The organism is Sporosarcina sp. SAFN-015 (assembly GCF_051966875.1).
Classification (GTDB): Bacteria; Bacillota; Bacilli; order Bacillales_A; family Planococcaceae; genus Sporosarcina.
This window is the reverse complement of record NZ_JBQCKP010000006.1, coordinates 88,817-200,908: the sequence shown is the minus strand read 5'-3', so window position 1 is coordinate 200,908 and position 112,092 is coordinate 88,817. Positions and strand designations below refer to the sequence as shown.

Annotated in this window: 137 protein-coding genes and 3 pseudogenes (1 of these 140 running past the window's edge); 131 read left to right on the top strand and 9 right to left on the bottom strand. The window is 46.9% G+C overall.

All coding sequences use genetic code 11. The annotated features are described in order from the left end of the window. The 3 genes in view from gcvT to gcvPB are tightly spaced (at most 25 nt apart) and all read left to right on the top strand, a layout consistent with a single transcriptional unit that may run on beyond the window. Window positions 1-362: the final stretch of a glycine cleavage system aminomethyltransferase GcvT gene (gene gcvT / locus ACTHPA_RS12630; protein WP_440500670.1), read on the top strand. The gene continues 742 nt to the left of window position 1, outside the view; the window shows 362 of its 1,104 coding nt (coding positions 743-1,104); its start codon lies beyond the left edge, outside the window; the stop codon is at window positions 360-362. A gap of 25 nt (window positions 363-387) precedes the next feature. Next, entirely contained in the window at window positions 388-1,734 is a 1,347-nt protein-coding gene (gene gcvPA, locus ACTHPA_RS12625; protein WP_440500668.1) for an aminomethyl-transferring glycine dehydrogenase subunit GcvPA, read from the top strand. Next, a complete protein-coding gene (gene gcvPB / locus ACTHPA_RS12620; protein ID WP_440500667.1) occupies window positions 1,727-3,205 on the top strand; it encodes an aminomethyl-transferring glycine dehydrogenase subunit GcvPB in 1,479 nt (492 codons plus the stop codon). The genes gcvPA and gcvPB overlap by 8 nt, the downstream gene beginning before the upstream one ends. Window positions 3,206-3,259: 54 nt before the next feature. Here gcvPB and ACTHPA_RS12615 read toward each other — a convergent pair whose 3' ends face one another. Then, window positions 3,260-4,528, bottom strand: a complete 1,269-nt coding sequence (locus tag ACTHPA_RS12615) for an AAA family ATPase (protein WP_440500666.1) — start codon at window positions 4,526-4,528, stop codon at window positions 3,260-3,262. 69 nt (window positions 4,529-4,597) lie between these two features. Further along, window positions 4,598-4,915 carry a rhodanese-like domain-containing protein gene (locus ACTHPA_RS12610; RefSeq protein ID WP_440500705.1) on the bottom strand — a complete coding sequence of 106 codons (318 nt, stop codon included), beginning with the start codon at window positions 4,913-4,915 and terminating at the stop codon, window positions 4,598-4,600. A 133-nt stretch (window positions 4,916-5,048) separates the two neighbouring features. Between ACTHPA_RS12610 and ACTHPA_RS12605 the strand changes: the two genes are divergently transcribed. Together ACTHPA_RS12605 and ACTHPA_RS12600 are read left to right on the top strand one after the other, a co-directional pair. Next, window positions 5,049-5,918 carry a lipoate--protein ligase family protein gene (locus tag ACTHPA_RS12605; protein ID WP_440500665.1) on the top strand — a complete coding sequence of 290 codons (870 nt, stop codon included), beginning with the start codon at window positions 5,049-5,051 and terminating at the stop codon, window positions 5,916-5,918. Window positions 5,919-6,091: 173 nt separating this feature from the next. Further along, window positions 6,092-8,653, top strand: a complete 2,562-nt coding sequence (locus ACTHPA_RS12600) for a vitamin B12-dependent ribonucleotide reductase (RefSeq protein WP_440500663.1) — start codon at window positions 6,092-6,094, stop codon at window positions 8,651-8,653. Window positions 8,654-8,920: 267 nt separating this feature from the next. Here the strand turns inward: ACTHPA_RS12600 and ACTHPA_RS12595 are convergent, their stop codons facing one another. Then, a complete protein-coding gene (locus ACTHPA_RS12595; protein WP_440500661.1) occupies window positions 8,921-9,904 on the bottom strand; it encodes a DUF1385 domain-containing protein in 984 nt (327 codons plus the stop codon). 168 nt (window positions 9,905-10,072) lie between these two features. Between ACTHPA_RS12595 and ACTHPA_RS12590 the strand changes: the two genes are divergently transcribed. From ACTHPA_RS12590 to ACTHPA_RS12395, 40 genes are all read left to right on the top strand, one after another. Next, window positions 10,073-10,489 (top strand): hypothetical protein, encoded by a 417-nt coding sequence (locus ACTHPA_RS12590; protein WP_440500659.1) that lies wholly within the window; start codon window positions 10,073-10,075, stop codon window positions 10,487-10,489. Window positions 10,490-10,564: 75 nt separating this feature from the next. Continuing rightward, entirely contained in the window at window positions 10,565-11,011 is a 447-nt protein-coding gene (gene aroQ / locus ACTHPA_RS12585) for a type II 3-dehydroquinate dehydratase (RefSeq protein WP_440500658.1), read from the top strand. Continuing rightward, the gene (locus ACTHPA_RS12580; RefSeq protein ID WP_440500657.1) at window positions 11,008-12,066 is read left to right on the top strand and encodes a M24 family metallopeptidase; all 1,059 of its coding nucleotides are present in this window, start codon (window positions 11,008-11,010) and stop codon (window positions 12,064-12,066) included. The genes aroQ and ACTHPA_RS12580 overlap by 4 nt, the downstream gene beginning before the upstream one ends. 22 nt (window positions 12,067-12,088) lie before the next feature. Further along, on the top strand, window positions 12,089-12,646 hold the full coding sequence (gene efp, locus ACTHPA_RS12575; RefSeq protein WP_440500656.1) for an elongation factor P: 558 nt from the start codon (window positions 12,089-12,091) through the stop codon (window positions 12,644-12,646). Between the two features lie 129 nt (window positions 12,647-12,775). Further along, entirely contained in the window at window positions 12,776-12,985 is a 210-nt protein-coding gene (locus tag ACTHPA_RS12570) for a SpoIIIAC/SpoIIIAD family protein (RefSeq protein WP_060209461.1), read from the top strand. Then, window positions 12,964-13,362, top strand: a complete 399-nt coding sequence (locus ACTHPA_RS12565; protein WP_440500654.1) for a SpoIIIAC/SpoIIIAD family protein — start codon at window positions 12,964-12,966, stop codon at window positions 13,360-13,362. Before ACTHPA_RS12570 ends, ACTHPA_RS12565 begins: the two co-directional genes overlap by 22 nt. Window positions 13,363-13,377: 15 nt before the next feature. Then, window positions 13,378-14,277: a stage III sporulation protein AE gene (locus tag ACTHPA_RS12560; protein WP_440500653.1), complete on the top strand. Its 900-nt coding sequence runs from the start codon at window positions 13,378-13,380 to the stop codon at window positions 14,275-14,277. A gap of 8 nt (window positions 14,278-14,285) precedes the next feature. Beyond that, window positions 14,286-14,453 (top strand): hypothetical protein, encoded by a 168-nt coding sequence (locus ACTHPA_RS12555; protein ID WP_440500652.1) that lies wholly within the window; start codon window positions 14,286-14,288, stop codon window positions 14,451-14,453. Between the two features lie 67 nt (window positions 14,454-14,520). Beyond that, window positions 14,521-14,943 (top strand): hypothetical protein, encoded by a 423-nt coding sequence (locus ACTHPA_RS12550; RefSeq protein WP_440500651.1) that lies wholly within the window; start codon window positions 14,521-14,523, stop codon window positions 14,941-14,943. Further along, window positions 14,930-15,469 (top strand): SpoIIIAH-like family protein, encoded by a 540-nt coding sequence (locus tag ACTHPA_RS12545; protein WP_440500650.1) that lies wholly within the window; start codon window positions 14,930-14,932, stop codon window positions 15,467-15,469. The genes ACTHPA_RS12550 and ACTHPA_RS12545 overlap by 14 nt, the downstream gene beginning before the upstream one ends. Window positions 15,470-15,613: 144 nt before the next feature. Beyond that, the gene (gene accB / locus ACTHPA_RS12540) at window positions 15,614-16,132 is read left to right on the top strand and encodes an acetyl-CoA carboxylase biotin carboxyl carrier protein (RefSeq protein WP_440500649.1); all 519 of its coding nucleotides are present in this window, start codon (window positions 15,614-15,616) and stop codon (window positions 16,130-16,132) included. 14 nt (window positions 16,133-16,146) lie between these two features. After that, the gene (gene accC, locus ACTHPA_RS12535; protein ID WP_440500647.1) at window positions 16,147-17,493 is read left to right on the top strand and encodes an acetyl-CoA carboxylase biotin carboxylase subunit; all 1,347 of its coding nucleotides are present in this window, start codon (window positions 16,147-16,149) and stop codon (window positions 17,491-17,493) included. A gap of 75 nt (window positions 17,494-17,568) precedes the next feature. Further along, a complete protein-coding gene (locus ACTHPA_RS12530; protein ID WP_440500645.1) occupies window positions 17,569-17,970 on the top strand; it encodes an Asp23/Gls24 family envelope stress response protein in 402 nt (133 codons plus the stop codon). 113 nt (window positions 17,971-18,083) lie between these two features. Further along, entirely contained in the window at window positions 18,084-18,464 is a 381-nt protein-coding gene (nusB, locus tag ACTHPA_RS12525; protein WP_440500644.1) for a transcription antitermination factor NusB, read from the top strand. Between the two features lie 19 nt (window positions 18,465-18,483). Beyond that, window positions 18,484-19,350: a bifunctional methylenetetrahydrofolate dehydrogenase/methenyltetrahydrofolate cyclohydrolase FolD gene (folD, locus tag ACTHPA_RS12520; RefSeq protein ID WP_440500643.1), complete on the top strand. Its 867-nt coding sequence runs from the start codon at window positions 18,484-18,486 to the stop codon at window positions 19,348-19,350. Between the two features lie 105 nt (window positions 19,351-19,455). Further along, window positions 19,456-20,811 (top strand): exodeoxyribonuclease VII large subunit, encoded by a 1,356-nt coding sequence (gene xseA / locus ACTHPA_RS12515; RefSeq protein ID WP_440500641.1) that lies wholly within the window; start codon window positions 19,456-19,458, stop codon window positions 20,809-20,811. Continuing rightward, the gene (locus tag ACTHPA_RS12510) at window positions 20,812-21,054 is read left to right on the top strand and encodes an exodeoxyribonuclease VII small subunit (protein ID WP_440500640.1); all 243 of its coding nucleotides are present in this window, start codon (window positions 20,812-20,814) and stop codon (window positions 21,052-21,054) included. After that, window positions 21,047-21,931, top strand: coding sequence for a polyprenyl synthetase family protein (locus ACTHPA_RS12505; RefSeq protein WP_440500639.1), 885 nt, complete (start codon window positions 21,047-21,049; stop codon window positions 21,929-21,931). Before ACTHPA_RS12510 ends, ACTHPA_RS12505 begins: the two co-directional genes overlap by 8 nt. 128 nt (window positions 21,932-22,059) lie before the next feature. Then, window positions 22,060-23,961, top strand: coding sequence for a 1-deoxy-D-xylulose-5-phosphate synthase (gene dxs, locus ACTHPA_RS12500; protein WP_440500637.1), 1,902 nt, complete (start codon window positions 22,060-22,062; stop codon window positions 23,959-23,961). Beyond that, window positions 23,958-24,779 (top strand): TlyA family RNA methyltransferase, encoded by an 822-nt coding sequence (locus tag ACTHPA_RS12495; RefSeq protein ID WP_440500636.1) that lies wholly within the window; start codon window positions 23,958-23,960, stop codon window positions 24,777-24,779. Before dxs ends, ACTHPA_RS12495 begins: the two co-directional genes overlap by 4 nt. Before the next feature lie 43 nt (window positions 24,780-24,822). Further along, window positions 24,823-25,272 (top strand): transcriptional regulator AhrC/ArgR, encoded by a 450-nt coding sequence (gene ahrC, locus ACTHPA_RS12490; RefSeq protein ID WP_440500635.1) that lies wholly within the window; start codon window positions 24,823-24,825, stop codon window positions 25,270-25,272. A gap of 32 nt (window positions 25,273-25,304) precedes the next feature. Further along, the gene (gene recN / locus ACTHPA_RS12485) at window positions 25,305-27,005 is read left to right on the top strand and encodes a DNA repair protein RecN (RefSeq protein ID WP_440500634.1); all 1,701 of its coding nucleotides are present in this window, start codon (window positions 25,305-25,307) and stop codon (window positions 27,003-27,005) included. A gap of 100 nt (window positions 27,006-27,105) precedes the next feature. Further along, a complete protein-coding gene (locus ACTHPA_RS12480) occupies window positions 27,106-28,077 on the top strand; it encodes a SpoIVB peptidase S55 domain-containing protein (RefSeq protein WP_440500632.1) in 972 nt (323 codons plus the stop codon). Window positions 28,078-28,285: 208 nt separating this feature from the next. Further along, window positions 28,286-29,074 carry a sporulation transcription factor Spo0A gene (spo0A, locus tag ACTHPA_RS12475; RefSeq protein ID WP_440500631.1) on the top strand — a complete coding sequence of 263 codons (789 nt, stop codon included), beginning with the start codon at window positions 28,286-28,288 and terminating at the stop codon, window positions 29,072-29,074. Window positions 29,075-29,270: 196 nt separating this feature from the next. Next, the gene (locus ACTHPA_RS12470; RefSeq protein WP_440500630.1) at window positions 29,271-29,876 is read left to right on the top strand and encodes a hypothetical protein; all 606 of its coding nucleotides are present in this window, start codon (window positions 29,271-29,273) and stop codon (window positions 29,874-29,876) included. A 206-nt stretch (window positions 29,877-30,082) separates the two neighbouring features. Further along, complete coding sequence (locus ACTHPA_RS12465) at window positions 30,083-30,979, top strand: helix-turn-helix domain-containing protein (RefSeq protein ID WP_440500628.1); 897 nt, start codon at window positions 30,083-30,085, stop codon at window positions 30,977-30,979. Between the two features lie 110 nt (window positions 30,980-31,089). Continuing rightward, complete coding sequence (locus ACTHPA_RS12460) at window positions 31,090-31,416, top strand: helix-turn-helix domain-containing protein (RefSeq protein ID WP_440500626.1); 327 nt, start codon at window positions 31,090-31,092, stop codon at window positions 31,414-31,416. A 426-nt stretch (window positions 31,417-31,842) separates the two neighbouring features. Next, window positions 31,843-32,043, top strand: a complete 201-nt coding sequence (locus ACTHPA_RS12455; protein WP_440500624.1) for a hypothetical protein — start codon at window positions 31,843-31,845, stop codon at window positions 32,041-32,043. Beyond that, window positions 32,040-32,432, top strand: coding sequence for a hypothetical protein (locus tag ACTHPA_RS12450; protein WP_440500623.1), 393 nt, complete (start codon window positions 32,040-32,042; stop codon window positions 32,430-32,432). Before ACTHPA_RS12455 ends, ACTHPA_RS12450 begins: the two co-directional genes overlap by 4 nt. Then, window positions 32,432-32,752, top strand: a complete 321-nt coding sequence (locus ACTHPA_RS12445) for a hypothetical protein (RefSeq protein WP_440500621.1) — start codon at window positions 32,432-32,434, stop codon at window positions 32,750-32,752. Before ACTHPA_RS12450 ends, ACTHPA_RS12445 begins: the two co-directional genes overlap by 1 nt. A gap of 68 nt (window positions 32,753-32,820) precedes the next feature. Continuing rightward, window positions 32,821-33,240: a hypothetical protein gene (locus ACTHPA_RS12440; RefSeq protein WP_440500620.1), complete on the top strand. Its 420-nt coding sequence runs from the start codon at window positions 32,821-32,823 to the stop codon at window positions 33,238-33,240. Further along, the gene (locus ACTHPA_RS12435; RefSeq protein ID WP_440500618.1) at window positions 33,237-33,410 is read left to right on the top strand and encodes a hypothetical protein; all 174 of its coding nucleotides are present in this window, start codon (window positions 33,237-33,239) and stop codon (window positions 33,408-33,410) included. The genes ACTHPA_RS12440 and ACTHPA_RS12435 overlap by 4 nt, the downstream gene beginning before the upstream one ends. Further along, window positions 33,403-33,594 carry a hypothetical protein gene (locus tag ACTHPA_RS12430; RefSeq protein WP_440500617.1) on the top strand — a complete coding sequence of 64 codons (192 nt, stop codon included), beginning with the start codon at window positions 33,403-33,405 and terminating at the stop codon, window positions 33,592-33,594. Before ACTHPA_RS12435 ends, ACTHPA_RS12430 begins: the two co-directional genes overlap by 8 nt. Beyond that, window positions 33,591-33,995 (top strand): hypothetical protein, encoded by a 405-nt coding sequence (locus tag ACTHPA_RS12425; protein WP_440500616.1) that lies wholly within the window; start codon window positions 33,591-33,593, stop codon window positions 33,993-33,995. The genes ACTHPA_RS12430 and ACTHPA_RS12425 overlap by 4 nt, the downstream gene beginning before the upstream one ends. 4 nt (window positions 33,996-33,999) lie before the next feature. Continuing rightward, window positions 34,000-34,218, top strand: a complete 219-nt coding sequence (locus ACTHPA_RS12420; protein ID WP_440500615.1) for a hypothetical protein — start codon at window positions 34,000-34,002, stop codon at window positions 34,216-34,218. Further along, window positions 34,215-34,925, top strand: a complete 711-nt coding sequence (locus tag ACTHPA_RS12415; RefSeq protein WP_440500613.1) for a DNA replication protein — start codon at window positions 34,215-34,217, stop codon at window positions 34,923-34,925. The genes ACTHPA_RS12420 and ACTHPA_RS12415 overlap by 4 nt, the downstream gene beginning before the upstream one ends. A 183-nt stretch (window positions 34,926-35,108) precedes the next feature. After that, window positions 35,109-35,606 carry a hypothetical protein gene (locus tag ACTHPA_RS12410; protein WP_440500611.1) on the top strand — a complete coding sequence of 166 codons (498 nt, stop codon included), beginning with the start codon at window positions 35,109-35,111 and terminating at the stop codon, window positions 35,604-35,606. Beyond that, entirely contained in the window at window positions 35,593-35,778 is a 186-nt protein-coding gene (locus ACTHPA_RS12405) for a hypothetical protein (protein WP_440500610.1), read from the top strand. Before ACTHPA_RS12410 ends, ACTHPA_RS12405 begins: the two co-directional genes overlap by 14 nt. Next, the gene (locus tag ACTHPA_RS12400; protein ID WP_440500608.1) at window positions 35,750-37,099 is read left to right on the top strand and encodes an AAA family ATPase; all 1,350 of its coding nucleotides are present in this window, start codon (window positions 35,750-35,752) and stop codon (window positions 37,097-37,099) included. Before ACTHPA_RS12405 ends, ACTHPA_RS12400 begins: the two co-directional genes overlap by 29 nt. Window positions 37,100-37,242: 143 nt before the next feature. Then, on the top strand, window positions 37,243-38,220 hold the full coding sequence (locus ACTHPA_RS12395; RefSeq protein ID WP_440500607.1) for a toprim domain-containing protein: 978 nt from the start codon (window positions 37,243-37,245) through the stop codon (window positions 38,218-38,220). Window positions 38,221-38,378: 158 nt separating this feature from the next. Here the strand turns inward: ACTHPA_RS12395 and ACTHPA_RS12390 are convergent, their stop codons facing one another. After that, on the bottom strand, window positions 38,379-38,591 hold the full coding sequence (locus ACTHPA_RS12390) for a helix-turn-helix transcriptional regulator (protein ID WP_440500605.1): 213 nt from the start codon (window positions 38,589-38,591) through the stop codon (window positions 38,379-38,381). Between the two features lie 451 nt (window positions 38,592-39,042). On the opposite strand from ACTHPA_RS12390, the gene ACTHPA_RS12385 reads away from it, so the two are divergent. From ACTHPA_RS12385 to ACTHPA_RS12250, 28 genes and pseudogenes are all read left to right on the top strand, one after another. Continuing rightward, complete coding sequence (locus tag ACTHPA_RS12385; RefSeq protein ID WP_440500604.1) at window positions 39,043-39,600, top strand: hypothetical protein; 558 nt, start codon at window positions 39,043-39,045, stop codon at window positions 39,598-39,600. A 132-nt stretch (window positions 39,601-39,732) separates the two neighbouring features. Further along, window positions 39,733-39,897, top strand: a complete 165-nt coding sequence (locus tag ACTHPA_RS12380; RefSeq protein WP_440500603.1) for a hypothetical protein — start codon at window positions 39,733-39,735, stop codon at window positions 39,895-39,897. Then, entirely contained in the window at window positions 39,894-40,478 is a 585-nt protein-coding gene (locus ACTHPA_RS12375; RefSeq protein ID WP_440500602.1) for a hypothetical protein, read from the top strand. Before ACTHPA_RS12380 ends, ACTHPA_RS12375 begins: the two co-directional genes overlap by 4 nt. A 217-nt stretch (window positions 40,479-40,695) precedes the next feature. Beyond that, window positions 40,696-41,469, top strand: a complete 774-nt coding sequence (locus tag ACTHPA_RS12370; RefSeq protein WP_440500601.1) for a hypothetical protein — start codon at window positions 40,696-40,698, stop codon at window positions 41,467-41,469. A 109-nt stretch (window positions 41,470-41,578) separates the two neighbouring features. Further along, window positions 41,579-41,905, top strand: a complete 327-nt coding sequence (locus tag ACTHPA_RS12365) for a hypothetical protein (protein ID WP_440500600.1) — start codon at window positions 41,579-41,581, stop codon at window positions 41,903-41,905. A gap of 2 nt (window positions 41,906-41,907) precedes the next feature. Beyond that, entirely contained in the window at window positions 41,908-43,407 is a 1,500-nt protein-coding gene (locus tag ACTHPA_RS12360; protein ID WP_440500599.1) for a hypothetical protein, read from the top strand. Window positions 43,408-43,590: 183 nt separating this feature from the next. After that, window positions 43,591-45,816: a DNA polymerase gene (locus ACTHPA_RS12355; RefSeq protein WP_440500598.1), complete on the top strand. Its 2,226-nt coding sequence runs from the start codon at window positions 43,591-43,593 to the stop codon at window positions 45,814-45,816. A gap of 19 nt (window positions 45,817-45,835) precedes the next feature. Next, window positions 45,836-46,120 carry a hypothetical protein gene (locus ACTHPA_RS12350; protein ID WP_440500596.1) on the top strand — a complete coding sequence of 95 codons (285 nt, stop codon included), beginning with the start codon at window positions 45,836-45,838 and terminating at the stop codon, window positions 46,118-46,120. Continuing rightward, on the top strand, window positions 46,120-47,109 hold the full coding sequence (locus ACTHPA_RS12345) for a hypothetical protein (protein ID WP_440500595.1): 990 nt from the start codon (window positions 46,120-46,122) through the stop codon (window positions 47,107-47,109). Before ACTHPA_RS12350 ends, ACTHPA_RS12345 begins: the two co-directional genes overlap by 1 nt. Further along, window positions 47,109-48,209, top strand: a complete 1,101-nt coding sequence (locus tag ACTHPA_RS12340; RefSeq protein ID WP_440500594.1) for a hypothetical protein — start codon at window positions 47,109-47,111, stop codon at window positions 48,207-48,209. Before ACTHPA_RS12345 ends, ACTHPA_RS12340 begins: the two co-directional genes overlap by 1 nt. Continuing rightward, complete coding sequence (locus tag ACTHPA_RS12335) at window positions 48,199-48,726, top strand: crossover junction endodeoxyribonuclease RuvC (protein ID WP_440500593.1); 528 nt, start codon at window positions 48,199-48,201, stop codon at window positions 48,724-48,726. Before ACTHPA_RS12340 ends, ACTHPA_RS12335 begins: the two co-directional genes overlap by 11 nt. Beyond that, the gene (locus tag ACTHPA_RS12330; protein ID WP_440500592.1) at window positions 48,723-48,872 is read left to right on the top strand and encodes a hypothetical protein; all 150 of its coding nucleotides are present in this window, start codon (window positions 48,723-48,725) and stop codon (window positions 48,870-48,872) included. Before ACTHPA_RS12335 ends, ACTHPA_RS12330 begins: the two co-directional genes overlap by 4 nt. Further along, a complete protein-coding gene (locus ACTHPA_RS12325; RefSeq protein ID WP_440500590.1) occupies window positions 48,860-49,045 on the top strand; it encodes a hypothetical protein in 186 nt (61 codons plus the stop codon). The genes ACTHPA_RS12330 and ACTHPA_RS12325 overlap by 13 nt, the downstream gene beginning before the upstream one ends. Window positions 49,046-49,105: 60 nt before the next feature. After that, window positions 49,106-49,960, top strand: a pseudogene (locus ACTHPA_RS12320) (ribonucleoside-triphosphate reductase, adenosylcobalamin-dependent); the annotation flags it as partial. A gap of 133 nt (window positions 49,961-50,093) precedes the next feature. After that, window positions 50,094-50,783, top strand: coding sequence for an NUMOD3 domain-containing DNA-binding protein (locus ACTHPA_RS12315; protein WP_440500588.1), 690 nt, complete (start codon window positions 50,094-50,096; stop codon window positions 50,781-50,783). 147 nt (window positions 50,784-50,930) lie between these two features. After that, window positions 50,931-52,304, top strand: a pseudogene (locus tag ACTHPA_RS12310) (ribonucleoside-triphosphate reductase, adenosylcobalamin-dependent); the annotation flags it as partial. A gap of 105 nt (window positions 52,305-52,409) precedes the next feature. After that, window positions 52,410-53,129 carry a PhoH family protein gene (locus ACTHPA_RS12305; RefSeq protein WP_440500587.1) on the top strand — a complete coding sequence of 240 codons (720 nt, stop codon included), beginning with the start codon at window positions 52,410-52,412 and terminating at the stop codon, window positions 53,127-53,129. Then, the gene (locus ACTHPA_RS12300; protein WP_440500586.1) at window positions 53,126-53,380 is read left to right on the top strand and encodes a hypothetical protein; all 255 of its coding nucleotides are present in this window, start codon (window positions 53,126-53,128) and stop codon (window positions 53,378-53,380) included. The genes ACTHPA_RS12305 and ACTHPA_RS12300 overlap by 4 nt, the downstream gene beginning before the upstream one ends. Continuing rightward, window positions 53,364-53,546, top strand: coding sequence for a hypothetical protein (locus ACTHPA_RS12295; protein ID WP_440500585.1), 183 nt, complete (start codon window positions 53,364-53,366; stop codon window positions 53,544-53,546). Before ACTHPA_RS12300 ends, ACTHPA_RS12295 begins: the two co-directional genes overlap by 17 nt. Beyond that, the gene (locus ACTHPA_RS12290; RefSeq protein WP_440500583.1) at window positions 53,543-53,719 is read left to right on the top strand and encodes a hypothetical protein; all 177 of its coding nucleotides are present in this window, start codon (window positions 53,543-53,545) and stop codon (window positions 53,717-53,719) included. Before ACTHPA_RS12295 ends, ACTHPA_RS12290 begins: the two co-directional genes overlap by 4 nt. After that, window positions 53,716-53,892: a hypothetical protein gene (locus tag ACTHPA_RS12285; RefSeq protein WP_440500582.1), complete on the top strand. Its 177-nt coding sequence runs from the start codon at window positions 53,716-53,718 to the stop codon at window positions 53,890-53,892. The genes ACTHPA_RS12290 and ACTHPA_RS12285 overlap by 4 nt, the downstream gene beginning before the upstream one ends. Next, window positions 53,893-54,315 carry a MazG-like family protein gene (locus ACTHPA_RS12280; protein ID WP_440500581.1) on the top strand — a complete coding sequence of 141 codons (423 nt, stop codon included), beginning with the start codon at window positions 53,893-53,895 and terminating at the stop codon, window positions 54,313-54,315. After that, window positions 54,312-54,506, top strand: a complete 195-nt coding sequence (locus ACTHPA_RS12275) for a hypothetical protein (RefSeq protein ID WP_440500580.1) — start codon at window positions 54,312-54,314, stop codon at window positions 54,504-54,506. The genes ACTHPA_RS12280 and ACTHPA_RS12275 overlap by 4 nt, the downstream gene beginning before the upstream one ends. Further along, the gene (thyX, locus tag ACTHPA_RS12270) at window positions 54,503-55,222 is read left to right on the top strand and encodes an FAD-dependent thymidylate synthase (protein WP_440500579.1); all 720 of its coding nucleotides are present in this window, start codon (window positions 54,503-54,505) and stop codon (window positions 55,220-55,222) included. Before ACTHPA_RS12275 ends, thyX begins: the two co-directional genes overlap by 4 nt. Further along, on the top strand, window positions 55,219-55,860 hold the full coding sequence (locus ACTHPA_RS12265) for a 3D domain-containing protein (RefSeq protein ID WP_440500578.1): 642 nt from the start codon (window positions 55,219-55,221) through the stop codon (window positions 55,858-55,860). Before thyX ends, ACTHPA_RS12265 begins: the two co-directional genes overlap by 4 nt. Window positions 55,861-55,882: 22 nt before the next feature. Next, window positions 55,883-56,254 carry a hypothetical protein gene (locus ACTHPA_RS12260; protein ID WP_440500577.1) on the top strand — a complete coding sequence of 124 codons (372 nt, stop codon included), beginning with the start codon at window positions 55,883-55,885 and terminating at the stop codon, window positions 56,252-56,254. Further along, window positions 56,251-56,808, top strand: coding sequence for an AAA family ATPase (locus ACTHPA_RS12255; protein WP_440500576.1), 558 nt, complete (start codon window positions 56,251-56,253; stop codon window positions 56,806-56,808). Before ACTHPA_RS12260 ends, ACTHPA_RS12255 begins: the two co-directional genes overlap by 4 nt. 45 nt (window positions 56,809-56,853) lie before the next feature. Further along, window positions 56,854-57,801 carry a DNA cytosine methyltransferase gene (locus ACTHPA_RS12250; RefSeq protein ID WP_440500703.1) on the top strand — a complete coding sequence of 316 codons (948 nt, stop codon included), beginning with the start codon at window positions 56,854-56,856 and terminating at the stop codon, window positions 57,799-57,801. Here ACTHPA_RS12250 and ACTHPA_RS12245 read toward each other — a convergent pair. Beyond that, on the bottom strand, window positions 57,798-58,238 hold the full coding sequence (locus tag ACTHPA_RS12245) for a hypothetical protein (protein WP_440500575.1): 441 nt from the start codon (window positions 58,236-58,238) through the stop codon (window positions 57,798-57,800). The genes ACTHPA_RS12250 and ACTHPA_RS12245 overlap by 4 nt on opposite strands. 98 nt (window positions 58,239-58,336) lie before the next feature. Here ACTHPA_RS12245 and ACTHPA_RS12240 point away from each other — a divergent pair, with 98 nt between their 5' ends. Then, a complete protein-coding gene (locus ACTHPA_RS12240) occupies window positions 58,337-59,179 on the top strand; it encodes an N-6 DNA methylase (RefSeq protein WP_440500574.1) in 843 nt (280 codons plus the stop codon). 24 nt (window positions 59,180-59,203) lie between these two features. On the opposite strand, the gene ACTHPA_RS12235 is transcribed toward ACTHPA_RS12240, so the two are convergent. Continuing rightward, window positions 59,204-59,407: a hypothetical protein gene (locus tag ACTHPA_RS12235; protein ID WP_440500573.1), complete on the bottom strand. Its 204-nt coding sequence runs from the start codon at window positions 59,405-59,407 to the stop codon at window positions 59,204-59,206. 129 nt (window positions 59,408-59,536) lie between these two features. Here ACTHPA_RS12235 and ACTHPA_RS12230 point away from each other — a divergent pair, with 129 nt between their 5' ends. The 40 genes from ACTHPA_RS12230 (at window position 59,537) to ACTHPA_RS12035 (ending at window position 90,290) form a co-directional block, all read left to right on the top strand. Further along, window positions 59,537-59,809, top strand: coding sequence for a hypothetical protein (locus tag ACTHPA_RS12230; RefSeq protein WP_440500572.1), 273 nt, complete (start codon window positions 59,537-59,539; stop codon window positions 59,807-59,809). Then, on the top strand, window positions 59,799-60,467 hold the full coding sequence (locus tag ACTHPA_RS12225) for a sigma factor-like helix-turn-helix DNA-binding protein (RefSeq protein ID WP_440500571.1): 669 nt from the start codon (window positions 59,799-59,801) through the stop codon (window positions 60,465-60,467). Before ACTHPA_RS12230 ends, ACTHPA_RS12225 begins: the two co-directional genes overlap by 11 nt. Before the next feature lie 334 nt (window positions 60,468-60,801). Next, window positions 60,802-61,170: a hypothetical protein gene (locus ACTHPA_RS12220; RefSeq protein ID WP_440500570.1), complete on the top strand. Its 369-nt coding sequence runs from the start codon at window positions 60,802-60,804 to the stop codon at window positions 61,168-61,170. Between the two features lie 74 nt (window positions 61,171-61,244). After that, window positions 61,245-62,090, top strand: coding sequence for a hypothetical protein (locus tag ACTHPA_RS12215; protein ID WP_440500569.1), 846 nt, complete (start codon window positions 61,245-61,247; stop codon window positions 62,088-62,090). 430 nt (window positions 62,091-62,520) lie between these two features. Next, window positions 62,521-62,763, top strand: coding sequence for a hypothetical protein (locus ACTHPA_RS12210; protein WP_440500568.1), 243 nt, complete (start codon window positions 62,521-62,523; stop codon window positions 62,761-62,763). Between the two features lie 954 nt (window positions 62,764-63,717). Further along, on the top strand, window positions 63,718-65,295 hold the full coding sequence (gene terL, locus ACTHPA_RS12205) for a phage terminase large subunit (RefSeq protein ID WP_440500566.1): 1,578 nt from the start codon (window positions 63,718-63,720) through the stop codon (window positions 65,293-65,295). Window positions 65,296-65,312: 17 nt separating this feature from the next. Beyond that, the gene (locus ACTHPA_RS12200) at window positions 65,313-65,747 is read left to right on the top strand and encodes a phBC6A51 family helix-turn-helix protein (RefSeq protein WP_440500565.1); all 435 of its coding nucleotides are present in this window, start codon (window positions 65,313-65,315) and stop codon (window positions 65,745-65,747) included. Beyond that, entirely contained in the window at window positions 65,744-67,288 is a 1,545-nt protein-coding gene (locus ACTHPA_RS12195; RefSeq protein ID WP_440500564.1) for a phage portal protein, read from the top strand. Before ACTHPA_RS12200 ends, ACTHPA_RS12195 begins: the two co-directional genes overlap by 4 nt. Then, a complete protein-coding gene (locus ACTHPA_RS12190; protein WP_440500562.1) occupies window positions 67,281-68,141 on the top strand; it encodes a phage minor capsid protein in 861 nt (286 codons plus the stop codon). Before ACTHPA_RS12195 ends, ACTHPA_RS12190 begins: the two co-directional genes overlap by 8 nt. Before the next feature lie 107 nt (window positions 68,142-68,248). Next, window positions 68,249-68,965 (top strand): phage scaffolding protein, encoded by a 717-nt coding sequence (locus ACTHPA_RS12185; protein WP_440500561.1) that lies wholly within the window; start codon window positions 68,249-68,251, stop codon window positions 68,963-68,965. Between the two features lie 55 nt (window positions 68,966-69,020). Further along, complete coding sequence (locus ACTHPA_RS12180; RefSeq protein ID WP_440500560.1) at window positions 69,021-70,103, top strand: SU10 major capsid protein; 1,083 nt, start codon at window positions 69,021-69,023, stop codon at window positions 70,101-70,103. 1 nt (window position 70,104) lies between these two features. Next, window positions 70,105-70,332, top strand: coding sequence for a hypothetical protein (locus ACTHPA_RS12175; protein ID WP_440500559.1), 228 nt, complete (start codon window positions 70,105-70,107; stop codon window positions 70,330-70,332). An 18-nt stretch (window positions 70,333-70,350) separates the two neighbouring features. After that, window positions 70,351-70,719 (top strand): hypothetical protein, encoded by a 369-nt coding sequence (locus tag ACTHPA_RS12170; RefSeq protein WP_440500557.1) that lies wholly within the window; start codon window positions 70,351-70,353, stop codon window positions 70,717-70,719. 3 nt (window positions 70,720-70,722) lie between these two features. Then, a complete protein-coding gene (locus tag ACTHPA_RS12165; protein WP_440500555.1) occupies window positions 70,723-71,040 on the top strand; it encodes a hypothetical protein in 318 nt (105 codons plus the stop codon). A 22-nt stretch (window positions 71,041-71,062) separates the two neighbouring features. Further along, entirely contained in the window at window positions 71,063-71,482 is a 420-nt protein-coding gene (locus ACTHPA_RS12160; protein ID WP_440500554.1) for a hypothetical protein, read from the top strand. A 3-nt stretch (window positions 71,483-71,485) separates the two neighbouring features. Next, window positions 71,486-72,037, top strand: a complete 552-nt coding sequence (locus tag ACTHPA_RS12155; protein WP_440500552.1) for a hypothetical protein — start codon at window positions 71,486-71,488, stop codon at window positions 72,035-72,037. Further along, window positions 72,037-73,107 (top strand): phage tail sheath subtilisin-like domain-containing protein, encoded by a 1,071-nt coding sequence (locus ACTHPA_RS12150; protein ID WP_440500551.1) that lies wholly within the window; start codon window positions 72,037-72,039, stop codon window positions 73,105-73,107. Before ACTHPA_RS12155 ends, ACTHPA_RS12150 begins: the two co-directional genes overlap by 1 nt. Before the next feature lie 32 nt (window positions 73,108-73,139). Further along, window positions 73,140-73,559 carry a phage tail tube protein gene (locus ACTHPA_RS12145; protein WP_440500550.1) on the top strand — a complete coding sequence of 140 codons (420 nt, stop codon included), beginning with the start codon at window positions 73,140-73,142 and terminating at the stop codon, window positions 73,557-73,559. A gap of 63 nt (window positions 73,560-73,622) precedes the next feature. Further along, window positions 73,623-74,021: a phage tail assembly chaperone gene (locus ACTHPA_RS12140; protein WP_440500549.1), complete on the top strand. Its 399-nt coding sequence runs from the start codon at window positions 73,623-73,625 to the stop codon at window positions 74,019-74,021. Window positions 74,022-74,212: 191 nt separating this feature from the next. Continuing rightward, window positions 74,213-76,555: a tape measure protein gene (locus tag ACTHPA_RS12135; RefSeq protein ID WP_440500548.1), complete on the top strand. Its 2,343-nt coding sequence runs from the start codon at window positions 74,213-74,215 to the stop codon at window positions 76,553-76,555. Further along, on the top strand, window positions 76,555-77,232 hold the full coding sequence (locus ACTHPA_RS12130) for a LysM peptidoglycan-binding domain-containing protein (RefSeq protein ID WP_440500546.1): 678 nt from the start codon (window positions 76,555-76,557) through the stop codon (window positions 77,230-77,232). Before ACTHPA_RS12135 ends, ACTHPA_RS12130 begins: the two co-directional genes overlap by 1 nt. Then, window positions 77,229-78,299, top strand: a complete 1,071-nt coding sequence (locus tag ACTHPA_RS12125) for an XkdQ/YqbQ family protein (RefSeq protein ID WP_440500544.1) — start codon at window positions 77,229-77,231, stop codon at window positions 78,297-78,299. The genes ACTHPA_RS12130 and ACTHPA_RS12125 overlap by 4 nt, the downstream gene beginning before the upstream one ends. After that, complete coding sequence (locus tag ACTHPA_RS12120) at window positions 78,296-78,751, top strand: DUF2577 domain-containing protein (RefSeq protein WP_440500543.1); 456 nt, start codon at window positions 78,296-78,298, stop codon at window positions 78,749-78,751. Before ACTHPA_RS12125 ends, ACTHPA_RS12120 begins: the two co-directional genes overlap by 4 nt. Next, a complete protein-coding gene (locus ACTHPA_RS12115) occupies window positions 78,748-79,170 on the top strand; it encodes a DUF2634 domain-containing protein (RefSeq protein WP_440500541.1) in 423 nt (140 codons plus the stop codon). Before ACTHPA_RS12120 ends, ACTHPA_RS12115 begins: the two co-directional genes overlap by 4 nt. Further along, window positions 79,170-80,222, top strand: coding sequence for a baseplate J/gp47 family protein (locus tag ACTHPA_RS12110; RefSeq protein WP_440500540.1), 1,053 nt, complete (start codon window positions 79,170-79,172; stop codon window positions 80,220-80,222). The genes ACTHPA_RS12115 and ACTHPA_RS12110 overlap by 1 nt, the downstream gene beginning before the upstream one ends. Further along, window positions 80,219-80,983: a putative phage tail protein gene (locus ACTHPA_RS12105; RefSeq protein ID WP_440500539.1), complete on the top strand. Its 765-nt coding sequence runs from the start codon at window positions 80,219-80,221 to the stop codon at window positions 80,981-80,983. Before ACTHPA_RS12110 ends, ACTHPA_RS12105 begins: the two co-directional genes overlap by 4 nt. 3 nt (window positions 80,984-80,986) lie before the next feature. Then, window positions 80,987-81,286 (top strand): hypothetical protein, encoded by a 300-nt coding sequence (locus ACTHPA_RS12100; protein ID WP_440500538.1) that lies wholly within the window; start codon window positions 80,987-80,989, stop codon window positions 81,284-81,286. Window positions 81,287-81,288: 2 nt separating this feature from the next. Next, on the top strand, window positions 81,289-83,865 hold the full coding sequence (locus ACTHPA_RS12095) for a sialidase family protein (RefSeq protein WP_440500537.1): 2,577 nt from the start codon (window positions 81,289-81,291) through the stop codon (window positions 83,863-83,865). Between the two features lie 75 nt (window positions 83,866-83,940). Beyond that, the gene (locus tag ACTHPA_RS12090; protein WP_440500536.1) at window positions 83,941-84,588 is read left to right on the top strand and encodes an acyltransferase; all 648 of its coding nucleotides are present in this window, start codon (window positions 83,941-83,943) and stop codon (window positions 84,586-84,588) included. 137 nt (window positions 84,589-84,725) lie between these two features. Next, complete coding sequence (gene kdsB / locus ACTHPA_RS12085) at window positions 84,726-85,484, top strand: 3-deoxy-manno-octulosonate cytidylyltransferase (RefSeq protein ID WP_440500535.1); 759 nt, start codon at window positions 84,726-84,728, stop codon at window positions 85,482-85,484. Between the two features lie 27 nt (window positions 85,485-85,511). Continuing rightward, the gene (locus ACTHPA_RS12080; protein ID WP_440500534.1) at window positions 85,512-85,748 is read left to right on the top strand and encodes a hypothetical protein; all 237 of its coding nucleotides are present in this window, start codon (window positions 85,512-85,514) and stop codon (window positions 85,746-85,748) included. A 147-nt stretch (window positions 85,749-85,895) separates the two neighbouring features. Next, the gene (locus ACTHPA_RS12075; RefSeq protein ID WP_440500532.1) at window positions 85,896-86,459 is read left to right on the top strand and encodes a hypothetical protein; all 564 of its coding nucleotides are present in this window, start codon (window positions 85,896-85,898) and stop codon (window positions 86,457-86,459) included. A 1-nt stretch (window position 86,460) separates the two neighbouring features. Then, the gene (locus tag ACTHPA_RS12070; RefSeq protein WP_440500531.1) at window positions 86,461-87,855 is read left to right on the top strand and encodes a hypothetical protein; all 1,395 of its coding nucleotides are present in this window, start codon (window positions 86,461-86,463) and stop codon (window positions 87,853-87,855) included. After that, window positions 87,855-88,076 carry a hypothetical protein gene (locus tag ACTHPA_RS12065; RefSeq protein ID WP_440500529.1) on the top strand — a complete coding sequence of 74 codons (222 nt, stop codon included), beginning with the start codon at window positions 87,855-87,857 and terminating at the stop codon, window positions 88,074-88,076. The genes ACTHPA_RS12070 and ACTHPA_RS12065 overlap by 1 nt, the downstream gene beginning before the upstream one ends. Next, the gene (locus tag ACTHPA_RS12060; protein ID WP_440500527.1) at window positions 88,069-88,215 is read left to right on the top strand and encodes an XkdX family protein; all 147 of its coding nucleotides are present in this window, start codon (window positions 88,069-88,071) and stop codon (window positions 88,213-88,215) included. Before ACTHPA_RS12065 ends, ACTHPA_RS12060 begins: the two co-directional genes overlap by 8 nt. Beyond that, on the top strand, window positions 88,215-88,511 hold the full coding sequence (locus tag ACTHPA_RS12055; RefSeq protein WP_440500526.1) for a hypothetical protein: 297 nt from the start codon (window positions 88,215-88,217) through the stop codon (window positions 88,509-88,511). Before ACTHPA_RS12060 ends, ACTHPA_RS12055 begins: the two co-directional genes overlap by 1 nt. 1 nt (window position 88,512) lies before the next feature. Continuing rightward, complete coding sequence (locus tag ACTHPA_RS12050; RefSeq protein WP_440500524.1) at window positions 88,513-88,809, top strand: hypothetical protein; 297 nt, start codon at window positions 88,513-88,515, stop codon at window positions 88,807-88,809. Continuing rightward, window positions 88,806-89,021: a hypothetical protein gene (locus tag ACTHPA_RS12045; RefSeq protein ID WP_440500522.1), complete on the top strand. Its 216-nt coding sequence runs from the start codon at window positions 88,806-88,808 to the stop codon at window positions 89,019-89,021. Before ACTHPA_RS12050 ends, ACTHPA_RS12045 begins: the two co-directional genes overlap by 4 nt. A gap of 2 nt (window positions 89,022-89,023) precedes the next feature. Next, window positions 89,024-89,818: a peptidoglycan DD-metalloendopeptidase family protein gene (locus tag ACTHPA_RS12040; protein ID WP_440500521.1), complete on the top strand. Its 795-nt coding sequence runs from the start codon at window positions 89,024-89,026 to the stop codon at window positions 89,816-89,818. Window positions 89,819-89,930: 112 nt separating this feature from the next. Next, window positions 89,931-90,290, top strand: a complete 360-nt coding sequence (locus ACTHPA_RS12035) for a hypothetical protein (RefSeq protein WP_440500520.1) — start codon at window positions 89,931-89,933, stop codon at window positions 90,288-90,290. Here ACTHPA_RS12035 and ACTHPA_RS12030 read toward each other — a convergent pair. Beyond that, window positions 90,282-90,935: a hypothetical protein gene (locus tag ACTHPA_RS12030; RefSeq protein WP_440500519.1), complete on the bottom strand. Its 654-nt coding sequence runs from the start codon at window positions 90,933-90,935 to the stop codon at window positions 90,282-90,284. The genes ACTHPA_RS12035 and ACTHPA_RS12030 overlap by 9 nt on opposite strands. Before the next feature lie 198 nt (window positions 90,936-91,133). On the opposite strand from ACTHPA_RS12030, the gene ACTHPA_RS12025 reads away from it, so the two are divergent. Beyond that, the gene (locus tag ACTHPA_RS12025; protein ID WP_440500517.1) at window positions 91,134-91,994 is read left to right on the top strand and encodes a ParM/StbA family protein; all 861 of its coding nucleotides are present in this window, start codon (window positions 91,134-91,136) and stop codon (window positions 91,992-91,994) included. Beyond that, entirely contained in the window at window positions 91,991-92,248 is a 258-nt protein-coding gene (locus ACTHPA_RS12020) for a hypothetical protein (RefSeq protein WP_440500516.1), read from the top strand. Before ACTHPA_RS12025 ends, ACTHPA_RS12020 begins: the two co-directional genes overlap by 4 nt. Here the strand turns inward: ACTHPA_RS12020 and ACTHPA_RS12015 are convergent. Further along, on the bottom strand, window positions 92,245-93,279 hold the full coding sequence (locus ACTHPA_RS12015) for a tyrosine-type recombinase/integrase (protein WP_440500515.1): 1,035 nt from the start codon (window positions 93,277-93,279) through the stop codon (window positions 92,245-92,247). The genes ACTHPA_RS12020 and ACTHPA_RS12015 overlap by 4 nt on opposite strands. A gap of 89 nt (window positions 93,280-93,368) precedes the next feature. Between ACTHPA_RS12015 and ACTHPA_RS12010 the strand changes: the two are divergent. The 3 genes and pseudogenes from ACTHPA_RS12010 to ACTHPA_RS12000 all read left to right on the top strand — a co-directional run. Beyond that, window positions 93,369-93,578 (top strand): annotated as a pseudogene (locus ACTHPA_RS12010) (sporulation initiation factor Spo0A C-terminal domain-containing protein); the annotation flags it as partial. A 109-nt stretch (window positions 93,579-93,687) separates the two neighbouring features. Beyond that, window positions 93,688-95,277, top strand: a complete 1,590-nt coding sequence (locus ACTHPA_RS12005; protein ID WP_440500514.1) for a DUF342 domain-containing protein — start codon at window positions 93,688-93,690, stop codon at window positions 95,275-95,277. Beyond that, window positions 95,246-95,974, top strand: a complete 729-nt coding sequence (locus ACTHPA_RS12000; RefSeq protein WP_440500513.1) for a glycerophosphodiester phosphodiesterase — start codon at window positions 95,246-95,248, stop codon at window positions 95,972-95,974. The genes ACTHPA_RS12005 and ACTHPA_RS12000 overlap by 32 nt, the downstream gene beginning before the upstream one ends. Window positions 95,975-96,025: 51 nt before the next feature. On the opposite strand, the gene ACTHPA_RS11995 is transcribed toward ACTHPA_RS12000, so the two are convergent. Beyond that, complete coding sequence (locus ACTHPA_RS11995) at window positions 96,026-96,256, bottom strand: DUF2627 domain-containing protein (protein ID WP_440500512.1); 231 nt, start codon at window positions 96,254-96,256, stop codon at window positions 96,026-96,028. A 126-nt stretch (window positions 96,257-96,382) separates the two neighbouring features. Here ACTHPA_RS11995 and ACTHPA_RS11990 point away from each other — a divergent pair, with 126 nt between their 5' ends. The 12 genes from ACTHPA_RS11990 (at window position 96,383) to ACTHPA_RS11935 (ending at window position 112,087) form a co-directional block, all read left to right on the top strand. Next, window positions 96,383-98,416: a sigma 54-interacting transcriptional regulator gene (locus tag ACTHPA_RS11990; RefSeq protein WP_440500511.1), complete on the top strand. Its 2,034-nt coding sequence runs from the start codon at window positions 96,383-96,385 to the stop codon at window positions 98,414-98,416. A 15-nt stretch (window positions 98,417-98,431) separates the two neighbouring features. Next, entirely contained in the window at window positions 98,432-99,340 is a 909-nt protein-coding gene (gene yqiS, locus ACTHPA_RS11985) for a phosphate butyryltransferase (RefSeq protein ID WP_440500510.1), read from the top strand. Between the two features lie 30 nt (window positions 99,341-99,370). Then, window positions 99,371-100,468, top strand: coding sequence for a branched-chain amino acid dehydrogenase (gene bcd, locus ACTHPA_RS11980; protein ID WP_440500509.1), 1,098 nt, complete (start codon window positions 99,371-99,373; stop codon window positions 100,466-100,468). A 49-nt stretch (window positions 100,469-100,517) separates the two neighbouring features. Continuing rightward, on the top strand, window positions 100,518-101,606 hold the full coding sequence (gene buk / locus ACTHPA_RS11975) for a butyrate kinase (protein WP_440500508.1): 1,089 nt from the start codon (window positions 100,518-100,520) through the stop codon (window positions 101,604-101,606). A 30-nt stretch (window positions 101,607-101,636) separates the two neighbouring features. Continuing rightward, entirely contained in the window at window positions 101,637-103,064 is a 1,428-nt protein-coding gene (lpdA, locus tag ACTHPA_RS11970) for a dihydrolipoyl dehydrogenase (protein ID WP_440500507.1), read from the top strand. A 78-nt stretch (window positions 103,065-103,142) separates the two neighbouring features. Next, on the top strand, window positions 103,143-104,150 hold the full coding sequence (locus tag ACTHPA_RS11965) for a thiamine pyrophosphate-dependent dehydrogenase E1 component subunit alpha (protein ID WP_440500506.1): 1,008 nt from the start codon (window positions 103,143-103,145) through the stop codon (window positions 104,148-104,150). Further along, a complete protein-coding gene (locus tag ACTHPA_RS11960) occupies window positions 104,150-105,133 on the top strand; it encodes an alpha-ketoacid dehydrogenase subunit beta (protein WP_440500505.1) in 984 nt (327 codons plus the stop codon). The genes ACTHPA_RS11965 and ACTHPA_RS11960 overlap by 1 nt, the downstream gene beginning before the upstream one ends. Before the next feature lie 21 nt (window positions 105,134-105,154). Next, a complete protein-coding gene (locus ACTHPA_RS11955) occupies window positions 105,155-106,465 on the top strand; it encodes a dihydrolipoamide acetyltransferase family protein (protein WP_440500504.1) in 1,311 nt (436 codons plus the stop codon). A gap of 190 nt (window positions 106,466-106,655) precedes the next feature. Then, complete coding sequence (locus tag ACTHPA_RS11950; protein WP_440500503.1) at window positions 106,656-108,329, top strand: methylmalonyl-CoA mutase family protein; 1,674 nt, start codon at window positions 106,656-106,658, stop codon at window positions 108,327-108,329. Next, a complete protein-coding gene (gene scpA, locus ACTHPA_RS11945) occupies window positions 108,326-110,479 on the top strand; it encodes a methylmalonyl-CoA mutase (protein ID WP_440500502.1) in 2,154 nt (717 codons plus the stop codon). Before ACTHPA_RS11950 ends, scpA begins: the two co-directional genes overlap by 4 nt. Window positions 110,480-110,511: 32 nt before the next feature. Continuing rightward, window positions 110,512-111,561, top strand: coding sequence for a methylmalonyl Co-A mutase-associated GTPase MeaB (gene meaB, locus ACTHPA_RS11940; RefSeq protein ID WP_440500701.1), 1,050 nt, complete (start codon window positions 110,512-110,514; stop codon window positions 111,559-111,561). 115 nt (window positions 111,562-111,676) lie between these two features. Continuing rightward, window positions 111,677-112,087: a BrxA/BrxB family bacilliredoxin gene (locus tag ACTHPA_RS11935; protein ID WP_440500501.1), complete on the top strand. Its 411-nt coding sequence runs from the start codon at window positions 111,677-111,679 to the stop codon at window positions 112,085-112,087. Window positions 112,088-112,092 lie beyond the last annotated feature (5 nt).

The following is a 112,092-nucleotide window of genomic DNA, read 5'->3' as shown; positions in this document are numbered from 1 at the left end:
AGTTGTCGAAAGATATCTCGCCGCTGGAAGCAGGGCTGGGATTCGTGGTGAAGCTGAATAAAGAAGAGGATTTCGTAGGGAAAGAAGTACTTGCAGCACAAAAGGAAAATGGCCTTTCAAGGAAGCTTGTCGGTCTTGAAATGATTGATAAAGGAATTCCACGGACTGGTTATAAAGTGTTTATTGGTGAAGAAGAAATTGGTGAAGTCACTACTGGAACGCAATCTCCTACGTTGAAAAAGAACATCGGTTTTGCACTTCTTGCAACGGAACATACGGCAGAAGGAACTAATGTGGAAGTAGAAATCCGCGGGAAACGATTGAAGGCAGTACTGATTGCAACACCTTTCTATAAACGATAAATGAATGAAGAGGAGACATGTTGACATGAAGCATCGTTATATTCCTATGACGGAAACAGATCGTGAAGAAATGCTATCGGCGATCGGAATTGCGACGGTTGATGAACTATTTGAAGATATTCCCGAAAAAGTGCGTTTTAAAGGCGAATTAAATATTAAACCAGCGAAATCGGAAACTGCATTGACGAAGGAGCTTGCGCAACTTGCAGCAAAAAACGCGGATGCGCGTACATATGCCTCTTTCCTTGGAGCGGGTGTGTATGATCATTACAAACCGATCATCGTTGATCATGTCATTTCGCGTTCTGAATTTTATACAGCCTATACACCTTACCAACCAGAAATTTCGCAAGGGGAATTGCAAGCGATTTTCGAATTTCAAACGATGATCTGTGAATTGACAGGAATGGACATAGCCAACTCATCCATGTACGACGGTGGCACTGCATTAGCGGAGGCAGGGACTATGGCAGCAGGTCATACACGCCGCACCAAAATCCTCGTATCTGAAACGGTTCATCCGGAAGCGCGAGATGTAGTGGCGTCTTATGCAGCAGGTCAATTTATCGACGTTGTCACAATCCCCCAGAAAGATGGTGTGACGGATGTAGCTTCGCTCGAGCAATTGCTCGATGATAATACAGCAGCAGTTATCGTTCAATATCCGAATTTCTTCGGTCAGGTGGAAGACATCCAAAAAATCGGAGAAATCACACATGATAAAGGCGGTTTGCTAGTCGTTTCAGCAAATCCGCTAGCCCTAGGTATATTGACGCCACCTGGCAAATTGGGTGCGGATATCACTGTTGGAGATGCGCAACCGTTCGGTATATCGGAACAGTTCGGCGGACCACATTGCGGATATTTTGCAACTACGAAAAAGTTAATGAGAAAAATGCCGGGAAGATTGGTAGGGGAAACTACCGATGGCGAAGGCAGACGTGGTTACGTTCTGACGCTTCAAGCACGTGAACAACATATCCGTCGTGACAAAGCGACTTCCAATATTTGTTCGAACCAAGCATTAAATGCCCTCGCTGCTTCGGTTGCGATGACAGCTTTAGGAAAAGTTGGCACAAAGGAAATTGCTTACCAAAATATCGCCAAAACTGCTTATGCGAAAAATGCATTCGAAAAAGCAGGGTTCGAAGTGAAATTTGGCGGAGTGCATTTCAATGAAATAGTTGTGGAGCTTAAAAAGCCGGTTAAAGAAGTGAATGCGAAGCTTCTTGATAAAGGAATCATTGGCGGATATGATCTTGGATTGACATATCCTGAGCTATCCAACCATGTATTGATTGCCGTTACTGAACAGCGTACGAAAGAAGAAATCGATGCACTTGTGCAGGAAATGGAGGCTAGCCATGCATAAAGATAACCAACCGCTCATTTTTGAAATTACAAAGGCAGGCAGGATCGGCTATAGCTTGCCTGATCTCGATGTTCCCGAAATCGATCTTTCAAGCCATTTGCCGGAAGGTCTTCTCAGAGAGGAATCTCCTGAGCTTCCTGAAGTTTCCGAGCTTGATATTATGCGCCATTATACAGCACTATCCAATCGAAACCATGGGGTTGACACCGGCTTCTATCCCCTTGGATCCTGTACGATGAAGTATAATCCAAAAATCAATGAAGCGGTTGCTAGATTCCCGGGATTTGCGAACATCCATCCGTTACAAGATGAATCGACTGTCCAAGGTGCAATGGAAATCATGTATGATCTTCAAGAACATCTGTCCGAGATTACAGGAATGGATGAAGTGACACTTCAACCGGCTGCAGGTGCACACGGAGAATGGACGGCCCTCATGATGATCCGTGCATTCCATGAAGCGAATGGCGAATCTCACCGTACGAAAGTGCTTGTGCCAGATTCCGCGCACGGTACAAACCCTGCTTCTGCTACAGTTGCTGGCTTTGATACAGTTACTGTTAAGTCGAATGAATTAGGTCTTGTCGATATCGATGATTTGAAATCGAAAGTTGGACCGGATACAGCTGCCCTCATGCTTACGAATCCGAATACACTAGGTCTCTTTGAAGAAGAAATTCTTGAAATGGCTGAGATTGTACACGGTGTAGGCGGAAAATTGTACTATGACGGTGCGAACTTGAATGCCGTCATGGCAAAAGCAAGACCAGGAGACATGGGCTTCGATGCGGTCCACTTGAACTTGCATAAGACGTTCACAGGTCCTCATGGCGGCGGCGGTCCAGGTTCAGGTCCTGTCGGAGTTACGAAGGAATTGGCTCCATTCTTGCCGAAGCCGATCCTTGTAAAAGAGGATGATCGTTATACATTCGAATATGATGTGCCTCAAACAATCGGACGCGTCAAGCCGTTCTATGGCAACTTCGGCATCTATTTACGTGCGTACACATATATCCGTTCCATGGGTCCGGATGGCTTAAAAGCTGTTACGGAGAATGCGGTACTAAATGCAAACTATATGATGCGCAAACTGGAACCTTATTTCGACCTGCCTTACAAGCAGCACTGTAAGCATGAGTTCGTATTATCAGGCCGTCGCCAGAAGAAATTGGGCGTCCGGACATTGGATATGGCGAAGCGCCTGCTCGACTTCGGTTTCCATCCGCCAACAATCTACTTCCCGTTAAATGTTGAAGAGGCTATCATGATCGAGCCTACGGAAACTGAATCGAAGGAAACTCTTGATTCTTTCATTGATGTTATGATCCAAATCGCAAAGGAAGCTGAAGAGAATCCGGAAATCGTACAAGAAGCGCCTCATACGACGGTTATCAATCGTCTTGATGAGACGAAAGCAGCACGCCAACCGGTACTTCGATATACTAAAGAGGAAGATCTTGTAAAGGCGTAATACGATATAAATGAAGGAGAGTCCCGGATTGGGACTCTCCTTTTTTTAGTTTAATTATGAAAAACCGATGGAACCATTTTGTTCCCAGTCACCTTTTGTCGATCGGCGATGTTGTTTTTGAAGCTCTTCGATTCTGCGCTCATAGACAATTTCTCCGTCGTAATGATATCCCATCGCTACTGACATATATAATTCGTTTAATTGAGAAATGGACAATCCCTTTGTTTTGGCAGCCATTTCATCGAGTTGGTCATCATTGAAAAGCTCCTTAATATCAAGTTGTTTTAAATAAGCTCTCCTCATTTCCAAGTTTGGAGACGGTATTTCATAAGTGCTGTCAAAGCGTCCAGCTCGATTGATTAGCGCAGGGTCAATCCGTTCAGGGTAATTGGTCGTCCCGATGACGAAAAGACCATCTCGTACCCGTGCACCGTCTAACGTATTCAAAAAAGTGCTGCGTGTATGCTCGGGCATCGAGTCGATATCTTCGATGACAAGGATAGCTGGTGCCATCCTTGCGACTGTGTTGAATACTTCTTCAACAGAATAGCTGCCCGTATGCTCTGTAATTTGCCAGTAAATTACCGGAGCTGTCGTGGTACCGGTGATGGAACGGACGAGCGTTGTTTTTCCGTTTCCTGGGGCGCCATGCAATAAAATACCTCGCTTATAAGGAAGCCCATATTCTTTGTAAAAGGTTCCATCGTTATTAAAAAACTCATCGACAGAACGATAAATATCTTTTTTTATCGTATCTTCGAGAAAAACATCATCTCTATCGACTGTATATTCATGTTCGAAACTCTTCTTAGTTACACCACTCTCAGTATCAACCAAATAAGTGATCGTCTGTTTCATTTGTTCCCGCTGCAAGGTGTTCACAGACTCTATGAAGTGAAGCGCTTTTTCAGAGGAGGGTGAGAATATATGGTGTTCCGGCCAAGTTGAACCGCTATCAACATAATAGACCATTTGTGTAAAGGCGATTTCGTATTCCGGAAAATAGAACAGCTGATTTTCTATAGTTTCGGAAACGCGCAATTCAAATAATCGATCTGATTCCGTCTTCTCCACTTTCCCGGATGGCCGTGTGCCATAAAGATAACCGATTGATTCGAATTGTAATTTTCCTTTTTTCATTAAGTCATCAATGACAGATGCCGCGTGCGAAATAAGTTCTTCGGCTTGGATGATTTTCCAATGCTGTTCATTTCGATTGTTTAATGTATCAATGATTTTCCTGATGATGAAAGCGTAATTTTCATAATTGGAATGAGTATTGTTAAATATCTCATCTACTGGCAATAAAGTTGGTTTATCCATAAAGGGCTCCTATTCATGTTGATATAGAAAAAGTTCCTCCAAAGGAAGAACTTAATCTTAAGCTTATTGTTATTTACTTTTCACTTTTCCTGTCCAAGTACGGAATCCACCTTGCAATTGGTACAATTGAGTATAGTCCCGTTTTTTCAAAAATAAAGCAGCTCTGGAGCTCTTTCCGCCATTTTGATCGTAAAGATAGACTGGCTTGTCCGGACGGATTTCTTTAAAACGTTGACGGAATTGAGAGTATGGAATGTTACGAGCGCCTAATATGTGTCCCGCTTCAAATTCCTTCGGTTCACGCACATCGATCAATTGCACTTTTCTATAACCTTCGATAAATTGCTCTTGTGTTAAATTTGTAACAGCCTTTTTGACGCGAAACATTGTAATAACAAAATACAAAATGATCGCGAGTATTACCGCTCCAAGAATAATATAATCCACAACCGATTTTCCCCTTTCTTTCTATAGTTCCATTATAAAGAATGGGTAGCACTTGTTCAATGGGAATGATAAAATGATATGCATTGCAAGTAAGGGGGTAGATGATTTGGGGAAAACAGTTTGGAGTTTTCTTAATTCAGGCAAATGCTCACCATCATATAATATGGCGCTAGATGAAGCGTTGTTGGAATGGCATAGCAGGGGGGAAATTGGTCCCGTGCTGCGTTTTTATGAATGGGAGCCGGCAACATTATCGATCGGTTATTTTCAACGTGTTGAAAAAGAAATCGATTTGGATGCTGTTAAGAAGAACGGACTTGGATTCGTACGCCGTCCGACTGGTGGAAGAGGCGTCCTGCACGAACACGAACTTACATATAGCGTTATCGTAACAGAAGAATACCCTGGAATGCCGGAAACTGTCACAGAGGCTTATCGGGTCATTTCCGGTGGTCTATTAGAAGGTTTCCGAAACCTTGGCCTGCATGCCGAATTCTCTTTGCCGGCGACGAAGGAACAAAATGATAATTTGAGAAGGCCGAAAAGCGCTGTTTGTTTCGATGCGCCAAGCTGGTATGAACTTGTTGTTGAAGGCAAAAAGGTTGCTGGCAGTGCTCAAACCCGTCAAAAAGGCGTCATTTTGCAGCATGGAGCTATTCTGTTAAGTTTGGAAGAAGATAAGTTGGTATCTTTGTTCAAGTTTGATTCTGAAGAAAGCAGAGAGCGTATGCGTCAAAGTTTGCCTGAAAAAGCAGTCGCTATTGATCGGTTGACAGATCGGGATATCTCCATGGAAGAATGCGTCAAAGCATTCGCCAAAGGGTTCGAAACAGCTTTGGATATCGTTCTTATGCCAATGGAACTAACGGAAGAACAACAACTTTTTGTAAAAGAGATCGAAGAGAAAAAATATGCGAATAAAGACTGGACGTTTAGAAAGTAGCATATGGACCTTTTGTTCTATTTTTTAATGAAAATCATGTTAGTAAAGCCGTTTGGGTAAATATGTAAAAATCTATGTTCTTGAATGATGTTTCAAGATATAGTAGATTAGGTAATGTACATAATACAACATGTTGTGTTTGGTTATAACAATTACAGAGGGAGGATGCAAGGATGGTCATAGTTTCAAAAGGGCAAACGCCGAAATTGGACAAGCATCAATTGAATGCGGATATTGCGAAATTTCCACAAGTGCACCCAATTACGGAAGATATGAAAATCGTTCATAACGGAGTGTCCCGCCTTGTCATGATCGATCGCTATTCATTTAAGGATACTGAAAAGAAAACTTTGAAGGTTGGAGATTTTGTTGTCCTTACGGTTAAGGAGGATCCAAAGTTCCCGGCTCGCGGTTTAGGATTCATTCAATCTCTTGATAGTAAAAATGGGAAAGCGGATGTTTGGATCGAACCTGAATACCGTTCTTCAATTGATAATCCCGAAGAGCAGGAAAATGGAGTTGTCACAAGGCCGCTTGAAGTGATTGAGAAACCGCTTGAAGTGTTTTATGAGCAGATTGCCAAAAGGAATGCGACCGGTCTTGCCCTTGTAGAAGATACAGAAGAGAAACGCGAAGAGTCCTTCAAACGTTTCTACGATCAATTATCTAATTTGAACTTTATCCCGGCAGGCCGGGTTTTATATGGTGCAGGTTCAGAAACAGAAGTTACATTCTTCAATTGTTACGTGATGCCGTTTGTCCCGGATTCCAGGGAAGGGATTTCGGATCATCGAAAACAAGTCATGGAAATTATGAGCCGCGGCGGTGGAGTTGGAACGAACGGGTCGACATTACGACCACGAAACACGCTTGCGAGAGGTGTCAACGGAAAATCGTCAGGTTCTGTATCATGGCTAGATGATATAGCGAAATTGACACATCTTGTCGAGCAAGGCGGTTCGAGACGCGGCGCACAAATGATTATGCTTTCAGATTGGCATCCTGATATTTGCGAGTTTATCATTTCGAAAATGCAGAATCCAAGAATTCTTCGTTATCTTCTTGAACATACAGAAGACGAATTGATTAAGAAGCTTGCAAACGAAAAATTGAAATTCAAACCACTTACTGCGCAAGAGGAAGCGATGTACCAAGGAATCCTCAACTATCGCACAATCCCGGGCATGGGTGGTTTCAATGAAGCGATCTTGAAAGACGCAGAGACAAAACTACGTGATGGCGGAACATACTCTGTACACAATCCAGAATTCCTTACAGGCGCTAACATTTCCGTCACATTGACAGATGACTTCATGAAAGCTGTCGAGCAAGATGCTGATTATGAGCTCCGTTTCCCAGCAGTTGAAAAATACTCATCTGTGGAGATGGCAGCATATAATGAGGAGTGGCATAAAGTTGGTGATGTACGTGAATGGGAGCGTCTAGGATATGAGGTCCGAGTTTACCGGACGATCAAAGCGCGTGCACTATGGGATCTCATTAATATTTGTGCAACGTACTCTGCAGAACCAGGCATTTTCTTTATCGATAATGCAAACAATGAAACGAACGCAAAAGCATACGGCCAGCAAGTCGTAGCGACAAACCCGTGTGGTGAGCAGCCATTAGCACCATATTCGGTTTGTAACCTTGCTGCTGTAAACCTTGCTGAGTTTGCGGATAAAGAAACAAAAACAGTGAACTACGAAAAATTAAAAGAAACAGTTCGTGTCGGCGTCCGCATGCAGGACAACGTCATTGATGCGACACCTTATTTCCTTGAGGAAAATAAAGTACAAGCCCTCGGCGAACGCCGTGTTGGACTTGGTGTCATGGGACTTGCCGATCTACTGATCTATTGTGAAAAAGAATACGGCTCAGAAGAAGGCAACGAACTTGTCGACAAAGTATTCGAAGCAATTGCGACAACTGCCTACCGCGAATCAATCGAGCTCGCGAAAGAGAAGGGAAGCTTCCCATTCCTTATCGGCAAGACAGAGGAAGAAACGAAAGCGTTACGCCAAGCATTTATCAACACAGGTTACATGAAAAAAATGCCAGAAGATATTCGTGAAGCGATTTTGGAACACGGTATTAGAAACTCCCATTTATTAACGGTCGCGCCAACTGGATCCACTGGAACCATGGTCGGAGTTTCTACCGGTCTTGAACCTTATTTCTCATTCACATATTACCGTAGCGGACGTCTCGGAAAATTTATCGAGGTCAAAGCGGGCATCGTAGAGGAATACTTACAACGTAACCCTGAAGCTGATCCTGACAATTTGCCAGAATGGTTCATTTCATCGATGAGCTTAGCGCCAGAAGCGCATGCAGATGTACAATGCATCATTCAACGCTGGATCGACAGCTCGATTTCCAAGACGGTCAACGCACCACGTGGCTATACAGTAGAGCAGGTAGAAAGCGTCTACGAGCGTCTTTATAAAGGCGGAGCGAAAGGCGGCACTGTGTATGTCGACGGTAGCCGTGACTCACAAGTACTCACATTGAAAGCCGAAGAGAACGAAATCGACTCTGATTATGTAGTAGAGACTGTCGAACAACGAAAAGTAGTACTCGTTAATACGATTCAGGACTTGCGTTCGACTAACGTAACAATCGGTTCCGAAGTCGGTGACACATGCCCTGTATGTAGACAAGGGACTGTGGAAGAAATGGGCGGTTGCAACACATGCACGAACTGTAATGCGCAGTTGAAATGCGGTTTATAATACGGACTATCTAATATGACTGGTGAGGAATAGTTTTCCTCACCTGTTTTTTCTATCTTCTTTCGATATGTCAAGTTATGCGCGAGTTTGAATAAGATATGCTCAAGTTAGAGGGCGATTTGCGCGACTTCTAGCAAGTTATGCTTGAGCTTGACATAGTTATGGCGCAATCCTCGACAGTTATGCCCATCTTGTGTCTTTAGAACTAGCATAATACAATAAAAAGGCTGCTTGGAAAGTTAGGTTGACTTTCCGAGCAGCCCTTTATTAATTCGCAGGAACTGTTGAATTTTGTACTTTTGTGTCTGTCGATTTCAGAATATCAACATTCTCAATACCTTGTTCTTCAATTTCAAGCAGCTTATTGAAAGAGGCAATCGCAACCTCGACCTGATTATCTTCAGGCTCCTTCGTCGTCAACAATTGCAACCATAATCCCGGATATCCTAGATACTTCAAAACTGGGATGTTACGAAGGCTGTTCGTAAACTGCAATACTTCAAAAGAGACGCCAATTACAACGGGTATTAATAGAATGCGGTTGACAATCCGTAGCCAAAATGGATCGGTAGGAACTAAGAAGTAGATGAACATCCCGACAATCACTGTAAAGAGCAAGAAACTGCTTCCGCATCTATAATGCAGGCGGGACTGTGCTTGGACATTCTCGACGGTAAGTGGAAGTCCGTTTTCGTAAGCGTTGATTACCTTATGCTCAGCTCCATGATATTTGAAAACTCGTTTGATCAACGGTGTCATGGAGATGAGGGAAATGTACAACAACAGTAAGGCCAATTTGAAAAAGCTTTCCAGCAATATTTGAGCCGTCTTACCAGGGGCAATGAAATCAAGCATTTGCGCTAAAAAGACCGGAACAAGGGTAAAAGCGAATTTGCCGAACAAAAAGGAAAGTACGCCGACTGCGGCAACACCGATGACCATCGCAAGCTTAGAAGTTTCTTCACCGTTCTCTTCCACTTCTTCGCCGGGCATGACATCATAACGTTCATTCGCAAACGTCAAATGTCTTGAACCGATACCTGCAGATTCAATCAATGCAACAATCCCTCGTACAAAAGGAATCTTTTTCAATTTCATGGAGAGCGGCTTTTGCTCTTTAGGCACATAGAAATAATCGAGGGAATCATCTTTTCGCCGGATGGCTGTTACTGTATGATTTCGACTGCCGAACATAACTCCTTCGATGAGCGCTTGCCCACCATATGCTGGCGGTTGCTGTTTTTTAGACATGGGTTAACCAACACCTTCTCTTCAATTGAATAACTAATTTAGATTTACTGAATTTACATTATAACAAATAACTTATCTTTCTATTGTACAAAAAAATGGTTGATGACTCCACCATAAAGGTTTAAAAAAGAGCCTTATTTCCGACACTCATCGTAAGGAGGGGTCAAGATGTTCACTAAAACAATGATATGGACGACGATCTTTGCAGCATTATTCACAACGGGAGCTTTAAAATTCTTGCATTTTTTCAATTTCATTAAATGGTCGCCTGTCGGCTGGGGTAAAAAGTGGTTAGTATTCGGGTCTACAAATGAAGGTTGGAAATGGGCATTACTATTCATTTTCCTATTACTTGCTTTTGGAATTTTCTATGTGTTTTCTAGAGCTACTTCAAAAATTCCACCGGCTTTAACGGCCATTTGTATAAGTGTTATTGCAGCTATTGCTATTGAATGGATCATTTATACACCGCAAAGTCTTACGGAAGGTCTTAAGAAGCTATCTATCCCGTTTCTATCAACCCTTGCCATTGTCAGCAGGTTCATTACCGGCACTGCTGTATATATGAAGAAAACTTTCGGTTGACAACTATAAATAGGTTGCGCCACTGGAACGATATGATAAAATGGGGAAGAAAATGGTGAGGGGAATGGTGTAGCTGTGAGACTGCTCGTTCTGAATGGACCGAATTTGAATCGGCTTGGAAAAAGGGAACCTGGGATCTATGGTGCGGAAACTTTGTCGGATATCGAAAACAATTTACAAACCATTGCGACGGAACACCTCGTGGATATTTCATTTTATCAATCGAATGTAGAAGGTGCATTGATCGATAAAATCCACGAAGCTGCAGACGTTGGATGTGATGGAATCATTTTCAATCCCGGTGCCTATACACATACGAGCGTCGCATTAAGGGATGCAATCGCTTCTGTTGATGTCCCGGTCATCGAAGTCCATATTTCAAACATACATAGTCGGGAGCCGTTCAGACATACTTCTATGCTCGCTCCGGTGTGCCTGGGACAGATGTCCGGCTTTGGTACTAGCGGTTATGAGCTGGCACTCCAAGCTTTCCTTCTCCGAAGAAAAGGGGTAAAGCTATGAAACTGGCAAAATTGCGGGAAGCATTGAAAGAAAACGGTTTAGATGCACTTTTGGTGACGAATCCATATAACAGAAGGTATGTGACTGGATTTACGGGGAGCGCGGGTGTTGCGGTCGTTTCCGCTGAGGATGCAGTGTTCATTACCGATTTTCGGTATACGGAACAGGCAGCTGAGCAAGTGCAAGGATTCCGCATCGTTAAGCATGAAAAAACGATCATCGAAGAAGTCGCAAACCAAGTAGAGCAGATGAAAATTAAAACATTAGGCTTCGAAAAAGATAATGTTTCATTTGGCACGTATGAATTATATAATGACAAAGTGGATGCGGAACTGAAAGCGGTATCCGGCATCGTAGAAAAACTTCGTATGGTGAAGAACGCCGATGAAATTGAAATCCTTAAACAAGCTGCAAAAATCGCAGATGATGCATTTGCTCATATTTGCACTTTCATCAAACCAGGTGTCACTGAGCTTGAAGTATCAAACGAACTTGAAATGTTCATGAGAAAACAAGGGGCAACTTCATCTTCTTTCGATATTATTGTAGCTTCTGGCGAGCGTGGAGCATTGCCGCATGGTGTTGCTTCAGATAAAGTAATTCAATCCGGAGAGCTCGTCACTTTGGATTTTGGAGCACTTTATAATGGTTATATTTCAGACATTACCCGGACTGTTGCAGTTGGAAAACCTTCCGAAAAGATGAAGGAAATTTACGAAGTGACTCTTGCGGCGCAAGAATTGGCTTTGGAAAAGATCAAATCGGGTATGACTGGAATAGAAGCAGATGCGATTGCCAGGAACTATATCAAGTCAAAAGGTTATGAGGATGCTTTCGGACATTCAACTGGTCACGGCATTGGCTTGGAAGTGCACGAAGGTCCGGCATTATCATTCCGTTCTGAAACGGTACTTGTGCCAAACATGATTGTCACTGTTGAACCAGGCATTTATTTACCTGGAATCGGTGGCGTCCGTATTGAGGATGATATCATAATCACAGAAGACGGCAATGTCCGTTTGACGCATTCACCAAAAGAACTTATCATCCTATAACGAACACAATGGAGGAAAAAGCATGATTTCAGTAAACGAATTTAAAACAGGGCTTACAATTGAATTTGAAGGGGACATTTGGCGCATCATTGATTTCCAACACGTTAAGCCAGGAAAAGGTGCTGCATTCGTCCGTTCAAAACTACGCAATCTGCGTACGGGCAATGTAAATGAAAAGACATTCCGTGCAGGTGAGAAAGTTGAAAAGGCACAAATTGACAACCGTCGTATGCAATACTTGTATGCAAACGGTGACGACCATGTTTTCATGGACAATGAATCGTACGAGCAAATCGAGTTGCCTTCAGCACAAATTGAAGAGGAATTGAACTACTTGAGAGAAAATATGGAAGTCCATATCATCTCATTCAAAGACGAAATCCTCGGCGTGGAACTTCCGGCAACTGTTACTCTCGAAGTTACTGAAACAGAACCGGGCATTAAAGGCGACACTGCAAGCGGCGGATCGAAGCCAGCTACACTCGAAACTGGTCTAGTCGTTCAAGTGCCATTCTTCGTAAACGTCGGAGATAAATTGATCATCAACACAGATGAAGGTGAATACGTTTCAAGAGCATAAAAAATTGGGCACTCCGACTCCTTTGAGGAGACGGGGTGTTTTTTTGTTGCTGAAATCCATTTTCCCTCAGAAACTCCATCATATTCCCCGACAGTTTTTCATAAGTTGTTCATGAAGGGGGACCCCGAATTGGAATTGAATGATTTATTGCGCATCGCCGGTATTGGATTGGTCATCGGTTTTCTTCACGTCTTTTTCGAACAGACCGGTAAGAAGGAGTTCTCTTTTTTCCTTTTCTTTGTAGCCTATATTTATATCGCCGCTGAAATGCTCCGTTTCCTAAGAATCTTCTTTTCGGAAATTGCCGAGTTCTTTCAATGGCTCTCCTTAGCATTCTAATGGTTACGCTTTTCCAACTAGTCGTCATCTACCTCCTTCTGTTAATCGTGTCTTTCGCTTCCAAGAGTTTGCAGCCGATCATATACGCAGCCATCTTCTTCTTCTTTTTGTCATATGTTGGAGTGACGATCATCTTACCTTTCGGAAAAACCTTCTTGCAATTGTTCGAACCGTTGCCAGGATCTTATGCCAAGCTTTTGATAGGAAGCGTCTTTTTGTTTTATTTCTCCGAATTAATATCGAAGCATATCGCCGAAGCCGGCTATGAATCCGTTGCCTCCATTGCACATATAGCCATTAAAATCGCTATTCTGACACTCTGGCTCCCGCAGTTATCAATGTTGCTCGACACGCTCTCCAAATTTATCATTAAATGATCGGATGAAGAATCCATGATACCTTTAATCGAATCTGTACTCGGAACCGTCCTATCCAGCTTCATTATTGTCATTATCTCGACTTTCATGGCATTGGTACTAGATTTCCTTTTTCCTTCATTCAGCAAATGGACGAGAACCTTTCTGTTTTTCATCGTGTTAACCGTCGTCCTATACCCGGCATATGAACATCTGCAAATGATCCGGTCGATTACACAGACGATTGCAACTATGTTCATTTCTATTTATCCGTTATTGACTGCAAGTATTTTGGCTTCCGGAGGTTCATTCAGCATGCTGAATTTCCAGCCGGCAATGCTGTTATTCGCCAATGGAGCAGTAATTTTATCGGACAAGATTCTTATTCCCATGTTGTCTGCAGCAATGCTGTTTGACATAGTTTCCAGATTTCATCCCGCTATTCCATTTACGAAGATAGCAGACTTGCTGCGAGGCTCCCTCATCGGCCTAGTTTCAGCTGTTGTCGCCGCGTACTCCATATTCATTACAGCGGGAGGGACGATTTCCTGGGCTTTGACAGGAGTAACGAGTGAACCGATTAAGAAGTTGATCAGTCAGAATATCCCGCTAGTCGGTTCTTTTATGACGGATAGTTTAGGAGCAATCGGGAGATATTCATCTGGTGCAAGCGTTTTTATCGGTGCCTGGCTCATTATCACCATCTGGTCGGTCGCCTTATTGCCAACATTAAAGACATTATTGACCGGCTTTTTGTACCGCTGGACAGCTGCGCTCATCGAGCCGTTTGCGAACGAGGATATAACAGGCATCCTTGATGATATCGGTAAGACATTATTCGTCCTTTGCGCAGTATCCTTTCTCGTCGCTTTCGCATTCATCTATACCGCTTTGTTTACCGTCATCCTTGTCAAATTGATAACCGCGGTGAAATGAGGAGTCGTATGCAGGAGTTTTTGATAGGAGTACTATTCATCACGGTACTGTCATCGATTTTATTATTATTCCTACCTGAGGAGAAAGAGGACGAATTTTTACCGCTTGTCAAAATGGCGATGGGAATTTGGATCATTCATTCTATCACGAGAATTTTTGGTCATAGCCTCTTCTGAACAAGCATAATATGCAACATAGATAACACGAACCATATCCGCATTGAAGGGATGAAATGGTGATCATATGCAAAAATCAAAACGAAAAACTCATATGCTCTTCATCGGAACGCTGCTTGCGATCTTCATCATTTTCATCAATTCGACGATTGGTTCGATGGGAGGGGAGAAAGGGAAAGGGGAGGAGAGCCGGGAAGAAGCTCAACTTGAACAAGCATTAATGAAGATAGAAGGGATTGGGGAAGTATTCATCCACTTCCATTACGATCAAAAAGAAGAGCCAAGCCCATTATCCGGTTATTTTTCGGGCACCGGATCCTCAGCGGTAAAAAAGAATCCGCTCCAAGGAGTTTTAGTCGTTGCAGAAGGGGCGGACAATCCTAAAACGAAATACGAATTGATTCGAATCTTGTCGACAGTACTTCAATTGCCTGAACATAAGATAGTCGTCGAAGAAATGAAAAGGGGGATATATGTTGAAAGCGAATAAACGAACAGTCTGGTTCTTAACTCTACTAAGTCTAGTAGCGGTCATCTCCATCTATTATTTAAAGAATGAAAAACCAATGGATTTAGATGGAATGGCAATTTTCGGAGATAATGATGCAGTGACCGTTTCAACTCCAGGAGAAACAGAAGGAGAAATAAAAACAGTCTATGCCGACTCGATGCTATTCGAAGAGATGAGAATGCAAGTGTTAAATGAAAGAAGCAGCTTGAAAGATCAATTGTTATCCAAAGTGCAATCTCCCGATACAACTGCTGAAGAAAAAAGTGCAGCATACGATGAAATGGCAGAACTTACGAAACGTACATCAGCTGAAGAATTAATGGAAACTCAATTAAAAGCACTTGGCTATCCGGAAGCATTCGTACGGAAGGATGGCGGTAAAGTAAATGTCTCTGTAATTGCAGAAGATGGGGGACATTCCACGAAAATGGCAGCAGAAATTACACAATACGTATTGACGAGTTGGGAAGATGCACGCACCGTTCAAGTCGACTTTATGGAATAAAGTTATATGAGGCCCTAAATGGGTCTTTTTCTTTTTTATTTTGCCCTATTTCATAGCAAATACAGTATAACTGTTTCAATATGAATGAAAAACGTCTAAAATAGGGAGGAGGTACGTAAATAAATATGAGTCAGGAGAATTGTCATGTTGAAAATTCAAGAAATCCGTGAAATCATTAAATTAATTGATCAATCATCTATTGAAAAGTTCACATTCGAGTCAGAAGGAACAAAAATAAAACTGGAAAAAGGAATGAATACTCAACAACCATCCATACAAGTGGAACAACGGAAAGAGGAATCAGTTCAGCAAGCTGCACCTGCAGTACAAGAACCGAAGAATGAAGAGCCAATGCAAGCACCTGCAAAACAAGAAAGCAAGGAGCCGGCAACAGATTCTTCAGCCTCTGTTAACGATCCATCATTGCATAAAATAACATCCCCAATGGTCGGCACATTCTACAAATCTTCATCCCCTGATGCGGATCCTTACGTCAAAAAAGGCGACACGGTCAAATCAGATTCAATCGTTTGCATAGTTGAAGCGATGAAGCTCTTCAATGAAATCGAAGCGGAAGTTTCTGGAGAAATCGTGGAGATCCTAGTGGAAGACGGTCAATTGGTCGAATATGGACAGCCTCTCTTCCTTGTTAAACAGAATTGAGGGGGAATACAAAGATGAAAAAAGTATTAATTGCAAACCGTGGTGAAATCGCGGTCAGAATTATCCGTGCATGCAAAGAAATGAATATTCAAACAGTCGCGGTTTATTCAGAAGCAGATCGCGATGCTCTGCATGTCGAGCTTGCCGATGAAGCATATTGCATTGGGCCGAAACTTTCAAAAGATAGCTACTTGAATTTTTCCAATATCATTAGTATTGCCAAGCTGACAGGATGTGATGGCATTCATCCGGGATATGGATTCCTCGCTGAAAACGCTAGCTTTGCGGAACTATGTGAAGAAGTGAACATTGAGTTCATCGGTCCGACTGCTGACGCCATTTCGAAAATGGGAACGAAAGACGTAGCGAGGGAAACGATGAAACAGGCTGGCGTTCCAATTGTTCCAGGTTCTGACGGTATTGTCGCCGACGAAGTCGAAGCTTTAAAAGTAGCGAATGAAATCGGATTCCCAGTCATCATAAAGGCGACAGCCGGTGGTGGCGGAAAAGGAATAAGGGTAGCGAGAAATGAAGAGGAACTCGTTAAAGGCATTAAGATTACACAGAAGGAAGCAGCCGCAGCATTCGGCAATCCAGGTGTGTATCTTGAAAAATTCATTGAAGAGTTCCGTCACGTCGAAGTGCAAGTCCTTGCAGATAAGCATGGCAATACGATCCATTTAGGAGAACGCGATTGTTCCATTCAAAGAAGGATGCAAAAGCTAGTCGAGGAAGCGCCATCACCTGCCCTCACTCCGAAACTGCGTGAGAAAATGGGGGAAGCAGCTGTCAAAGCAGCAGAGGCTGTCAACTACAGAGGTGCTGGGACTGTCGAGTTCATTTTTGATCATATCAATCAAAAATTCTACTTCATGGAAATGAACACACGCATCCAAGTGGAACATCCAGTAACTGAGATGATTACTGGAATCGATCTTATCCAACAGCAATTAAAAGTGGCTGCTGGTGAAAAGCTTGCTTACCGTCAAAAAGATATTAAAATTAACGGTTGGTCAATTGAATGCCGTATCAATGCAGAAAATCCGGCGAAAAACTTCATGCCTTCTCCAGGAAATGTGACAATGTACATGCCACCGGGCGGATTTGGAGTAAGGGTCGATTCTGCAATGTATACAGGATATACAATCCCGCCGTTCTATGATTCAATGGTGGCGAAATTAATCGTTCACGCAGACACGCGTGAAGAAGCGGTCGCTAGAATGAAGCGTGCACTCGACGAATTTATCATTGAAGGCGTCGATACAACGATTCCTTTCCATCTGAATTTGATGGACCACGAAGTTTTTAAATCAGGAGATTTCGATACGAAGTTCCTTGAGAAATATACAGTTATGAAATAATTTGCTGCACGAAATGTAAAGTTGGTCAGAAGTAAGACGGAGTATGAAATGCATATGAGAGGGAGGAGAAGTGGCATGGCTGAAAAGGCAAATCCTTCATTCGCAGGAAAGAGCTCAAAAGGAGACGAGGTTTTGGGACGCGTTCAACTAGCTCCTGAAGTACTTGAAGTCATCATTGGCATTGCAACGAACGAAGTTGATGGTGTCGCAACAACCAAAGGCAATTTCGCAACTGGGGTTGCGGAGAAGTTCGGCAAAGTGTTCCACGGAAAAGGTGTCAAAACTGATTGGACCGGCGATAAACTTGTAATCGATGTGTATTGCGTCGTCCAATATGGCCACTCGATACCCACTGTAGCGACGGAGATTCAAAGACAAATTCGTCATGCAGTATACAATATGACCTCGCTTGAAACAGAAGAAGTGAACGTCCATATAACCGGCATTGATTTCGATACGCCCGCCGAAACAGAATGATCTGAAAAGCATCGTCCATTGGATGGTGCTTTTCAACTTGTCCTGCTATATCTTCGTCAACTGAATATGCTATGATAAAGCCCAAGAGACACAGTAGTGGAGGAGACAAACGAATGAAACGAAGAGAAGCACGCGAAAAGGCCGTTCAAACGCTTTTTCAATTGGATAACACAGATATGTCGATCGAGGAAGCTATAACTTATATAATGGAACGGCCAATTGATCCTTTCTATGAATCACTTGTCAAAGGAACGACTGAACATCGAGACGAAGTGGACAAGGTGCTTGCAAGCAAACTTGAAAACTGGTCGCTTGACAGATTGCCGAAAATTGAAAGGACAATCCTAAGATTGGCAGTCTATGAATTGCTGCACCATGAAGATGTGCCGCATAAAGTTATATTGAACGAAGCTGTTGAGCTATGTAAGCAATTTGGAGATGAAAAATCGGGCCGTTTTGTTAACGGTGTCCTATCCAAATTCGAAGAAAAATAAATCGGTGGAGGGAAATCGGATGTCCGCAAAATTGATAGATGGCATTGCAATTGGCAAAGAACTTAGAGAAGAAATTAAAGAAGGGGTAGGTATTCTCGAAGCTTCTGGCTGTAAACCAGGTCTTGCAGTCATTCTCGTAGGGGAAGATCCTGCCTCCCAGACATATGTGAAGAATAAGGAAAAGTCCAGTATTGAAGTAGGGATGAAATCAGAGTTGATCAGATTGCCTGCGACAGTGACTGAAGAGGAATTATTGTCTCATGTAGATCGATTGAATAACGATGAGTCGATTCATGGTATTTTAGTCCAACTGCCTTTGCCAAAGCATATCAATGAAGATCTCGTCATTCAAGCAATCGATCCTAGCAAGGATGTAGATGGATTCCACCCTCAAAGCGTTGGCAAAATGATGATTGGACAAAAGACATTCCTTCCTTGCACCCCGCATGGAATTATGGAAATGCTGAAACGTTCCAACATTGATATTGCCGGAAAGCATGCTGTTATCATCGGGAGAAGCAACATCGTAGGGAAACCGATGGGCCAATTACTGTTGCAAAAAGATGCAACAGTGACATATTGCCATTCAAAGACGAAGGATCTTCCGTCATTCACGAAACAGGCAGACATACTAATTGCTGCCATCGGCCGGGCGAAATTCATAACGGACGAACATATTAAAGAAGGAGCAGTCGTCATTGACGTCGGTATGAATCGGGACGAACACGGGAAATTATGCGGCGATGTCGATTTTGAGAAAGCGAAGGAAGTTGCTTCCTCCATTACGCCGGTTCCAGGTGGCGTCGGTCCAATGACAATTACGATGCTGCTAAAGAATACATTGCAAAGTGCAGAAGCGACATGCACATTAAGAAAAGACAATTAAGAAGGGTAAGCGTTCCTTACCTAAACTTCCATAAATGAAGAGCGGCGCTGTTTTTCAAAGGAAAGACAGCGTTTCTATACGTCGAAAACTCCGGGGGTGAAGTTATTGAGTGAAAATGCGTATCTTTCTGTACATTCGTTGACAAAATACATAAAACGTAAATTTGAAGCAGATCCATACTTGAGAAATGTATTTGTGAAAGGTGAACTTTCCAATGTAAAAATTCATCCGAGCGGGCATATTTATTTTACACTGAAGGATGATAAAAGCAGAATACAGTCTGCCATGTTCCGGACTGCTGCAGGATCCTTGAAATTCAAACCGGAAGAAGGCATGAATGTTCTTATCACTGGAGATGTGAATGTTTACGAATCGAGTGGCCAATATCAGCTTTACGTCCAATCGATGCAACCAGATGGTGTGGGGGCATTATTTTTAGCGTATGAACAATTGAAAAAGACGCTGGCGAAGGAAGGCCTTTTCGAAGAACGTTGGAAGCAAAGATTGCCAGCATTGCCAAGGAAGATTGGTGTTATTACTGCCCAGTCCGGAGCTGCAATCAGAGACATCTGTTCTACACTGCAACGTAGATACCCATTAGCGGAAATATGCCTGTTTCCCGCAATTGTGCAAGGTCCACAAGCCGCACCTTCCATCGTACAGGCATTGGAGCTAGCTGAATCTCATGGATCGATTGATGTGTTGATCTTGGGACGAGGCGGTGGATCGATTGAAGACCTATGGGCATTTAACGAAGAGACGGTAGCTCGGGCGATTTTTTCGTGCCGAATTCCATTAATCAGTGCTGTCGGCCACGAAACGGATACGACAATCGCGGACTTTGTAGCTGATATGCGAGCGCCGACGCCGACTGCAGCTGCTGAACTGGCGGTGCCTTCTAGAGAAGAATTATTCGAGAGAATCTTGGAGCGGAAGCGCTCGATTTACATTTCTTTCTCGAATCAAATTAAACATGAACGTAAACGGCTGACAACATATCAGCAATCCTATCCATTGCAATTCCCGGAAAGGCTTTATCGTCCATTTACAGAGAAGTTAAGCGGATTGGATGACCGACTTCTAAGAAGTAGGAATGAACTAACCGCCAATAGAAAAGCTGATCATGACCGGTTGAATAGGATGTTAGCTTTTTATTCACCTCTGCAACGGATAAAAGAGGAAGATCGGAACCTTACGTTATTCACAGAAAGAATGACAAGGGCAATTCAAAATGATTTGCGGAATAAAACGGATCAATTTACTTCGGCGATCAGGATGCTTAAAGCGTTAAATCCACTAGAGGTTATGGATCGAGGATTTGCGATCGTTTATAAAGAAGGAACGGTCACTAATTCCGTTTCTAGCCTCGAAGTCGGAGAAACTCTGCAAGTCCGTTTGCAGGATGGAACTGTGGAAACGAAAATAAAGTCAATCAAGATGAAGGATGAGGAGGAAAACTAAATGAGCAAGGAAACACTTCGATTTGAAGAAGCGATGTCGAAGTTGGAAGGCATTGTTCAAAAATTGGAATCTGGTGACGTTCCATTGGAGGACGCCATCACGTTATACAAGCAAGGAATGGAGCTTTCTGCTTATTGTCATGGGAAATTGCAGGATGCGGAAAAACAGCTCATTTCAATTATAGACGATAACGGTGAGTCGACCCCGTTCGACCCTTCGAAAGGACGGGAATCGAATGGATAAGCATTTAGAGACTTTCATTTCAGAAAATGCACCATTAATTGATGCAGAAATGAATCGTTTAATCGTCAGTGAAAAAGCTCCACGGTCTTTAAAGGAATCTATGCTCTATTCGGTAAATGCAGGAGGTAAAAGAATCCGTCCACTTCTCGTCCTAGCAGTTCTAACCGATTTCGAGAAAACGTCCGATGACGCATTTAAAGTTGCGTGCGCCGCCGAACTTATCCATACATACTCTCTCATCCACGATGATCTTCCTTGCATGGACGATGATGATTTTAGAAGGGGAAAACCGACGAATCATAGAGTGTATGGGGAAGCGACGGCTGTTCTTGCCGGAGATGCGTTACAGACGAGAGCATTTGGAATATTAGCTTCCTTGGAAAACGCGAGACCAGAACAGGTCATTAAATTAATTGCTCTGCTGGCAGATGCCTCTGGCGCAAATGGCATGGTAGGCGGGCAAATCCTGGATATGGAAGGGGAAACGGCATCCTTGTCTCTGGAAGAGCTCGAAGAAGTCCACGTGCATAAGACAGGCGCTTTATTATCATTCTGTATAGAGGCGGGCGGAATTCTTTGCGATGCAAGCGAAGAAGAAATGACACAGCTTCGCAATTATGCAAGAAACATCGGACTGGCTTTCCAGATCAAAGACGATATTTTGGATGTTACGTCAACTACTGAGCAGCTTGGCAAGACAGCGAATAGCGATGCAGCAAGTGACAAATCAACGTACCCTTCCCTTTTAGGAATTGACGGTGCACAGCAACAGCTAGACAAATATCACCTAGACGCAATCGAAAGCTTAGGTTTTTTAAAGAAGGAAACCTCAATGCTAAAACTTTTTGCTGATTATATCGTCCAAAGAAATGCATGACATTTCATTTGTATGAAAAACCGGATATCCGGATTATGGTCCAATAGTTCCTATTGAAGAACCTTCTTGTTATAATATAAATATTACTTTGACTCCGTGGCAATAAATTATGAAGGTGTGTGATAGTAGTGGATCTCACTAAAATTACAAATCCGTCTTTTCTTAAGACGCTTGATAAAGAGCAAATGACGGAATTGGCAAAAGAAATCCGGAAATTTTTAATTGAAAACTTGTCTGTGACAGGCGGTCATATCGGGCCTAACCTAGGTGTCGTCGAATTGACTATGGCGTTGCATAAACTGTTTGACAGCCCGAAAGATAAAATCATTTGGGATGTCGGACATCAAGCGTATGTGCATAAGATATTGACAGGGCGAGCAGGCCAATTCGGCACTCTCCGCCAATATAAGGGACTAAGCGGCTTCCCCAAGATGTCTGAAAGTGAGCATGATGTATGGGAGACAGGGCATAGCTCGACGTCCCTTTCTGCCGCTTTAGGAATGGCTGCGGCAAGAGATATGCAAGGTGATTCGAACCATGTCATTCCTATCATTGGCGATGGCGCATTGACGGGTGGTATGGCTTTGGAGGCATTAAACCATATCGGTCATTTGAAAACGAATATGATCGTCATCCTAAACGACAATGAAATGTCGATTGCTCCGAACGTTGGTGCGCTTCATGATATTCTAGGCAAGTTAAGGACTGCTGGAAAATACAATAGCGTAAAAGACGAATTGGAATATATATTGAAAAAAATTCCAGCAGTCGGTGGAAAAGTGGCTGCAGCTGCTGAACGAGTGAAGGATAGCTTGAAATATCTGCTCGTTTCAGGCGTGTTTTTTGAAGAGCTTGGGTTTACGTATCTAGGACCGATTGATGGCCACGATTTCAATGATTTGGAACGGAACCTTCAGTATGCCAAAAAAGTGGAAGGGCCTGTACTTCTTCACGTTTTGACGAAAAAAGGAAAAGGCTACACGCCAGCGGAAAATGATAAAATTGGAACTTGGCATGGAACTGGTCCTTATAAGATAGAAACAGGCGACTTCTTGAAATCGCCGACAACTGCTCCATCATGGAGCGGATTAGTTGCTGAAACTGTCAGGAAAATCGCACGGGAAGACAAGCGAATAGCAGCCATTACTCCTGCTATGCCTGTCGGCTCTAAACTGGAATCCTTTGCAGCAGAATTCCCGGAACGTTTCTTTGACGTGGGAATTGCTGAACAGCATGCCACTACTATGGCAGCAGGTTTGGCGACTCAAGGAATGAAACCGTTTTTAGCAATCTATTCGACATTCCTACAACGTGCATATGACCAAATGCTTCACGATATTGCAAGACAGAAACTGAATGTATTTATCGGCATCGATCGTGCTGGGCTAGTAGGAGCAGATGGGGAAACTCATCATGGCGTGTACGATATTTCGTTTTTACGCCATATGCCGAACCTCGTCATTATGATGCCAAAAGATGAAAACGAAGGGCAACATATGGTGAAGACTGCGTTGGAATATAATGACGGTCCTATTGCAATGAGATTCCCTCGAGGGAACGGTCTCGGAGTCGTAATGGATGAGAAGCTGAAAACAATTCCTATCGGTACATGGGAAGTATTGCGTGAAGGTGCAGACGGTTCGATTTTGACATTCGGAACGACTATTGCAATGGCTTTAGAAGCTGCTAATTCTCTTGCTAAAAAGGGGATCCATGTAAAAGTCGTCAATGCAAGATTCATTAAGCCGTTAGATACAGATATGCTTAATCAGCTTTTCAGAACAGGCAAACCGATTGTAACTGTTGAAGAAGCGGCATTGGCTGGCGGCTTCGGCAGTGCTGTTATTGAATACGCTCATGATGTCTCTTCGAATGTCTCCATCAGCCGTATCGGCATTCCGGATGAATTTATTGAACATGGCAGTGTAGATAAATTATTTGAAGAAATCGATTTGACTGCAGAAAATGTAGTTCGGACGATGGAGTTGGCTGTCAAAGGTTTCACACCGGCAGAAAGGGAAATTGTATGACGAATGGTCAATCTAAAGAACGCGTCGATGTTCTCCTTGTCCAACGAGGACTAGTGGAGACAAGGGAACAGGCGAAGCGTTCCATTATGGCGGGAATTGTGTTTTCTGCTGAAACAAGATTGGACAAGCCGGGTGAAAAGATTAAGATAGACGCTCCGCTTACCGTGAAAGGTTCAGCCTTGAAATACGTGAGTCGAGGCGGCTTAAAACTCGAAAAGGCTCTTGACGTTTTTGACTTATCTGTTAAAGATAAAATCGTCTTGGATATTGGCTCCTCAACGGGAGGATTTACGGATTGCGCTTTGCAGAACGGAGCAGACCATTGCTATGCACTCGACGTTGGAACAAACCAGCTTGCATGGAAAATTCGAAGTGATGAACGGGTTACCGTCATGGAGAAAACTAATTTCAGACATGCGATGCCTGAACAATTCACGAAAGGAACGCCGCAAGTAGCAACGATTGACGTGTCATTCATATCACTTTCCTTAATATTACCGCCACTGAAGCGAATAATTGCTGATGGCGGAGATGTCGTGGCCCTAGTTAAACCCCAGTTTGAGGCAGGAAAAGACAAAGTGGGGAAAAAAGGGATCGTAAAGGATAAATCTGTTCATTTGGAGATTCTCCACAAAATAGCGGAATCATCAAGGGATAATGGTTTTTCATTACAGGGCATATCTTATTCTCCTGTGACAGGGGGAGAAGGGAATATTGAGTTTCTGTTCCATTTGCGCTCGGAAGAAGAGCCTGTCAATCCATACGATGACACGGCTTTCGCGACATTAGTCTCTGAAGCGCATGAAGCGTTGAGTTGATATCTGAATGAAAGGTGTGAATATAAGCATGGGAGTGATTGTTTTGAATAAAGGGCAACGGCATCTTCGTATCCGAGATATTATTACTAATGAGGAAGTTGAAACTCAAGACCAGCTTGTCGATAAATTGAAAAGTGCTGGAGTTGACGTAACTCAAGCGACAGTTTCCCGCGACATTAAAGAATTGCATCTTATCAAAGTCCCATTGTCTGATGGTCGTTATAAATATAGCCTGCCGCCGGTCCATAAATTTAATACGGAAGAAAAGCTTCGTCGAATGATGACTGACGCATTTATCAGTATTGATAGTGCGAGCCATTTCATCATTTTAAAGACACTGCCAGGAAATGCACATGCAGTCGGCTCTCTTGTTGATAATTTGGGATGGGATGAAATGCTCGGAACAATTTGCGGTGACGATACATGCATGATCATTTGCAGGGATGAGTCGTTAACAGTAGATGTAAAATCGAGGCTATTAGCACTTATTTGAGCTGATCGTTCAATGAAGGAGGTGCATATTGAATGTTAAGTGAAATTTCCATTCATAACTTTGCCATAATAGAGCATCTCGAAGTGTCTTTTGACGAAGGATTGACTGTTCTTACTGGGGAAACAGGTGCCGGAAAGTCCATAATCATTGATGCGGTTCAGCTCCTTGCTGGTGCTCGGGGTTCACAGGAATTCATTCGACATGGCGCAAAAAAGGCCGAATTGGAAGGGATGTTTACGATCGACGACGAACATCATCCTGTCTTCGAGAAACTCTCTGAATTCGGCATTGAATGCGAGGATGGCAGTATTATTCTAAGACGCGATCTGAATGCTAATGGCAAAACGACTTGCCGTGTAAATGGTAAACTGGTGACAATTGCGAGTTTAAGGGAAATAGGTTCCCAATTAATAGATATTCATGGTCAGCATGATAACCAAGAGTTGATGAATGAGAGGCGGCATATTCATCTTCTTGATCAATTTGCTGGATCAAACTTGGCCGAAGCGCATCACAATTATTTGGAAGTTTATACTCAGTACTCCAAATTGAAGCGTAGATTAGAAACAGCAAATGAAAACGAACAACAAGTGGCGCAGCGAATCGATCTTTATTCGTTTCAATTGAACGAAATAGATAATGCAGAACTTGTTATTGGTGAAGAAGAAGAACTTGAAGAAGAAAAATTGAAGCTTCAACATTTCAACAGGATTTTTGAACGTTTGAATACTGCCTATGAATCTATTAGTGGCGACAATCATGCTTTGGATTGGGTTGGCTCTGCAATGAGCGATCTGGAAGATGCTGCTTCAATCGACAAGGATCTTGCATCTCATTCAGAAATCATTTCAACATGCTTTTACTCGCTTCAAGACACTTCACACGAATTAAAAAGCATTATTGACAGAATGGAGTACGACCCGACTAGATTGCCTGTCGTGGAAGATCGGCTAGCAATGCTTCAGTCATTAAAGCGGAAATATGGTGCAACGATAGAGGATATACTTATTTACCGAGAAAAAATTTCAGACGAGCTTGATCAGCTGCTCAATCGTGATGAACGGCTTGGACAAGAACAGGAAAAGCTGGCACAGCTTGAAAAAGATTTAGAAGTGGAAGCGAATGAGTTATCAATTATCCGACAAGAGTCAGCTATACGATTAGAAGATGCAATAATGCATCAATTGAAAGAGCTGCATATGGAGAAATCCACATTCAAAGTTTCCATCAATCGAAAAGCTTCTCTTGTTTATGACAGAAATGGTTTTGATGAAGTGGTGTTCCTCATATCAACAAATCTTGGGGAACCATTGAAGCCTCTTGTTAAGATTGCATCAGGTGGAGAGTTATCCAGAATTATGCTGGCGTTGAAAACGATTTTTTCTAAACACCAAGGGATTACTTCGATTATTTTTGACGAAGTTGATACGGGTGTAAGTGGTCGGGTTGCCCAAGCAATTGCAGACAAAATCGCAATGATTGCCACTCATTCTCAAGTACTTTGCATTTCGCATTTACCTCAAGTCGCAGCAATGGCTGATCATCATTTACATATTCGGAAAGATGTGAAAATGAACCGGACAACGACCTCCGTTGCAGAAATCACCGATTTGGAAAGAACGAAGGAATTATCCAGAATGTTGTCGGGGGCGGAAATTACACCGCTCACACTCCAGCATGCTGAAGAACTTTTAACGATGGCAGACGAACGGAAAACAACTTTTCGCATTTAGGCGCATACGTTATGTATGCGTTTTTTTACATGATTTAACCTTTCATAAGATTCATCTGAACGGACATACCAATAGTATCTTTCAGCCGAGGAGGTGAAACATGGGATGGAGTAAACGACTGATGTTATCCGCTTCGTTTGCCACGCTATTGCTTTTCCTGCCGTTCCAACACGATATTTCAGCTTCGTCAAGTGAACGGGTAATTCCGATGGGACATTCAATTGGTATTCAAATGGATTTGTCGGGCATTTTTGTTACAAATGATGTATTAATCAACAATGAGCAATGGCTAAAGGCGGGTGACTCCATTAACCGTCTAAATGGGACAGACATCGTCAGTCTCAACGATTTCGAAAAAGTCATGGCGAAAGCGAATAAAGGGAAAATCCACATGAATATCAGTCGAAAAGGCAAGTCTGTTGAAGTGATGGCGGAAAAAGAAGCCGTAAATCGTCTCCTTCCGTTCCTTAAAGACCGAACAGAAGGAACCGGGACATTGACGTATGTCGATCCGAATCGAGGCACTTATGGAGCCCTTGGCCATCAAATCGTTGACAGCTCCTTGAAATCTCCACCGCCTTTTAAAAATGGGGCAATTTACCTTTCTGAAATTGAACAAATTAAGAAAAGTGCACCAGGCACTCCGGGTTACAAAATCTCCTCCATTGTTGATGATGACGAGTATTTAGGCACAATCCAAACCAATGGAATTTACGGAATATTCGGCACTTGGAACGATGCTCATAAGGAAGTGTTAGCTGATCCACTCGAAATTATGCAACCCGCAGAATTACAAGCGGGGGCAGCGGAAATTTTTACTACTGTAAAAGGGACGGAAGTCGAAAAATTCTCCATCCGAATCACAGACGTTGAGGAGGAACAGTTCCATTTTATTTTAACCGATGCAAAATTGCTGGAAGAAACCGGAGGAATTTTACAAGGTATGAGTGGAAGTCCAGTCATCCAAAATGGAAAATTTGTCGGGGCAGTCACTCATATGTTTGTCGATGAACCCAAAAAAGGCGCCGGCTTATTTTTAGTTACGATGCGGGACGGTGAACGAACACGGTAAAAAAAGTCGATCCGCTTTTGGATCGGCTTTTTTCATTGAATTTCGTCGAATATTGGCGAAACTATAATCCGTAAGTTTCATTTTTCAAAAAAGGAAAGGATTGTTCAAATGTTTGTCGAATTTTTCCTTTACAGCAGTTCATTTTCATGCGAATAATATATTCATGGGAGTAATGTAAATGGATGAATAATGAGTAGGGGGAAACGGGATGGGGAAAGTAAGGATAGCAATTGCGGACGACAATAAAGAACTAGTGAACACGATGGATGCATATTTCGAACAGCATCCAGATTTGGAAGTGATTTGGACAGCTCATAATGGCAAGGTCTGTCTATCCATGTTACAAGAGAACAAGCCTGATTTACTACTATTGGACATTATTATGCCTCATTTGGATGGGATTGCAGTGTTGGATACAATAAAAAAGAATCCAGCATTAGCTGATATGCATATTATTATGCTAACAGCATTCGGACAAGAAGACGTCATGGCACAGGCAGGTGGGTTAGGGGCTTCCTATTTTATGCTGAAACCTTTTGAATTTGACAGGTTAGTTTCGCAAATATTCCAAATAGCAGGCATACAAAAACAGTCAAAGCCGGTCGTTCAAAAGTCGGTGGAAGCAGATTCCGCGATATCACAAAGGATGCTTGACACAACCATTACGTCGATTATTAAAGAAATTGGAGTACCGGCCCATATTAAAGGTTATGCGTTCCTTAGAGAGGCTATCCAAATGGTCTATACCGACGTCGATCTGCTCGGTTCAGTTACAAAAGTTCTTTATCCGGATATTGCAGAGAAATATAAAACAACCCCATCTCGTGTCGAGCGTGCAATTCGGCATGCAATTGAAGTTGCGTGGAACCGGGGGAATTACGACGTCATTTCAAAAACATTCGGCTATACAGTCCATCATTTGAAAAGCAAGCCTACCAATAGTGAATTCATTGCAATGATTGCAGATAAAATACGTTTAGAGCATGTAGCAAGTTAAACGTTGCTACTACGGTGTTTGTAGCGTTGAATTGAGCGGTGTTTGTGCCGTGAAATTTCGTTGCCACTCCGATAAATTACGGGCAATCATAGCGACAAAATTGACGTATGACCGCATTATACCACATTCGCGCTAACTTGCTACTGGAGACGTTTTCCAATATAATAAGAAAAAGAGCGAATGGAGCGAATTATTGATGAAAAAACCGTTTTATAAACGTTGGGCTACGTACTTATACGCATTTCTTGCGATAGTTCTACTCGGCATGATACTGCCGGACGCGCCTGACGGTAAGCCTGCGGCGGAAAACATCGCGGAAGCTGCTGCGGAGCCGACCGCAGAAGAAAAGGCGGCCGCGGAAGAACAAGCTAAGAAGGACGCCGAAGCAGCGGCGCGTATCGCGGAGATAACGAAGAAGAACGAAGCGGAAGCCGCGAAGAAGGCGCAGGCTAAAGCGGCCGAGGATGCAAAAGCGGAAGAACAAGCCGCGCAACAGACGGCAGCACTATCGGAAGCATACGACCGTCTAATCGCAGAATCGGACGGTGTGATCGTTAGTATTGTCGCGGAATCCGACTACGAAATCGTAAACGTGCGTTTGACCGACGACTTTGCGTATCTGCCCGTGACGTTACGACAGCAATTCGTCGATGACTTCGGCGGCAGGATCGAATCCAATACACGCGCGCAAATGTTCGAAGGGCGCGGCAGTAGCGATTTCGTTTACGTATATTTCGTAAATAGTAAAGGCGAGCACCTAGCTGAAACGAAGCACTTGGAGCGCGGATGGAAAGTTAAATAACGGAATTACGAAGGCCCTGCGCTTAATTGCGTGGGGTCTTTTTTGCGTGGTGTGCGTAGGACTTTCGAATTAAATTACGCAATCTATGTCCCATATCGCGTATATACCGTCCCCTTCTGTAGTAAAGGCGGAAAAGAATTTCGCAAAATTACTCCGCACTTTCGTTTTCAAAACGATATGGAAGTAAGGACGCAAAATATCGGGAGGTGGTTAGGATTTTAGAAGTTGAACTAGTTCAATCGGATTTAGACGCGGGGATGTCAGTATCTGCAATCGGACGGAAATATGGAGTACATCACGAGACTGTTCGTAGGTTCATTAAGCGTAATTCCTTTGAAGATTACGTAGCTTTCGATGAAATTGAATATCACGCTATTCCTCCAGTACTGTTAGCGGATTGCTTCCATATTGATAGTCCGTATAAAGTTGTTCCGAACGAACCGGTATGCGAGTACGTAATGCGTAATTTTAACGTAGACATGCCCGGCATCACATCGCTTGCGGATGACTATCGTAGTGATTTGGAGCGAGAAGCACTTTCTCAATTCGTTGCGGATCACAGCCCGGACGATTTAAATAACGCAGCACTCACAGAATATCGGCATATCGTTCATTATATTTATAAACATTACGGCGGTTTCGATAATTTCCGAGCTTACCACAATATTTCGGTCCCATTAGTCGAATATACGTCCAGTTTGAATCGCTCGTATTTCGCAAGAATGGGCCATCGTTTTGAGTCGATGTTACACAAGTCTTTCCAAGTAATCGGCAGTCCCGTATCAACCACATACTATCAAGATGGCTGTCTACCTGATTTCGTTCTCGAAGACGAATGGCTCGACGCGAAACTATCAAAGAGTACAGCGTTTAATAGGGGATGCAAGACAATCGAAAAGTACACGCGCCACACCGACTACTTAACGTTAATCTACGCAATAGACGATATGCCTGACGATGACATTCCGGATTTACCCGAAGGCGTCCGTCTTGTGCACGTATTCGACTACTTTCCGGATATTTCACCGGGGCTACGTGACGAAATTCAGACGTTAATTGACGAAGTGTCAGCGCGAAAAGGAAGGACGGTGAAAACCGCATGACGGAAATCGGTAAGGCGCTGTGGATGGCGTATGTGGTTGTAATAGTTTGCATGTTACTGGCGCAAATGTGGCGGAGTGCGGGCGAGGAATGAGCGGGGAGGAGCGTTGACATGCCGAAAGATAAAGTCGTAATCGACTTCCGTGAGCGCCCGTTCTTCTTAATGACGCGCGATGTAGTCGACAAAGACACGAAGTTGGAAAAGCCAGTTGACATCGCAGTATATGCGGTCTTGTGTATGTACGCAGATAACAACGACAAGACATCGTACCCTAGCGTCGAAACTATCGCAAAGAAGGCGCGGTGTAGCGAGCGAGTAGCGCGTAGATCGTTGCAGAACTTGAAGGACGCCGGTTACATCGATATTCGTAAGAGAGCGGATGCGCGAGGGTTTCAGGCGTCGAATCAGTATGTATTATTGGACGTAGCCCTGTCGTAATTGACAGCCCGGCACTGTCGTTTTTGACAGCCTCGGGGTGACGGAAAGGACAGACGAACTATACTTACAGTTATCTATACTTATAGTTAACTAAACTAAACATACGTCGCAAAGGAAATAAGTGATAAAAGATAAGTTCAAGACCGTTGCTCGAAAACAAGTTTTCTCGCTATGTATCCTTTTAGAGAAACGCAATCTATATAAGAGATAGAAGGGCGCGCCAAATCTTTTAAAAGATAAAAGAAAACTAAAGCAAAAGAAAGGCGGCGGCCGCATCGCACTTCACCGGAGGACCAACACATAACGTAGTTTGCGCCCACCTTAGAGCGCTCCTAACCCGATTAGGAACAAACACTCACGGACGAGCCTACAAACGATTCTACGCGGTGAAATCCCGCTCAAAACAAGCGAAGGAGTGACGCAATCATGACGCAATTAAAACGGCTACAAGTAACACGCAAGCAAGCGGCGGCAGTCGAGCAATATCGGCAGGCAAGCGCCGGCAACGACTTTAACGCATATCTATTCGCAATTGTCGCGCTGAACGACGCAGGACTTTACGAAGCTGACGCGACAAGGGCGTTGGCAGTCGGTTACGTAATTACAAACGGGGAGGAATCGGAATGACAAACGGAAAAGTGAAGATACCGCAAAAGGTTATGGAAGCGATCGATAAATTGCTCGGAGGAATCGACGGTTATCATTTTACGAAATACGGAATACTTGCGCATTTAGATGACGCGAAAGAACTTGCTAAATTCGCGGAGTTGCGCGTGCTGAACGATTATTATAACTCGCTCGAAATGGATTCACAGCGCCATCCTAACGAGTTAATGCGCGCACTCGTCAACGGCTACGAAGTTGAAAAGACGCCGGAGGAAAAAGTGCGCGATTACTACGGCAAGATTAACGCATTAATCGCGGAGCACAGGTACTCGCACGACGTCGGAGTTCGCTTTGGAATCGAGAAAACACTCGACTTGCTCGGTATTAAAATCGAAGGAGTGAATGCGTAATGACAACGCCAGCTAAACGCACAATCGCAATCGACGCAGAATATCGCCTAGCATTTCCCGACGCGGACAATATCGTAATCGAGCGCCTTATCACGGTCGACCCGACGAAATCACCGGCATTCGATCCGGATAAACACGACGCAACAATCCGGCAGGAATGGCGGAGCGTCGGCAAATATTTCGCAACTATACCGCGCGCCCTCACGTTTCTGAACGAATATAAAATACGGACGGGCGACGCTACTACATTGCGCGAAGTCCTCGACGAATTACGCGCGTTTAAAGCGCACGTAGACGCGTTGTTGAGTGCGGAGGTATAAACGCTCGGACAAGCGGTTAGAAACGCGTAGGCACGGTGAAATCGCAGCAAAACTAAGGAGGAAACGGAATGAAACCACTTACAACGCAAGACCTCGAAGCAATCCGCAAGCGAGCGGAGGCGGCTACGGTGGGTCCGTGGAAATATAACGATCAGCACGGATATTTGGCGCCAGTAACACCGCAACGGGAAATATGCGCCATAACTAACGAAATAACGCGGTATTATGACGCCGAATTTATCGCCCATGCACGCGAGGACATTCCCGCGCTACTTGCGGAGGTTGAGCGGTTGCGGGACGAAATCGAATCACATGCGCCGCATGGACGTAATTATACGAATCAGCAGTATGTAGATTTACTGACCAAATACGAAGATATGACGTCGATTGCGTTATGGTCTACGCGCCGATTATCGCACAGACAGCACAAAGACTTCGCATATGACGCTATCGAGCGGAATCTTGGACGGGAGGTTGAGCGCGTATGATTCGGCGATTATTCTGCAGACATGCGTGGATGTGGGTCGGACGTGATTGGAAACTTTCTGCGCATGTATACGGATGTACAAAATGCGGAAAGGCAATGGGAGTATCCGACAGTAAGGGATTGCTGTGGAGATTGCGCAGAGAAATGAAAGGAGAGACGTTCGATGACTAAGCGATTCCCTACGGAAAAACTCGCAGTATTTAAAACAACCGTAGTAAATTCGAATAAGCTAAAACAGTACGCACAAGATAACGAACTGTACATCGAGACACACGTAACGATGGGCGGCATAGCAGTATATACGGAAATAGATTCGAATAAAATCGTAGAATTGCTCGGAGGCGTTAGCGAATGACTAAACTCGCACCTGCGAAAGACTGGCGGAATCGTCCGCTAGATACGTGGAATACGACTACTTTTCACGCTTACCTTGCGGACAAGCATAAGGAGTTATTCGGAATCGACTACGCACCTTTTCGCGGATGGACTGCGGAAAAGGGAATGATCGGCGATTTAATCGGCACACGAACGGGCAAGCCGCGCAAGGCATCGAATGAAGCGGTCAAGCGTTTTATCGATATTACCTTCGATAATTATACGCCTACACCGCAATATCCGGGCGTTAATTTCGGGTGGATATGGACGTATCGGAAAACGGACTGGCAACGGATACAAGCGGACGAGCTTGCGCAGGAAAGACGTAAGGCGAGCGTAGAAGAAGCGCCTGACCTCGAAGAACTGAACGGGTGGTGGTGACGGAATGGGAAACGGAAATTTATGCTTTAGTTGCTTCGATGATATTACGTTTCAATATCACGGGTATAACGCGGAGAAGTTCCAATCGGAAATAAATCGATATACTAACGCAATTTACGAAGGCTTGACGGTTAACTGCTCCCTTTGCGGACGTACAGCGAAATATAACCGCGACGAACCTTCGGGCAAGTGGCAACAAACGTACGAGGAGGCGGTAGGATGAAATGCATACTCGACGGCTTTAAACGCGGCGGCTGCGCTACTTGTCCGGCACAATGTCCGCATTTTATCGCCCTCTACGGACTAAACGGCAAGGGCGGCCGGATCGGCGCGGCGGGCATACCGGACGACTACCGCAATGTGACGCTCGCCAACTCGCCAGCGCGCGAGAGCCAAGCGGACATATACGCCAGTCTTGCGCGCTATGCCGACACGTTTGCAGGCAATGACGTAAAGAGCGCGTATTTATGGTCGGAATCTCCAGGTACGGGCAAGACTACGACGGCGGTTGCGCTACTGCACGAATATATTGCGCGCAACTATATCGCGGCGTTAAAGAGGGGCGAACAGCCGGCGCAAGTTATGGCGGTATTCCTCGATGTGAACGAGTTTCAGTCCGAATATAACCTCGCAGCTATGACGCATGACGAAGACGCAATGAAGCGGATCGGTGCGAAAATAAAGCGCGTACAGCAAGCGCCTTTCGCCGTTCTTGATGACGTTGGCGTGCGTAGCGCTACGGAGGCATTTTCTGCGTATTTACACGCAATTATCAATCACCGCGTCGCTAACGGACTGCCGACCGTGTATACGTCGAATGTCGCGATAGACGAGTTAAGGGACGTATTTACTGCGCGGTTGTATGACCGTATTCGCGATAATTGCGGCGTGATTCATTTCGGCGGAAGTAGTAAGCGTGGAAGACGTTAGTACGAAGGAGGTAATAATATCGACTACTTCGACAAGTTCAATATAGTCTGTGATAACTGCGGAAGCGTGTCTGTAAACGTGTATTTAACTAGCTCCCAAAACTTCGCAGTCATAAAAATCGAATGCGATGAATGCGGAAATGAAGAAGCGAAAGACAACGGTTAATTCGAAAGGAGGGCGCACATGCTCGAACCAATCGCGCAAATTGACGACTTAATCACGATCGAAGGATACGGCGACCGCGTATTCCGCGTAGACGGCTACACGCGCGAGGAATCGTACAACCGCGATTTTGAGGCGGAGGACATCTACTACGATTGCCATTGCGTCGTAACTGCGGAATATATGATGGCCGACCAAGCCGACGTTAAACTCGCCTGCAGAGCGGTCGAAGCTGACGCCTATTTGCACCACTATAAAATGCCGTCGTTTCTATCGCCATTGTTCGGAATACCATTTTATGCGGAGGTGGACGAAGTGTTTAAACCGAAGGTAAAAACGCCAGCCAAGCCGAAGGTTCTCACGCGTGCCGAAAAGATCGACGCGCTACTCGACGAAAGAAATAACGTAGGTTCTTCCGATGACTTCGTAACTGTTGCGGACATGGAAGCGTATAAGCAGCACAGATATGACGAAATTGATGCGCAAATAAAGGAGTTGACTGCGGATGGACAATCGTAGTTTTAAAGCGAAATCACTTGACGCGGTTAATTCGTGGACATTCGCAGAAATGGGCGAAAAGAAAGCGAAGAAGGAGCATAAAGCGGACATAAAACGTCGTAGGCGGACGTTAGAAAAACGCCATGCAGAAAAGGAGGTAGACGATGGAATACGCGAAACTGATGCTCAATAAAGTAATCGAAGAAAACGCAGTCGACGCCCTAACGCGCCATCAAATTACGCTCGACGACATGCCGTCCGACGTAGACCGCGCGACCTATCGTTTCGTAACGGATTATGCGGCGCAAAACGGCGGGCAGGCGCCGAGCTATTTGACGGTAGCTGCGGAAGTTTCGGGCTACGAATACTTGCCGGACGTGAGCGATCAATACGAATACCTCGCGCGTAAGATTAAGGACTTCACGGCACAGCGGCTAATATTGCGATGGTTCGAGACTGGCGAGTTCGAGCGCAAGCTAAACGAATTAGGCGGCGAAAGTTTCATAAATGACTACTTGCTTCCTGCGGCTGAATCGGTTAAACTTAGAACAAGCGTTCGAGAAAAGGTAGGAACGGACATAAAAGCGGATGGTTCGAAATTCCTAGACGAATATATTGAACGCAAGGAAGGACGCTCGTTCAAGTTATGGAAATCGAAGTTCCCGCTAATCAACGAACAAATAGGCGGCTATTTCAGCGGTAACATGTATACGTGGTATGGACGATCAGGGCGCGGTAAATCCGTTTTTACTATGGAAGAAATCGTAGAAGCAGCGTTTCAGGGCGCGACCGTACTCGTGTGGGCCATGGAAATGAGCCGCTTCGAATGGATGGCGCGTGCCTATTCGACAATCAGCGCAAGGGTTAGCGGAACGACCGAGAAAATAGACGGCATAGATTACGAGGTAGGTTTCGAGAATCGTGCGCTATTGTCCGGTAAGTTGTCGGAAGGTTACGAAGAAGGATTGCGCGTGTTCGTCGATAAGCTCGCAAAAGGCGAAATACTGCCCGGCAATATCATCTTACGCGCAGCGGACGACAGCGATTTCCTTACGCGCGATACGAAGCAACTTGCGGCAGACATTAAAGCTACGAAAGCAGACGTCGTACTGATTGATCCGATTTATCTAATGGACTTCGACGCAAATACGTCGCGAGTTGCGGGCGGAGACGTTGCGAATACGTCAAAACGCATACGGCGACTGTGCGGGTCGGAAAAAGCCGTTATTCATATCGTGACGCAAGCGGAAGAAGTTCGCGACGACACAGACGACGAGGGCGACCGTATCTTATGCCCGCCGAAACGCGCAGAAATAAAAAAATCGAAAGCTGTACTAGAGGACGCGACGAATACGTTCGGTATCGATTCGCTAAACGGAGAGGGAATTATTGAAATCGGCAAAGGTCGTAACGGAGGGGAAGGTACGCAAATAAACGTATTGTACTTACCTAACTTCGGGATTGTGCGCGAAATGGAAACGGGCGAGGCGGTTGCGGCGGACTTCGACTTCTAGTTAACTCTCGCGCCGATTTGACGTAGAATAATAGTAGGGAGCGCAAAATAAGTTGTTTCAAAACGGACGACTTTTGGTAGTACTTATTATACGCCGTGTGAATCCGATCGAGTTACGTACTATAGATAGTAGGAGGTGCATTTATGGCACTCGTAAAAATTCGCAATCAAACGCTCAACATCGACATCGCCGAGGAACTCGCGGAATACGACTTCGGCTACAATGCCGACTGGCGCGCGGACAAGCTAATCGCGCAATCACCGTTTCGCGACGACAGGACGCCTTCCTTTTACGTCCACCTTGCGGGTGAACACGCCGGCACATGGGGCGATAGCGGTTCCGGTCAAAAGGGCGGCTTGCTCGCACTACTTGCGGAGCTGCGCGGCGAAACGACCGAAGACGTTGCGGACTACCTGACGGCAAAGTACGGCGCGCCCACGCGTCAGGGCGAACCTATACGGATTAATGCGCCGCAATTACGCACGCGCCCAACGTACAACACGCCCGAACCCGTCACGCAAGCGGTAAGTCCTTATTTGCGGACGCGCGGCATAACGGATGACGTACAGCGGCTTTACGCGGTTGGCTACGGGGAAGACAAGCCAGGCTTTACGGCAATTCCGTGGCACACACCGGACAGCAAGCTCGCGAACATAAAATATCGCAGTACGCGCGGCAAGGACTTCTTCTACGTTAAAGGTGCGACGCCAATTGCCGATATAGTCTATGGGCTGGACGCGATAAACGAAAGGCGCGAAACTGTTGCGGTATTGTGCGAGGGCGAAATCGACGTAATGTCGTGGCGTGTTGCGGGTATTGCGGCAATTGCCGTCGGTAGTGCTTCGATCAGCCCTGCGCAAGTGGACGCAATAAAGCGGTCGAGCTTGCGCATGATAGCGTTGGGCGGCGACAATGACGCAGCGGGCCGGCGGCTGAACGAAAGAGCACGCGCGCAGTTAGCGGGACATTTGGAATTATGCGTTATTGAATACGGCGACTGCAACGACGCAAACGATTGTTTAATGCGTCACGGGCCGGATCAGTTACGTTATTTGTCAAACTTTTCCGTGTCTAAATTGCGTGAAAGTGCTATACAAATACCGAAATTGGCGGTAAAATAAGGGGCGAGCGGATAAAATATTACGGATTGTCGAAATTTGGAATAAACGTCTTTACAACGTACTACTATCGCGTTATGATGTAACGGCGACGAAAGGTAAACAAAACGTTACCTTGCGCCCGGACGGTAAGAACCCGTCCCGACCTGCGATACTGCGCATTAAGATACTTCGAACTCGTAGAGGTCGTCGAGCGAACAATTCAGCGCAATAGCGAATTTAGCCATCGTACCTACGTTCATTAGGCGCCTATTATTCTCGTAGGCGGAGATAGTTTTCTCGCTAATGCCCGTCCTAACTTCGAGGTCGTATTGCGTATAGCCGCGCGCAGTCCGGAGGTCGTACAACTTACAGCGCAGTGTAACGTTTATCACCGACCACCTCCGCGGATAATTTTACCATAACGGAGGGGATAAACGTAAGCCAAATAAAAAGACGCCCGATTAGGCGTCAGTATTGCGGATTATTTCGACTACGGATTCGATAGGTAAGTCGAGGTGTAGGCATATACTTGCGATGTGCTCCAACTTTACAGGCCGATCATTATTTAGCGCAACTCCAACATTTGTCGAGAGACCAAGCTCGGACGTAATCCTCTTGATTGAAAGACCCTTTAGGTCCAAGTAATCCCTTAACGGTTTGAATGTGAACATTAATACCCACTCCCTATGTAAATTGTAAGATAAATGGTTTGACTTTCTCAAGCTATTATATTATGATTCAATTAATAAGTAAATAGCCGAAAAAACTTTTGAAGAAATGTCCCATATTGCTAGGTGACTGTCCCCTTCTATAGTATAAGGCGAAATAAAAGGAGGAAGTAAGTTGATCGCAAGTAAAAACTTAATATTTATCAAAGCCGCGATGCAAAACAAAACCGTTGTAAGTTTAGTAGAAAAAGCATCTGCGGAAATTTGGTACAAGCTGCCCGACGCAACATCATTTGAGCATACTTGTTATGTATCTATTGGCAAGGAGATAGTCGAGAAGGAAATAAAGTCGGTAGCAGCAATTGCACGATATTGCATTAACCGCGCGGCAGCTCGACATTTAAAGCGTAGCAAGTACGAAGCTCCTACATCATTCAGAGATTTGGCAATCTCAAAGGGTAATGACGAGGAAAGTGCCGAGTACGAAGCGGAGGACGTTTTGGCGAACGTCGAAAATGCATTGGTAATGAAAGAAACGCAAAAAGAAACGATCTCCCTGTTGGCGCAAGGAGACCGTCGCAGAAACTTAGTTTTGAACGCTTGGGCAAATGGATTTACGGATAGTCGAGAAATTTCCAGTATCTTGGCGGATACATTAGGCGGAAAATCCGAATCACACCGAAAATTCATTACGCGATTCAAAACAGAATGTAGAGCGGTATTAACCGCATAACAATGGTGTCTTATTTAGTTGCGGGTAATATTTCATATAAGTACTTTATTAAGTATTTATAAAAATACTATCCGCAAGCTATTATACCACCGTTGACTATAGTATACAACTACTTTTAGGAGGTATATAGAAATGTTTATACACGTTATGGAAAATTTAGGTGCTAATGTAACGCAATCACAACGCAATATCGACGAAGCTAAACTAACATATGCGGAATATCACGGCGATATTCCTTGCGATGACGATCCGGCGGACTACTACACGCCAGCCCTGAAAGGGGTGCGCCTCGCATGACGACATTAACTGGCAAGCGTGCGTATGCTTGCACGGAACACGCGAAGCAGCGCGCAACTGAACGGCTTGGCATCGATTACGCCGACGCGCATCGCCAGCTCATGAACTACATGCAGACGGCGGTTTACCGCGGCGCAACGTCCAACAGTCGCATCTTCGACCACTATAAGTCACGGACGCGCCTCGTACTCGATCCGGTCAAGGACGTAATTATCACGGTTTACAGCCTCGATGACATTGCGCAACACCGTGGGTTCGAGCCGCAAACCGGCGCACTCACCGACGTAATCCGCACGACAATCGAGCGCGAACTACGCAAGGCGCGCCGAACGTTTAAACGGTCTTACAGGCAGTATACCCTCCGGCTTGCGGACTTAAACGTAGAAATTGCGGAGTTATTTCGTAATAAAGTACGCTGCAAACATCCGGGTACGCAGGCGCTAATACAAGCGCAAATTGACGTATTGGAAGACGAAGCGCGGGCGGTTCAGAACGCAATGCAAACGCAAGAGTCCGAATATCGCGCCATCGAGCAAGAGGCTTCGGTATATCTACGGACGGAAGGCGAAATGGTTTCGTAAAGTTGACGAAAGTTTGACGTAATAAAGCCGGCACTTGCGTCGGCTACATCGTTCAACTACCGATACAATACGCCCTTGCGTAGCAGGGAGCGTTGTAAAGGTTAATGCGCATAGTTGAGCGGTGTAGCGGGCGCAAGAGTGGACGCACACTTGACGGGCAACGCGTGGACGCACGCAACGCCTTTACCGATAAAACACACGCAAAGGGGACGTTAAATTGACGAACTACACAGCAGGAGCAGACGCTCTCAACGCATTAAACCGATCCGACGACGCAGGCACGGCGAATGAGTTTACGAGCTTTAAAAGCGGTACAACGTTCTTCGTTAAAGCGCTCGGCACAGCGGACTTGATTCAGTTTTTCAGCTACGGCATTTTCAATAAGGTAAATTCGTTCGTTGCCGACAAGCCCTCGAAGAAATCCGCGAAAGGCTATCCGGTTGACGACTTAACCGTTTGGGATCGCGCTTGGAAGCATCATAAGGACTTGTCGCAAGAGTTCAACGATTACCACGGTCAAGAGGCGTCTAAATACCGTTGCAAGGAACGTTTTGCGATGGGCTTCTACGACCTAACGACGGGCGAACTAATCGTCATTGACGTATCGAAGAAGCAAGCGCAAGCAATCCACGCAATCATCGTCAAGAACGAGAAGCGCCTCGACAAAATGGCGTTCGAACTATCGAAGCAAGGTAGCGGAACGTCGACAACGGTCAGTTTGTCGCCGGTCATGTTCCCTGACGAGGACTTGACGGACGTACAGCGCGCCAACCTCGACAAAGCGCCGGACAAGTTCGATATGTCGCGATTCGACGGTATTCTGTTCGAAGCGGACGAGAAGCAGCAAATCGAAAACTTGATTCAGGCGGGCTTCGATATCGCGCTAATCGGGTTGGAACGGCCTGCAATCGGAGAGTCAGCATCGACGAATGACCCGTTTGCTCAAGGCGAAGGACCAATCGAAGTAAGCGACGATGACTTGCCGTTCTAACCGACGGCAGGTTTCTCGCAAACTATAACGAGGAAGGAAGGCGGACAACATCGCACATGAAACGCAGGTAACAGGCGCAATCAGCGAGCTAACGGCAGCTTCGCTACTTATGACGCAACTGGGCTACGAGGTCGCCAAGCCGCTAGTCGCGGAGGTCTACGATTTCCTAGCGCGCGATCCGGCAAACGGCGAAACTTATCGCGTACAAGTGAAAACCCTTCGCGTACGGACAGACCGCGACAATGCGCTCGTAGTCTATGCGCGCAAAGGTAACGGCGAGCCGTATACGCCGGACGAAGTAGACTTAATAATCGGAGTCGACCATACTCGTGCTTTTATGTTCGAGTGTACGGGATTATCCGAATATTGGAGTACGGAGCAGACGGCGCGCAAGCGGTGGATTCTATTAAAAAACGACGAAAAGGCGGCGGTTTGAGGATGGCAAAACTTACAGGCGTAAAGACGATCGATATGGTTAACGGCGAAATTACGAAGATTGAGTATGATGGCGCGGAGTATGCGAAGGTTGACGAACATGCGCAAGCTGGCGACGTTGTGCAAGTCGTCGGAAGGTCGTGGGGAACTATCGAAAAAGGCGACTTCTATATTGCGAAATATACAGACGGTAGATTTACGCATATTGAGTTTCCGAGGCGCGCAAACGGCTATACGTCAGACTTCGAAGTATTCCGCAAAATCACCGCAGACAAGCCCGCACTCGACTCGCGAGTTGACGCATTGGAAGAACGCGTTGATAAGCTAGAAGGCAAGGCAGGTAACGCGCCAGCCAAGCCGCAATACAAAACGGAAAATCGCCACGCAAAAGTGGGCGAGCGGATTTTGATTGCGAATGCTACGCAAACGGACGGTAAGTATGCGAATGGCGACGTACTTACGGTTAAGGAAGCGGATATATGGCGATTTGCAGGCGGAGGCGGAACAGTACACGTCGAAGAACACGATCGGCAGATTTATCCGGAAGAATACGCAGTCATCGTCGAAGACACTGCGCCGGCCAACGCAAAGCCAGCGCAAACAATCGAACACAACGGCGCAACCTACGAACTAGTTTCGCGCAAAGCACAGCCGGGCGATGTCGTAGTGTTTACGGAGAACGAATACCGCTGTTTAGAAAACGGTACGCCGTACAAAGTCGAAGATGGCGGAGGCATTACGGATCGTGACGGCGATTACGCGGCGGTATACAACCGATTTAACGGACGCACGGAAGCGAACGTACTCGTATACGCGCCGGTTGCGCAGCCGAAGCCAAAGACGGGCGACATCGTAGTCATTACGGCGAATACGAGCTACTCGAACAATAAAGTCGGAGACATCGGGAAGGTCGGACGCATCGCAGAAGGCATGTCACGCGCCGAGGTCTTAGTTCCCGGCGGACCTACAAGGTCTGTTTGGACGGAGTTTGCCGAAATGCGCCTCGCCACGCCTGCGGAAGTTGCGGAGTATGAAGTAAATGCGAAGCCTGCTGCGAAGCCGAAAACGCCAAAACTGTCCGAAGGCGACTACGCTAAGACGCTAAAGGACGGCGAGTTCGGCGACATTAAAGCGGGCACGATCGTAGAAATCACCGACCTTGATTGCGGAGACTCATACGATTCTTACGAAATTTGCGCCGAACTACCGGACGGCGGCGAACACGACTACTTCCGTCCGCAAGACCTCGAAAAGCTCGACGGTAAAGACGTAGCATTTGCGAAACTTGGGCGCAAGCCTAACGAGTTCAAGAAGGGCGATATTGTACGCGTCCTAGACGACGAAGAATATCCGGAATTGAACGGTAAACTAGCCGAAGTAAGTCGGGAGCCTTACGGTTCGTGTGGCGGAGGGAACGTGGAATTAAACGAAGGAACTGCGCTTGTACTAGGCGAAGACATCAAACTAATCGCGCCAGTAGAATCGCGTGTTGACGTGGTGTGAATACGTGCCACTGCGGTAAGGAATTGAACGCAACTGAACCGCACACAGACGCGACATACGACGAGCATACGCAACGTTACTACTGCTCGTCGGACTGCTTCCGCGATTGGGCGGACGAGCATTACGAGGAAGTTATCGCGTACTATGAGCGAATGAATATTCATTGACGGAGGCGATGCGTAAATGAAAGACGTAAAGTTGACGTTAAACCTACGTAGCCCGACAGCAGAGGCGAGCGCAAGTGTCGCAAAGGCAGCAGCCACTAAGCGGGCGAATACCGAAACGTTAGACGAAGCGTGGGCGCGCATACTTGCGACGAAGTTATCCGATTTAGACCGCGCTAGGCTTGCGTCTGTCCGCGCGGCAATGGACGCAGGCAAGCTAGGACGCGACCCTGCGGACTTAACTACGAAGACTGGCCGACCAAAACGTTTCAGCAAGGCGGAGGCATTGCGGTTGTATGCGGTACTCGAAGAACAAACGCGTGTCGAACGCTTGGCGGAAATGGTCGAGAACAAGCCGGACAACTACGTTCTGATTACGGACAAGACAGCGCTGCAAGATGCAATAGACGTGATGTCGCGCGAAACACTAGTCGTATTTGACGTAGAGACAACGGGCGTAGACGTTTATCGCGACAAGATCGTCGGTCATGTACTTTCGGCAACTAGCGCGGACGTGCACTACTACATTCCGACCGACCATCAGGACGCTAGTAAACCGCAACTAGACCGCGATTACGTAGCCAGCGCGCTAAAGCCGTTATACGAGAACGCGGACATCGGCTTCATTGCGCACAACGCGAAGTTCGACCTGCAAATGCTGCGCAATAACTTCGGCATTGACGTGAAGAACCTCGCGTGGGACTCGCAAGAAGCTATGATTCTATTGAACGAAAACGAGCCGTCTAAGGCGCTGAAAGTGCTTGCGACGAAGTATCTGCGAGATGAATCGTACACATACGGCCAGCTATTCGGCGACCGCGGCTTTGACGAAGTTGACTTGACGACTGCGCTTGCATACGCGGCAAAGGACGGCGACATAACGTACAGGCTTTACGAGTTCCAGCGCGAACACCTCGCACAGCACGGCAATATGCTGCGCTACTTCGAAACGGTTGAAATGCCGCTATTAAAGATCGTGTCCGATATGGAGCTACGTGGCTACGACATCGACACAGATTATGCGTCTATTATTGCGGAGGACTTGCGCAAGCAGGCGGAAGCGGCGCATAAACGCGTTGTGGCTGCGCTCGGCGACGACGTAAACCTTAATAGTCCTGCGCAACTAAAGACGGCTATCGAGACGCACGTCGGCAAGACAATCGCGGACACGGACGCAAAGAAGACGCTAAAGCCGCTCGCAAAAGACTGGCCGATCATTGCGGACTTGCTCGAATATCGCGAAGTTACGAAACTACTATCGACTTACTACGACGCGCTTCCGTCATTGATTAACGAGCGCACGGGACGCATTCATACGCGGTTGCACCAAAACGGCGCAAAGACAGGGCGTTTCAGTTCGGGCGGAAGCGGCAGTTTTAACATACAGAATCAGAGCGGAGAAGCGCGCAAAATGTTCGTAGCTCCTCCGGGCAAGTTTATCGTCAATGCCGACTTCTCGGCGCAAGAGGTGCGGATTATTGCGTCGGTTTCGCAAGAAGAAGTCCTGCTCGACGCCTTTGCGCGGGGCGTGGACGCCTATGCGACGCTGGCGAGCGAGTTCTTCGGCAAGCCGTACGAAGAGTGCTACAAAATGCCGGACGGTAGCGATACGCCCGAGCGGAAGATGATGAAGGTCGTACTATTGTCGTCCATGTACGGCGCAAGTAAGTACGGCTTATCGGAATCGCTCGGCATTAGCGTAGAAAAGGCGGAACAGTTCCGGCTAGACTTCTTCGCGAAGTATCGTAAGATTGCGCAGTTTATCGAGGATACGCAGGCGTTTGCTAAACGCGAAGGCTTCGTATGGATTGGCGACGAGGACCGTAAGCGGCGACTGCCCGAGGCGCGTCAGAAGGAAAAGCGCATACCCTACGGCAAATGGAACGATCCGAAATACAAGAAGGCGCGAGAAGTTAATAGCGAGATACGGCGGGCAATGCGACAAGGGCCGAATGCGCGAATACAAGGACTGGCCGCGATACAGACGAAAGTTACGATGGTTGCGCTCGATGCGCTACTCAAACGCAAGGGGTGGGAATGGTTTGCGCCAATACACGACGAGCTGGCGTTCATTACAGACGACGCACTCACTGCGGAAGACATTGCGGAAATCGATCGTGTTATGACGCATTCATACCTGTTGCCGGGCGTTGAGAACGGGACCGACATCGAAATACAGCGCCGTTGGTCGGACAGCATTACGGCGCGTGACTACCTCGCAGGCAAAGCGGTTCCTGCGCTATAAACGAAAGGGGAGCGATATTATGACGATCAAAATTACACAGGCGCAAGTTACTGAACTATTTTTCGAAGAGGAAATTGAAGTTGACGGCGTTACGCTAACAACCGTCGAAGAAGGGGACTTCGAGCAAGATGGAAAGATGCAGTCCGCGGAATTAATTTTTACAGACGGTACGAAATTCTATCGCGGAACAGTAATGCGAAGCGGCTCACCTTTCACGGATTGGTATTACGATGAAGATACGGATTTCGGCGTAGATGAAGTCGTAAAGAAGGAAGTTACTATTACACGTTGGGTGGCGGTTTGATGACGGGCTTATCCGCACAAATAGAAGGCGACTTGATCGCGCTACTGGACGATTGGTTTAGCTTGCCCGAGGTTTTCGATGACGCGCTAGATTCGCAGATTCACGCATGGTACGTCAGCCCGCCGAAGGTTTGGCCGCAAAAACCGTACTTCTCGCCGTCGTCACTCGGCAGTTGCCCGCGCGAGCTGTATTTGAAGGCGAAGGGCGCCAAGCGCGATAACTTCCGCAGGCCACCGCACCAAGCGCGGCAAGCGAAAATGGGAACGCTAACGGGCGATATGATCCAGCGCGAACTACTATTCATCGAGAAGCACTACGAGCGCCTGACGGGTAATGCGCCGCGCTTCCGATTCTTGCGCGACGAACAAGGGCGTCCGCGCTTCGAGGAGTTTGCGAAAGCGAACGTCAAAGTCACGCACAACGGCGAAACATTCTATCTAAGTGGCGCGCCTGACGGAATCATGGAGTACATTACGGACGACGGCGAGGCGATCCGAGTTGGCCTCGAAATCAAGTCGAAGGCATCGACGGCGGCCAAGACGTCGCACTATTCAATGCGCGAGCCGGACGCAAGCCACCGACAACAAGCAACGGCCTATGCGCGCATGTTCGGCTGTTCTTACTACGTCGTGCTGTACCTGAATCTCGCGAAGAAAGGCTGGTTTATGTCCGATGAAGATTACGCCAAAACGCCGGACTTGCGAGCGTTCTGCTTGCGCATTACTGACGAAGACATTGCGCAAGTGCTCGACAAGCCTGCGTATGTGACGCGATGTGTAAGGGAAGGAACGCCACCTCCGCTAAGTCTCGACGATTGGACATTTAACGGATTTAAGACGGCCTGTGCGCTCGACTTAACGGACGATGAGTTCGCGGAATTGATCGAAGTGAACCACCGCGCGCAACATTCGAATATGAGCGCGAGTAAGAAGCGGGATTATGCGGCGGCTATCGAGTTTATAACTGAAACGCGAAAGGGGACGTTATAATGGCGAAGTTCAAAGTTGGCGATAAGGTGCGCGTTTTGGACGTTAATGCGATTTTATTCGGCAGTAAGTATTTCGAGAACGGCGAAATCTACGAAGTTCTAAACGTTAGCCGAGACGGAAATCTGTATGTTGGAGGAGCAAATTGCACTGATAGAGGAGCGCGTGAAATCGGTCTTCTAATTATGCCGTCTGAATTTGACGCAATCAAACTCGTAAAGGAGAACGGTATAGTGACGAAACAATACCGTACAGAAAAACGCAAGGCACGCGTAGGCGAGCGGATTTTGATTACGAAGCCGCTAACTTCGAGAGGTTTTTACGATGTCGGAAGCGTACTAACAGTACGAAGGGGAATGGGCCATAGCGGGGCGATTGATGCTGTACTCGTTACGGAGAACAACCTCGGTATTTTCGACTATGAATACGAAGTCATCGTAGCCGAGCCGACGCACAACGAAAACTACGTCCTCACGCGCCTATCCGACGCCGAAGCCGAGATCGAAACGTTAAAGGCGAAGGTAAATGCGCTAGAAACGCAGCTTGCGGACAGACCGAAGCAAGAGCCAATCATTAAAACGCCAAATCAACGCCGCGCAGACGTAATCAAGCAGGCGCGCGCATTCGTGGCGGACTTGGAAGAACGCGCATATAACGGCGACGGTTCAGACGGCAACTATACTTTCGAATGGCTGACGACGCGACTGACGTTCCATGTAAACGCGGATAAAGGCGTCGTTACGGCGCTTGCGCACGGATCGGCTAACGGTAAACTAATCGACAAAGCATTCGCAAAATGCGCGCCGGGCGACGTATTTAACGCAGACATCGGCAAGGCAATCGCAGCAGGACGTTTGTATGGTGTAAAAGTACCGGCCGAGTTCTATAATGCGCCGCAACCGACGGAGATTGTCGTAGGGATGCGCGTAAATGGCGAGAGCGCTTCTGGATATTATCGCAAGTCGCGGGTTTTTACGCTTACAGAACCGCGCGCGGGTGGTTGGGCGTATACAGCGGACTTTGAAGCTGACGAGGGCGACTGGATTACGAAACGCGACATTGGCGCAATCATCGACGACACGGACGCGCAATATGAGTCCTAAAAAGAGCCTACGCATACTCGCGCTCGACATTAGCGCATCGCCCGGCTACGCAGTCCTCGAATTGCGTCAACTCAAAGCCGGTCCGCGCTTGTCGCTATTGCACGTCGATCATGCGGCCACTGACGCAAGCCAGCCGGATTCGCAAAGATATGCATACATCGAAGCGAAGACGGTCCAAGTCGTCCATGAATACGGACCATTCGACGCCGTAACACGCGAACATTTCACGAAGGGTCGTAGTAAACGCGCCACGCAACTCGTATTCGGCGCATGGGCGGCAGTGGACGCGGCGTTAGGACGTTACGGCTATGCTATCGCAACAGCGGACGAAATTACGCCAAGCGCGGTCAAGAAGGCGGCAACGGGCAACGGCAGCGCAGACAAGGCGGAAGTCGAGGCGGGCGTAAGGGCGCTGCTTAAATTGCCGGACGACTTCGTATTTGCGACGGATGACTGTTCGGATGCGACTGCGGTGGGCATTGCGTATTTAAAATCGAAAGGAATGATTGCGGAATGACAACGCCTAAAAAGAAGTTAACAACGAAGGTTGGCGAGTTTATCGGCTATTCGATCGTCGCACTATACATGCTTGCGCTAGTAGTCGGAGGATTCTTCGCACACCTTGCGCTAATCCGTTGGGGACTACGCATATGGCCGCTTTAACGGAGGCGCGCAGGCTCGAAATGCTGCGGCTTTTAACGGAGCGGCGCGGCGAATTACTATTCGATATAAGCCACGCAAAAATAGCGCTTGGACGTCTAGAGCGCGAATTGATCGAAATTGAGGACGCGATGCAAGACTTGCAAGCGGAAGACAAACGTAAAGGGGACGATTAAGTGACGGCGAAACTACTAACTAACGAATTTTTATCGAAATACCCGGACTTTCCAGCGCACATGAACGCGCTCGGCCAGTTCGTTTACTATCGGACATATTCGCGCTTCCTGCCCGCAAAAGGACGGCGCGAAACGTGGAAAGAGACAGTCGCGCGTGCTACGGAATACAACGTAGGACTTGCGCAGAAGCATACGGACAAAATCGGCTACACGGCGGACTATGACGCCTTGCGCGCAGAAGCCGAGCTGCTATTCGATAACATGTTCAATTTGCGCCAGTTTGTAAGCGGACGGACGTTATGGATTGGCGGAGCTGACGGCGGCGTTGCCGACAAGTATCCGCTCGCAAATTTCAACTGTTCCTACGTTTCCATCCGAAGTTGGGACGACCTCGGCGACTTGTTCTACTTGCTACTCGTCGGCACGGGCGTTGGTTTTAAATGTACGAAAGAGTACGCCGCAAACTTGGCGCCAATTCGCGCAAACGTGAAAGTAACGCATGAGCCGTTTACGCAACGTTATCCTGCGACAAAGATCGCTGACACTTCGCTACACATCATTAACGACGGTACAAAGGCAGTCATTCACGTAGGCGACTCGAAGGAAGGATGGGTCGATTCATTGCGCGAGTTCTTCCGCCTATTGACGGATAAGCAGTACGAAGCCGTCGAAGAAATCAGCATTTATTACGATTACATTCGACCGCAAGGCGCGCGACTTAATACATTCGGAGGCACAGCGTCAGGTCACGAACCATTACTAGAAATGTTCGAAGGTATATCGAAGGTATTGCGCAATGAAATGGATGCCTCGCTCGCGCCACTAGAGGACGCAGGCAACGGCTATAAGCGCGTCAGACCGATTCACATACTCGACATCGGCAACTTGATCGGCTACAACGTCGTAGTCGGTGGTAAACCTTATGCCTCCGACTTAAATAAAAATTCCTCTTTATCGGTGAAACTCTGACCGCGTAATGGCGAAGACAATACCGAGGGAAGCAATCTAAAGTCGTTCTCTCTATAATTAAATTATGGAGGTCGATAATATGTTCTACGTATATGAGTATTACAAGAAAGAAAATGATGAAGTGTTTTACGTCGGTAAAGGTACTGGCAATCGAATGTACGAACTTCATAACAGAAGTAAGTATTTCATGTCAGTTTACAGAAAATATAAATGTGACGTTAGGATCGTATATGATGGCCTTACAAACGAAGCTGCTTGCGAAAAGGAGATTGAAAGAATTGCAGAAATGAAGTCTATCGGACAAGCATATTGCAATTTCACGTTTGGAGGCACTGGCTTTTCAACTGGTAAGCTTAACCCGATACACAAAAGACTTGCGAGAGGCGAAAAGTCGTTATTCGCTAAAAGGAAGTTCTTCGGAGCAGATAACGGTTTCTACGGAAGAAAACACTCAGGGGAAACCAAGAAGAAAATTTCCGAAAGTCGAAAGGGTAAAGGCGGTCAGTTTGGAGAGGACAATCCTATGTACGGAGTGCAACGATTTGGTGAGGATAACCCGATGTTCGGGAAAACAGGGGATCAGCATCATAATAGCGTTATGTACAACGTCACTTATACCGACGGAACGGAAGAAAGATTAACCGCGAAGCAGTGCGAGTTGAAGTTCGGAATTGCTTTCACTAGAATCCGAGGCATTGGCGGAAAACTTCATTATAAAAAGAAAACTAAGAACGACATATACGAGGGAGCGACTGTCACGTTAGATTGAACCTGTAACGACTAGCCGCAAGGCGTAGGGCGCAAGCGATTGGCGCTCGAAACGGGGAACTTAGAAGATATAGTCTGATCTATGCGGAAACGTATAGCTGCGCGTAAAGGCGCGGGCGAGGCGTAGCGAACCTCGTTGAACATAATGGTAAGAAGGACGGCGGAAATCTTCTTATTTGACGCGGACGATTACGAGTCGATGTTCGCGAAGTACGGCATTAACGGAATATGGAACGTCGAGCAGCACGAAAAAGTTGTAGGAGCAGTAGAAGCGGCAGGTCTTAACGATGTTGCGAATATGCTTGCGTCGATTGAGCCGTTTAATGCGGAAGCCCGACCGTTGCATCATCGCCGCATGTCTAATAACTCAATTGCTTTTACGAAAAAGCCAACAGAAGAACAGCTCGCGCTAATCTTCGAATTGATGCAGGCGGAAGGCGAGCCGGGCTTCGTGAACCTCGAAGAAGCGCAAAGGCGACGACCTAACGCGGAGGGACTAAACCCCTGCGTGGAGATCATTCTCGACAGTTACGGCGTGTGTAATCTAACGACGGTCAACTTAGTGCAATTCGTTAAGCCAATCACGGACTATTCGTGGGGCGAAGATGGTGTGTGTCACGGAATGGTGGGCGAACGGTATGTACTCGATGTACTTGCGTTACTCGAAGCGCAGAGAGTGTCTGCTCGTGCTGGACTACGTATGACACTCGCGCAACTAGAATTGCCACATTGGGACGCGGTTCAGCAACGCGATAGACTGCTAGGCACCTCGCTAACTGGCGTAAAGGACGCGTTTGCAATGATTGACTATTCGGAGGAAGAAGAAGCGGACTTGCTTGCGCTATTAGGCGACGTGGCGCGCAATGAAGCGGACAAGTATGCGAAAGAACTACGCGTGAATGCGCCATTACTCGTTACGACGGTCAAGCCGGAAGGCACGATTTCGCAAGTCGCAGGAGGCGTAAGTTCCGGCCTACATTGGTCGCACTCGCCGTACTATATCCGCAGAATCCGGATCAACGCGACAGACCCGCTCGCAAAAGCGGTACAGTCGATAGGCTGGCCGGTACATGCGGAAGTAGGCACGCCGGGCGAAACGGTTGAGGAACGCCTAGCAAACGCAAGAACGCTCGTTATCGACTTCCCTGTCGCATCGGGCGCAAGCAAGACGAAGGACGACGTAAAAGTGCCGGAGCAGTTCGATACGTACTTCCGATTCCAGCGCGAATATACCGAACATAATTCGTCCAATACGATTCACGTACGACCGGATGAGTGGAGCGAAGCGCAACGGATTGTATACGAAGGATGGGACGATTTCGTAGGCGTTAGTTTCCTCGCGCATGACGGCGGTTCTTACGAGCTTGCGCCGTACGAAGCGATTACGCGCGAGCAGTACGAAGACCTCGCCGCAAAGATGGCCACATTCGATCCGGCTATCCTCGAACAATTCGAAACAGGCGCGGACAGCGACCTCGACGGAATGGACGGCTGCGAAGGCGGCGTTTGCCCTATCCGATGAGTTACCGCACAATGCTCGAAGCTAAACGACTAGCCGCGGACAAGCCCGACGTCTTAATGACGTTGCGGGAACTCCGCGAGCATGAGGTTAAAGGGGAGCGATCAAATGGCATTTTTCGGAATAACTTCGAAGAACGGCGCACAGAAAGCGCTAATGCAGGCGCTAATTAACGATAAGCCTTTCACATTCGTTACGGGGCCTAGCGGATGCGGTAAGACACTGATTGCGCAGGCAGTCGGCTTGGAGCGCGTCGTCGAAGAACAGCGTTACCGCAAGATGATATATACGCGGATGCAGACGCAAGTTGGCGAAAACCTCGGCGCATTGCCGGGCGACATCGACGAGAAGACGTATCCGTTTATCGCGCCATTTATGGATAACCTCGATGTAATGAGCGATATGTCGGCGGTAATTCGCCGGTATATCCTCGATGGCGACGAGGACAAGCGCAAGGTATTCTTCGACCCGATTCAGACGGTGCGCGGTCGTTCGTTAAATCACACGTTCTTCCTCGGTGATGAAATGCAGAATGTCGACATTCATACGATTGCGGCGATTGCTACGCGACCGGGACATAACGCTAAATTCGTATTTACCGGCAACTTCTCGCAGATTGATAGTCCGCGTTTGCGCAATCCGAATAATAACGGACTCTACTGCTTACTGAAAGGACTGTACGACGCCGAGGCGCATCAATACTTCGATCATATTAACCTAACGGAAACGCAACGCCATCCGGTCGTAGAAGTTGTCGAAAAGATATTACGCAACCATGACGTACCGCCGGAATTTGAGGCGTTGGAATTGCGAGGTAATGTCGTATGACTACGGAAATAACGTACACATTCGGAATCAACGTTGAGCGCGCGGAGGAACTGACGGACATCGCTCCACACGTCCGTGATTTCATTACGACTATCGGCGCGGGCAGTTGCGATATACAAGTCGCAATCAATCCGGGGCTAGGCGATACGCATCCAACGCAGCAGCTTGCGCCGGCTATCGGCTTCGTGACGGACAGCGCGCAATATTACGAAGATGAAACGGAGGAAATAGGACATGACGACGAAGAATAACGGAATGCCCATACGCAACAGACGAATACGGCGCGACTTCATGCGCCTGCTTGCGTTATTAACCGACGCAACTAACGATCCGGACTACGCAGAAATCGAGCAAATCGCGGCGCGCAACGGACTATACTTCGATGATGACGGCGCAATACAGGAGGTGGCGGAATGATCGTAGCGGAGTACGCTTGCCCGGAATGTGGCGCTAAATACGGCGATTTTGAGGACTTTCTCGACCACGTAGCAGTTTGCGAAGAATGCGCGGGCAAGACCGTTAGTATTCCGGTGCCCGCGCCGATGGAACGGATTTACATGACGGTTAATTTAGGGGAGGCGGAGGAATGAAGGCGACAACACACGGGATATTTGCGCTTGCATGGGCGTTCCTAGCCGCGGTAAACGTCGTCTTATGGGCGATAATTGACGACATAACGTTACTAGTTATTGCGTTGATATTCTACGTATTCTCCGCAGAACACGGCATTATAGCCGCAATAAAACGTAAGGAGGACGTATAAATGGCGTATTTACGCGAACGAGAGGACTTCTTTAAGCCGCCTAGCGCGGAGGTAAGGGCGCCGGGCAACGTAAGACATACAAAGACGGACTTAATCCGCCAGTGGTCGATTGATCGCAACTTACACACGGCAGACCCGACTAAGCAAGCGCTAAAGCTCGGCGAAGAGTTTGGCGAACTGTTCGAAGGGCTGGCGAAGGGAAATGCGGATTTAACTAAGGACGCAATCGGAGATATGTACGTCGTAATGACGATTCTATCGCAACAACTCGGCTTTACAATCGAGGAATGCATCGACATTGCATACGACGAAATCAAGGACAGACGCGGTAAGATGGTCGACGGAGTTTTCGTTAAGGAAAGCGACTTGACGGACAGTAGCGGACAACTAGCGTTTAACTTCGAAAAGGGGACGATTGAATGAGTCGAACTCACGCATACCTATTTGCGGTATATGACGCTGACGGCCGTTTTATACAAGCGTACGCATCCGCTAAATGGGCGATGGCACGCGCGGATAAGCACACAGGTTCGCGAGTTGCTACGTACGTTCATGAAGGAAATAAGTTCGGCGTCGAAATGGCGCATTACATGAATGGGAGGACGAATAATTGACGCAATCACAACGCATAGACGTACTCGACAAGGGCTACGTCATCTTACACGACATTCTCGGCGACGACCGCACGGTAGCGAACGCAGCACGCGTTTCTTACGACAAGAAAACGGGCGAACTCACGGACAGGGATCAGCGTTTAATCGCCTTCCTTGCGCGTGAGGGACATACGTCACCATTCCGACACGCAACGCTACAATTCGAATTATATGCGCCATTAATGATAGCGCGCCAACACTGGAAATATATTGTAGGTTCATCTATTGCGGAAGCTACTGGCGATAATATGGACGCGTGGAACGAAAGCTCGCGTAGATATGTTACGGAAGAACCGACGTTTTATATTCCGCAAATTGACGAATGGCGAAGTGCGCCGGAAAGTTCGAAGCAAGGTAGCGGTGAAGCGGTAGATCGCGTAACAGGTTACGAAATGTTGGAGGCGCTAATCGAACACGTTGACGAAAGTATTCGGCTGTACGAACGGGCTATGAGACGCGGAGTTTGCGCAGAACAAGCGCGTTTGTTCCTGCCAGCTTACGGAATGTACGTGCGCTACTACTGGACTGCATCGCTACAATCCGTCGCACACTTTATCGCGCAACGACTCGCAGATGACGCGCAGGTCGAAATCCAAGCGTACGCAAAAGCAACACTCGAATTAGCGCGCGAACATTTTCCGGTAAGTATCGACGCATTGATCGGAGACACGCAATGAAGTGCATTAAAGCGGCAATAGTCGCAGGACTGCTCGCATTCATGACGTTCTACTACGCGGCAGTTCGCCCGGAACCTGCGGAGACTGACGACGTAGAGCCGCCGGAGGAAGCGGCTGACGCGGAGCAGCCCAAACCGCCCGTCTACGACGACAGCGACGAAATAGCAACGTTAGACGAGCGTAGGCGGGCGTATGAAGCGCAACAGTTAGCGGAGAGGGGAGCGGTGCTAATTGCGGAGAAGAAGCGTAGAGCCGAACGGACAGCCAGCGCAAATAAGCCGAAGCAGCAGCCGGCATCACGCGGCAGTAGCTACGTAGGGCAGGCGCAAACATTTCAGGCGACGGCATATACGGCATATTGCGCCGGCTGTTCGGGCATTACGCGGACGGGTCACGACCTGCGCAAGTCGATATACGAGGATGGCCGGCGTGTAATTGCGACTGACCCGCGGGTGATACCGCTTGGCTCGATCGTGCGCGTTACCCTTGCGGATGGCACTACGTTTGAAGCGGTAGCCAGCGACACGGGCGGCGCAATAAAGGGCGCGATTATCGACATTGCGCATGAAACGAAGGCAGAGGCGTTGGGGTTCGGTAGGCAGACGGTGGAGGTACGGATGATACGAAGGGGCAAATAAAACACGAAAGTGGGGCGTTAAGATGGCGTTAAAACAAATGCCGAAGGTTGGCGACAATGTGCGGTTTTTGGGCGGAGATTTTCATGAAGATATGTCAATCGGTAATGTATACGTTATTAACGAAGTTGATTACGAAGGTGACGCGCTTTTCGAAGACGACGCAGGCGAGACATCGTATATCTGCGAGGAAACACTGCCTCTCTTCGAGTTAGTCCGCGATGTCGAGGAAGATTCACCTTCCGTAACCGACCTTATCGCGAATCTTGCGCGCAGGGTGAGCGAGCTAGAGGCGTGCCTAGTCGTTGAGCAGGCGCATCGAGCGGATTTAACGCGACAGAACGCGGAGCAGGCGTATGAAATTAACGAGTTGTATAAGGCGGTGGCGCGCTTATGAGTGAGATTCTACGCATATGTCTGACTGGCCCGATGCGCAGCGGTAAAGATACGGTCGCGCGCCACTTGAATCTGCGCCATGACTTCGAATTTCCCGTAGCGTTCGGCGACGCGCTTAAGTTAATTGCGCATAAGACGTTTCCTGATGTGCCACGAGAGCCGAAGCCGCGCGCGTTGTATCAGTTTATGAACGTCATGCGCGACTACGATCCTGACGTATGGATAAAGCACGTTTCGCGTACGGTTAGCCTGCTCGAAGACAGTAAAACAACGCGCGGCATCGTCATAACCGACGCACGGCAGGCGAATGAAATCGAGTGGGCGCGCGCGAATGGTTTTACGATTGTCCGCGTTACTACGCCGATGGACGTAAGAATCGTACGGGCGCAGGCGGTAGGCGACGTATTTGACTACGAAGACTTGACGCATCCGACCGAGTTAGAAGTTGCGGGCTTTGACGTGGATGCGGAGCTTTCGAATGTCGGCGACTTGGACGCGTTAAAGGCGAATGTTGATGCGTTAGTTGCGAAGTTGAAAGGGGATGATGCCAAATGAATAACTCACCTTTAAAGGTTCTAGAGTTGTTCGGATAGCGGCGGCATAGGTGCACCGCGTAAAGCGTTAGAAAACCTCGGCATTAACATAAAGAGCGTCGATTACGTCGAAATACTGCCATATGCGGTAACGGCGTACAATCAGATTTTCGACAACGGCTACAAGCCGCAAGATATTCGCGACTGGAATATGAACGTTGACCTACTCGTACACGGAAGTCCCTGCCAAGACTGGTCAAATAACGGCCTTAACGACGTCAGTACGGGCCGGTCCATCCTTTACGAGCGCACACTCGAAATTATCGAACATGAGCTGAATCCGAGGCCGCGCGTCGTTATTTGGGAGAACGTCACAGGCCTCGTAAGCAAGCGCCATATCGATCACTTCAATCACTACCTTACGACGATGGAGCGGCTAGGCTACCGCAATACGTTTAAGATACTCAACGCAAAGGATTACGGCATGGCACAGTCGCGTGAGCGCATATTCACGGTCAGCACGCTAGATGACGCAGCATTCGAGTTTCCGGAGCCGCGCCCACTGACGAAGCCGCTCGCGCATTATATCGACCGCACTGTAGACCCGGCGGCCTTTCCGCTAACCGATAACGAACTGTCGCTATTCTTCGAAGCTGACGGCCAGCTATACATCAAGGCGAACACCAAGCGCGGCTTCCAAGAAGTTTACGACGGCGACAGTATCAACGTAGAACGCCCGAACAGCAAGACGCGGCGCGGACGTGTGCAAAGTGGAATGGTGCCTACATTGACGACTAGTCCGAACGTGGCCGTTTACTATGACGACATATTGCGCAAAATCACTCCGCGGGAATGTTGGCGATTGTTAGGCTTCACCGACGACGACTACGACCGCGTTGCCGCAACGGACATTCCGCAATCTGCGCTATATAAACTGCCGGGCAATAGCATCGTAGTCAGCGTATTAGAGGCGATATTCGACGCATTGATAGCGCAAGGTTTCATACGAGCTTAACGCCCGTGGGATTCGATAAGCTCGCCGTCAATCGGCGCGTCCTTCGACAGTCGGAAAATGTACACGCCATCAACGGACGTGCCTCGATCAAATACGTAGGTGTACGGCGCCTTATCGATGTCGATTTTGAAATCGCTGACGAACTTGCGCGCAGACGCATAGTGACGCTTGTCCAGCACGTAGCTGAAATTCGCAGGCACGGCGTCCATGTTCTTCGTAAGTATGGCGATTGAGCGCGTAACTGCGTTATAGCCGATTGCTACGCGGCTGTACGCGCGCAGGCCGAACATTTTGCGCAAGGACGCGTTGAAGTAGAAGCGGCGCTGGCTGTCGAGCGTGATAAACGGTACGCCATCGGACGGCACGAACGTAAAGCCGGCGAGAGCTTCGTCGATTGCTGCGGGTGTGAGTACGTTGGTTAGTGCGTTATTTGGCACGATATTACCTCCGTTTTGGATAGTTTGACGTAATTATAGCGAAGTATGTACGCATTTACAAGGAATTAAACGCGCGATTAGCGAAAAGGGGCGATAAATTGACGGAAGAACGAATTTACCTCGAAATAAGCGAATGGAATGCGCTACTCGGTATCGATGACAGCTACAAAGCGCCTGATGCGTTGTGGGCGATATTGCGCGACAGAGAACGACGCGAAGAACTATTCCGCAAAGCACTCGAATTACACCGTTACAACGTAGACTACGACTGGTTCCACCGCTATTTTCAGGATGAACACGCGGATCGTGCGCAAAAGAAGCAGGACTTCACGCCGAATAGCGTTGCTACGTTGCTGTCCGAGCTTGTCAGCGGCGGGCGCAAGGTAGGCGACACCTATTACGAACCGTGCGCGGGCACCGGCGGCATTATTATACGTCAGTGGCACGCAGATAGAATTCGACATACACCGTTCGATTACCTGCCGTCTATGTACTTATACCAAGCGGAAGAACTGTCCGACCGCGCGTTGCCGTTCCTCTTGTTTAACCTCGCAATACGCGGCATGAACGCGTCTGTCGTACAAGTTGACGTATTGTCGCGAAAAGGCGCAAAGGGCGCGTGGCTCGTTCAGAATACTAACGACGATCATTTGCAATTTAGCACGATACACCTGTTTCCGTACGACGATGCAACAGCTGATTACTTTAGCGTAGAGTGGACGGCATTTGACGCAGGACGCTACGAGCCGTTCGACCCGGTTGGTGACTTTCCGGCGCATTTAGGCGGCAATGAGTTCTTAGACGCGGTACGACATGAGGTTGCGGAAACAATCGTCACATGCGATAAGTGTGCCGCGGTGCTGCCGGATGGGGTTGCGTTCGACTACAGCCCGGAATATGGCGATGTTTGCGAGGGATGCGCGGAGGAAGTCGCGGAATAGAAAAAGACGCCGGTTAGGGCGTCCTTATGCGCAGAATCGCAACATTTCTTGGATTGCGTACTCTACATTTGCGTAATTGTGGAAGTCGTGTTCTGCGCTATATTCCGCAAGGAACATTTCCTCGGCGTGCTCCGCGGTGCATTCGAATGTTTCTGCGTACATTTCTACGTAGATCGTACGTAACTCCTGCGGTGTAAAAGCGTTTAGGTCGTATTTGTTAGCTGCCATGTTAATCCGCTCCCTTGTTAACGTTTTGTTTAACTGTTAACTCAAGTATACCGAGGGGGTTTGAGAAAGTCAAGCGATAAATTGACGTAAGTTTGACGCAATAAAATAAACCAGAAGAAGGCGATAACAATGCAGTATGAATTTTTAGAGGAGTTTACGTATTATCACGAGGGAGTGCGGTATAAGAAGGCACGCGTTACCGCTAAAATCGGTCGTTTAGTTTATCTTGATAAACCACTTAGCGGGGAGCACGTTTATTTAGTAGAAGAGTACCTAGAGGACGAGGACTGTAACTTAATTGCGTGTATATCAGTGGATGACGATTATATTTCTTTAGACGACGTAGAGCATTCTGTTTTAATTCCAATTGATGCGGAAGGAGGAATGCATATTGAAGCGTAGTTATCTCGAACAATTTAAAGAGGATGTACGCAAGGCATATACGCTTGTTAGGGCCGGGGAACTTCCGATGGGTCGGCGCATAAAAATGCTGAAACGCGTGTCCGATAGGTATGTTTTGGCGCAGGCAGCGGATTACCATGCAGCTAAGGCAGTGGGGAAGAACCCTCCGATTCCCTTGCGCGACAGTGATACATTAAACACGTGTGGTCTTATGTTGATTCACGAATATATGTCGAATAAGGACGCGGATAAAGTCACGAACGACGAGTATCCAATATTGAGCGACAGGCAATTAGAGCGCCGAATGGAGAAACAGCGGGCGCACAGTGATTTGCAATATGGAGATTTACGGTTCCTCGGTAAAAGGCGCTTATCCGGAGGGTGTGACGACAGTGGATCAAATCCGTATTCAGTATCTAAGCGTGTTATAGATCGGCACGATCCGATGATTGCGAGGATTGATGACTACAACGATCTATACGACGCGCTAGATAACGCAGGATTGACGGATAGGCAGCGACAGGCGCTTGACCTCGTATTCTTCGATAATATGACGCAAGAGGAGGCTAGGGCTGTCATGGGCGTGAATAAAGCGACCATTAGCGAGCATGTTTCTGTCGCATTGACGAAATTACTCGAATATATGACGAAAGATTGATGAGCATACCCGAACTTTCATGCGTTTAGCTGGCTATAGGAGTGAGAAGGACATTACGAAATTTAACGTCCAAGCATAACGGACGCAAAACGCTATAATGCCGTCCGATAGACGTAAAACTAGCGCATGGCTTTCCGACTATACTCTTATCGGGTGCGTGGACTGATCTTGCGATGTGCTTATAGCTAGTCGCTAACAAAGGCTTCGCTCGCTGTGCCGGTAAGCTTACGCAGTAACTAAACAGCGTTCAATAGGCGTCCTTCGGGGCGTCTTTTTAGTTTGCGTCAAGTCGGCGGACTGTAAACGACAAAATGACGAAAGAGGATGACGGACGATGAACGAAAGAATTAACGGATTACTTGCGTATTTAGATCGATTAATAACGTTGGAGGATACGACTTACAACTGTCACCGCGAGATTACGGAATGTATTCAAGCCGCGCGCTATGAACTCGGCTTAGTGCCGCTGAAAGAGAGCGGTATTACGCTCCAAAAAGGCGATGAAATGACCGTTATATTTACGGATAGAAGCGAATCACTGCTCGTAATAGGGCCAGCGAAAGTTACCGTCGATGAAGTGGTGGGCGCAAAGTTGTCGGAGGAGCCACGTAAGTTTACCGCGAGAATACGCTCGCATAAGACAGACGAAGTTATTGCGGAATTGCCCGGTGAATTGTGTGTCGAAGGCGGTGTCCAACGCTGACTAACGCTATACAATGGCGCGACCTGAACACGAAGGTTAAACGCGGCTTACTCGCTACAGTCGGCAATCTGACGGTGACTGACGGCACTATAACGGATAAAGCGGGTAACGACGTTAGCGACCGTTTCGACATCGTGCCGCGGCTAACAGCGCCACAAGCACGCAAACTTGACGCAATCGACGGCTTAAGCACGCATCAAACGGATAACGGTGGCTTCGTGTTCGCTTTCTTCCGTCAGTCGCGTATGATCGAGGAACGCTTCCCGTCGTTGCTCAAGCCGGACTTAGCGCGCCTTATGTACGTCGGCTCGTATATTGCGTGGGAGAGCGGTCAGTTGCGCTACGACAACGGCGTGCCTATCGACAAGGACGGCTTGCACGCGCTCGTAGACATGTCGCGCAAACGGTTCAACGAGTTCTATGCGCGCTTACTGGCGGAGGACATCGTGCAGGAAACGGCAGACGGCGCAATACACGTCAACCCTTCCGTGTTCTATCGCGGCGGCATTAAGACGTATCAATACGCGCTGGATGACGTGCAATATACGCGCATGTTCCGCAAGACTGTACGCGAGCTTTACGCAGCCTACAGCGGCAGAAGCCTCGGCCAGTTGGCGCTAGTGTACGAAATCATGCCGTTCGTCAACTTTCAGACGAATATCGTCGCATATAACGCAGATGAATCGCAGGAAGCGCTAGTACGGCCGATGTCGCTCGACAAGCTTGCGTTATTGCTCGGCTATGGTAGCGCGCAGAAGTTGAAGACGGCGCTTAATCGCGTCAAGGTGAACGGCAAGCCCGTATTCGGCTTCTTTGAGAATCCGCATGACCGGCGCAAATACCGGATCGTCGTTAATCCTCGCGTAATATATGCGGGCGATGGCGAGGGGCTGCGCGCGTTGGAGGCGCTATTTAGTTGACGGAAATTCCTAATTGAGAACGCATTGAGAAAAATACCATCCCTTGACGTCCCTATAATCGCGAATTACCATCCCTTGACGTCCCTTTCGAAAAGTGGCGTAAACGGCGTAGCGGCGCGGTTTGTGGGCGTTTTGGGTGCGTTTGGGATATCTTAGTCAGACAAACTACGGGTAAGACCGTTTGGCGCAATAATAGATAAGTGATTAAGAGCGAAGGTCAAAACATAGCTCCGGCTAAAGCCGTCGCGGCGTGTGTTTAATTATTGGTTGCGTGATCTTTTAAAAGACGGCGCAACAGTAATAGAACATAGATAGTCGGAGGGCTTGCCCGACGACAACGGTCTTAATGTTTTAATCTTTTATGTCAACGCGCAAGCCGCGGACTATCTACGGCATTACTACGGACATATAACGGAGGTGTAACGGACATATGGCGAGGTTATTCGATTACAGCGGAAAGCAGAACGTAGAGTTCGTCAAGCAGGGCGATAAGTTTGCACTAGTATTTGACGAAGTACCTGCGTTGGTATTCGTCAGTTATGACGGTAACGGCAGTACGGACCAGACGTTTGCGCACGGTGTTTTCATGGACGATATTAAGGCGGTAGAAATACGGAGTGAAGTCGCCGCAATGACGGAGTTAATTACGACGAAATATGTAGCGGTGGAATAGCGGATGGATGCGTTAACTAGGGCGCATAAAGAACGGTCGAGGTACCGGTATTATATAAGAAGAAACTCTGTTTATTTGCGCAAATGCCCTTTATAACGCTTTATATTGCGGAGGCTAAACGTCGGGGAAAGGCCTCGGAAGCGGGCGACCTTCGCGAACTCACGGGGTCACTACGAATTGCACCTATTGCGCACACAACGGACACTATACGGACTATTCCGTCATGTATAAACGGGTGTATACACGTAGTTACTTTGCGGGAAATAAACGTTGCCATAAAACGGTAAAAGGCGTTGGTATGCGGTTAGTGGGCGTATGTATAAACGGTGTATATTGCGTTTAGTTACGTAAGTAGATAAACGTTGATATGACGCTACTTAGGACGTTGTGTTAGTTTACATAACGTAGATTCGAGGAAGCTGTACGTGTATCTTTATAAATGCGTCAATTGAACAAACAATTAACGCAATTAAGCGAAGTTGTGCAGCCTGACGTGAATATTCCGAATACTCAACGCCCCCAAGCGGGTGCCCTATATACCGCATAACTGTTGCGCAAACCTAGCGCACAATTTTTCGAACTCGACCCGTAAAAAATTCCGTACAATTTTCGTAACTCATGGCGTCAGGACGTAGACATAGCGTTTTAACCGTCCTAGAAGCACCTACAATCGTTTCTAACGCAAGACAGGTATAAACACGCCACAAGACGTTAAAAAGGCGTAGAACAAGCGCAAACACAACTGAAAGGAGGGCGCTCACAATAGCGTACATTAACGAAGAATGGCTCGGTAGGGAAGCGCGCCAAGAACGCATCGACGTAATGAGCGAACGATTGCGCAAACTGGCGGCAGCGATCAAGGCCGGCAAAGCTACGGACTATCATATCGAATTATTCAAGCGCGACAAGGCGGAGCTAGAAAAGCTAAAACGCGTACACCGCGCAGAGGACGACATGCTGTACTTTTTCTACGAATATTTCTCGGAAGCAAGGAATCCCGGAAATCCCGACAACCTAGTGCCGACTACTGCTGTAGACATTGCGGACGCGCCCGACTTTCACGCTAAGTTATCGCGCATCTTGGACTCGGTATCTAACCGAAATCGAACGGCACGTATCGCATGGGCTGCGTCGCGGGGTCACGCAAAGTCCGCGTACTTATCAAACGCCTTTCCAGTGCGCGAAATAGCGTACCGTAAACGGAAGATGATACTGATTATCTCGGAAACGAACGCCGGCTCGAAGAAGTTTATCAAGTGGGTTGCGGGACAGCTAAAGTATAACGTTAAGTTGCGCGAGGACTTCGGTATTTTGCTACACGAACAGAAGACGCGCAACGAAAAGGATTCCGAAGAAGCGTTCTTGACGACGACGGGCATCAAGATGGAAGCTACGTCGCTCGGTACGCAGATTCGCGGATTCCGTAATGGTAATCAGCGGCCCGACTTAATTATACTGGACGACTTGGAATCGCTCGATTCGAACAATACGCCCGAATTGCGGCAGAAGGCGAAAGACTGGCTAAACGCAGACTTAATGCCGGCGGGCGATCCTGAAAATACTGCGTTCATTTTTATGGGGACGTTAGTGCATTTCGACAGTCTTTTAAACTACGTATTGCGCGAACGGCGTGACTTCGTAAAGAACGAGTTCCCTGCGATAATCAAGCCGCCGGAACGAGCCGACCTTTGGGCGGAGTTCGAGCGCATATATAAAGAATACGAACCGACGGACGACGAGCTTGACGCAATGCTCGACGACGATACGGCTACAACCGAAACGCCCAACGCAAAAGCGGCGATGGCATTCTATTACGCAAATAAAGCGGAAATGGACAAGGGCGCGGAAGTCCTATGGCCGGGGCGTTTCCCGCTGCCTGCGCTCATGCTCGAAAAGGTCAACCTCGGCACTAAGTCGTTTAATACGGAATTTATGAATAATCCGATTGACGAGGAATCGCAAATATTCGTGCCGGAGCGTTTTTACTATTACGAGCCGGGCAAGACGTTTTCACATCGCGACTACTATATTGGTATGGGAATGGACTTCGCGATGGGTAAGCAACGCGGCGACTACTCGGCGTTAATAACCGTCGCGCGCCACAAGGCGACCGGCAAGAATTACGTAGTAGATGCGTATATTGAGCGCGCGCATCCCGACGTATTCCTAAAGGAAATAGTAGAACGCGTTAAAAAGTATCAACCGGACATGCTCGGCGCGGAGGCACAAATGGCCCAAGAGTTCTTCGTTGATACGTTAAAGGCGGAGTTAGAATATATCGGATTCCCTGCGCATAGTCGCGTTAAGAAGATACAACAACGACAACGAAAAGAATTACGGATTGAAGCGATGTTACCGGACATAGAAAACGGAAACATCGTTTTTTGTCGTGGAGAACATGCGACGTTAATCGAACATTTTGAGCGGTACGGTTCGCGCTGGCATGACGACGGGCCGGACGCTTTGCAAATGGCGCTCGCGGTAATCAAGCGACCACGTGCGGTCATAACAACGAAGCCGTCGTATTTATAGGAAAGGAGAGGACGCAAATGTCACGTAGAATGCGGGAATTAGAAGCGAAACTAGACGCACGACAACGCAAAGCGGCGTATCTGCTCGTCGAGAATGAATTGCGTGAGACAGGCGAGCGTAGAACCTACGAAGATATATCGAAGGAAATCGGGGTAACTACGCAAGCGCTATGGGAGTGGCGGACAAAGAATCGCAATTTTATCGAATACAAGAACGAAATCGCTGACGATTTTTTAGCGGACAAGCGCGATCAGGTCTACGCGCAGCTTATGAAACTGATTATGGCGTCGCAGCCGTCCGTAAAGGCAATCGATTTATTTATGCGCAGGCACGGGTTACTAACCGACCGTCAAATTACGCAACAAGAGAACGCGGGCGAGGGACGCAGTACCGACGACTTGGCGAAGGAACTTGCGGAGCTTGACGAATTATTGGACGGTGACGGCGAATGACGCTATTTACGGTAGGCGGGCAGTACCCACCGCAAGCCGACATTGAACGGCTCGCCAAGTACGAACGAATGCGGAAGCTATTCGAAGGCAAGCAGCTCGAAGTATATGAGCGCGCTACGGAAGTTTTAAAGGACTCGCCGCATGAGCCGCAGTTACGCAAGTTATATATTGCGGTCAACCTCGCGGACATTCTTGCGACAAAGCCTGCGGACTTGCTCGTAGGCGACGCGCCGAACTACGAATCGGGCAAGGACGACGCCAGCCCCGAACAAAAGGCGCTCAATAGCTACGTAGAAGAAAACGACTTGAATCAGCTCATACACGAAAGCGCGACGGCTAACGGCTATCGCGGCGACGCATGGCTAAAAGTGCGCTACGGCTACCGGCAGGACTATTCCGAAGTTAAAAACATACTTAGTCCCGAAGCCTACGACGAATTTATTAGCGGTAAGAATATGGAGCCGATTATCGAACATGTTGACGCATGTTGCGTATTTCCGGAAACATCACGCGGCAATGTTAAACGCTTCAAAGCGATCAATATTGCGCGTGTCGAATGGGTAGCCATGCGGAAGGAAGACGTACCGTATCTGAATGTCGAGCGCCACATACCGGGCTACATCATTTACAAGCGTTATAAACTCGTTCCAACCGAAGTCATCACAACGTACGGCGCGCACATTCAGACGTTTAGGATCACGGAGGAAGTCGCAACTGGACGCGAAAACAACGTTGTACCGACAGGCTTGCCGCACATGCCGGTCTTTCATATTCCGTACAAGTCGGTAGACGACGCGTGGGAAGGCAGCGGCGGAATGGAGAAGCTAGAATCCACGTTTGCGGCGATTAACGACCGACTCGTGCAAATCGACTTTATCTTATGGAAGCACGCAGACCCGACGGCGTACGGACCGGACCTCGAAGGCAATACGTCCAATACCGTCCAATTCGGCGGCAAGTATATACCGGTGACGCAAGACGACGTAACGCCGGGCTATATGACGTGGAACGCGCAACTTGACGCGGCATTTAAGGAACTCGACTTGCTTATTGCGTCGGTGTTCGTTATCTCGGAAACGCCGCAATGGTTATTCGGAACGGTCATGGCCGGCGATAACAAGGGCGGAACAGGCACGTCACATACTGATAGTGGCGCAATTAAGGCGCGCTTTATGCCGATTCTATCGAAGGTCAAGCGCATAAGAAACCACTACGACCGCGCAATACGTGACGCACTTTATACGTGCTATTTATTCGACAAGGAACAAGGCGACTATCGCGGCCAGCTCGAATATCCGGTCATCGAATGGCAAGACGGTATTCCAAAGAACGAGAAGGAAGAAGCAGAAATTGCGTCGTTGCGAACTGGCGGAAAACCTACGCTCGATCAGCAGACCGCGATTAAGCGGCTTGACGGTATGGATGACGGAAAGGCGAACGAAATCCTGCGACGCATTGGCGAGGACGACGAGCGTGTTAATAGTTTCGTAGACGCTTCGATATTCAACGCGGAGCCGGCAGTAGGCGATGACGATGCGTGAGGCACCACACCCGGACTACTCCTACGATGTACAGCGGCTCACACGCGAATATGAAAAGGCACTACGCAACATACAAGCGGAGCTTAATACGCTATTCCTAACGGACTTCGAGCGTGCGCAAATCGTAGCGGTCGAGGAAAACATTAAGGCGATACTGCGCGACTTGAACCGCTATGGCAGCGATTGGGCGCGACAAACAATTACGCAGTCCGCGCGGGAAGGCGTCGCCAGTACGATTTATTCGCTAGGACTTGCGGATACATTCGAAGAAGCGCTAAAGATTGCTCGCTTTAGTTCGCTGAATAAACCGCTAGTCGAGGCGATCATTACCGACACACAAGCGGACTTACTCGCGGTAACGCAGAACGTTAGCAGGAAAACGCGTTCAGCCGTAAGGCAGGCGACAGCCGACGTATTGCGCGCGAAGACTTCTGCGGGCATTAACGGCACACAATCGCTACAGCAGGCGCTTACGAAGGAACTACGTAAGCAACTCGGAAGTGCGGCGGATACTGCAATAGTTTCGGCAAATGGCGCGCGCTGGCGGCTTAAACCGTACGTAGAGATGCTCGTTCGCACAAAAACGATGCAGGCGCACAAAGAAGCGTCAATAAACGAAGCGCTCGACAGGGACGTGCAATACGGCGTAATCAGTCGGCATGGCGCGACGGACGCTTGTCGGAATTGGGAAGGACGTATAGTTGCGTACACACCGGACGCGCCCGGCGGATTCCCATATATCGGCGACCTACCACGTAATGAAATATTCCACCCAAACTGCCGACATTTAATAACGCCGGTACGCAGGCCGGATCGCTTACCTGCGGATATACGAGAAGTAAACGGAATCTAACGCTCTTAGGGGCGTTTTTATTATGCGCAAAAATTGACCGAACGTACACGTCGTAAAACTGCTACGGATAAAACAGCCGACGGGCTATAAGCGGATAGGAGGACGAAATGACGAATCATAACGAATATAAACTACCACTAACGCTAGACTTACAGTTCTTTGCGGAAGAAGGCGCAGACGATAAAGACGTGCAAGACGGCGCGGATAATGGCGACAACGGAGCGGACAAGCCGAAAGTCGTTACCATGACGCAAGAAGAATTTGACGCGATTATCGTGCGCGAAAAAGGGCGCGTCAAAGGAAAGTACGCCGATTACGATGAGCTAAAGCAGAAACTCGCGGAATTTGAAGCGCAGAAAGCGGAAGCAGAACGCGCACAAATGTCGGAAATCGAACGCTTGCAAGCCGACTTGAAAGCGAAGGAAGAAGCGGAGCAGACACTCGCAAAACAACTCGAAGAAATGCGCGAGCAAACGAAGCAAGCGGCAATCCATAACGCATTTATTGCGCAGGCAAAGGCGGCAGGCGTCACCTATACGGACGCGGCACTAAAATTAGCGGACTTGACTGCGGCACAGATCGGCGAGGACGGCAAAGTTAGCGGGGTAGACGAAATCGTTACGAAGCTCGTCGAAGATAATCCGTTCCTAATCGCGAAGAAACAACCGACAGAAATCGGCGAACCGACGAACGGCGGTAAAGGCGCGGCGGACGAAAAGACGAAGGAACAACTGCTCGAAGAAGCGACGGAGAAGGCACGTAAGAGCGGTCGGCTAGAGGATCGCGCGGCAGTAGCGCAATTAAAGCGCGAATTAGGACTATAAGCGGCGGCTTAAAAAACGCAAAAAAACGACAAACAAACGAAAAGGGGATTTTTAAATGTCTAAAATTTTATCGGGTCAACTTATTGGAAAACGTGAATCAGTAGCGGATGAACTATTACTTCTTAATCCACACCAAACGCCATTACTTGCTATGCTCGGCTTTTCAACGCCAGTAACGCAAGTTGAGCATAACTGGTTCGAGGACGAAATGTTTGCGGACGAATCTACGGCTACAGAGGCGGCACTAGCAGACGCCACTACAGTAAAGGTTGCTGACGGCGAGCCATTCCGCGTAGGACACGTAGTTAAAGTGAATGACGAGCTTATGAAAGTTACGGGCGTTAACGGAACTGACTTGACGGTAGTACGCGGATATGCAGGAACTACACCGGCAGCTATCGACGCTGGCGCAACTGTTGAAGTTCAATTCGTAGAAGGCGCAGAAGGATCGGACGCGCGCGAAGGACGTTACAAGCCACGCGTAAGAAAATCTAACATTACGCAAATCTTCGACGAGACTATCGAAATTTCCGGTACTGCTCAAGCGGTCAACAACTATTCAATCGACGATCTTTACGAGTACGAAAAGCAGAAGAAACAAGTCGAGCTTGCGTTGCAACTCGAAAAAGCGGCTATCAACGGAATCAAATACGAAAACGGTAACGTACGTCAAATGGGCGGTATCCGTAGCCTAATCCAATCTAACGTATTTGACGCTGGTGGCGATTTGACTGCGGACAAGATTTCTGACGCAGTACAAGCGATCTATACTAAAGGCGGCTTCAAGTCCGGCGGTAACTACGAAATTATCGTATCACCGACGTTAAAACGTAAAGTATCTGCGTTCGATAAGTCAATCGTTCGCTTGAATCAAGGCGAAGAAAAACGCGGAACTGTCGTTAACTACTTGACAACTGACTTCGGCGAGTTCCCGGTATCTATCAACGATAACCTTCGCGCGGACGAGCTATTTATCGTAGACAAAAACCGAGTGAAAATCAAGCCGTTGCAAGGACGCGAGTTTGCGCACGAATACCTCGGCAAGAAAGGCGACTACTTGCAAGGAATGATCGTCGGCGAATATACGGTTGAATTCTTCCAAGAGAGCGCGCACGCACGGATCAAAGGAGCGAAGTAATATGGCGAAATTTAAAACGCGTTATAGCGAGCTAGGCTTTTATGTCGACGGCTCGCTTTGCCGTTTTAAAGGCGGAATTTACGTAACCGAAGACAAGGCGGAAATTACGGTACTCGAAACGCTCGCGGACGTTGAGCGCGTAGACGTGCCGGTTAAAACCGAACCAAAGACGCAAGCCAAAGCGGAAGCCAAGCCGTCCACGAAAGCGAAGGCGCCCGCTAAAAAATAATAGCGGAGGTGTCTACGAATGGACTGGAATTTAACGGAAGCATCCGAATATATACGGCTTAACACGCTCGACAACGAGGACTTTACCGACGCGGACGACGAGCGCAAGACAGCGATCCTAAACGTCGCACAGCGGACACTGACACGAAAATACAGCGGATACACGATACCGAATGAAGCCGTCTACCTTTTCGCGCCAGTACTTGCCGCGGCGTTTAACGATACGAATAAGTTGCAACAGCAAGGCGTCGCGTCGTTCAGTGTGCGCGGTATGTCGTTCACATTCAAGGATTGGGCGAAGAAAGACATCGACGCGCTCATACCGGCGGAAGTAGCGGACTTAATCGGCGCGCCTAGCGGTCGGCAAGTGAAATGGACGGTGTTATGACGTATGGCACTAATACCGTTAAAACAACGCGCACTCGTCCATAAGCCGGCTGAACGCGACCCGTGGGGCGAAACGAAAAAGTTACCTCCTATTGCGTACAAATGTCGCGCGGACGAAATCACGGAAATCGTCAAGAACGTCGCAGGCGCGGAAGTTGTAAGCGGAGTACAGATTATGTTCGATAAATTACCGAATATCCGATATGACGACGAAATCGAATATACGAACGAATTAGGCGTGACGGTCAAGCGGAAGCCGGTAAAAATCGAACCGATACGGATGCTCAACGGAAAGCCGACGATGACGGTGGTGTACTTATGAAATACGCAAAGGAGGCGTCTTTGTGTCGCTTGAATTTTCGTTAGATATGTCGAAGTTCCTGCGCGCAATCGAAAAGGCGCCGGAAGCCGTCGGACGTGGCGCAACTAACGCAATGGACGAAATCAAAGACGATTGGGTGCGGGGTGCGCGAGACATTGCGCCATTAGACAGCGGTAACTTGCGCAAACAGATACACGGCGAAGTAGCAAAGCCCGGCGCGAACGGTTACGTCGAAATCAAGGCGAACGCATTTCAAGATACGGGCGGCAAGCGGTTCAACTACGCGTACTATATTCACGAACAAGACGCAGGCGGACGACAATTGCGCACGCCCGGCACGGAGAAGAAATTCCTCGACAAGTCGCTGGACGCGCGCAAGGAAGAATATCAGAAGTGGCTCGAAGAAGACGTTATGGACGAGCTAAAGAAAGCGGGGTGGTAGCGGTTGGCGGAAATCACGGACGAAATAATGGCGTTACGCAACTTTGTCGCGGACATCGGCTTTGCGTATATTAACCTCGCGCATTTACCGGCGGAATACGTAGCGGGCGAATTAGCCATTCGTTTTATGGGCGATACAGCGGCGAGCGAAACCGGCTATCACTTCCGACTTGATCGCGACTATCAATTTGTCTACTTCGATACGTCGGAGCGCGCCTGCCTTGCAAAAGCGAGCGCAATACAGCGGCGTATGCGAAGCGCACATAAAATCAACGTTGGCAATGCGACAGAATCGGGCTATTTGACGCTCGGTTCTTTTTCGTTGTCGCAACCGTTTAAGGCGGAAGGTGCGGAAGTCTACGGCATTATCGGCATGTTGCAGGCAACGGCGCGAGAGGCGCGGAAGTTCGAAGCTGTGCCGAAGATGGGCGGAATCACGATCGATGTAAAGCCGAGACCTCCGGGCAGTAGTTCGGACAACAGCGCGGATCAACCTGCGCAGGAATATCCGGAAAAGCAATACGAAATAAAAGAAGGAAATGGAGCGTGTAATTAATGGCTAATGGCGGACAATGGGACCCGATTTCATTACCGATTAGACCGGGGTTATACCTTAACTTCGTCGAGCAAGCACTCGCACAAATTGCGGGCGGACCTCGCGGAGTAGTCGGTATGCCGATTTTTAACTATACAGGCGGCGTACTAGAAGCCGGCAAGTTTTACGTAGTAGCAAACGAGAAAGAAGCGCAGGAACAGGTCGGCGCAGCAAACGCGGCACCTATCACGCGCGCACTAAGCGGAGGCGCGGCGGAAGTACTTATTTACGCAGTACCGGCAGGCTCGCCGGACGTAGACTACGCAGCATTGCGCGACGCATTCGAAGCGCGTCCGTTCAACGTATTCGTCTATCCGGGCGAAGTTGACGCGGCAGAACAAGACGCATCTTTGGCGTGGGTACAGCGCAATCGCAAAGAAGGCAAGCATTTTACGATTGTCTACGGCGGCACGGCGGCGGAAGACCGAGACCCGACGGCAGGTAACGCGCGCTCAATCCGTTTAGCGGACGAGTACGCAGTCAACTTGATTACGGGCGTCGTACTCGGTGACGGTACGGAATTAGCGTCGGCGGAATACGCGGCAGTTATTGCGGGACTTATCGCAGGCACACCGATTAATAAATCGATCACATACGCGGCGCTACCTGTTGCTGACGTTACGAAGCGTCTACGCAATAGCGAAATCAACGAAGCGTTAACGTCAGGCTCGCTAGTCCTCGTACATGACGGACGCAACGTTAAAGTCGAGCAAGGCATTACGACGGACAGCGACGCGACTAAGCGCGGCAAGATTCGTATTACACGCGCAAGACAAGCGGTTGCGACGGACATTCCTGCGACGGCGAAAGACCGCTATATCGGCAAAATCGACAATAATCCGGCTGGACAAGTCACGCTAATTGCGGCGATTAAGGCGTATCTCGAAACGCTTGAAACTAACAACGTTCTTATGGCGCCGGAAGTTACGCTCGATCCGCAACGTGAATCCGTAGGCGACTGCGTATTCTTGGCGGTTAGCTACGTCGAGGTCGACAGTATGGAACGTATTTTCTTAACTATTAACGTCTAATTGGACGCATAAATAACGAAAGGATGACGCAAATGTTAGATGCTACAAGAACGCTTATGGGAACGTTCGGAAAGTTACATCACGAAGGTGAATGGCTTACGAACGTGACAGGTATTGAGTTGAACGCTGACATTAACTACGAAGAAGTGCCTCGCGCTGGAACTCGCGTTCTCGGACATAAAGCGGGGACGATAGTAATGGAAGGTACGATACAGAGTTATAAGGTGACACCGAAATTCGTCGATGCTATTTCACAAATCCTTGACGACAAAAAAGGTGCATTTGTTACCGAGCTTATGGCTGAAATGGATGACCCCGAGAATCCTGATATGAAGGGTTTTTACAGGGTTAAAGGCGTCCAGTTTAAAAACATTCCGATCCTAAGTTTCGAACACGGTTCGATTGTAGAAGAAGAGTTGCAGTTTGTGTTTACGGGATACGAGCGCATGTAATAACGGCGGGGCTTCGGCTCCGTCTTTTTAATACGAAAATTAACCGAAAGAGGTCGATTATAGATGGCGGAAATCAGCGCATTAGACGCATTGCTAGGCGCGTCAGTTGATGTTGAAGAGAAAGTATATATTAAACGGTTAAAAACAAATTTCACGGTCAAAGCGCTTACAGGCGACAAACTAAACGAACTACGCGAACAATGTACGTACACGGAAGGCAAAGGCGCAAATCGCCGGACTTTCACCAACGAAGACGAACTCGGTAAATTACTAATTGCGGAGGCTTGTATCGAGCCGGACTTTAGTGACGCGAAGTTACTTGCAAAATATGGCGCGAAAGATGCGGCAGATTGCGTACAGAAAGCATTGCTCGCGGGCGAAGTTACGACGTTATCGCACGCTGTACTGGACGTGTCCGGCTTTGATAACGCGGCGGAAGACGTAGAAACAGCAAAAAACTAATAAAGGCCGGCGGTGAAGCGGCGATGTTAGACCGGATATTCCAGCTACATCACATACCTCCGGACGAAGTATATGCGAAAGAATGGCGTTATCGCGCGTTTATGTACGCTTCGGAAGAATTAGCGATGGAGCGAGAGCGGGCGGAAGCGCGTAAACGGAATTAGAAATAACAAGGAAAGGAGGCGGCACGATTGGATTTAGTCGCAAGGCTTAGTTTAAAGGACGACTTCTCGGCGCGAATGAAGAAGGTTACGAGCGTACTTACACGGACGAAGCAAGCTACAGACACATACCGCGACTCGCTCGGACGGTTGCGCGATTCTAACGGACGATTCATAAAGGAAAACGAAACACTTTTTACGCGAATGAAAAACTCGTTCAAAGGCGCGAGAAAATCACTTAGTGACGTTAGTGGTGGGTTTTTTGACGTAGGCAGAAGTTCGTCTTCGGCGCGGTCTAGCGTTAACAGCTTCAAGACTTCGCTTATGAGTATTGCGTCGGCTATCGGACTTACAGCGGCGATTGCGGGCGGTTTTAATATGATTAAATCGTCGGTGCGCTCGGCGATGGCGCGTATTGATGTTATGGAGTCCTTTGAGCGCGTGCTTACGGAGCTTACCGGCTCGGTCGAGAAGACGAAGGAAGCGCTAGACAAGACGCGCGAAGCCGTAACCGGAACAGCCTACGGACTTGATGTAGCGGCGAAATCAGTGCAGAACTTCGTAACGCGCGGCATGGAAATCGGCAAGGCGACGGAGACGATGGCTGCGTGGGGCGACGCGGTAGCATTTTACGGTAACGGCTCGAACGAACAGCTCGAAACGGTCATGGACGCGCTTGCGAAAATGTACTCGTCGGGCAAGGTCGCAATGGATCAGATGAACCGGCTATACGACGCAGGTATTGACGGTGTAGGAATGTATGCAAAAGCGGTCGGACGCGACGTAAACGTAGTTCAGAAAGAGCTATCGAAAGGTAAGATTCCGGCGTCGCAATTTATCGACGTAGTTACGAAAGCGATGATGGAAGGTACGAACGGCGTCACTAAAATCGCGGGAGCTGCGAAAGAAGCCGGAGCATCGTGGGGCGCATCCTTCGATAACATGCGGGCAGCAGTAACGCGCGGTGTCACGGACATTATTCAGACTATCGACAAGATGCTCGTAGACAACGGCTTGCCGGACATGCGAGCAATGATCGCGGAGTTCGGGCGGACATTTGAGCGTAATCTTAAAAAGGCGGCTACCTTTATCGCGCCGTTAGTTACGCAATTGAAGCGCATATATAACGCAATCAAGCCGATAATGCCCGCACTCAAAGAGCTTGCCATTGCGGTAGGTATTGCGGTAGCGGCGGTCGCGGGCTTCTTCGCAGTTGTCAGCGCATTTAAGGCGATAGGCGCGGCGATTATGTTTCTTACGTCGCCAATCGGACTGGCTATCGGTGCTATTACGGGATTAGTCCTCATATTCCGCAACCTCTACAAGACTAGCGAACCGTTCCGCGCGTTTATCGACAAAATCGTCGGTGGCGTCAAAGGACTGTTTAAAATTATGTCCGGCGACAAGGCGGGCGGTCTAGGCGCAATGCTAGAAGCGGGCATGAATACGGAAGCGATTCGCAAAGTATTCGCATTCGCTGACGGCATTAAGAACGGATTTTCTACCGTTAAAAACTTCGTTATGTCGTTCGTAGACAATATAAAGCCGCGAGTGGCCGAGTTCGTTACGTACCTTGCGCAGAAGTGGCAGGACCTGCAGCCCGGCATTGCGACGTTACTAAGCGCGTTTTCTACGGCAAAGGAAACAGCTGTTAATATTTTTACTACGTTGTGGAGCGCATTGCAGCCGGTATTTGGCGCATTAGGCATCGCATTCCGAATTATTGCAGACGTAGCAGTAGCCGTATTCAATAACTTGATTGCGCCTGCCGTTAAATTCGTATGGGGCGCTTTTCAGACGCTGTGGAAAGTGGTCGGACCGATTCTAAAGTTGGTCGGCGAAGCTATCGGCATTGCGTTCGAAGTGTTGAGTATCGTATGGGAAAACATCGTAAAACCGTTTGCATCGTTCATGAAAGATCAGTTTGTCAGCGCATTAGACGCAGTGACGCCAGTGCTCGACGCAATTAGTGGCGCTTTTGAGTGGCTCGGCGAAAAGGTCGAAACTGTTGCCGGATGGTTCAGTGGATTCCGCGACATGCTTTCGAACTTTAAAGTGCCGTCATGGTTATCGCGCTTAGGCGGAGGCGGTACAGTCAAGTTCGAATCTAACGAAGGTGACGGTGGCGGTAAAGGCGGTAAGTCGAAGTACCACGGGATCGATTACGTGCCATACGACGGCTATCAGATTTCGGCGCATAAAGGGGAAGCCGTAATTACGGCGGCCGAAAACAAGGAACGCAAAAAGGGCGGACTGACCGGCGGAATTAGCATTTCCGGCAATACGTTCCATGTGCGGCAGGAATCGGACATTGACGCAATAGCCGAGGCATTGTACGTAAAAATTAACGGGGCAGCGGAGGCGGGTGCGTAATGGCAATCGAATTTTGGCTATCGTTTAACAGTGGCGCGGAAAAGTTGCGCCTACCCGTCAACCCTCCGTCACTTAGCGTAAAGTCACCGTTCGGCAACACGGACATCAATATTACGCAATTCGGCGAGTACACCGTAATAGGCGAGCGTGGCGCGGCGGAACTTTCGTTCAATTCGTTTTTCCCGCGCGAATATAACGCGTCATACTGCGAGTACGCAGACTTTCCGTTACCTGCGGAATGCGTACGTATTCTTGAACGATGGCGCGACGAACGTAAGCCTTTACGCTTTGTCGTGACTGGAACGGACGTAAACTTTGCGGTAACGATCCGAGACTTTAGCTACGAAGTTCAGCGCGCGGGCAGTCCGGGTGACATTTACTATACGCTATCGCTAAAGGAATATCGCTTCTTAGACGTACAGCCGACGGTAGTAGACGTAAGTGCTACGCTAAATGCGCCAGTAGCCAAGAAGCCAGCGGCGAAGAAACGTCCGCCCGTCGTCAATAAGGCGAAGTCTAAAACGCCCGTGACGAAAACAAAGGTCAAGCAAGGCGACACGCTGCCGAAAATAGCCGGTAAGGACTGGCCGAAAGTATACGAGGCGAATAAGAAGGCAATCGGCAATAACCCGAACATCTTGCGACACGGCACGGAAATAACGAGGACGACGATATGAAGCTGCGCGTTCTCTATTTTCATAACGGAGTCATGCGCGACCTTGCCGGCGGTTTGCAAAGCGTAGAAATTGGCGGCGACACTGCGCAAGCATTCCGCACTTGCTCGATTGCGTTAAATAATACGCGCGACGGACGGCGCTACGCAATTCCGTTTAAAAATGGCGGTGAGCTACGCGTCCATTACGGAGATATCGAGTTCTTTCGCGGAGTTATATTCGAGTCATCAATCGACGCAAAAGGCGCGCAGTCACTAAAGGCGCATGACGCGAATGTTTATCTGACGAAGAATAACGACACCGTGCGCTTTGTCGGCAAGACAGCTACGCAGATAATCGCGACATTATGTGGCAAGTACGGCATACCTACGGGATCACTCGCAACTACGCGACATGTAATACCGAAGTTTATCGTGCGGGGCAAGACGCTTTACGAAATCGCAGTATTGGCGCTCACGGAAACGCAGAAGGCGACGGGCAAGCGCTATAGATTGCGCAACGTTGCGGGCAAGCTCGAACTCGTCGAAGTCACTGCGTCGGTGAAGCATTTAACGCTCGAAAATGGGCGCAACATTATCGACGCGTCGTATTCGGAATCCATCGAAGAAGTACGTACACGCGTCAAGCTAACGGGCGGTGACGAAAACAAGCCAGTAACGGTCGAAGTTAGTTCGCCTAGCGCGTCGAAATATGGAATCATGCAGCATTACGAACATAACAGCGACGTAAAGTCGGTCAAGCAATTAAAGCCGCTCGCCGACGCATTACTTGCGGAGCTTTCCAAGCCGAAACAGGAATTTAACGTAACAGTCATAGGAGATATAGACGTAGTAAGCGCCACGTCGGTTTTAGTTAACGAAACTATGACAGGCATTAAGGGCGCTTTTTATGTTGCGGCGGATTCACACAAGTTTGAAGCGAACGGCCTACACACGATGTCCTTGCGTTTAACACGCGAATTAGAACTCGAACGGATTGAGTACGAAGCGCCGGAAGAACCGAAGCCGAAGAAGGCGAAGAAGAAAACGGCGAAACAAAAAGCGAAGGAAGAGGAGGCGGCTAAGAAATGACGGAGAAAATCGGACGGGAAGGTAACGTTTATTCGAAACTGGTACAAACAATACGCGATGTCGGCTATTCCAAGCCGGTGAATATCGAAATCGCAACGGTCGTCGACGCGCCTCCTAATCTGCGCATTAAACTCGATCAGGACGGCTTAATACTTGAAAAGGACGACTTAATTGTTGCGGAGCATCTTACGCGCCATGAGCGCATCGTTTCGGTCAATTACGAATACCCGAAGACGTGGTTACTGGCAGACATAGGCGATATGCCGAAGGACGCGGATTCCTCACGCAACTACATCGGAAGCGCGCAGGCAATCCCGTACGAAAAATACGAAATGCTAAACGCCAAAATGACGTTTGAGGACGTACTAAAGCCGGGCGAGCGCGTCATTTTGGCGTGCTTGGACGAAGATATGGTCTACGTCGTATTGGATAGGGCGGTGTGGTACGTATGAGCTTACTACCGGATAATCAAACGGAATTACTCGATGCTTATTTGCGCGCAGAACAGGACGCACAGCCGGAGCCTACGCTGACGTACCGGCTGAACTTCGGTAATGGGCGCATCGGAGGAATGGTCGACGGCAAGGACGCAATTAAGCAATTCATCGTCAAGGCGATACGCACCAACCGGTCGCACTTCCGTATTTACACGGACGACTACGGATGCGAAATCGAATCGCTTATCGGTAATGACGTCACGGAGTCGTTTATCCAAGCGGAAATTCCCCGCATGGTGCGCGAGGCTTTGATTTACGATGATCGAATAAACGACGTATCCAACGTAACGGCAACGCGACTTGGCGACGCCGTTTTTATTACGGCTACTGTCGATAGTATTTACGGAGAAGTCACGCAGGAGGTGACGATATAATGGCGGAATTATATGAACCGCGCACAATAGACGAAATACACGCGGAAATGCTCAATAGTGTCCGCGACGACGTAGACAAGCGGGAAGGTTCGGTCGTACACGATATGACTGCGCCGACTGCGGAGCAAATCGAGCTACTAGACTACGAGATACAGGCGGCATATTTAAACGGATTCGCAGACACGGCGGACTTACTATACTTGATCCGGCGCGCTGCGGAAATGGGCGTCGACTGGAAGGACGCAGTACCGGCGCGCGGCAACGTAACTATCAACGGAAGCGAAGGCGTAGTAGTGCCGGCTGGCTTCCGTGTTTATACGGATAGCGGCGTATACTTTGCGACTACGGCAGACGCAACATTAACGGCAGGCACGGCAACAGTCGGAGTCATCGCAGAGGCAGGCGGAGAAGCCGGCAATATCGGTATAGCGGAAATTACGCAATATGTGCCGTCGGTTGCGGGCATTACGTCAGTAACGAACGACGCGCCTTTCACAGGCGGCATTGACGCGGAAACGGCGGAAGCACTACTTGCGCGCTACCTGCTGAAAGTCCGCAAGCCGATCACGTCGGGCAACGTCTACCACTACGAAAAATGGGCGACGGACGTTGAAGGCGTAGCAACTGCGAAGGTATTTCCGTTACACAACGGGCCGGGGACGGTCAAGGTCGTAGTTATTGCGGAGGATGGGCGCGCGCCAATACCGGAAGTTATTACGCGAGTTGCGGAAAATATCGAAACCGAGCGTCCAATCGGCGCAACAGTAACCGTCGTGCCAGTGACGGAAATAGCCGTTAATGTGAGCGCAAAACTGACGCTTGCAGGCGACTTGGAAGCGGCTGACGTACTAGACGCAGTTAAGGCGTCAATCGGCGCTTACTTGCTTGCGGCGGCTCATACGGGCGTTGTCCGTTATGCGCGCGTAGGGGAGGCGCTACTCGAAGCGGACGGCGTGCTTGACTACGAGAATTTAACGGTGAATGGCGGCACATCAAACGTAACAATTGCGGAGGATGCCGTAGCTGTCGTCGGTGAGGTGACGATTGTATGAGCGCGGAATTTACTAAACGCGACCTACTAGACACCTTACCGCGCTATTACGATGACAGTCCGGAAGTTGACGCAATTATGGAGGCGAACGCGGGGCAAGTTGCGAATACACGTAAGTCTGCGCGCGAAGTCACAGATCAATTTTACGTAAGGACTGCGACAAAGGACGGTCTTTCCGCGTGGGAGCGCGTGCTTGACTTGCCACCGCGTCCGAACTCGTCGCTGGCGTTTCGGCGCAATCGCATACTTGCGCGACTGAACGGTACTGCTCCGGCAACGGTCTCGTATTTGACGGACGTAGTAAATGCGCATGTTGCGGACAAGTCTGCGCGCATTATCGAAGTAAACGGCGAGTATCGGTTCGAGGCGGAAGTTGATGTCAGGCAAATGTCCGATATTACTCCGATTTATAACGACATTAACGACGTGAAGCCTGCGCATTTGGCGTTCGGAGTTACGGGGCTAATATCCGAGAATCTTAGATTGCGCGGTAAGCAGTACGCGTTCGGCGTGACATACCTAATTTGCAACATGTTCAATACGTCCGGAAATACTGCGTTACTATCAAGTGGCGTTGCTATGGGCGGTAAATCTAACGCCAATGCGGTTAGGTATCCGCGAGCAGGTGCGACAGTTGCTTCTAATAACACTAACGCGGCGAGTTCAGCGATGTTTAGCGGCGAGATTATGCCGAATGCCTCGGATAACAGCGTGATATATCCGAGGGCAGGCGCAACAATTACAGGAGAGGGGCTTGCGTAAATAATGACGATAATACAGCCGGTTTTGACCGATACGATATTAAACCTAATGGACGATATACTAGCTCGCGGGAAAGTAAAGATTGACGGCGTGTATAAGGATTACGAAATCTTTAAGTCCGTTCAAGACGGTAATACATTGCGAAAATATATCTACCTACAATCGGAAGAAGGTTTGGTGCAAGAGGCGCAACTGCTTAGTACGGGCGGCGACATTCTTGCTACTAAGCCTTTTTCTATTAGTAAACAAGACGACGGTTTAATCCTCGCGTTTGAATTTAGCTTAACGATACAGGAGGGATAATTTTGACGAAATATACGCCGATTGATTGGAAAGACGAAATCGTAGACGCGAACGGAAATGTCGTGCAAAAGGGAACGCCATTATCTGCGGAGAATTTAAGGAGAATAGACGATGGGATCGTTGCAGTTGCTACGCAGTTGGCGGATACTGCTCCACAATTAAAGAACGCACCTTACATCTATCAAGCTATGGGAATGGCTTTCGATTCGAATGATCCTACTTTGGTCGATCATGATACACACGCTTCATGGCCTTACTCAAATGTTCATTGGGATGCAAAAATAAATAAAGTAGTTGTGTTTTATACAATCAAACCAACGCATGCTTTAACAAATGTACGGCTGATGATGCGACATATGGATGTAAATTACAACTTTACTGAACCAAAAGTAATTGCTGATGGCAGAAAAGAAAATCTAGCTTTGCGTTCGCAGGGTAGTTGTATTTTACCTAATGGAGATTACTGTGTATTTGTATCACGCATGGACAATACAACACAAGTTCAACTAGGTTGTGATATGTACATTAGTTCGGATAGTGGAAAAACATGGACAATTAGAGAGATCGGTCTTTATGGAAACCCGATAAAAGGTCAATGGGGGGATATCAATGGTGCAATCGTAACGAAGACGGGACGAATTATCACATATTTATGTGAATATCAAACGACAATCGCCCGTTTTCTCTATAGCGATGATAATGGTGTTAATTGGTATTGGTCAGAATGGGAAGGCGGCAGTACGTACTACAACTATAGTGAGCCTGCCTTTCTGCAACTAAGCAATGGTACGATTATCTGTTATTTAAGACCGAATAGCGGTGGACAACCGTTGGATGCAATACCGGAAAAAGCTATCTTTACAAAATCAACAGACGGTGGACTAACGTGGTCAAAACCAATCCAATCTAAATCAATCACTGATTTCACTCAAGGGAACGGACAATTATTATTAGATAAAGAAGCAGGTCGTGTGGAATTCCTGTATTACTCACGTCATAAAAAGTTAGACGATATGTCTAGTATTTATCAAAGTATTGCTTCTGAATCTGATGCGGAAAATGATAATTTCGGTGAACCAAACCGTATCATCAGATTTAACCGCACAGATTCTTACGATGGAAAAATCGGAGATGGCGGCTATGTAGGTGCGTGTTACTTGCCTGATAAAAGAGTGGTCGGTTTTTATTACACTGGGGATAAAGTAAAAGCCAACATTTGTTACTTTGTTGGTAAAAAAGGTACTAAAGAAAATATTGATTACACGATCGAAGAAAGATACGGCACAGTCACTAAATTTTCTAAAGAAAATGATGTAAATAAGAAATTAGAGGCGGTAGACATATTCAAAGAAAATTTACTGCCTTTAGATTCTGCATCGTGGGATCAGGGAGCGTTGTGGGGTGTTGTTGGTGGGAAGGAAAACCCTCAACCCTTACCGAACAGAATAAGGCTCAAAGGCGGCTTGAGTATAAAAGGAAATACCTCTTACTCCTTAACTAATCTAAATACAGCGTACAGAGTATCAATAAGACAATATGATAAAGACGGATTCATCATTGCAATTACCGGTTGGGTAGATACTTTAACATTCAAAACCGAACCCAATGCGGTAAGACTCGGTTTTCTGATATCTAAATCAAACGATTCAGATTTAACGCCCGCCGACATAACTAACGCCAATATTATATTTTCTTCTATTGATATTGAAGAAAAAATAAAGTCTATTAAATTAGATATTAATAATCTATACGCATCGAAAGAAAATATCGTCCCTCTAAACCAAAGGTGGGAGCAAGGGTCGTTCGGCGGCGGCGGTGTAGGTCAAACGGAAACTTTAGTTGATGCCGCAAACAGAATAAGAACTGGCGGTTTTATACAAGTAATAGGTAGCACAAATTACGAGTTAACTTTTACTAATCCGTCATACCAAGTAGGCTTGAGACAGTATGATAAAAACAATGTTTTGGTGTCCGATAGCGGGTGGCAGAGCACTAATTATCAATTTGTGACAAATAAAAATGCTGTTAGAATTAAATTAGTTGTTAGAAAGGCTGATAATTCTAATCTTGTTCCTTCTGAATCAAGTTCATTTAACCTATCTATTAAAGGAGCAACTCCTTATAGTTTAAAACCTACTTTTATCTTTGACGAGGGTAGAGAGAAGAAATGGATTACAGGTGGATGGGTAGAAGGAACAGCGGTAGGGGCTGGGACGGCGACTAAAAATACGGATAGTCTTCAAGCTTCCTTCAATCTCGGTGATGGTGTAGCCGGGAAACAAGGTTTTATTACTGCGAGTCCAATCGACATTACTAATATAAGTGAAATATATGCTACTGCTGTAATCTCCAATATAACGGGTTCTGCAAAGGCAAATATTACGATATACAACAAAAGTAATCCGACAAGTTCATCTGATGGTCGTTTGGCGTATATAGAGTATGGAAATGTCGGGATTAATAATATGGTTATCGACGTAAGTGCTTTATCAGGAAATGTTTATATTGCGGTTGGAGGGGGCAAGCCTTTGAGTGGGTCGGGGCAAGTTGATGTTAAGTTTTATGAAATTTGGTATTAACGGAATTTAAGAGTTCGAGAAACTCTTATGATACAATTAAACTATCATTTTTTTGTCGAAAAGGAGAGCTTCATAATGATTGGGAGATTGTATCATAAGGCGAAACAATTAAAATTTAAAAGTGCTTATTTACCTAAATCCTTGTATTATTCACTTAGGTATCGTATGAGTGGGTTCCCTATTTATACTCACTGGAAAAGCAATTTTGTGGCTGATCGTAGTTCAATTATTAAAATAAAAAACCATTTGATTATTGGGCATTTGTATGGACTTTTATGTCGTCAACCTGCGTATGTAGAAGTGAAAAGTGGAGCAACGTTAGAAATAGATGGAAAAGCAGAGCTTGGGAAAGGCACTGTAATCATTGTAAACAATAATGCAAATCTATATATTGGAGATAACACATATATTGCTGGTGACAGTAAAATATATGCTGTTAAAGAAATTCGGATTGGATCAGATTGTGCATTATCGTGGGGATTAACAATAATAGATTCGGATTTTCATACGTTGCTCCCTGATCAGAAGGAAAAAGTGAACTCAATATCTATTGGTAATCACGTTTGGATAGGCTGTAATGTTACAGTTTTAAAGGGTGTGACTATTGGAGATAATTCTGTAGTTGCTGCTAATTCTGTTGTGAATAAAGATGTGCCACCTAATACATTAGTAGGTGGTAGTCCAGCCGAAGTAATAAAAACGGATGTAGATTGGGAGCTATAGTACGGACTGGGTAGCTTTAATAACAGTGAAATTCTAAGAGATGTAGGCTGAATAAAGAAATATCTTTATAATATCTTCCTATTGCAAGTTTTATGGTACTATTAAAATAGTTTCAATCTTGTGATAGGAGGATTTATATGGATATCGTTTGTATAATTCCGGCGCGTTATAACTCTTCGCGTTTTAAAGGAAAACCCTTAGCTGATATATGCGGCAAACCAATGATATGGTGGGTTTATAATCAAGCGAAAAAAGTAAAAGAATTTAGTGAAGTATATGTTGCGACTGATAATGACGAAATTGAAAAAGTTTGTCAGGAACTTGGTATTAATACTGTTATGACTTCTAACAATCATCCGACAAGCACACAAAGAGTAAATGAAGTTTCCAAGAAAATTCAAGCTGATTTATATGTGGTTATTAATGGGGACGAGCCGCTGATACAACCAGATACGATCAAAGCTATTATTCCTGAAACATTTGAAAACAATCGTCTATATGTTGCTAATTTAATGACAAAAATCAAATCACAAGAAGAGGTGGAGGATAATACAAATATAAAGGTTGTAACTGATCATGAAGATTATGCGTTGTATTTTTCAAGAAATCCTATACCATTTAGAAAAAACGGGATTGAAATTGAAATTGACTATTACAAGCATTTAGGTGTTCTTGTTTACAATGCAGAGGCACTTGAGTTTTTCGCTAATACCCCAAAGGGGAACAACGAATTAGTCGAAGATGTCAATGAATTAAGGTTTGTGGAGCATGGGCAAAAGATTAAGATGATCGAAGTTGAATCAGATACTTTATCTGTTGATGTGCCCAATGATTTAGAAGTAGTGAAAAACATTATAGAAGAAAGAATTAAAGCAGGAATGGCACATTCAATGTAAAAAAGTGAACGAAAGGAGAAGAGTGTAATGATTAAATCTAAGGACTTAATAGTAAAACTTGCAATAAAAAATCTTCAACTTGAAGCAAGAGAAAAGGCATTGTTGAATATCCTTGCTGAAAAAGAAATTATTGACCTTGAAAGTTACTACCAGACTGTAGAAAGCAGCTATCTTAACGGTGAATCAATAAAGGAACCGTATAAGGAACTACTAGAACTAAGTGAAGAAGAATTCCAAGCGATAGACCTCTTAAATAAATCTTAAAAAGCATCCTGCTTGGGTGCTTTTTCTTATTGCACTATAGACACAGTAGGAACAAACTGTGTAGTAACGAAAAACAACAACGCACATACAAGGACGCCCTAACCGGCGTTCTTTTTTGCGTACAAATTTAACGAAAGGGTGGTTGTTTTGCAAATTAAACCGTACACGAAAACGGAATGGCGCGACCACATTATCGATATTATTTCGGGCAATGTCGTCCAAGAAGGCACTCGGTTCACGGCACAGCGCGCCAATAATATCGAAGACGGAATTTTCAACATGTACTTGCTACTCGAATATTACCGCGATCAACTCCAAAAGCAACAGGTGCAAATCGATATGTTCGGACGTGCACCCGCAAATAACGGTACATTCTTCGACACACTCGACGGAGGAAATTCGAAGCAATTGACGCGCCTAACAAGCGAAGCGGTGGCGCAAGCGGCGGTAACTGCTGGCGCAACAACGATTAAGGTCGACACTGTACCGTTCTCAGTCGGAGAAAATGTTACGATTTTCGACGATGTATCGCAGGAAACGGTTAAAGTGATTGCAATTGCGAGCGAGCAGTTGACGGTTAGCGCGCTGACTAACGCTTATAAGAAGGGCGCAAGAATAAGTCGGTCAAATTCCGTAGCAGATACGGCTAGGCAACGTCTATTGTTCGGCGCGTGGGGCAATTATAACGTCGCCATAACGGAGGTGGTGTGAGATGGCGAAGTATCGCTACAGTAAATACACAATCAAAACAACGCCGCTATGGTCGGCGGTGAAAAACGAAAACGTAATAAGGAGTTTTAGTCAACTTGGTAATTATACCGTTTATTCCTCGGATAGTATCAGAACCGATGGCAGGTATACATTGTTAACCCCTGTAACGAGGCATGGCGAACAATTAGGCGGTTATCGCACAGAGTTAGTCAACACGTCAACAGAAACATCATTTGTTATTTTGAATAACGGACAGATAGAAGGGAATCAAGTTATATATTACGATTCTCAAAAACGCATCAAAACTCTACTAAGTGAATCTAAATCAGCCGGAACTTTAGTAGGAACCGTTACCGCAGAAGACGGCACTTACCCCGCGAACGGGGAGCATGACGACGGTTACTGGTACGTTCGCGGTTCACAAGTCAATAACGTACCCACAGTTACCTTATATACCGCAGACAGCCGTACCATACTAGAAAATGAGGCAATAAACATCTCGGGAACCGTAGTGGATGCAGACGCAGGTAACGTCGTAACCGTACGTTACAGGATTAACGATGGCACAGTCCGCGCATTAACTTCTAATATTTCTACCGGCGCAGTGGTCTCGTTCAGTAAAGTTTTAAAGTATAATTCGGGATCGTTATTTGACGGCTCCACAACCGTAGTCGCGTCACTCGCCGAAAACGTCTCACACACCTTGCGCGTATGGGCGGAGGACGATCAAGGCGGTAAGTCCACGGAACAAGTTAGGACGTTTAAAGTAATTGCTAACCGTCCGCCGGATATTACGTTCAAGCCTTTCGCGCAACCTAGCGATTTACTTAATACGGACAAAGTAACGGTTAGCGGGTCGGTAAGTGATCCGGACGGCAACCTTGTTCGAGTTCGCTATCGAATCGCTGACGGCGCATATACGGAAATATATAACGGACCTACTGGCGGGTCTTTTTCATTTGACATCGGACTAGCGCTACTCGCGGAGGGTCCGAACGCATTAACAGTACAAGCTATCGACAGCTTCGGCGCAACAACGACGAAGACGTTAAACGTAACGAAGTCTGCGCCGACAGTACCGCTCAAATCGTCCGTCACGCGCTATAAACTTACGCCACCGAACGGAAGCGCAAAAGGCGTTCTGCTATGGGTCGAGCGCGACGCAGACGGCATCGAATTAAGCGCGGAAATCAGCATGACGGCGCCAGGCGAGGCGGAAAGTTTCACGCCCATGACGAAGACTGTTACGGCATATGTAACGGACGGCATCGAAGAGGACGAGTTTACGTACGACGCGGCAGAAGCAAAGGAGAACATCGTTATCCAACTGACACAGACGCGCACAGACACGGCAAAAGACGTAGGAATCACGTTAATTTCGGGGGTGTTGTCGTAATGACAATCATGCGGAGAAGGCGGCTGCCGGACGGTAGTTTCGGCGAGCTGGAAAAGGTATTTGTCGGAGAAACAGACGCGGAAAAGATTGCACGACTAGAGGCGGAAAACGCATCGCTCGCCCTCGCCAATATCGAAAAAGATATACGGCTGGAAACGGTCGAAGAGTTACAGGCGGAAATGTTACTTATTTTACTAGACGGAGGTGCGACGAATGAATAACGTATGGTATAACGCAGCAAAGGCGTACTATCCTCGCTTTTACACGAAGGATGACGTTAAGAAATTCGTAGTTGCGAACAAGATTACCCCGGAACAATACGAAGAAATCACCGGCGATAAATACGAGGTGGCCGCATAATGGAAATTACAATCGGTTTAATCAGCGCACTTGTCGGCATGGCCCTCGGCTACGTCGGCTTTTTGCGCACACGTGACAAGGACGTTAAAGCGAGCGCAGCCGAGTCCGCAATCGTTACGACCAAGCTCGACAGCATCGGGCAGGACGTGCGCTCTATACGCGTCGATCTAAAGGTGAACGAACAGACAATCGCAGGCGTATCGGAGCGTATCATACGCGTCGAGGAAGGCGTAAAGCAGGCGCAGGAAGGCGTAAAGGCCGTCAATGAGCGCGTGGATAAGTTAGGGGGCGTATGATATGCGCCTACAAATCGTAAGGCAACCGCGCAAGCCGAAGAAGCCGACGGAGTTCTCGAAAAAGCTACTCTACGTAATATTCGGCGTGACGGGCGTAATCATCGCGTTCACGCTTGCAATTATATGGCGGACGGGCGACACTAGTCCGCTCGCTTATTTAATTCCGTCAGTATTCGCAGAGGTTGCGACGGCAACGGGCTTTTATTACTGGAAGGCGCGCAAGGAGAATGAAATTAAATTACGGAGCGTGTACGGCGATGATGCCGTTAGCGCTACGGAAGGGGACGATATACTATGACGAACTTTAAACGCAAACTGGCGTCAAGAAAGTTTTGGGCGATGGTCGCAGGTTTTGTAGGCTCGCTATTAGTCGCGTTTAATGTCGGCGAAAATGACATCGCGCAAGTGGCGGCCATTATTACGAGCTTCGGCGCAATTGCCGTCTATATTTTGCAGGAAGGTGCAATCGATAAGGCGGCGGTCGACAACGAAGAAAAGGCGGAGGATTAACGATGTTCATTCGTCCAAGCGCCGGCCGTCTGACATCACCATTCGGTATGCGCACACATCCGGTAACGGGCAAGCCTACGACAATGCATTGGGGCGTAGACTTCGGACGCGACGCCGGTACACGCATAGTTGCGGCGGCTGACGGCAAAGTAACCTACGCAAAATCGACGAATGGCTACGGCAATACCGTAATGATCGAGCATGTTATCGCCGGCAAGCTGTATACGACGGTCTATGCGCATCTTGCGTCGTTCAATGTACGCGTTGGTCAATACGTTAAAGCAGGTGCAACTATCGCGGTGATGGGGACGACTGGCGTCAGTACTGGCGTTCACTTGCACTTCGAAGTTCATACTGGCGCGTGGAATAATCGCTTTACTAACGCAGTTGATCCGATGCTTTATATCGTTGACCCTGCGGTAAAAGCGTTACAAGCGTTATTAGTTGCGGCGGGCTACGCAGTTAAAGTCGACGGCATTGCGGGGCCAGCGACGGCGGAGGCGATTAAAGCGTTCCAACGCGCCGTAGGACTTGCGGTAGACGGCGTGGCGGGCGCTAAGACTTTGGCTGCGCTAAAGCGCGCTAAACAGGCGCAAGGCAACGCAGGAACGACGCAAAAGGAGGCGGACTACTTGGCGGAGAAACTACCGGCAACACAACAGGCGGACATGCGCAAGTTACTACAGCGCGCATTCGACGAGAAAGTATTCAGCGTGAATCACACGGCGAAAGTAAGCACAATGACGCGCGGCGAAGCGCTGGACCTACTGATTAGTTACAACGCGCGAAAGAAATAAACAAGGCGACCTACTCCGTTTAATTACGGGGCGGGTCGCCTTTTTGCGTTTGACTAGGCACTTGCACTACGAATACGCGTTCGCTATAATTGTCTGAAAGGAGGTCGCTTCTATGCCGTTCATTTCCGATGAATCTCTACAACATTTCGAGAACGCGATATACTTGCCGATGCTACTTACGATACTTGCGCGTGATCGAGAAGCCGTCGAACGTAGCGCACTCAAATTCCAAGCGCCTTATTTGCGTCTGATTGACGCCGCAATAGACGCAGTACAGCGCGACAATAAAGTGACTGCCGACTATATGCGTGCAAACAAGTTACGGCTGGAACGCGGCAAAGTTGGCGATACGTTTACGAAATACATATTTTATCACGGCGGCTATACGGACGAGCGCAGCTATTTGAATGCTAGGCTGAAAAACCGTTCGGAGGAGTTACTCGAAATCTACTTATCGCGCGGATCAATCTAGGTTCCAGCGGTACGTTTCCGTATCGACGCATTCCGGCGTAATAGGCTTCGAGAATAGTTTAGGACGCTTCTTCGGGCCTTCGATAAATGCGACGAACTTATCGTTCCACGTCTCCTTGTACGGATTCTGATGATTGACATATTTCATTAGTTTCTTCATTTCAGCAATCGTGATTTCATCGAAGTGCATTCTATTATTCTGAAATCGGATAAGGCGTTGAAGTACGCCAACATGCTTAATCGTTTTTTCGAGCACTAATCCTACGGCGCGGGAGTCCGAAATGCCAAGCATATCCGCATACATATCTACGTCATGGTAGCCGTCTTGCGTAAAGCGGATGCTAATGCGTTCTGTAGGTCCTACTAGCGGCACGTCTTTCAAGGACGGATTGTCGGCATGGCTTCGGTAGACCGAGTTCTCGAATCTTAAATCGTCCTTCTGAAAATACCTCGCAAACCACTCTACAATCTCACGCTCACTTGTACCGTAGTTAAACAATAAGTCGCATGTTTTTGATATAGGTTGATCGATTATATATGATAGTCTTTCAATTTGTTCTTTTAATGTTCTGGATATAGTAGGCTGTACGTGCACTTTATCATCAATCGACGACTTGCGTTCAGCTTTTTTCTTTTTCCAAAACAACTATCGCCCTCATTTCGCTATATTTGCCCGTATCTGTGGCAGAAAACGGACTTATTTTAGCTTATGGCGTTAATCCGACGAATATTCAACGCAAACTCAACGTAGTATGTTTTACGAGCGTTAAACTGACGTAAAACGGACGCAGCCTAAAATCGTCGTTTTGTTATACGCTCGTATAACGAAAAGGAGGCGCATTTCATGTCAAAGTTGATTCTCGGAATCGATCCGGGGAATTATCGCGGCAAGACGGCGGGGCCTTACGGTGTGGATTCGTATAGGACGGCAATTTGCGATTGGTTCGAGCGCAACATCGAGGAAGATTTCGGCGAAGACGATATGGAGTTCGCGTATGAGGGACGCAAAGGTTACGCAGGCACGCTCGCAAGCTACGAGGACCAATTCGGCGGCGGCGCTATGTACGGCGACAGCAAGGCGCATGATGATACGTTGATACGCGTACTGCTCGCAATCTATCGCTACACACAAAAATACTGCCCCGGCTACGAGCGTTTTGACATCGTAGTGGGGCAGCCGATTATTTCGCACAAGAAGTCGGAGAAGACGAAGCTGGAATTACTATTGCGCGGCACTCACGTTATTACGGTCAACGGGCGCCAGTTTACGTACATTATTGATCGCGTCGGCGTCGCGGCGGAAGGCTCGGGCGCATTCATGGCGGCACCGCGCGAAGGGGTGTTTCGCATCATAGACGTAGGCAGCGGCACGGTCAACTGTGCAACGATAAGCGACCACCGACACATCAACACGGCGTCGGCTACGTTCAATTACGGCGTCGAAACCACGGGCGGGCGCGCTAATATCGACGCTATTGCGCGGGCAGTCGTACGCTCAACTACGCAGCTTAAATGGCGGCAGGCGGACAATGTACTAGTTTGCGGCGGTATCGCGTCTGACTTACTGCCGTTGCTTACGGAGCATTATACGGAAGTTACGCCGTTAATACCGCAGCTTAACGCGCACAACGGTATGCAGATTCACCTACCGACATTTGCGAATGCGGTCGGTTTCTACGAAATCGCAAGGTTGACGTATGGATGAATGCGAAAGAAAATAGGTCGATTAAAGGCGTCTCATTTTCGCACGACAACGACTACGAAGCCGAGCTATACGCGTTTGCGACCGATCCTGCACGCGGCAAGTTCAGTCACTACGTTAAGCGTCTGATTGACCGCGACCGCGCAAGCTTGGCGCAACCTGCCTTAAATACGACGCCAGCGCCTGTCGTAGCCGACGCTATAACCGCGCAGCCAGCCACAAGGGTCGGCAAGACTATCGCAAAGTCGTTCCTTTAGCGGAACTTGACGTTACCTCGCGGCTTATTGCGCTTGCCCGTTAGCGATTCGATAGGCGACGCCTTGTCGTGCACTTCCTGTAGGTCGGCGCTGGCATATCGTACGTACTTTTGCGTCATCGAAATGTCCGTATGTCCGAGTATTTTCATTAGCGCAAAAGGGTCGCCACCGTTACGCAGGAACTTGATTGCGAAATAATGTCGGAAGGTATGCGGACTTACGCGTGCTTTTATCGGCACAAGCGACCGGCGCGCGTATTTCTTTAGGTTCTTCGCAAAGTTGTCGCCGATAAGCTGATCGCCGTATTGCGTTAGAAAAACGAACTCCTCACTGTTCGGGTCGTCGATGCCGATGTAATCGAATAGCTCGCGCAATAAATCCGCAGTCGTCCGGCTGATTGGTACGATGCGCGCCTTGCGATTCTTCGTAATTTCCGCGCGCAAGATGATTTGGCGGTAGACTAAATCGAAGTCATTGCGCACTAGCGCCGTCATTTCTCCGACACGCATGCCGGTGTCCGCAATCAGCGCCATCAACGTATAGTCGCGCAGTCCCGTGTAGGTACGACGACGTGGCGCGGCAAGTAGCGACTCTATTTCAGCGTCCGTGAATATTTCGAATGTGTCGACGTCCTCCGTCTGCAAGCCGACCTGTTGCGCAGGGCTGGCGTTGATTAGGCGCTTCTTGACGGCCCAATTGTAGAATACGCGCAAGACGCGCAAGGCGTTGTTTACAGTGCGCGCCGACACGCCTACGACGTCGGAATGGTTCGTAGGATGGTCGTCCCACTTCGTCTTCTCAAACGTCAGCCAGCGTACATAGGCACGCACGCAATCGTCTTCTGCGCCAGTATAGCCGTTGTCTGCGCAATACTTTCCGAAGTGGCAGAGTGTCTGCCGGTAAGTCTTGATCGTCTTCTCGCTGCGCTTTTGCAGGCGCTTGTCGTCGATGAATAGTTCGACTGTTTGTTCGTAATTGAATTTCCGTTGGAGTTCGAGGTTTTCCTTCCGTTTAAATTCGAATTTCCTCATAAGTTAGCACGTCTCCTACTGCGATAAATTTACGTCTGTTTGTCCGCTGAATTGTCAAGTGATTGCCGAAAGTTTGTCAGAATGAATTGCCGGATATTGCAGAGAAATATAAAACAACCCCATCTCGTGTCGAGCGTGCAATTCGGCATGCAATTGAAGTTGCGTGGAACCGGGGGAATTACGACGTCATTTCAAAAACATTCGGCTATACAGTCCATCATTTGAAAAGCAAGCCTACCAATAGTGAATTCATTGCAATGATTGCAGATAAAATACGTTTAGAGCATGTAGCAAGTTAATTGGTATCATTGAATAATTTCCTTTTCCGACACCGCGATTTCAGCGGTGTTTCTTTTTTAACAATGCATTGTGGAAATATTGTTTTAACTTTATAATGGAAAGGATGAGTTGAATAGTAAATGGGGTGTTGAATTGTTAGTTCAAAATGATTTTTTTAATTTATATGTAACGGGTGAAGATGTATTAATCGACTTGAATAAAACCGGATTTCCTTTAAAATCATTTGACATGATTATCAATCAAAACCCAAGAGTCAAAATCAGCTCTTTTCCTGCGTTGAGAAAAGCTTTGACGGAAGTTGGGAATGGACATAAAATTGGACATTATTTACCTCTTATCGACGTTATCGTATCACCTGACAAGATGAAAGCAGAAGTCATCATTAATATGACAATAACTGAATTTCAATCTGAGAAGCACCAACTGCTTCACCTTATAAAAAAAACATTGGAGGACAACGGCATCGTCTTTGGTAAGATAGACTTGAGAGAAGATGATCTTTTTCCAGGGGTTGCCATCCTGGCTGCAGTCGGGCGGGAGCCAGAGAAAGGCGCAGATGCCCAAATTACATATATAGAGAAACCGGAAAAGAGGCCGGTCATACGTGAAGACGGCCTGGCGGATTACTACGAAATGAATTTTGTTACTCATGTTGAAGAAGGTGACTGGTTAGGCGAAAAAATACCGCCTGCAGATGGGAAACCTGGAAAGGACATATTTGGAGACGCGGTTGATGCGATACGAGGCAGTGACGAGAAGCTTCGGTATGACCGGAAATCCGTTGTTGAAGTTGAGGAGCAGGAGAAAGTCGTTCTTCGTGCCCTTTTCGGCGGTGCGCTTGAATTCGTAGACGATTACGTGAGCGTTGGAAGACATTTGATTATCAATGGGGATGTCGGCCATGAAACGGGATCGATTACGTTTGATGGCGCTGTCACCGTATATGGTACGGTGATGGCAGGATTCTCTGTAAATGCAACAGGAGATATTTCCATTGAAGGGAACGAAGGCGTGACGAATGCCAAGGAGATCTGTTCTTCGGAAGGAGATCTGTATATTAAAGGCGGCGTTTTCGGAGGAGATATATCCCTCATTGAAGCAAGTGGAGATATTTTCATCAAACACGCAAATAATTGCAAGATCTTTGCGAAAAACATAAATGTCGGCTTATATATATTGGGTTCTGATGTAGTTGGTGAAACTGTTACCGTTGATAAAAACAGAGGGAAAATAATCGGAGGCCGAATTGAAGCTCTTTTCAAGATTGAATGCGGATTTGCGGGCAATGCCCATGAAAGAACAACCCATTTGTACGCAAAAGGGATTGATAAAGATTTAATTTATCAAGAGATTCAACAAATGGCTTTGGAACTGAAAGAGCTGCAAAAAACGTCTCAGCATCTCGAAACCCAATTAACAGTAATTGGTAGCCAGCAATCTAAACAACTAGAAGGAGAGCAAGCGGACGCATACACAAAACTGAAAATGACACTAAAAGCAAGCAGGGATAAAATGTTTGACCTTGATCGGGAAATACAGACTGGACTCTATAAAATAAAAACAGCAGTACCGCCGCGAATTGAAGTTGCGAAGGAAGCTTATCCAGGGGTCATCATCCAAATCGGCCAAAAATCTAGCTTGCTCAATAAAACGACAAGAGGTGTATTTGAAGTTGTCGATAACGTCCTTAATGTGTAAGCCAATCGTATTTGCTCATAGAGGTGCGTCCGGAATCTGTTTTGAAAATACGATGAGTGCATTTAAAGAGGCAGTAAGGCAAAAGGCGGACGGCATAGAACTTGATGTTCAGTTGACAGCGGATGGTGTTCCTGTAGTTCTTCACGATGTTGATCTATATAGGATTGCAGGAATACGAAAAAGGGTTTCATCCATTCACTCAAGTGAGCTAGCTGGCGTGAAAGTTGGCGGGAAATTGTTCAGGCGCTTCATGGGGCATCGTATACCATCATTAAGGGAAGCTGTTACATTCTGCGAATTGAACCGCTTAGCCTTAAACATCGAGTTAAAGGAGACGGTTTCGGAAAGGCCAGAAAATTTGAGGGCGATCATCGATATGGCCATTATGTTGGATAACGTCCATATATCATCATTCGATTCCGAAATACTTAAAAATGTAAAAGCTATGGAGCCTACTATCGAAACAGCTTTGCTCGTCAAAAGAAAAACGACAGAATGGAACCGATTGGAGAACTACTATTATGTGGACGGGTTCAATTTTCATAAACGACTATTGAAGGAACCATATAGCAGCGCTCTAATTGCAAGCGGAAAAAAATTACGAGTCTATGGCATGACCGGCAAGGAAGCAATCGCTGCCCAACCACCTTCCTACATCAGCGGCTGGATCACAGACTACCCTGGCAGGTTTAAATGAAAAAGACATCGGCGAAAATTAGCCGATGTCTTTTTAATTTTACTAGAACTATTACTTGAAACGCTCTTGAACTCGTCCCTTCCGGCGATCGCGACGTAGGAGGAAACCTGCAAAAAATGCAAGACCTGCGCCGAACATGAGAAAGCCGACCGTAAATTGGAGCCAGATGAAAGGAAACGGGCTGAATTGGATTCCGAATAGAGAATCACGCATAAGCTTAATGCCACCAGCGGTGATAAGTATTGGAATCAACAGAACGATAAAAGCCGCCATACGTGCCATAATATCAATCTCCTTACTAAAATTAATTTTACCCGCTCAACAATTATTGTCAAGGACAGTACAATCGTGTATGATGAATATAGATTTGCAAAAGATTGCATGGTGCTAAAAGGAGATTGAATATCCTTGCAAAATGTACTCATTATTGGAGCAGGATCCGGAGGCACGAAAATACTGAGCCTGCTGTTAAACTCAAATTTCATGAATGTGTCGGCAATTGTCGATATTGATGAACAGGCACCAGGACTTGTAATCGCCAAGAAACTAGGAATCTCGCACGGCTCCGATTGGAAGCGGTTCTTGACAGATGAAGTCCATATCGTTTTTGATGTAACAGGGGATAAAGCAGTTTTTGATGAATTGATGAAAAGCATTCAAATGCATACGTTATTGATTCCTGGTTCAGTGGCGAATCTACTCGTAGGCCTCTTGAATGAAAATGATCAAATCATCCGGAAAATTCAAACGGAAATGGATAGGCAACAACTCATTTTTAATTCAATTGATGAAGGCATGATTGGGATTGATCGTGAGGGTAATATTGATTTTATTAATGAAAGCGCTTGCACGATGTTGGAAGTTTCTGATTTTGATGCAATCGGCAAATCAATTTTTGAAATCATACCAGATAGCAAATTGGTCAGAGTCCTTGCATCAGGGATGCCCGAAGTGAATGACGAGTTGATTTTGCCGAACGGAGTAAAAATTGTAAGCTCCCGTTATCCGCTCATTTCCGCAGATGGGAAAACATTCGGCGCGTTTGCGGTATTCAAGGATGTGTCGGAAGTTGTCAAACTTGCGGAAGAAATTACCGATTTGAAATCAGTTAAGACGATGTTAGAAGCGATCATCCATTCAAGTGATGACGCAATATCAGTTGTAGATGAAAAGGGAAATGGCATACTTGTCAATCCTGCGTACACCCGCATAACTGGCCTATCTGAAGATGAAGTGATCGGGAAACCGGCTACAGTCGATATTAATGAGGGCGAAAGTATCCATATGAAAGTATTGAAGACGAAACAGCCAGTCCGAGGAGTCAATATGCGGATCGGGGAAGACAACCGGGATGTCATCGTAAATGTCGCTCCTATCGTTGTCAATCAGCAAGTGAAGGGCAGTATTGGCGTTATCCATGACATTACAGAAATGCGCAGTCTAATGAAAGAGCTTGACTGGGCAAGGCAAACAATTAGGAAATTGGAGTCGACTTGTACATTTGATGATATACATGGAAGCTCATCGGATATCAGTCTTGCAATTGATCAGGCGAAGATTGCTTCGAAATCAGATGTTCCTGTAATTTTACGCGGAGAAGCGGGGTCAGGGAAAGAATTGTTCGCAAACGCAATCCATAGCGGAAGTAATAGGAAGTCAAGCAAGTTCATCCGATTGAATTGCAGTGCAATCGACCCGGCTGTAATGGAAAAGGAAATATTCGGGGACGCGGGTATGCAGGATACGAGTTCATTGATAAGGACCGGATTGTTGGAAGAGGTTGGAAGTGGAACTCTCTTTTTGGATGAAGTGACTGATTTGCCTTTATCCGTACAATCTCGGCTTCTCGATTATTTGCAACATGCAATGGCTCGGATGGACGGTCAACACTCTTTAACAACAGCACGAATTATAGTTGCAACTTCTAAAAATTTAGAGAAGGCAATCCATGATGGTACATTCAATATGGATTTATATTATATGCTGAATCGTCTATCAATCCAAATCCCATCACTACGAACGAGGAAAACAGATATCCCCGAAGTGGCCATTCACCTTTTGAAAAAGCTGAATCAGGAATTTGGCATGAATGTAGAAAGAATTTCAAGCGAAGCGATGGAGCGTCTTCAGAGTTATGAATGGCCTGGGAATGTGCGCGAACTTGAAAATGTGTTAAGCCGTGCAATGATTTATATGAAGCATGGATCCGCGGCAATCGGAGAAGAAGACATTCGAAGATCTCTTTTCACGAATGAAGTGAAGGCTGTCGAAGATGTTTTACCTGAAATAAGTACTTTAGCGGCAGTCATGGATGATTACGAACGTACCGTTTTGAAAAAAGCTTTGGATGAACACGACGGCAACAAATCATTGACCGCGAACCGACTTGGCATTTCACTTCGCTCCTTATACTACAAACTGGAAAAATACAAACTGATTTAAAGGGGTGCTTCTGAAATGTCAACACTGGATGCCTTAGTAGAGAGAACAACTTCTTCCAGTACAAGGGTCGTCTCTGTTGCGTGTGCTGCGGATACGGAAGTGCTGGAAGCTGTTGAAATGGCAATTATGAAAGGAATCGCATCTTTTCTTCTTTTTGACGATGAAGAACGTTTACATCAGACAATTAGAGATCGTTTCCCCGAATTGGATGGACATCCTAACATCACGATCATCCATGCTATTAGCAAGGAAGAGGCGGCAGAGAAATCTGTACGTGCCGTCTCTAGCGGGGAAGCACAAGTGCTGATGAAAGGCAACTTGCCGACAGCAGTCGTATTGAAAGCCGTGTTGAACGGAGATTACGGCTTAAGGTCGGGAAAAGTTCTATCCCATGTGGCGGCATTCGAAGTAGACGGGTACGAACGATTGCTTTTCGTCACGGACGCAGGCATGAATATCTCCCCTAATTTGGAGGAAAAAGCTCAAATCATTAGGAACTCTGTGGCGACCGCAAGAGCATGCGGAGTGCACCTGCCAATTGTTGCTCCACTTGCAGCAATCGAGACGGTCAATCCGGTAATGACGCCGACAACTGATGCTGCATCACTCGTTGTCATGAATCAAAGGGGACAAATAAAGGATTGCATCATTGACGGGCCGCTCGCCTTGGATAATGCGGTATCGATTGAATCTGCTAGGCATAAAGGGATAATGAGCGAAACGGCAGGACGTGCTGATATTCTCGTCGTGCCATCAATTGAGGCAGGAAATATATTATATAAATCACTTATGTATTTCGCAAAAGCAAAAGTCGGCGGAATCATTCAAGGCGCCAGAGCGCCAATCGTGTTAACATCAAGATCGGATAGTGCTGAAACAAAGCTTTATTCATTAGCATTAGCTATACTGTCATCTAAAAAATAATTACGGAAAATCCGAAGGAGGAACTGCATTATGGAAATTTTTAAATATATGGAAACTCACGATTATGAACAATTGGTCATCTGCCAAGATAAGACGTCAGGATTAAAGGCAATCATCGCAATCCACGATACAACTCTTGGACCTGCACTCGGCGGTACACGTATGTGGACGTATGCAAGTGAAGAAGAAGCAATTGAAGATGCACTTCGACTAGCAAAAGGCATGACATATAAAAACGCAGCCGCGGGACTAAACTTAGGCGGAGGCAAGACCGTCATTATCGGAAATCCTAAAACAGATAAAAATGATGAAATGTTCCGTGCGTTCGGTCGTTTCATCGAAGGATTGAACGGAAGATATATTACCGCAGAAGACGTTGGTACAACTGAAGAGGATATGGATCTGATCCATTTAGAAACTGATTATGTAACAGGTGTTTCCGCAGAGTTCGGTTCTTCTGGAAACCCTTCTCCTGTAACAGCTTTCGGTGTTTATAAAGGGATGAAAGCAGCAGCTAAAGAAGCTTTTGGAAGTGACTCCCTTGAAGGCAAGACGGTAGCTGTACAAGGCGTCGGAAACGTTGCTTACACTCTTTGTGAATACTTGCATGAAGAAGGCGCAAAGCTGATCGTAACTGACATCAATAAAGAAGCGGTCCAACGTGCAGTTGATGCATTCGGCGCAACGGCTGTCGGTACGGATGAAATTTATTCCCAAGATGCTGATATCTTTGCACCTTGCGCACTAGGTGCCATCATTAATGACGAAACGATTCCACAATTAAAGGCTAAAGTGATTGCTGGCTCAGCAAATAACCAATTGAAAAACCCGGAACACGGGGATATTATTCACGAAATGGGCATCGTTTACGCACCAGATTACGTTATCAATTCAGGTGGAGTTATCAATGTGGCGGATGAGCTTGCAGGTTATAATCGGGAACGCGCATTAAAACGGGTTGCGGGCATTTACGATACGATTGAAAAGATTTTTGCAATTTCTAAACGTGATAGCATCCCTTCGTATGTTGCTGCGGATCGGCTTGCAGAGGAACGGATCGCTCGTGTAGCAAAATCACGAGGCCAGTTCCTTCAAAATGAAAAAAGCGTCCTATCGAAAAGAAAATAAAACAGCCTTTTAAAATCAATACTTTAGAAAGTACCGACCGATAGGAGGGATGGCGGTGCAAAAGAAGAGCTTCCGGATCCTTGTCATTAATCCAGGATCCACATCTACGAAAATCGGTGTGTACGATAATGAACAACTCATTTTTGAGAACACATTGAGACATCAAGCGGAAAAGCTTGCACAGTTTATTTCTGTCATCGATCAATACAATTTTCGAAAAGATGCCATCCTTTCTTCGTTGGAAATTGGCGGCATTCAATTAACAGACCTGGATGCCGTCTGTGGAAGAGGCGGATTGCTCCGACCGATTTCAGGCGGTACATATATGGTCAACGAAGCAATGCTCAGAGACTTGAAAAACGGATTTTCAGGTCAACACGCATCCAATCTAGGCGGCATCCTTGCAAATGAAATAGCAGCTGAAGTAAATATCCCTGCATTCATCGTCGATCCGGTAGTTGTCGACGAAATGCAGCCGATTGCCCGTATTTCAGGTTTTGAGCCAATTAGTAGAAAATCTATTTTTCATGCGCTGAACCAAAAGGCTGTAGCGAGAAGATATGCGAAACAGGTTGGCAAAAATTATGATGAGCTTCGATTGATCGTCACACATATGGGTGGCGGCATAACAGTTGGCGCACACTGTTACGGCAAAGTGATAGATGTCAACAATGGCTTGCATGGCGATGGACCGTTCAGCCCTGAACGGGCAGGAACAGTTCCTATCGGCGAATTGGTCGATCTATGTTATTCAGGAACTTATTTTAGAAAAGAAATTATGGCGAAACTTGTCGGTCAAGGCGGTCTCGTCGGGTATTTAGGGACGAACGATGCTGTTGCCGTCGAAAAGAGAATAGCAGCGGGAGACGAGAAAGCGGCGTTATTATATGAAGCGATGGCTTATCAAGTCGCAAAAGAAATTGGAAGCGCTGCAACTGTTCTTGAAGGCAAAGTTGACGCAATTCTTTTGACCGGCGGCCTTGCATACGGCAAGGAATACGTAGAAATGATCGCTAACCGCGTCGGATGGATTTCCGAGGTAATCACCTATCCGGGAGAAGATGAATTGCAAGCTCTTGCAGAAGGTGCTCTACGGGTCATGAACGGTGAAGAGCAAGCAAAAAACTATCCTGCTTGATGGATAGCTAAATGGAGGCCTTGATTACTAATGGCAAACGAATATGATGTAGTGATATTAGGCGGAGGCACCGGTGGATATGTTGCCGCAATTCGAGCTGCACAATTAGGACTTAAAACGGCGCTTGTGGAAAAAGATGCGCTCGGCGGAACATGCTTACATAAAGGGTGTATACCGAGCAAAGCATTATTGAAAAGTGCAGAAGTCTTTCAAATGGCAAAGAACGAAGCTGCCCACTTTGGTGTCGATACGAAAGAGACCTCATTGAATTTCGCACGAGTGCAGGCAAGGAAAGACGAAATTGTTCAACAGCTGCATAAAGGTGTCATCGGACTTATGAAGAAAGGCAAAATTGACGTGTATGAAGGTTACGGCCGCATGTTAGGGCCATCGATCTTTTCCCCGATGCCTGGAACGATTTCTGTTGAAATGAACAGCGGAGAAGAAAATGAAATGCTCGTTCTGAAAAACCTCATAATCGCAACCGGTTCCAGACCCCGCACTTTACCGGGATTGGAAATAGATGAACGACAAGTTCTGTCATCGGATGGTGCTCTTAAAATGATGGAACTTCCGAAATCAATGCTCATAGTTGGCGGCGGAGTCATAGGAATCGAGTGGGCTTCAATGTTGAATGATTTTGGTGTGGATGTCACGGTAATCGAATACGCAGATCGAATCATCCCGACGGAAGACGGGGATATTTCAAAGGAAATGAAAAAACTGTTGACGAAAAAGGGAATAACTTTCGTAACAGGAGCAAAAGTTGCAGCAGACACTCTAACAAAAACTGAAGGGTCTGTAACGATTTCTGCAGAAGTTTCTGGGGAAATGCAGGAATTTACAGCTGAGAAAATGCTCGTTTCAGTAGGAAGACAAGCGAATGTTGAAGGAATCGGCATTGAAAATACTGAAATTCAAATTGAAAAAGGTTTTATTAAGACGAAGCCGACTTTCCAAACGAAGGAAAGCCATATTTACGCAATCGGAGATGTGATTGGTGGTCTTCAGTTAGCCCATGTAGCTTCTCATGAAGGCATTTCTGCCGTTGAGCATATTGCAGGACACACGACTGAACCTATCAATTATACGAATATTTCCAGATGTATTTATTCAAGTCCTGAAGCGGCGAGCGTCGGTCTTACCGAAGCGCAAGCTAAAGAAAAAGGCTTTGACGTTAAAGTTGGCAAGTTTCCATTCGCTGCAATTGGCAAAGCGCTTGTAAATGGAAATGCCGACGGTTTTGTGAAAATTATCGCCGATAAAAAATCAGATGATATATTAGGCGTTCATATGATAGGCGGGCATGTGACAGACTTGATTTCAGAAGCTGGCTTGGCAATGGTTCTAGATGCAACCCCGTGGGAAGTGGCTTCAACCATCCATCCACATCCGTCATTATCTGAAGTGATCGGAGAGGCATCCCTTGCAGTGGATGGCATAGCAGTTCATATGTAATACAAATTGCCGGGAACGGCTTTCTGTTATAATTCAAACACCGATCATTTGAATTGGATTAAGAAGGGGGTTTCTTACGTGGCTAAAACACGTCATGAAGAATTGGGATTGACGAATGAGGACGTATTGGAAATTTATGAAACGATGGTTATGGCTAGACGATTAGATGAGCGTATGTGGCTTTTGAATCGTGCAGGTAAAATTCCGTTTGTCATTTCATGTCAAGGTCAGGAAGCGGCTCAAGCGGGAGCTGCATATGCACTCGATAAAGAAAAGGATTGGATTGCACCATATTACCGTGATATGGGCGTTGTTCTTCACTTCGGCATGACACCGAAAGAATTGATGCTTTCGGCTTTCGCTAAAGCAGAAGATCCGAACTCGGGCGGTCGTCAAATGCCTGGTCACTTCGGTCAGCGGAAAAATCGCATTTTGACGGGGTCTTCACCTGTCACGACACAACTTCCGCACGCAGTAGGAGTAGCGCTTGCAGCGAAAATGAAAAAAGAGGATTTCATTACATTCGTCACTTTAGGAGAAGGTTCATCCAACCAAGGTGATTTCCATGAAGGTATGAACTTTGCAGGTGTCCATAAATTGCCGACAGTCATCATGGTTGAAAACAATAAATATGCAATTTCAGTTCCTGTTGAAAAACAACTTGCTTGTGAAAATGTTTCGGACCGTGCCATCGGATATGGTATGCCTGGTGTGACTGTCGACGGAACAGATCCTTTAGAAGTGTACCGTGTTGTTAAAGAAGCGGCAGATCGCGCGCGCAACGGCGAAGGACCGAGCCTCGTAGAAACTGTATGTTATCGATTGACGGCGCACTCTTCAGATGATGATCATCGACTATATCGGGATGCAGAAGAGCTTGAGAATGAGCGGAAACTTGATCCGATCCCTAAGTTTGCATCTTATTTACGAGAAACAGGCGTCATCGATGAAGCATACGAAAAAGAGCTAGAAGAACGCATTATGGCAATCGTCAATGAAGCGACAGACTATGCGGAAAAAGCACCTTATGCAGAACCGGAGTATGCGCTTCGACATGTTTATAAAGAAGAAGGGGGGAACGAATAATGGCCGTCATTTCGTATATTGATGCTATTACCCTTGCCATGAAAGAAGAGATGGAAAGGGACGAAAATGTATTCGTTCTTGGAGAAGACGTTGGAAGGAAAGGCGGCGTTTTTAAAGCGACGACCGGCCTCTACGATCAATTCGGTGAATACCGTGCGCTCGATACACCGCTAGCGGAATCAGCAATTGCTGGCGTAGGGATTGGTGCTGCAATGTATGGTATGCGTCCAATCGCAGAAATGCAATTCGCGGATTTCATTATGCCTGCGGTAAACCAAATCGTGTCCGAAGCGGCGAAGATCCGTTATCGATCCAATAACGATTGGTCTTGTCCAATCGTAATCCGCGCTCCGTTCGGCGGTGGGATTCACGGCGCTTTATATCATTCCCAATCGGTTGAGTCGATGTTCGCAAGTACACCAGGCTTGAAAATCGTCATCCCTTCAACTCCTTATGATGCGAAAGGTTTGCTGAAAGCGGCGATAAGAGATGATGATCCGGTACTCTTTTTTGAACATAAACGAGCTTACCGTTTAATCAAAGGCGAAGTTCCTGAAGAAGAATACGTACTTCCAATCGGAAAAGCTGATGTGAAGCGTGAAGGGGAAGATATAACAATCATCACATACGGATTATGTGTCCACTTCGCTTTGCAGGCTGCCGAAAGAATGGCGGAAGATGGAATCTCAGCGCATATTCTCGACTTGCGAACTGTCTACCCATTGGATAAAGAAGCAATCATTGAAGCCGCTTCTAAAACAGGAAAAGTATTGCTTGTCACTGAAGATAACTTGGAAGGCAGTATTATGAGTGAAGTATCCGCTATTATTGCCGAAAACTGCCTATTCGATTTAGATGCACCGATTAAACGTCTTGCAGGGCCTAATATTCCGGCAATGCCATATGCGCCGACAATGGAGAAGTTTTTCATGGTCAATCCGGATAAAGTTGAAAAAGCAGCACGAGAGCTCGCAGAATTTTAATCGGAAAGGAGGTAATATGTTATGACAATCGAAAAAATTGAAATGCCCAAGCTCGGAGAAAGTGTTACAGAAGGCACTATTGAAAAGTGGTTAGTAAAGCCTGGAGATGTTGTGAATAAATACGATCCATTGGCTGAAGTGAACACAGACAAAGTAACTGCTGAAATACCTTCCTCCTTCACTGGAACAATTAAGGAAATCATCGTCCAAGAAGGAGAGACTGTAGAAGTTGGAATCGTCGTTTGCACAATCGAAACAGAAGGCGGTTCAGAAGCTCCGGTTGAAGCAGTCCCTGCAAAAGAAGAACCGGCAAACGAAATGCCAGCAGCGGGCTCCCAAAAACCAGCTGCACCGATCAAACGTGAAGCAGGGGCAGGGCGTTTTTCACCAGCGGTCATGAGATTGGCACAAGAGAACAATATTGATCTTTCACTTGTCCAAGGCTCTGGAAAAGAGGGACGTATCACACGGAAAGATATCCAAAGTATTATTGATAGTGGAGAAATTCCGACCGACAAATCGGTGCAAATCGAACAGACACCGAAAGAGGTGGAACAACAACCGGCGGCAACTGTACAAAGTGTATCCTCGACTAAGCCTGCAGAACCAACTTTAGTTCCAACTGCTGCTGGTGATATCGAAATACCGGTCACGGGCGTACGGCGTGCAATTGCGACGAATATGCTTCGCTCCAAGCACGAGGCTCCGCATGCGTGGACGATGATTGAAGTGGATGTAACGAATCTTGTTCAGTACCGCGATTCATTGAAGAATGATTTCAAGCAGAAGGAAGGATTCAATTTAACCTATTTCGCCTTCTTCGTGAAAGCAGTTTCCCAAGCATTGAAAGAATTTCCGATGATGAATTCCATGTGGGCAGGAGATAAGATCATCCAAAAGAAAGACATTAACATCTCCATCGCAGTAGCGACAGAAGATGCTTTATTTGTACCGGTCATTAAACATGCTGATGAAAAAACGATTAAAGGAATCGGTCGCGATATTAATGACCTCGCGTCGAAAGTCCGTTCCGGCAAATTGAAGTCAGATGAAATGCAAGGTGGTACATTCACTGTAAATAACACAGGTTCATTCGGGTCGGTCCAATCGATGGGTATTATCAATTACCCACAAGCGGCAATTTTGCAAGTCGAATCGATTGTGAAACGTCCTGTCGTTATGAATGGCGGAATGATTGCGGTACGCGATATGGTTAATCTCTGTCTGTCGCTCGATCACCGCGTGCTTGATGGATTAGTCGCTGGCCGTTTCCTAGCACGCGTCAAAGAAATCCTTGAAAGCATTTCAGCAGATAACACTTCTGTCTATTAATTACGAGCAAAGCCGTCTCTCTGTGAGAGGCGGCTTTTTCTCTATACTTTTCAAGCAATCAATCTTTATCCTGTTTGAGCTTTCAAAGAAATAGCTAGTCAGGTAAACTATAAGTAGTTGATGATTAATTTGACGCAAATTACATATTTACAGAAAGATACTATCAAGCTCAGCGAAAGGGGTAACCTTAGTGACTGTTGATAAGATGAAAAAGACGACCTTTGAAAAAGCAGGTTTCGAGCAATGGAAAGAACTCGCTATTACTTCTTTAAAAGGAAAGCCATATGCGAAATTGACGACAGCGACATTAGAAGGCATTGAGCTCCAGCCGCTCTATTTTGAAAAAACAGAGCTCAACAGCTCATCTGCAGTCCAATCGATGAAGCGTAGTGCCGGTTGGATCATTGCACAGCAAACAATCGCTGCAAGCAGTGCTGAATTCTTGGGACAATTGGAGGATTCGCTTGAAAAAGGGAATGAAGCAATTGTTTATGATGGCGGGCATCCGTTTGACTGGAATGATGATCAGCTCTTGCACTTATCATCATTCTTAGCTAAATACCCAGTATTTCTTTTCAACGTTCGTAATGATGACCCGATTTTAAGGGCATTTGATTTTGTCCATCATGAACTGAGGGAAGCGGTTACCGGTATCATCCAGGTGAGCGATTGGACTATTCCAGTCGGTTATAAAGGTATTCGAACAACAGGGGCAGATGTATGGAATGCTCATCATGAAGGTGCGGATGCAGTGACTGAGCTTGCCATCGTATTGGCAGAAGCTTCTCGTATTTCAACTAGCTATGAAAGTTTTCAAACATTTGCGGACAATTTCTTCGTCCGTTTTCCGATTGACACCCATTTCTTCATGGAAATCGCTAAACTAAGAGCTTTTCGAGTGTTATGGCAGGCGTTTGCCAAAGCTTATAATGTCGATGTATCACCGTTTGTACCAGTGTTGGCAGTAACGTCATTACGCTCTTTTTCAAAGCTAGATCCATACGTTAACATGCTGCGTGCAGGAAATGAGACATTCGCCGCAATTCTAGGCGGAGCCGACATTATCCAAGCGCATCCTCACAATATATTGACTGGCCCGAATGCAAGTTCAATTCGGTATAGCAGAAATATGCAACTCGTTTTAAAGGAAGAGACATATGTAGAAAAAGTTCTTGATCCCGCCGGCGGCTCATATTTCATTGAAAAACTGACAGAAGAACTTGTGGAAAAGTCTTGGAATTTATTTATTGATATTGAACGTACTGGGGGTATTGAAAATTTCCTTAAAAGTGGCCGCTTAAACGAACAGTTTTCAAAGCTGCAATTAGAAACGGCGACCGGGAAAAAGGCTCTCATAGGCACGAATGTATATGCTGAAATTGGACCGACAAACTTTGATGATTGGAATGGCCTTCAATCTAAATCGCGTCTGGCCGAACCATTTGAGAAACTGCGTCTTTCATTTAGTGAAAATCAACCAAAAACTGCAATACTCGTATTTGGTAAATTGAAAGATTTCAAGCCACGGGCTGATTTTGTAACAGGATTCTTAGCCTCAGGTGGAATTAGAAGCAATTGGAGCCCGATCTTTGAAAGTGCCGATGAAGCTGTTGAATGGTTACATAATGAAAAACCGGATTATGCAATTGTTTGCGGTACTGAAGAAATGATAGAAAATATTATGGAACCTCTACTTGAAAAGCTGCCGACAGGCATTTTGCTTGATGCTGCAGGAAAGATCAATGAAGAAACATTGAATGACTGGCAGCAAAAAGGTCTTAACGGAATGATCTACAACGGTCAGAATAAAATTAAGAAATTGCAAAAAGTGTTTGTTACGTGGCAGGGAGGTCTTCAGAAATGAATAAACCCAATTTCAACAAAGTTGATATAAGTAAAATAAACATCTCTGTAAATTTGACTGGAAATGAAACGCCTTTCCTTACGAATGAAGGCATATCCATTAAATCAATGTACAAGATTGATGATATAGAAAGCATTGATCATTTGGAAGACATGCCAGGCATTGCTCCAAACACAAGGGGGCCATACCCAACGATGTATGTCGCTCGACCGTGGACTGTTCGCCAATATGCCGGCTTTTCAACTGCTGAAGAAAGTAATGCTTTCTATAGAAGAAACTTGGCGATGGGGCAAAAAGGATTATCAGTCGCTTTCGATTTGGCGACACACCGAGGATATGATTCAGATCATCCTCGCGTGACAGGTGATGTAGGTAAAGCCGGAGTGGCAATTGATTCTGTCGAGGATATGAAAATCCTTTTTGACGGCATCCCGCTTGACCAAATGTCCGTCTCGATGACGATGAATGGAGCTGTGCTGCCAGTAATGGCGTTTTACATCGTGGCGGCAGAAGAACAAGGTGTAACCCCTGAGAAGCTGGCAGGTACGATTCAAAATGACATATTAAAAGAGTATATGGTGAGAAACACTTACATCTTTCCACCTGAAATGTCGATGCGGATTATCGCTGACATTTTTGAATATACATCCAAAAATATGCCAAAGTTCAACTCAATCTCCATTTCCGGCTATCATATGCAAGAAGCAGGAGCGACCGCGGATATCGAGCTTGCTTATACATTGGCAGACGGGCTCGAGTACGTGCGCACCGGATTGAAAGCTGGCATTGACATCGATTCATTTGCACCGCGTCTTTCTTTCTTTTGGGCAATCGGCATGAACTATTTCATGGAAATTGCGAAAATGCGGGCGGCACGTAAAATTTGGGCACAAATGATGCAGACTTTCAATCCATCCAATCCTAAATCCCTTGCATTGCGTACGCATTCTCAAACGTCAGGTTGGAGTTTGACGGAACAGGATCCTTTTAACAATGTTACACGTACATTGGTGGAAGCGAATGCAGCCGCAATGGGTCATACCCAATCATTGCATACAAATGCGCTAGACGAAGCGATTGCGTTGCCAACTGATTTTTCAGCACGAATTGCAAGGAACACTCAATTGTTCCTTCAGGAAGAAACGAATATGACGAAGACGATCGATCCGTGGGGCGGCTCCTATTATGTCGAAAGGTTGACTGCTGACCTGATGGAAAAAGCATGGGATCTAATTGAAGAGATTGAGGTGCTTGGAGGAATGGCAAAAGCAATTGAAACCGGCTTGCCTAAAATGAAGATCGAAGAAGCCGCTGCCAAACGTCAAGCAAAAATCGATTCTCGGACGGAAACGATTGTCGGTGTGAATAAATACCGGCTTGAACAGGAAGAGCCTATCGATATATTGGAAATCGATAATACAGTCGTACGTCAAAAACAGATTGACCGTATCCGACAAATGAAAGAAAAACGAGATGAAGTGGAAGTCAAGAAAGCCTTAGAAGCTATAACCGAGGCTGCTCGCAGTGGAAACGGGAATCTCTTGGCGTTATCGGTAAATGCGGCTCGAGCTCGGGCGACAATTGGAGAAATATCCGATGCAATTGAAAAAGTATCCGGAAGACATAAAGCGGTCATACGTTCTGTAAGTGGCGTCTACAGTTCGAATTTCTCAAATGCGGAAGAAATCGATGAAGTGAAAGAGATGACGGATGAGTTTTTGGAAAATGAAGGTCGCCGCCCTCGTATTCTCATAGCAAAAATGGGACAGGACGGTCATGATCGCGGAGCGAAAGTCATTGCCTCATCATTTGCGGACTTAGGATTTGATGTAGATATCGGACCTTTATTCCAGACCCCTGAGGAAACTGCTTTGCAGGCAGCGGAAAACGACGTCCATGTCATCGGAGTGAGTTCACTTGCTGCTGGACATAAAACTTTAGTGCCAGCATTGCGGGATGAACTTTTGAAAATCGGAAGGGAGGACATTTTAATCGTCGTTGGAGGCGTAATTCCAGCCCAGGATTATGAATTCCTAAGAGAAAACGGTGCGACAGCCATTTTCGGACCAGGTACAGTCATACCTGTCGCTGCCCAGAAAGTGATCGAAAACATTTACCGTGCTCTCGGTTACGAGGAAGTGACGGAGTGAGCAAGAAAGAACATTTGCGAGATGACAGTGCAATGCACGTAATGGATGGCATTGAGTCAAGGCATGACGGAATTGTTGGCTCAAAACGCAAACGATTTATTAAAAAAGAAAAGAAAATCGAAATCGATTTATTATATGATGAAATACGCAAAGGCTCGAGGCTGCATCTATCCAAAGCGATCACCTTATTGGAAAGTCGGGCGGAACATGACCAGAAGGCAGGGCAGGGGTTGTTACGAAAACTGCTGCCGAATACAGGAGAAAGCATCCGTATCGGCATTACCGGGGTGCCTGGAGCGGGAAAGAGCACATTCATCGAAACGTTCGGTCTTCTATTGGCAGAGGCTGGCCATAAAGTGGCCGTCCTTGCCATTGATCCGAGTTCAACGGTGACTGGTGGGAGTATATTAGGCGATAAAACTAGAATGGAGGCGCTCGCAAAGCATCCGAACGCTTTCATTCGCCCCTCACCATCTTCCGGAACCCTAGGTGGCGTCCATAAAAAGACACGCGAAACAATGCTGCTTTGCGAAGCTGCGGGATATGACATCATTCTCATTGAAACAGTCGGTGTTGGTCAAAGTGAAACTGTTGTAAGGGGAATGGTCGATTTCTTCATGTTGCTCGTATTGACTGGTGCAGGTGATGAGCTGCAAGGCATGAAAAAAGGGATTATGGAATTGGCGGATTGCATGATTGTCCATAAGGCGGATGGGGAGAATTTAAAACTGGCCAAAAAGACGGTTAGGGAATACCGCCAAATCCTTCATTTCCTTCAACCTGCGACTCCTGGGTGGTCGACGACTGCATTGCCTGTCTCTTCACTGGAACGAACAGGTTTTGAAACTGTGTGGGAAACGATAGAAACGTTTTACGAAAAAATGGAAGCAAGCGGCGTTTGGCATGAACGAAGACAGTCTCAGACAAAAGATTGGTTTCATTCTATGATCAGGGATCGGTTGATCGATAGTTTCTTTTCACAGCAAGGGAAAAAAGAGCTTGTTGCCGATCTGGAAAAACAATTGCTGACAGGCGAAATGACAGTTGCAAGTGCTGTGGACGCCATACTTCCAATGGATTGACAACATACATTGCAAGGTAAACTAAGCACTCTCTGTAAGCTCGAAATTCACTTTTTTGCAAGTCTAACAGCCAACTGATATGATGAAAATATATTTTGAAAGGGGCCAATTTACAATGACAATGGATTTTAATTTTTATATGGAAGATATTACGAAGCAAGCACGCTCCGAAATGGAAGCAAGCGGCTACGAACAACTAACAACACCTGAAGAAGTGGAAGAGGCATTCAAACGTCCAGGAACAACGCTTGTCATGGTTAACTCTGTTTGTGGCTGCGCAGGTGGGATTGCACGCCCAGCCGCTGCACACGCGGTCCATTATGATAAACGACCTGATCATCTCGTCACTGTGTTTGCAGGGCAAGATAAGGAAGCAACTGCATATGCACGTATGATTTTCGGTGAAGACCATCTACCTTCATCTCCATCCTTCGCATTACTAAAGGACGGTAAAATAGAAAACGTGAAATTGAACTTGGCGGAGGCGACGAACGGATTGCGAAACAGCATGAAAAAGGTAAACTGACAGCC

Excerpts from the sequence above, each read along its gene's own strand:
- gcvPA (WP_440500668.1), top strand. The coding sequence starts at position 388 with ATGAAGCATCGTTATATTCCTATGACGGAAACAGATCGTGAAGAAATG.
- gcvPB (WP_440500667.1), top strand. The coding sequence starts at position 1,727 with ATGCATAAAGATAACCAACCGCTCATTTTTGAAATTACAAAGGCAGGC.
- ACTHPA_RS12615 (WP_440500666.1), bottom strand. The coding sequence starts at position 4,528 with ATGGATAAACCAACTTTATTGCCAGTAGATGAGATATTTAACAATACT.
- ACTHPA_RS12610 (WP_440500705.1), bottom strand. The coding sequence starts at position 4,915 with ATGTTTCGCGTCAAAAAGGCTGTTACAAATTTAACACAAGAGCAATTT.
- ACTHPA_RS12605 (WP_440500665.1), top strand. The coding sequence starts at position 5,049 with ATGATATGCATTGCAAGTAAGGGGGTAGATGATTTGGGGAAAACAGTT.
- ACTHPA_RS12600 (WP_440500663.1), top strand. The coding sequence starts at position 6,092 with ATGGTCATAGTTTCAAAAGGGCAAACGCCGAAATTGGACAAGCATCAA.
- ACTHPA_RS12595 (WP_440500661.1), bottom strand. The coding sequence starts at position 9,904 with ATGTCTAAAAAACAGCAACCGCCAGCATATGGTGGGCAAGCGCTCATC.
- ACTHPA_RS12590 (WP_440500659.1), top strand. The coding sequence starts at position 10,073 with ATGTTCACTAAAACAATGATATGGACGACGATCTTTGCAGCATTATTC.
- ACTHPA_RS12580 (WP_440500657.1), top strand. The coding sequence starts at position 11,008 with ATGAAACTGGCAAAATTGCGGGAAGCATTGAAAGAAAACGGTTTAGAT.
- efp (WP_440500656.1), top strand. The coding sequence starts at position 12,089 with ATGATTTCAGTAAACGAATTTAAAACAGGGCTTACAATTGAATTTGAA.
- ACTHPA_RS12565 (WP_440500654.1), top strand. The coding sequence starts at position 12,964 with ATGGCTCTCCTTAGCATTCTAATGGTTACGCTTTTCCAACTAGTCGTC.
- ACTHPA_RS12560 (WP_440500653.1), top strand. The coding sequence starts at position 13,378 with ATGATACCTTTAATCGAATCTGTACTCGGAACCGTCCTATCCAGCTTC.
- ACTHPA_RS12555 (WP_440500652.1), top strand. The coding sequence starts at position 14,286 with ATGCAGGAGTTTTTGATAGGAGTACTATTCATCACGGTACTGTCATCG.
- ACTHPA_RS12550 (WP_440500651.1), top strand. The coding sequence starts at position 14,521 with ATGCAAAAATCAAAACGAAAAACTCATATGCTCTTCATCGGAACGCTG.
- accB (WP_440500649.1), top strand. The coding sequence starts at position 15,614 with ATGTTGAAAATTCAAGAAATCCGTGAAATCATTAAATTAATTGATCAA.
- accC (WP_440500647.1), top strand. The coding sequence starts at position 16,147 with ATGAAAAAAGTATTAATTGCAAACCGTGGTGAAATCGCGGTCAGAATT.
- ACTHPA_RS12530 (WP_440500645.1), top strand. The coding sequence starts at position 17,569 with ATGGCTGAAAAGGCAAATCCTTCATTCGCAGGAAAGAGCTCAAAAGGA.
- nusB (WP_440500644.1), top strand. The coding sequence starts at position 18,084 with ATGAAACGAAGAGAAGCACGCGAAAAGGCCGTTCAAACGCTTTTTCAA.
- folD (WP_440500643.1), top strand. The coding sequence starts at position 18,484 with ATGTCCGCAAAATTGATAGATGGCATTGCAATTGGCAAAGAACTTAGA.
- ACTHPA_RS12510 (WP_440500640.1), top strand. The coding sequence starts at position 20,812 with ATGAGCAAGGAAACACTTCGATTTGAAGAAGCGATGTCGAAGTTGGAA.
- ACTHPA_RS12505 (WP_440500639.1), top strand. The coding sequence starts at position 21,047 with ATGGATAAGCATTTAGAGACTTTCATTTCAGAAAATGCACCATTAATT.
- ACTHPA_RS12495 (WP_440500636.1), top strand. The coding sequence starts at position 23,958 with ATGACGAATGGTCAATCTAAAGAACGCGTCGATGTTCTCCTTGTCCAA.
- recN (WP_440500634.1), top strand. The coding sequence starts at position 25,305 with ATGTTAAGTGAAATTTCCATTCATAACTTTGCCATAATAGAGCATCTC.
- ACTHPA_RS12480 (WP_440500632.1), top strand. The coding sequence starts at position 27,106 with ATGGGATGGAGTAAACGACTGATGTTATCCGCTTCGTTTGCCACGCTA.
- spo0A (WP_440500631.1), top strand. The coding sequence starts at position 28,286 with ATGGGGAAAGTAAGGATAGCAATTGCGGACGACAATAAAGAACTAGTG.
- ACTHPA_RS12470 (WP_440500630.1), top strand. The coding sequence starts at position 29,271 with ATGAAAAAACCGTTTTATAAACGTTGGGCTACGTACTTATACGCATTT.
- ACTHPA_RS12460 (WP_440500626.1), top strand. The coding sequence starts at position 31,090 with ATGCCGAAAGATAAAGTCGTAATCGACTTCCGTGAGCGCCCGTTCTTC.
- ACTHPA_RS12455 (WP_440500624.1), top strand. The coding sequence starts at position 31,843 with ATGACGCAATTAAAACGGCTACAAGTAACACGCAAGCAAGCGGCGGCA.
- ACTHPA_RS12450 (WP_440500623.1), top strand. The coding sequence starts at position 32,040 with ATGACAAACGGAAAAGTGAAGATACCGCAAAAGGTTATGGAAGCGATC.
- ACTHPA_RS12445 (WP_440500621.1), top strand. The coding sequence starts at position 32,432 with ATGACAACGCCAGCTAAACGCACAATCGCAATCGACGCAGAATATCGC.
- ACTHPA_RS12440 (WP_440500620.1), top strand. The coding sequence starts at position 32,821 with ATGAAACCACTTACAACGCAAGACCTCGAAGCAATCCGCAAGCGAGCG.
- ACTHPA_RS12435 (WP_440500618.1), top strand. The coding sequence starts at position 33,237 with ATGATTCGGCGATTATTCTGCAGACATGCGTGGATGTGGGTCGGACGT.
- ACTHPA_RS12430 (WP_440500617.1), top strand. The coding sequence starts at position 33,403 with ATGACTAAGCGATTCCCTACGGAAAAACTCGCAGTATTTAAAACAACC.
- ACTHPA_RS12425 (WP_440500616.1), top strand. The coding sequence starts at position 33,591 with ATGACTAAACTCGCACCTGCGAAAGACTGGCGGAATCGTCCGCTAGAT.
- ACTHPA_RS12420 (WP_440500615.1), top strand. The coding sequence starts at position 34,000 with ATGGGAAACGGAAATTTATGCTTTAGTTGCTTCGATGATATTACGTTT.
- ACTHPA_RS12415 (WP_440500613.1), top strand. The coding sequence starts at position 34,215 with ATGAAATGCATACTCGACGGCTTTAAACGCGGCGGCTGCGCTACTTGT.
- ACTHPA_RS12410 (WP_440500611.1), top strand. The coding sequence starts at position 35,109 with ATGCTCGAACCAATCGCGCAAATTGACGACTTAATCACGATCGAAGGA.
- ACTHPA_RS12405 (WP_440500610.1), top strand. The coding sequence starts at position 35,593 with ATGGACAATCGTAGTTTTAAAGCGAAATCACTTGACGCGGTTAATTCG.
- ACTHPA_RS12400 (WP_440500608.1), top strand. The coding sequence starts at position 35,750 with ATGGAATACGCGAAACTGATGCTCAATAAAGTAATCGAAGAAAACGCA.
- ACTHPA_RS12395 (WP_440500607.1), top strand. The coding sequence starts at position 37,243 with ATGGCACTCGTAAAAATTCGCAATCAAACGCTCAACATCGACATCGCC.
- ACTHPA_RS12380 (WP_440500603.1), top strand. The coding sequence starts at position 39,733 with ATGTTTATACACGTTATGGAAAATTTAGGTGCTAATGTAACGCAATCA.
- ACTHPA_RS12375 (WP_440500602.1), top strand. The coding sequence starts at position 39,894 with ATGACGACATTAACTGGCAAGCGTGCGTATGCTTGCACGGAACACGCG.
- ACTHPA_RS12365 (WP_440500600.1), top strand. The coding sequence starts at position 41,579 with ATGACGCAACTGGGCTACGAGGTCGCCAAGCCGCTAGTCGCGGAGGTC.
- ACTHPA_RS12360 (WP_440500599.1), top strand. The coding sequence starts at position 41,908 with ATGGCAAAACTTACAGGCGTAAAGACGATCGATATGGTTAACGGCGAA.
- ACTHPA_RS12355 (WP_440500598.1), top strand. The coding sequence starts at position 43,591 with ATGAAAGACGTAAAGTTGACGTTAAACCTACGTAGCCCGACAGCAGAG.
- ACTHPA_RS12350 (WP_440500596.1), top strand. The coding sequence starts at position 45,836 with ATGACGATCAAAATTACACAGGCGCAAGTTACTGAACTATTTTTCGAA.
- ACTHPA_RS12345 (WP_440500595.1), top strand. The coding sequence starts at position 46,120 with ATGACGGGCTTATCCGCACAAATAGAAGGCGACTTGATCGCGCTACTG.
- ACTHPA_RS12340 (WP_440500594.1), top strand. The coding sequence starts at position 47,109 with ATGGCGAAGTTCAAAGTTGGCGATAAGGTGCGCGTTTTGGACGTTAAT.
- ACTHPA_RS12335 (WP_440500593.1), top strand. The coding sequence starts at position 48,199 with ATGAGTCCTAAAAAGAGCCTACGCATACTCGCGCTCGACATTAGCGCA.
- ACTHPA_RS12330 (WP_440500592.1), top strand. The coding sequence starts at position 48,723 with ATGACAACGCCTAAAAAGAAGTTAACAACGAAGGTTGGCGAGTTTATC.
- ACTHPA_RS12325 (WP_440500590.1), top strand. The coding sequence starts at position 48,860 with ATGGCCGCTTTAACGGAGGCGCGCAGGCTCGAAATGCTGCGGCTTTTA.
- ACTHPA_RS12315 (WP_440500588.1), top strand. The coding sequence starts at position 50,094 with ATGTTCTACGTATATGAGTATTACAAGAAAGAAAATGATGAAGTGTTT.
- ACTHPA_RS12305 (WP_440500587.1), top strand. The coding sequence starts at position 52,410 with ATGGCATTTTTCGGAATAACTTCGAAGAACGGCGCACAGAAAGCGCTA.
- ACTHPA_RS12300 (WP_440500586.1), top strand. The coding sequence starts at position 53,126 with ATGACTACGGAAATAACGTACACATTCGGAATCAACGTTGAGCGCGCG.
- ACTHPA_RS12295 (WP_440500585.1), top strand. The coding sequence starts at position 53,364 with ATGACGACGAAGAATAACGGAATGCCCATACGCAACAGACGAATACGG.
- ACTHPA_RS12290 (WP_440500583.1), top strand. The coding sequence starts at position 53,543 with ATGATCGTAGCGGAGTACGCTTGCCCGGAATGTGGCGCTAAATACGGC.
- ACTHPA_RS12285 (WP_440500582.1), top strand. The coding sequence starts at position 53,716 with ATGAAGGCGACAACACACGGGATATTTGCGCTTGCATGGGCGTTCCTA.
- ACTHPA_RS12280 (WP_440500581.1), top strand. The coding sequence starts at position 53,893 with ATGGCGTATTTACGCGAACGAGAGGACTTCTTTAAGCCGCCTAGCGCG.
- ACTHPA_RS12275 (WP_440500580.1), top strand. The coding sequence starts at position 54,312 with ATGAGTCGAACTCACGCATACCTATTTGCGGTATATGACGCTGACGGC.
- ACTHPA_RS12265 (WP_440500578.1), top strand. The coding sequence starts at position 55,219 with ATGAAGTGCATTAAAGCGGCAATAGTCGCAGGACTGCTCGCATTCATG.
- ACTHPA_RS12260 (WP_440500577.1), top strand. The coding sequence starts at position 55,883 with ATGGCGTTAAAACAAATGCCGAAGGTTGGCGACAATGTGCGGTTTTTG.
- ACTHPA_RS12255 (WP_440500576.1), top strand. The coding sequence starts at position 56,251 with ATGAGTGAGATTCTACGCATATGTCTGACTGGCCCGATGCGCAGCGGT.
- ACTHPA_RS12235 (WP_440500573.1), bottom strand. The coding sequence starts at position 59,407 with ATGGCAGCTAACAAATACGACCTAAACGCTTTTACACCGCAGGAGTTA.
- ACTHPA_RS12230 (WP_440500572.1), top strand. The coding sequence starts at position 59,537 with ATGCAGTATGAATTTTTAGAGGAGTTTACGTATTATCACGAGGGAGTG.
- ACTHPA_RS12220 (WP_440500570.1), top strand. The coding sequence starts at position 60,802 with ATGAACGAAAGAATTAACGGATTACTTGCGTATTTAGATCGATTAATA.
- ACTHPA_RS12210 (WP_440500568.1), top strand. The coding sequence starts at position 62,521 with ATGGCGAGGTTATTCGATTACAGCGGAAAGCAGAACGTAGAGTTCGTC.
- terL (WP_440500566.1), top strand. The coding sequence starts at position 63,718 with ATGCTGTACTTTTTCTACGAATATTTCTCGGAAGCAAGGAATCCCGGA.
- ACTHPA_RS12200 (WP_440500565.1), top strand. The coding sequence starts at position 65,313 with ATGTCACGTAGAATGCGGGAATTAGAAGCGAAACTAGACGCACGACAA.
- ACTHPA_RS12195 (WP_440500564.1), top strand. The coding sequence starts at position 65,744 with ATGACGCTATTTACGGTAGGCGGGCAGTACCCACCGCAAGCCGACATT.
- ACTHPA_RS12190 (WP_440500562.1), top strand. The coding sequence starts at position 67,281 with ATGCGTGAGGCACCACACCCGGACTACTCCTACGATGTACAGCGGCTC.
- ACTHPA_RS12185 (WP_440500561.1), top strand. The coding sequence starts at position 68,249 with ATGACGAATCATAACGAATATAAACTACCACTAACGCTAGACTTACAG.
- ACTHPA_RS12180 (WP_440500560.1), top strand. The coding sequence starts at position 69,021 with ATGTCTAAAATTTTATCGGGTCAACTTATTGGAAAACGTGAATCAGTA.
- ACTHPA_RS12175 (WP_440500559.1), top strand. The coding sequence starts at position 70,105 with ATGGCGAAATTTAAAACGCGTTATAGCGAGCTAGGCTTTTATGTCGAC.
- ACTHPA_RS12170 (WP_440500557.1), top strand. The coding sequence starts at position 70,351 with ATGGACTGGAATTTAACGGAAGCATCCGAATATATACGGCTTAACACG.
- ACTHPA_RS12165 (WP_440500555.1), top strand. The coding sequence starts at position 70,723 with ATGGCACTAATACCGTTAAAACAACGCGCACTCGTCCATAAGCCGGCT.
- ACTHPA_RS12150 (WP_440500551.1), top strand. The coding sequence starts at position 72,037 with ATGGCTAATGGCGGACAATGGGACCCGATTTCATTACCGATTAGACCG.
- ACTHPA_RS12145 (WP_440500550.1), top strand. The coding sequence starts at position 73,140 with ATGTTAGATGCTACAAGAACGCTTATGGGAACGTTCGGAAAGTTACAT.
- ACTHPA_RS12140 (WP_440500549.1), top strand. The coding sequence starts at position 73,623 with ATGGCGGAAATCAGCGCATTAGACGCATTGCTAGGCGCGTCAGTTGAT.
- ACTHPA_RS12130 (WP_440500546.1), top strand. The coding sequence starts at position 76,555 with ATGGCAATCGAATTTTGGCTATCGTTTAACAGTGGCGCGGAAAAGTTG.
- ACTHPA_RS12125 (WP_440500544.1), top strand. The coding sequence starts at position 77,229 with ATGAAGCTGCGCGTTCTCTATTTTCATAACGGAGTCATGCGCGACCTT.
- ACTHPA_RS12120 (WP_440500543.1), top strand. The coding sequence starts at position 78,296 with ATGACGGAGAAAATCGGACGGGAAGGTAACGTTTATTCGAAACTGGTA.
- ACTHPA_RS12115 (WP_440500541.1), top strand. The coding sequence starts at position 78,748 with ATGAGCTTACTACCGGATAATCAAACGGAATTACTCGATGCTTATTTG.
- ACTHPA_RS12110 (WP_440500540.1), top strand. The coding sequence starts at position 79,170 with ATGGCGGAATTATATGAACCGCGCACAATAGACGAAATACACGCGGAA.
- ACTHPA_RS12105 (WP_440500539.1), top strand. The coding sequence starts at position 80,219 with ATGAGCGCGGAATTTACTAAACGCGACCTACTAGACACCTTACCGCGC.
- ACTHPA_RS12100 (WP_440500538.1), top strand. The coding sequence starts at position 80,987 with ATGACGATAATACAGCCGGTTTTGACCGATACGATATTAAACCTAATG.
- ACTHPA_RS12090 (WP_440500536.1), top strand. The coding sequence starts at position 83,941 with ATGATTGGGAGATTGTATCATAAGGCGAAACAATTAAAATTTAAAAGT.
- kdsB (WP_440500535.1), top strand. The coding sequence starts at position 84,726 with ATGGATATCGTTTGTATAATTCCGGCGCGTTATAACTCTTCGCGTTTT.
- ACTHPA_RS12080 (WP_440500534.1), top strand. The coding sequence starts at position 85,512 with ATGATTAAATCTAAGGACTTAATAGTAAAACTTGCAATAAAAAATCTT.
- ACTHPA_RS12070 (WP_440500531.1), top strand. The coding sequence starts at position 86,461 with ATGGCGAAGTATCGCTACAGTAAATACACAATCAAAACAACGCCGCTA.
- ACTHPA_RS12065 (WP_440500529.1), top strand. The coding sequence starts at position 87,855 with ATGACAATCATGCGGAGAAGGCGGCTGCCGGACGGTAGTTTCGGCGAG.
- ACTHPA_RS12060 (WP_440500527.1), top strand. The coding sequence starts at position 88,069 with ATGAATAACGTATGGTATAACGCAGCAAAGGCGTACTATCCTCGCTTT.
- ACTHPA_RS12055 (WP_440500526.1), top strand. The coding sequence starts at position 88,215 with ATGGAAATTACAATCGGTTTAATCAGCGCACTTGTCGGCATGGCCCTC.
- ACTHPA_RS12050 (WP_440500524.1), top strand. The coding sequence starts at position 88,513 with ATGCGCCTACAAATCGTAAGGCAACCGCGCAAGCCGAAGAAGCCGACG.
- ACTHPA_RS12045 (WP_440500522.1), top strand. The coding sequence starts at position 88,806 with ATGACGAACTTTAAACGCAAACTGGCGTCAAGAAAGTTTTGGGCGATG.
- ACTHPA_RS12040 (WP_440500521.1), top strand. The coding sequence starts at position 89,024 with ATGTTCATTCGTCCAAGCGCCGGCCGTCTGACATCACCATTCGGTATG.
- ACTHPA_RS12035 (WP_440500520.1), top strand. The coding sequence starts at position 89,931 with ATGCCGTTCATTTCCGATGAATCTCTACAACATTTCGAGAACGCGATA.
- ACTHPA_RS12025 (WP_440500517.1), top strand. The coding sequence starts at position 91,134 with ATGTCAAAGTTGATTCTCGGAATCGATCCGGGGAATTATCGCGGCAAG.
- ACTHPA_RS12020 (WP_440500516.1), top strand. The coding sequence starts at position 91,991 with ATGAATGCGAAAGAAAATAGGTCGATTAAAGGCGTCTCATTTTCGCAC.
- ACTHPA_RS12015 (WP_440500515.1), bottom strand. The coding sequence starts at position 93,279 with ATGAGGAAATTCGAATTTAAACGGAAGGAAAACCTCGAACTCCAACGG.
- ACTHPA_RS11995 (WP_440500512.1), bottom strand. The coding sequence starts at position 96,256 with ATGGCACGTATGGCGGCTTTTATCGTTCTGTTGATTCCAATACTTATC.
- yqiS (WP_440500510.1), top strand. The coding sequence starts at position 98,432 with ATGTCAACACTGGATGCCTTAGTAGAGAGAACAACTTCTTCCAGTACA.
- bcd (WP_440500509.1), top strand. The coding sequence starts at position 99,371 with ATGGAAATTTTTAAATATATGGAAACTCACGATTATGAACAATTGGTC.
- buk (WP_440500508.1), top strand. The coding sequence starts at position 100,518 with ATGGCGGTGCAAAAGAAGAGCTTCCGGATCCTTGTCATTAATCCAGGA.
- lpdA (WP_440500507.1), top strand. The coding sequence starts at position 101,637 with ATGGCAAACGAATATGATGTAGTGATATTAGGCGGAGGCACCGGTGGA.
- ACTHPA_RS11960 (WP_440500505.1), top strand. The coding sequence starts at position 104,150 with ATGGCCGTCATTTCGTATATTGATGCTATTACCCTTGCCATGAAAGAA.
- ACTHPA_RS11955 (WP_440500504.1), top strand. The coding sequence starts at position 105,155 with ATGACAATCGAAAAAATTGAAATGCCCAAGCTCGGAGAAAGTGTTACA.
- scpA (WP_440500502.1), top strand. The coding sequence starts at position 108,326 with ATGAATAAACCCAATTTCAACAAAGTTGATATAAGTAAAATAAACATC.
- meaB (WP_440500701.1), top strand. The coding sequence starts at position 110,512 with ATGCACGTAATGGATGGCATTGAGTCAAGGCATGACGGAATTGTTGGC.
- ACTHPA_RS11935 (WP_440500501.1), top strand. The coding sequence starts at position 111,677 with ATGACAATGGATTTTAATTTTTATATGGAAGATATTACGAAGCAAGCA.